Annotated in this window: 100 protein-coding genes and 1 riboswitch (1 of these 101 running past the window's edge); of the genes, 40 read left to right on the plus strand and 60 right to left on the minus strand. The window is 62.9% G+C overall.

The annotated features are described in order from the left end of the window. Positions 1–33 precede the first annotated feature (33 nt). Complete coding sequence (locus J3364_RS07940) at positions 34–951, minus strand: hypothetical protein (RefSeq protein ID WP_349557839.1); 918 nt, start codon at positions 949–951, stop codon at positions 34–36. Between the two features lie 771 nt (positions 952–1,722). Between J3364_RS07940 and J3364_RS07945 the strand changes: the two genes are divergently transcribed. Both J3364_RS07945 and J3364_RS07950 read left to right on the plus strand, forming a co-directional pair. After that, the gene (locus J3364_RS07945; RefSeq protein WP_349557840.1) at positions 1,723–2,697 is read left to right on the plus strand and encodes a ribonuclease Z; all 975 of its coding nucleotides are present in this window, start codon (positions 1,723–1,725) and stop codon (positions 2,695–2,697) included. Positions 2,698–2,788: 91 nt separating this feature from the next. Then, the gene (locus J3364_RS07950) at positions 2,789–3,130 is read left to right on the plus strand and encodes a DUF805 domain-containing protein (protein WP_123635935.1); all 342 of its coding nucleotides are present in this window, start codon (positions 2,789–2,791) and stop codon (positions 3,128–3,130) included. Between the two features lie 3 nt (positions 3,131–3,133). Here J3364_RS07950 and J3364_RS07955 read toward each other — a convergent pair whose 3' ends face one another. Beyond that, positions 3,134–3,529 carry a gamma-glutamylcyclotransferase family protein gene (locus tag J3364_RS07955; protein ID WP_349557841.1) on the minus strand — a complete coding sequence of 132 codons (396 nt, stop codon included), beginning with the start codon at positions 3,527–3,529 and terminating at the stop codon, positions 3,134–3,136. Between the two features lie 67 nt (positions 3,530–3,596). After that, on the minus strand, positions 3,597–5,192 hold the full coding sequence (locus tag J3364_RS07960) for a BCCT family transporter (protein WP_349557842.1): 1,596 nt from the start codon (positions 5,190–5,192) through the stop codon (positions 3,597–3,599). A 153-nt stretch (positions 5,193–5,345) separates the two neighbouring features. On the opposite strand from J3364_RS07960, the gene J3364_RS07965 reads away from it, so the two are divergent. From J3364_RS07965 to J3364_RS07990, 6 genes are all read left to right on the plus strand, one after another. After that, the gene (locus tag J3364_RS07965; protein ID WP_349557843.1) at positions 5,346–7,019 is read left to right on the plus strand and encodes a VRR-NUC domain-containing protein; all 1,674 of its coding nucleotides are present in this window, start codon (positions 5,346–5,348) and stop codon (positions 7,017–7,019) included. Further along, positions 7,019–9,289, plus strand: coding sequence for an ATP-dependent DNA helicase (locus J3364_RS07970; RefSeq protein ID WP_349557844.1), 2,271 nt, complete (start codon positions 7,019–7,021; stop codon positions 9,287–9,289). The genes J3364_RS07965 and J3364_RS07970 overlap by 1 nt, the downstream gene beginning before the upstream one ends. Before the next feature lie 272 nt (positions 9,290–9,561). After that, positions 9,562–10,542: a glycosyltransferase family 2 protein gene (locus tag J3364_RS07975; RefSeq protein ID WP_349557845.1), complete on the plus strand. Its 981-nt coding sequence runs from the start codon at positions 9,562–9,564 to the stop codon at positions 10,540–10,542. Continuing rightward, on the plus strand, positions 10,539–11,450 hold the full coding sequence (locus J3364_RS07980) for a polysaccharide pyruvyl transferase family protein (RefSeq protein WP_349557846.1): 912 nt from the start codon (positions 10,539–10,541) through the stop codon (positions 11,448–11,450). Before J3364_RS07975 ends, J3364_RS07980 begins: the two co-directional genes overlap by 4 nt. After that, a complete protein-coding gene (locus tag J3364_RS07985; protein WP_349557847.1) occupies positions 11,447–12,733 on the plus strand; it encodes a lipopolysaccharide biosynthesis protein in 1,287 nt (428 codons plus the stop codon). The genes J3364_RS07980 and J3364_RS07985 overlap by 4 nt, the downstream gene beginning before the upstream one ends. Further along, positions 12,730–13,932: a glycosyltransferase family 4 protein gene (locus J3364_RS07990; protein WP_349557848.1), complete on the plus strand. Its 1,203-nt coding sequence runs from the start codon at positions 12,730–12,732 to the stop codon at positions 13,930–13,932. The genes J3364_RS07985 and J3364_RS07990 overlap by 4 nt, the downstream gene beginning before the upstream one ends. Before the next feature lie 34 nt (positions 13,933–13,966). On the opposite strand, the gene J3364_RS07995 is transcribed toward J3364_RS07990, so the two are convergent. The 10 genes from J3364_RS07995 to J3364_RS08040 are packed head-to-tail and all read right to left on the minus strand — an operon-like array spanning position 13,967 to position 25,094. Then, on the minus strand, positions 13,967–15,025 hold the full coding sequence (locus J3364_RS07995) for an acyltransferase family protein (protein WP_349557849.1): 1,059 nt from the start codon (positions 15,023–15,025) through the stop codon (positions 13,967–13,969). Between the two features lie 22 nt (positions 15,026–15,047). Beyond that, positions 15,048–16,277 carry a glycosyltransferase family 4 protein gene (locus J3364_RS08000; protein ID WP_349557850.1) on the minus strand — a complete coding sequence of 410 codons (1,230 nt, stop codon included), beginning with the start codon at positions 16,275–16,277 and terminating at the stop codon, positions 15,048–15,050. Next, the gene (locus J3364_RS08005; RefSeq protein ID WP_349557851.1) at positions 16,274–16,768 is read right to left on the minus strand and encodes a glycosyltransferase; all 495 of its coding nucleotides are present in this window, start codon (positions 16,766–16,768) and stop codon (positions 16,274–16,276) included. The genes J3364_RS08000 and J3364_RS08005 overlap by 4 nt, the downstream gene beginning before the upstream one ends. Positions 16,769–16,796: 28 nt before the next feature. Further along, positions 16,797–17,300 carry a glycosyltransferase family protein gene (locus J3364_RS08010; RefSeq protein WP_123635947.1) on the minus strand — a complete coding sequence of 168 codons (504 nt, stop codon included), beginning with the start codon at positions 17,298–17,300 and terminating at the stop codon, positions 16,797–16,799. A gap of 9 nt (positions 17,301–17,309) precedes the next feature. Beyond that, positions 17,310–18,404 (minus strand): glycosyltransferase family 4 protein, encoded by a 1,095-nt coding sequence (locus tag J3364_RS08015; protein ID WP_349557852.1) that lies wholly within the window; start codon positions 18,402–18,404, stop codon positions 17,310–17,312. Next, complete coding sequence (locus tag J3364_RS08020; protein ID WP_349557853.1) at positions 18,382–19,737, minus strand: O-antigen ligase family protein; 1,356 nt, start codon at positions 19,735–19,737, stop codon at positions 18,382–18,384. The genes J3364_RS08015 and J3364_RS08020 overlap by 23 nt, the downstream gene beginning before the upstream one ends. A gap of 8 nt (positions 19,738–19,745) precedes the next feature. Next, entirely contained in the window at positions 19,746–22,007 is a 2,262-nt protein-coding gene (locus J3364_RS08025; protein ID WP_349557854.1) for a polysaccharide biosynthesis tyrosine autokinase, read from the minus strand. 12 nt (positions 22,008–22,019) lie between these two features. Then, positions 22,020–23,156 (minus strand): polysaccharide export protein, encoded by a 1,137-nt coding sequence (locus tag J3364_RS08030; protein WP_349557855.1) that lies wholly within the window; start codon positions 23,154–23,156, stop codon positions 22,020–22,022. 47 nt (positions 23,157–23,203) lie between these two features. Beyond that, entirely contained in the window at positions 23,204–23,680 is a 477-nt protein-coding gene (locus J3364_RS08035) for a low molecular weight protein-tyrosine-phosphatase (RefSeq protein ID WP_349557856.1), read from the minus strand. Positions 23,681–23,699: 19 nt separating this feature from the next. Next, the gene (locus J3364_RS08040) at positions 23,700–25,094 is read right to left on the minus strand and encodes an undecaprenyl-phosphate glucose phosphotransferase (RefSeq protein WP_349557857.1); all 1,395 of its coding nucleotides are present in this window, start codon (positions 25,092–25,094) and stop codon (positions 23,700–23,702) included. Between the two features lie 936 nt (positions 25,095–26,030). Between J3364_RS08040 and J3364_RS08045 the strand changes: the two genes are divergently transcribed. Next, entirely contained in the window at positions 26,031–26,975 is a 945-nt protein-coding gene (locus J3364_RS08045; protein WP_203143367.1) for a ketopantoate reductase family protein, read from the plus strand. Here the strand turns inward: J3364_RS08045 and J3364_RS08050 are convergent. Together J3364_RS08050 and J3364_RS08055 are read right to left on the minus strand one after the other, a co-directional pair. Next, entirely contained in the window at positions 26,967–27,530 is a 564-nt protein-coding gene (locus tag J3364_RS08050) for a nucleoside 2-deoxyribosyltransferase (RefSeq protein WP_349557858.1), read from the minus strand. The genes J3364_RS08045 and J3364_RS08050 overlap by 9 nt on opposite strands. A 14-nt stretch (positions 27,531–27,544) precedes the next feature. Continuing rightward, entirely contained in the window at positions 27,545–28,339 is a 795-nt protein-coding gene (locus J3364_RS08055) for an SDR family oxidoreductase (RefSeq protein WP_349557859.1), read from the minus strand. A 227-nt stretch (positions 28,340–28,566) separates the two neighbouring features. Between J3364_RS08055 and J3364_RS08060 the strand changes: the two genes are divergently transcribed. Further along, positions 28,567–29,112 (plus strand): YaeQ family protein, encoded by a 546-nt coding sequence (locus J3364_RS08060; RefSeq protein ID WP_123635990.1) that lies wholly within the window; start codon positions 28,567–28,569, stop codon positions 29,110–29,112. A 2-nt stretch (positions 29,113–29,114) separates the two neighbouring features. Here the strand turns inward: J3364_RS08060 and J3364_RS08065 are convergent, their stop codons facing one another. From J3364_RS08065 to J3364_RS08090, 6 genes are all read right to left on the minus strand, one after another. Beyond that, on the minus strand, positions 29,115–29,669 hold the full coding sequence (locus J3364_RS08065) for an META domain-containing protein (RefSeq protein ID WP_349557860.1): 555 nt from the start codon (positions 29,667–29,669) through the stop codon (positions 29,115–29,117). A gap of 6 nt (positions 29,670–29,675) precedes the next feature. Further along, the gene (locus J3364_RS08070; RefSeq protein WP_349557861.1) at positions 29,676–29,957 is read right to left on the minus strand and encodes a YebG family protein; all 282 of its coding nucleotides are present in this window, start codon (positions 29,955–29,957) and stop codon (positions 29,676–29,678) included. Between the two features lie 97 nt (positions 29,958–30,054). Then, positions 30,055–31,407 (minus strand): sigma-54-dependent transcriptional regulator, encoded by a 1,353-nt coding sequence (locus J3364_RS08075; protein ID WP_349557863.1) that lies wholly within the window; start codon positions 31,405–31,407, stop codon positions 30,055–30,057. Further along, entirely contained in the window at positions 31,404–33,209 is a 1,806-nt protein-coding gene (locus J3364_RS08080) for a sensor histidine kinase (RefSeq protein ID WP_349557864.1), read from the minus strand. Before J3364_RS08080 ends, J3364_RS08075 begins: the two co-directional genes overlap by 4 nt. Before the next feature lie 112 nt (positions 33,210–33,321). After that, the gene (locus tag J3364_RS08085) at positions 33,322–35,514 is read right to left on the minus strand and encodes a TRAP transporter permease (protein WP_349557865.1); all 2,193 of its coding nucleotides are present in this window, start codon (positions 35,512–35,514) and stop codon (positions 33,322–33,324) included. A 96-nt stretch (positions 35,515–35,610) separates the two neighbouring features. Further along, complete coding sequence (locus tag J3364_RS08090) at positions 35,611–36,588, minus strand: TAXI family TRAP transporter solute-binding subunit (RefSeq protein WP_203143353.1); 978 nt, start codon at positions 36,586–36,588, stop codon at positions 35,611–35,613. A gap of 850 nt (positions 36,589–37,438) precedes the next feature. Here J3364_RS08090 and J3364_RS08095 point away from each other — a divergent pair. Continuing rightward, a complete protein-coding gene (locus J3364_RS08095) occupies positions 37,439–39,688 on the plus strand; it encodes an NADP-dependent isocitrate dehydrogenase (RefSeq protein WP_349557866.1) in 2,250 nt (749 codons plus the stop codon). Positions 39,689–39,765: 77 nt separating this feature from the next. Here J3364_RS08095 and J3364_RS08100 read toward each other — a convergent pair whose 3' ends face one another. Together J3364_RS08100 and J3364_RS08105 are read right to left on the minus strand one after the other, a co-directional pair. Further along, the gene (locus J3364_RS08100; RefSeq protein ID WP_123635962.1) at positions 39,766–40,431 is read right to left on the minus strand and encodes an SDR family oxidoreductase; all 666 of its coding nucleotides are present in this window, start codon (positions 40,429–40,431) and stop codon (positions 39,766–39,768) included. A 96-nt stretch (positions 40,432–40,527) separates the two neighbouring features. Further along, positions 40,528–41,472: a LysR family transcriptional regulator gene (locus tag J3364_RS08105; protein ID WP_349557867.1), complete on the minus strand. Its 945-nt coding sequence runs from the start codon at positions 41,470–41,472 to the stop codon at positions 40,528–40,530. Positions 41,473–41,723: 251 nt separating this feature from the next. On the opposite strand from J3364_RS08105, the gene J3364_RS08110 reads away from it, so the two are divergent. Then, positions 41,724–41,945 (plus strand): DUF1127 domain-containing protein, encoded by a 222-nt coding sequence (locus tag J3364_RS08110; protein ID WP_349557868.1) that lies wholly within the window; start codon positions 41,724–41,726, stop codon positions 41,943–41,945. Positions 41,946–42,111: 166 nt separating this feature from the next. Next, entirely contained in the window at positions 42,112–43,518 is a 1,407-nt protein-coding gene (locus J3364_RS08115; RefSeq protein WP_349557869.1) for a CHAD domain-containing protein, read from the plus strand. Here J3364_RS08115 and glcF read toward each other — a convergent pair whose 3' ends face one another. The 7 genes from glcF to dctP form a co-directional block, all read right to left on the minus strand. Beyond that, positions 43,519–44,727: a glycolate oxidase subunit GlcF gene (gene glcF, locus J3364_RS08120; RefSeq protein WP_349557870.1), complete on the minus strand. Its 1,209-nt coding sequence runs from the start codon at positions 44,725–44,727 to the stop codon at positions 43,519–43,521. Between the two features lie 5 nt (positions 44,728–44,732). Continuing rightward, positions 44,733–45,797 carry a glycolate oxidase subunit GlcE gene (gene glcE, locus J3364_RS08125; RefSeq protein ID WP_349557871.1) on the minus strand — a complete coding sequence of 355 codons (1,065 nt, stop codon included), beginning with the start codon at positions 45,795–45,797 and terminating at the stop codon, positions 44,733–44,735. After that, positions 45,797–47,248: an FAD-linked oxidase C-terminal domain-containing protein gene (locus J3364_RS08130; protein WP_349557872.1), complete on the minus strand. Its 1,452-nt coding sequence runs from the start codon at positions 47,246–47,248 to the stop codon at positions 45,797–45,799. Before J3364_RS08130 ends, glcE begins: the two co-directional genes overlap by 1 nt. Positions 47,249–47,320: 72 nt before the next feature. After that, complete coding sequence (locus J3364_RS08135; RefSeq protein ID WP_349557873.1) at positions 47,321–47,746, minus strand: GlcG/HbpS family heme-binding protein; 426 nt, start codon at positions 47,744–47,746, stop codon at positions 47,321–47,323. 86 nt (positions 47,747–47,832) lie between these two features. Then, a complete protein-coding gene (locus J3364_RS08140; protein ID WP_349557874.1) occupies positions 47,833–49,383 on the minus strand; it encodes a TRAP transporter large permease in 1,551 nt (516 codons plus the stop codon). After that, on the minus strand, positions 49,380–50,093 hold the full coding sequence (locus tag J3364_RS08145; protein WP_349557875.1) for a TRAP transporter small permease subunit: 714 nt from the start codon (positions 50,091–50,093) through the stop codon (positions 49,380–49,382). Before J3364_RS08145 ends, J3364_RS08140 begins: the two co-directional genes overlap by 4 nt. A 95-nt stretch (positions 50,094–50,188) precedes the next feature. Next, complete coding sequence (gene dctP, locus J3364_RS08150; protein ID WP_349557876.1) at positions 50,189–51,307, minus strand: TRAP transporter substrate-binding protein DctP; 1,119 nt, start codon at positions 51,305–51,307, stop codon at positions 50,189–50,191. A gap of 448 nt (positions 51,308–51,755) precedes the next feature. On the opposite strand from dctP, the gene J3364_RS08155 reads away from it, so the two are divergent. Beyond that, on the plus strand, positions 51,756–52,718 hold the full coding sequence (locus tag J3364_RS08155; protein ID WP_349557877.1) for an HAD-IIA family hydrolase: 963 nt from the start codon (positions 51,756–51,758) through the stop codon (positions 52,716–52,718). 4 nt (positions 52,719–52,722) lie between these two features. Here the strand turns inward: J3364_RS08155 and mltF are convergent, their stop codons facing one another. The 3 genes from mltF to J3364_RS08170 all read right to left on the minus strand — a co-directional run bounded on the left by mltF (position 52,723) and on the right by J3364_RS08170 (position 57,516). Beyond that, positions 52,723–54,129, minus strand: coding sequence for a membrane-bound lytic murein transglycosylase MltF (mltF, locus tag J3364_RS08160; protein ID WP_349557878.1), 1,407 nt, complete (start codon positions 54,127–54,129; stop codon positions 52,723–52,725). A gap of 94 nt (positions 54,130–54,223) precedes the next feature. Then, complete coding sequence (locus J3364_RS08165; RefSeq protein ID WP_349557879.1) at positions 54,224–56,464, minus strand: tetratricopeptide repeat protein; 2,241 nt, start codon at positions 56,462–56,464, stop codon at positions 54,224–54,226. Positions 56,465–56,664: 200 nt separating this feature from the next. Then, on the minus strand, positions 56,665–57,516 hold the full coding sequence (locus J3364_RS08170; protein ID WP_349557880.1) for a formate/nitrite transporter family protein: 852 nt from the start codon (positions 57,514–57,516) through the stop codon (positions 56,665–56,667). A gap of 147 nt (positions 57,517–57,663) precedes the next feature. Between J3364_RS08170 and J3364_RS08175 the strand changes: the two genes are divergently transcribed. Together J3364_RS08175 and J3364_RS08180 are read left to right on the plus strand one after the other, a co-directional pair. Next, entirely contained in the window at positions 57,664–58,731 is a 1,068-nt protein-coding gene (locus tag J3364_RS08175; protein WP_349557881.1) for a transporter substrate-binding domain-containing protein, read from the plus strand. A 44-nt stretch (positions 58,732–58,775) separates the two neighbouring features. After that, entirely contained in the window at positions 58,776–59,558 is a 783-nt protein-coding gene (locus J3364_RS08180) for a spermidine synthase (RefSeq protein WP_349557882.1), read from the plus strand. Here the strand turns inward: J3364_RS08180 and J3364_RS08185 are convergent. Both J3364_RS08185 and J3364_RS08190 read right to left on the minus strand, forming a co-directional pair. Then, a complete protein-coding gene (locus J3364_RS08185; RefSeq protein WP_349557883.1) occupies positions 59,555–60,049 on the minus strand; it encodes a GNAT family N-acetyltransferase in 495 nt (164 codons plus the stop codon). The two genes, J3364_RS08180 and J3364_RS08185, sit on opposite strands and share 4 nt — an antisense overlap. A 30-nt stretch (positions 60,050–60,079) precedes the next feature. Continuing rightward, on the minus strand, positions 60,080–60,574 hold the full coding sequence (locus J3364_RS08190) for an arsinothricin resistance N-acetyltransferase ArsN1 family B (RefSeq protein WP_349557884.1): 495 nt from the start codon (positions 60,572–60,574) through the stop codon (positions 60,080–60,082). 128 nt (positions 60,575–60,702) lie between these two features. Here J3364_RS08190 and J3364_RS08195 point away from each other — a divergent pair, with 128 nt between their 5' ends. The 7 genes from J3364_RS08195 (at position 60,703) to J3364_RS08225 (ending at position 67,571) form a co-directional block, all read left to right on the plus strand. Beyond that, positions 60,703–61,062, plus strand: a complete 360-nt coding sequence (locus J3364_RS08195; protein ID WP_349557885.1) for an ArsR/SmtB family transcription factor — start codon at positions 60,703–60,705, stop codon at positions 61,060–61,062. After that, entirely contained in the window at positions 61,056–61,472 is a 417-nt protein-coding gene (gene arsC, locus J3364_RS08200) for an arsenate reductase (glutaredoxin) (protein ID WP_349558095.1), read from the plus strand. Before J3364_RS08195 ends, arsC begins: the two co-directional genes overlap by 7 nt. Beyond that, entirely contained in the window at positions 61,469–62,185 is a 717-nt protein-coding gene (gene arsH, locus J3364_RS08205; RefSeq protein WP_349557886.1) for an arsenical resistance protein ArsH, read from the plus strand. The genes arsC and arsH overlap by 4 nt, the downstream gene beginning before the upstream one ends. Positions 62,186–62,197: 12 nt before the next feature. Next, positions 62,198–63,508 carry an arsenic transporter gene (locus J3364_RS08210; RefSeq protein ID WP_349557888.1) on the plus strand — a complete coding sequence of 437 codons (1,311 nt, stop codon included), beginning with the start codon at positions 62,198–62,200 and terminating at the stop codon, positions 63,506–63,508. A 99-nt stretch (positions 63,509–63,607) separates the two neighbouring features. Further along, on the plus strand, positions 63,608–64,414 hold the full coding sequence (locus J3364_RS08215; RefSeq protein WP_349557889.1) for a DUF3750 domain-containing protein: 807 nt from the start codon (positions 63,608–63,610) through the stop codon (positions 64,412–64,414). A gap of 286 nt (positions 64,415–64,700) precedes the next feature. After that, positions 64,701–66,737, plus strand: a complete 2,037-nt coding sequence (locus tag J3364_RS08220; protein WP_349557890.1) for a putative bifunctional diguanylate cyclase/phosphodiesterase — start codon at positions 64,701–64,703, stop codon at positions 66,735–66,737. Between the two features lie 90 nt (positions 66,738–66,827). After that, positions 66,828–67,571, plus strand: a complete 744-nt coding sequence (locus J3364_RS08225; RefSeq protein ID WP_349557892.1) for a sulfite exporter TauE/SafE family protein — start codon at positions 66,828–66,830, stop codon at positions 67,569–67,571. Positions 67,572–67,576: 5 nt separating this feature from the next. Here the strand turns inward: J3364_RS08225 and J3364_RS08230 are convergent, their stop codons facing one another. After that, complete coding sequence (locus J3364_RS08230; RefSeq protein ID WP_203143310.1) at positions 67,577–67,747, minus strand: hypothetical protein; 171 nt, start codon at positions 67,745–67,747, stop codon at positions 67,577–67,579. Positions 67,748–67,998: 251 nt separating this feature from the next. Here J3364_RS08230 and lhpI point away from each other — a divergent pair, with 251 nt between their 5' ends. Beyond that, positions 67,999–68,970: a bifunctional Delta(1)-pyrroline-2-carboxylate/Delta(1)-piperideine-2-carboxylate reductase gene (gene lhpI / locus J3364_RS08235; RefSeq protein ID WP_349557893.1), complete on the plus strand. Its 972-nt coding sequence runs from the start codon at positions 67,999–68,001 to the stop codon at positions 68,968–68,970. A gap of 71 nt (positions 68,971–69,041) precedes the next feature. On the opposite strand, the gene J3364_RS08240 is transcribed toward lhpI, so the two are convergent. The 7 genes from J3364_RS08240 to rpiB form a co-directional block, all read right to left on the minus strand. Beyond that, entirely contained in the window at positions 69,042–69,998 is a 957-nt protein-coding gene (locus tag J3364_RS08240; protein WP_203143308.1) for a D-ribose ABC transporter substrate-binding protein, read from the minus strand. A 57-nt stretch (positions 69,999–70,055) separates the two neighbouring features. Further along, positions 70,056–71,219: an ABC transporter permease gene (locus J3364_RS08245; protein WP_349557894.1), complete on the minus strand. Its 1,164-nt coding sequence runs from the start codon at positions 71,217–71,219 to the stop codon at positions 70,056–70,058. A gap of 95 nt (positions 71,220–71,314) precedes the next feature. Continuing rightward, positions 71,315–72,862 (minus strand): sugar ABC transporter ATP-binding protein, encoded by a 1,548-nt coding sequence (locus tag J3364_RS08250; protein WP_349557895.1) that lies wholly within the window; start codon positions 72,860–72,862, stop codon positions 71,315–71,317. Further along, the gene (locus J3364_RS08255) at positions 72,859–73,515 is read right to left on the minus strand and encodes a DUF2291 family protein (protein ID WP_349557896.1); all 657 of its coding nucleotides are present in this window, start codon (positions 73,513–73,515) and stop codon (positions 72,859–72,861) included. Before J3364_RS08255 ends, J3364_RS08250 begins: the two co-directional genes overlap by 4 nt. A gap of 64 nt (positions 73,516–73,579) precedes the next feature. Then, a complete protein-coding gene (locus J3364_RS08260) occupies positions 73,580–74,692 on the minus strand; it encodes an MDR/zinc-dependent alcohol dehydrogenase-like family protein (RefSeq protein WP_349557897.1) in 1,113 nt (370 codons plus the stop codon). 280 nt (positions 74,693–74,972) lie between these two features. Further along, positions 74,973–75,953 (minus strand): sugar-binding transcriptional regulator, encoded by a 981-nt coding sequence (locus J3364_RS08265; RefSeq protein ID WP_349557898.1) that lies wholly within the window; start codon positions 75,951–75,953, stop codon positions 74,973–74,975. A 103-nt stretch (positions 75,954–76,056) separates the two neighbouring features. Next, complete coding sequence (rpiB, locus tag J3364_RS08270; protein ID WP_349557899.1) at positions 76,057–76,542, minus strand: ribose 5-phosphate isomerase B; 486 nt, start codon at positions 76,540–76,542, stop codon at positions 76,057–76,059. Between the two features lie 434 nt (positions 76,543–76,976). Between rpiB and J3364_RS08275 the strand changes: the two genes are divergently transcribed. The 5 genes from J3364_RS08275 to J3364_RS08295 all read left to right on the plus strand — a co-directional run bounded on the left by J3364_RS08275 (position 76,977) and on the right by J3364_RS08295 (position 82,777). Beyond that, entirely contained in the window at positions 76,977–77,972 is a 996-nt protein-coding gene (locus J3364_RS08275) for a dihydroxyacetone kinase subunit DhaK (RefSeq protein ID WP_349557900.1), read from the plus strand. A 27-nt stretch (positions 77,973–77,999) separates the two neighbouring features. Next, the gene (gene dhaL, locus J3364_RS08280; RefSeq protein WP_349557901.1) at positions 78,000–78,653 is read left to right on the plus strand and encodes a dihydroxyacetone kinase subunit DhaL; all 654 of its coding nucleotides are present in this window, start codon (positions 78,000–78,002) and stop codon (positions 78,651–78,653) included. A 223-nt stretch (positions 78,654–78,876) separates the two neighbouring features. Continuing rightward, on the plus strand, positions 78,877–79,836 hold the full coding sequence (tal, locus tag J3364_RS08285) for a transaldolase (protein WP_349557902.1): 960 nt from the start codon (positions 78,877–78,879) through the stop codon (positions 79,834–79,836). Positions 79,837–79,857: 21 nt separating this feature from the next. Continuing rightward, entirely contained in the window at positions 79,858–81,846 is a 1,989-nt protein-coding gene (gene tkt / locus J3364_RS08290; protein ID WP_349557903.1) for a transketolase, read from the plus strand. 98 nt (positions 81,847–81,944) lie between these two features. After that, positions 81,945–82,095, plus strand: a riboswitch (FMN riboswitch). A gap of 184 nt (positions 82,096–82,279) precedes the next feature. Then, positions 82,280–82,777 carry a 6,7-dimethyl-8-ribityllumazine synthase gene (locus J3364_RS08295; protein WP_349557904.1) on the plus strand — a complete coding sequence of 166 codons (498 nt, stop codon included), beginning with the start codon at positions 82,280–82,282 and terminating at the stop codon, positions 82,775–82,777. Between the two features lie 445 nt (positions 82,778–83,222). Here J3364_RS08295 and J3364_RS08300 read toward each other — a convergent pair whose 3' ends face one another. The 10 genes from J3364_RS08300 to J3364_RS08345 form a co-directional block, all read right to left on the minus strand. After that, positions 83,223–84,176 (minus strand): isopenicillin N synthase family dioxygenase, encoded by a 954-nt coding sequence (locus tag J3364_RS08300; protein WP_349557905.1) that lies wholly within the window; start codon positions 84,174–84,176, stop codon positions 83,223–83,225. Positions 84,177–84,197: 21 nt separating this feature from the next. Next, positions 84,198–85,544 (minus strand): amidohydrolase family protein, encoded by a 1,347-nt coding sequence (locus J3364_RS08305; RefSeq protein WP_349557906.1) that lies wholly within the window; start codon positions 85,542–85,544, stop codon positions 84,198–84,200. Positions 85,545–85,550: 6 nt separating this feature from the next. Next, entirely contained in the window at positions 85,551–86,042 is a 492-nt protein-coding gene (locus tag J3364_RS08310; protein ID WP_349557908.1) for an ureidoglycolate lyase, read from the minus strand. Continuing rightward, the gene (gene alc / locus J3364_RS08315; protein ID WP_349557909.1) at positions 86,039–87,055 is read right to left on the minus strand and encodes an allantoicase; all 1,017 of its coding nucleotides are present in this window, start codon (positions 87,053–87,055) and stop codon (positions 86,039–86,041) included. Before alc ends, J3364_RS08310 begins: the two co-directional genes overlap by 4 nt. Positions 87,056–87,251: 196 nt before the next feature. Next, a complete protein-coding gene (gene puuE / locus J3364_RS08320; protein ID WP_349557911.1) occupies positions 87,252–88,178 on the minus strand; it encodes an allantoinase PuuE in 927 nt (308 codons plus the stop codon). Then, positions 88,171–88,872: a TetR/AcrR family transcriptional regulator gene (locus J3364_RS08325; protein WP_349557912.1), complete on the minus strand. Its 702-nt coding sequence runs from the start codon at positions 88,870–88,872 to the stop codon at positions 88,171–88,173. Before J3364_RS08325 ends, puuE begins: the two co-directional genes overlap by 8 nt. Before the next feature lie 57 nt (positions 88,873–88,929). Next, the gene (locus J3364_RS08330) at positions 88,930–89,706 is read right to left on the minus strand and encodes an outer membrane protein OmpK (RefSeq protein WP_349557913.1); all 777 of its coding nucleotides are present in this window, start codon (positions 89,704–89,706) and stop codon (positions 88,930–88,932) included. 158 nt (positions 89,707–89,864) lie between these two features. Then, positions 89,865–90,791, minus strand: a complete 927-nt coding sequence (locus J3364_RS08335; protein WP_349557914.1) for an ABC transporter permease — start codon at positions 90,789–90,791, stop codon at positions 89,865–89,867. Between the two features lies 1 nt (position 90,792). Next, the gene (locus J3364_RS08340; protein ID WP_349557915.1) at positions 90,793–91,902 is read right to left on the minus strand and encodes an ABC transporter permease; all 1,110 of its coding nucleotides are present in this window, start codon (positions 91,900–91,902) and stop codon (positions 90,793–90,795) included. Continuing rightward, the gene (locus tag J3364_RS08345; protein ID WP_349557916.1) at positions 91,889–93,430 is read right to left on the minus strand and encodes an ABC transporter ATP-binding protein; all 1,542 of its coding nucleotides are present in this window, start codon (positions 93,428–93,430) and stop codon (positions 91,889–91,891) included. Before J3364_RS08345 ends, J3364_RS08340 begins: the two co-directional genes overlap by 14 nt. Positions 93,431–93,691: 261 nt before the next feature. Here J3364_RS08345 and xdhA point away from each other — a divergent pair, with 261 nt between their 5' ends. The 7 genes from xdhA to J3364_RS08380 are packed head-to-tail and all read left to right on the plus strand — an operon-like array spanning position 93,692 to position 101,820. After that, entirely contained in the window at positions 93,692–95,194 is a 1,503-nt protein-coding gene (xdhA, locus tag J3364_RS08350) for a xanthine dehydrogenase small subunit (RefSeq protein WP_349557917.1), read from the plus strand. Continuing rightward, the gene (gene xdhB, locus J3364_RS08355; RefSeq protein WP_349557918.1) at positions 95,187–97,556 is read left to right on the plus strand and encodes a xanthine dehydrogenase molybdopterin binding subunit; all 2,370 of its coding nucleotides are present in this window, start codon (positions 95,187–95,189) and stop codon (positions 97,554–97,556) included. The genes xdhA and xdhB overlap by 8 nt, the downstream gene beginning before the upstream one ends. Continuing rightward, positions 97,541–98,419, plus strand: a complete 879-nt coding sequence (xdhC, locus tag J3364_RS08360; RefSeq protein ID WP_349557920.1) for a xanthine dehydrogenase accessory protein XdhC — start codon at positions 97,541–97,543, stop codon at positions 98,417–98,419. The genes xdhB and xdhC overlap by 16 nt, the downstream gene beginning before the upstream one ends. Then, positions 98,420–98,920: a 2-oxo-4-hydroxy-4-carboxy-5-ureidoimidazoline decarboxylase gene (gene uraD, locus J3364_RS08365; RefSeq protein ID WP_349557921.1), complete on the plus strand. Its 501-nt coding sequence runs from the start codon at positions 98,420–98,422 to the stop codon at positions 98,918–98,920. Beyond that, positions 98,917–99,261, plus strand: coding sequence for a hydroxyisourate hydrolase (uraH, locus tag J3364_RS08370; protein ID WP_349557922.1), 345 nt, complete (start codon positions 98,917–98,919; stop codon positions 99,259–99,261). Before uraD ends, uraH begins: the two co-directional genes overlap by 4 nt. 5 nt (positions 99,262–99,266) lie before the next feature. Further along, positions 99,267–100,628 carry a guanine deaminase gene (gene guaD / locus J3364_RS08375; RefSeq protein ID WP_349557923.1) on the plus strand — a complete coding sequence of 454 codons (1,362 nt, stop codon included), beginning with the start codon at positions 99,267–99,269 and terminating at the stop codon, positions 100,626–100,628. Continuing rightward, positions 100,609–101,820 (plus strand): urate hydroxylase PuuD, encoded by a 1,212-nt coding sequence (locus J3364_RS08380; RefSeq protein ID WP_349557924.1) that lies wholly within the window; start codon positions 100,609–100,611, stop codon positions 101,818–101,820. Before guaD ends, J3364_RS08380 begins: the two co-directional genes overlap by 20 nt. 566 nt (positions 101,821–102,386) lie before the next feature. Here the strand turns inward: J3364_RS08380 and J3364_RS08385 are convergent. Together J3364_RS08385 and J3364_RS08390 are read right to left on the minus strand one after the other, a co-directional pair. Continuing rightward, positions 102,387–103,391: an isopenicillin N synthase family dioxygenase gene (locus tag J3364_RS08385; RefSeq protein ID WP_349557925.1), complete on the minus strand. Its 1,005-nt coding sequence runs from the start codon at positions 103,389–103,391 to the stop codon at positions 102,387–102,389. A gap of 127 nt (positions 103,392–103,518) precedes the next feature. Then, entirely contained in the window at positions 103,519–104,517 is a 999-nt protein-coding gene (locus J3364_RS08390; protein ID WP_349557926.1) for an ABC transporter substrate-binding protein, read from the minus strand. 524 nt (positions 104,518–105,041) lie between these two features. Between J3364_RS08390 and J3364_RS08395 the strand changes: the two genes are divergently transcribed. Then, on the plus strand, positions 105,042–106,400 hold the full coding sequence (locus J3364_RS08395; protein WP_349557927.1) for an amidohydrolase family protein: 1,359 nt from the start codon (positions 105,042–105,044) through the stop codon (positions 106,398–106,400). 467 nt (positions 106,401–106,867) lie between these two features. On the opposite strand, the gene J3364_RS08400 is transcribed toward J3364_RS08395, so the two are convergent. Continuing rightward, positions 106,868–107,935 (minus strand): BMP family ABC transporter substrate-binding protein, encoded by a 1,068-nt coding sequence (locus J3364_RS08400; RefSeq protein ID WP_349557928.1) that lies wholly within the window; start codon positions 107,933–107,935, stop codon positions 106,868–106,870. Positions 107,936–108,378: 443 nt separating this feature from the next. After that, positions 108,379–109,740, minus strand: a complete 1,362-nt coding sequence (locus J3364_RS08405) for an MBL fold metallo-hydrolase RNA specificity domain-containing protein (protein ID WP_349557929.1) — start codon at positions 109,738–109,740, stop codon at positions 108,379–108,381. A gap of 209 nt (positions 109,741–109,949) precedes the next feature. On the opposite strand from J3364_RS08405, the gene ccoM reads away from it, so the two are divergent. Then, positions 109,950–110,072: a cytochrome c oxidase subunit CcoM gene (ccoM, locus tag J3364_RS08410; RefSeq protein ID WP_349557930.1), complete on the plus strand. Its 123-nt coding sequence runs from the start codon at positions 109,950–109,952 to the stop codon at positions 110,070–110,072. Positions 110,073–110,225: 153 nt separating this feature from the next. Here the strand turns inward: ccoM and J3364_RS08415 are convergent, their stop codons facing one another. Further along, the gene (locus tag J3364_RS08415; RefSeq protein ID WP_349557931.1) at positions 110,226–110,633 is read right to left on the minus strand and encodes a globin; all 408 of its coding nucleotides are present in this window, start codon (positions 110,631–110,633) and stop codon (positions 110,226–110,228) included. Between the two features lie 229 nt (positions 110,634–110,862). On the opposite strand from J3364_RS08415, the gene J3364_RS08420 reads away from it, so the two are divergent. Continuing rightward, positions 110,863–112,542, plus strand: coding sequence for a phytoene desaturase family protein (locus J3364_RS08420; RefSeq protein WP_349557932.1), 1,680 nt, complete (start codon positions 110,863–110,865; stop codon positions 112,540–112,542). Between the two features lie 14 nt (positions 112,543–112,556). On the opposite strand, the gene J3364_RS08425 is transcribed toward J3364_RS08420, so the two are convergent. Both J3364_RS08425 and J3364_RS08430 read right to left on the minus strand, forming a co-directional pair. After that, positions 112,557–113,456: an SMP-30/gluconolactonase/LRE family protein gene (locus J3364_RS08425; RefSeq protein ID WP_349557933.1), complete on the minus strand. Its 900-nt coding sequence runs from the start codon at positions 113,454–113,456 to the stop codon at positions 112,557–112,559. A gap of 11 nt (positions 113,457–113,467) precedes the next feature. Then, positions 113,468–114,442 (minus strand): NAD(P)H-dependent flavin oxidoreductase, encoded by a 975-nt coding sequence (locus J3364_RS08430; protein WP_349557934.1) that lies wholly within the window; start codon positions 114,440–114,442, stop codon positions 113,468–113,470. 496 nt (positions 114,443–114,938) lie between these two features. Here J3364_RS08430 and J3364_RS08435 point away from each other — a divergent pair, with 496 nt between their 5' ends. After that, positions 114,939–115,343, plus strand: partial view of a QsdR family transcriptional regulator gene (locus J3364_RS08435; RefSeq protein ID WP_349557935.1) — the 5' portion only. The gene runs 222 nt beyond the window's last position; only the first 405 of its 627 coding nucleotides appear in the window; it begins with the start codon at positions 114,939–114,941; its stop codon lies off the right edge, out of view.

The raw sequence follows: 115,343 nt of genomic DNA on the forward strand, positions 1-115,343 counted from the left end.
ATGAAAACGGACGGCATTTACGCCTGATATTGGCTATTTTATGGTCAACCCCGGCGTTGCCGGATGAATCGGCAGAGACCGGTAAATTGCTGGCTGTCTGAAAACGGCGTTTTTGCAGGGGCGACTAATAAGTTCTCCCACGAGCCTTGTAAAGGTTATCAATTTTGCCTTGCTTTCTATCGAATACGGCCAATCAAATGTGAACTTTGCGACTTCCTTTTTGGAGGCCTTGTAATCGGGCCCTTTACTGAACAAATCTCGAATGGACCCCGCTTTGCCCTTTTTACCCAATAGGGGGCTAATTTCGTAGATTTCGGGGATTTTCTTGTCCACCTTAAAAGCCTGGAATCGCCATTCGAATTCTAATGTTTGTTTTGTTACATCATATTGATTTGATGGATTATAGCTCTTGGGCAGCCAAGCCACGCCAGCATTGAGCGCAGCAACGTCCACACTGAATTGTTTGTGCAGTGCCATTTTTCGGTTTTTGCTATCAATCATATTCCAGCGTTCGAGTTTCCCGCCCAGATAATCCGTCCTATACCGATCTGAAGATTTTTTTTGTGCTTTGGATTTCACCTTGGATTTATAGGACTTGACCTCCACCCAGCTTTCGGGAGCATTGTCTTGGTCTTCTCCCAACAAAATATCAACATTCCTTTCAATGCTGGTTACGCAGTTCTTCGGACAAACCAACTCGTCTTTTTGAGCGTTACCAAGCTGATCATCATCTTCAAAAACCCCCACCCTGCGCTTCGCTTCAACTCCCTTAATGGGCAAGCCGCCGGCAAAGCGATGTTTGAGCTGATAAAACGCAACTTGCCCCAGATGAAATAGCTCGCCATGACCGCTCCCCAGCAAACCACTTGGCGTTTCAGATAGGCTGCCAAATGAATCTGCGAAAACTTTAGCCAGTTTTATACCTACCTGTCGACGAACCTGTTTATTCAAACCTTTGCCATCGCACTCCATCTTCTCGGATAAAGAGAGCTAAGGGGTCAGGTGATTAATTGCTAATTTCCATCGATTCCGAAGCGCAACATCCCCCCTCTATCGCCTTCTCCACTTGCCGCCGCGCGTGCGAAATCCCTCCCACTGAACCAAGATGGAAAATCTCCGCAATACCCGATTGCGACAAACCACTCCACTGCTGACACAGTACCATCGCCATCCAGCGAGACGGATTGCGCTGCCCGCGCTTACCAACCCTCAATTCTTCTGGATCAACTTCAAATAGCCCGGCCACCGTTTCGATGATCGTTTCGTACGCGACAGATTCATACAGCTGCTGCCGCAACTTTTCAGGCGAGAATTGCTACCAGGGCTCACTTTCTTATTGGATTCAAACAACTTGCTCGAAATCCAGAGACAAGCACCCTTTCTGATACAAAGCCCCGAGGTCTGCATCCGTAACCTACTCAGTGCAAGCCAAGTAGAAAACGTAGCAGGGTCGGTGACCGAGCGCAGTTTAGCTCGCTTTCCGCTTGTCAGTTCGGAGGCGTTCGCTCGGCTCACGTACACCGGATAGCTGGACCACCGATCATCCTCCAAACGTTACACAACGGGCTGGTTGGTTTCTATGGGATTGCGATGTATGTAGCAGGCCGTCCGCTTTACGTGGGCGAGGAACGCTGATGCAATGCGTCTGACGCCGTTGGCCGACCCACGAAGCCCAAGGCCACCAGGCCGCCCTAGCAAATCGAGAGACGAACCGGAGCAGCAATGGAACTGACTTTTCTCGGCACGTCCGCCGGCACGCCCACCCGCCACCGCAACGTGACCGGGCTGGCGCTGCAGCATGGCGGGCCCAAAGGCTGGTACCTGATCGATTGCGGCGAAGGCACGCAGCACCAGTTGCAGAAAACCCACCACACGCTGAGCCAGTTGCGGGCGATCTTCATCACCCACGTGCACGGCGATCACACCTTCGGTCTGCCGGGGCTGCTGGCCAGTGCGTCCATGGCCGGGCGGACCGAGCCGCTGCCGCTGATCGCGCCGCCTTCGATCCGCACCTTCGTGGAAACCACGCTGGGCGCAACCGACTCCAACCTGGGTTATGAGATCGAATTCATCGAGGTACACGCGGACGGGTTCCACTGGCAGGACGAGCACATCGCTGTAACGACCGCCGCCCTGTCCCACCGCGTGCCGACGGTGGCGTATCAGGTAACCGAGTGCCATCTGGAACGCCACCTGCTCACGGACAAATTGCAGGCAGACGGCGTACCCGCCGGCCCCGCCTGGGGCGAGCTGCAACGGGGCGAGGACGTGACGCTGGACGACGGCCGGGTGTTGCGCAGCGCGGACTATGTGACGGTGAATCGCACGCCGCGGCGCGTGGTGGTGGGCGGCGACAACGACACCCCCGAGCTGCTGACGGACGCCTGCCGCGGGGCACAGGTACTGGTGCACGAATCCACCTACACCCAGGACGTCTCCGACCGGGTCGGCCCCTGGCCGCAGCACAGTTCGGCGGAACAGGTGGCCCGCTTTGCCGAGGCCGCGGGCCTGCCCAATCTGGTGCTGACGCATTTCAGTTCCCGCTACCAGTTCAACCACCCGTCCGCACCGCTGATCGACGAGATCGAGCAGGAAGCTCGTCGTTTCTACTCGGGCAACCTCAACCTGGCGCGAGATCTGGCGACCTACGTGCTGGACCGGGACGGCCGGCTTGCCCCGGTCCCGTCCGGTGAATGACCCAGGTTGGCTGGCCTCGCAGACATGCCAGCAGGCCCGTGTTAGGGTCAAAAATCGTTTCGCATGAACACTAGGGCTGCCAGGGTTAACGATGGAAGAATTTATTGACGGCTTCCGCCGCTACGGCGACTTCACCGGTCGCGCCACACGCCGACAGTACTGGATGTTCTTCCTCTACTATTTCCTGTTCTCGATTGCCGCCAACCTGATCGACCTGGCAATGGGTTCCTTCGTGGTGTCTCTGCTGTTCAGCGTGGTGACGATCATCCCCACCATTAGCTTGGGCACCCGCCGGCTGCACGACATCGGCCGTTCCGGCTGGTGGCAGTTGCTGATGTTTTTGATCCTGATCGGCTGGATTATTCTGGCGGTGATGTTTGCGCGGGAAGGTGAAGGGGATAATGCGTTTGGGCCGGAGCCTGCACGTCCGTAGTCTCTAACGCCAGCCTCCCTGCACAATCCGCCGCCGGCCTTTGACACTGGGGTTATAGAGATACACCCAGGCGGGCCCTAGCGGCGTGGCCAGCCAGCACCGATCGTAGGTGCCGCTTTCCGGATTGCGCGGATTGTATTCCTCCAGCCAGTCGACCCGGCGCAAGCCGGCGTCCGTGACCGCAAAGAGTTCCACGTCCACGCCTCGCGAGGGTTCCAGCTTGGCGCCCGGATAGGCGCCCAGATCGTACAGTGCAATGTTGTTTAATCGGGTCCGGCCCAGGAAGCGGGCGCCCCGCAGGAAACGGTGATTGCTGCCGCCCCGCTTGAGGGTGCCGTAGACCGCTACGGAGTGAGGGTGTAGGCGGGTGGTTCTTGCGTGGGTCGGTTCGGCGGGCATCGATGTCTCCGCGTCGGTTCAAGGGTCCGGGGGAGATTCCCCGAACCATTGAAACATCACTCGTGGACTAAGAGCGACTCGCCGCCGGTTCCGGCGTGCCAATGAGGCCCTGCTGCCGTGCCATCGCCGCAGCCGCCTGGGGACCGGTCCACAGGGATGGCAGGATCACCAGCGAGACCGGGATCGCCGTCAGCACAATGAACTGCTGCAACACGCCGATCTGACCGGCGCCCATGTAGAGCAGCAGCGCCGCCATCACCGACATGGCACCGCCCCAGAACACGCGGGAGCCGGGGCTCGGCTCGTCGTGGCCCGCGCCGACCATGGCAATGGCGTAGCTCATGGAGTCGCCGGTGGTGGCCACAAAGATCGTCGTCAGCACCAGGATCGCCGCCGCCATGAATGAGCCGCCGGGCAAGGCCTGCGCCACGCTCAGGGTGGCCACATCGAACTGGAAGTTGTTAAGCGCTTCGGTCAGGTCGAAGGTGCCCGCCAACTGGTGGTAGATGCCAGTGCCGCCCAGCAGGGTAAACCAGATGGTGGTGGCGATGGGCGCCAGTACGGAGACTGCCAGCACCATTTCACGCACCGTGCGGCCGCGGGAGATGCGCGCCACGAAGATCGCCATCAGCGGCGTGTAACCGATGAACCAGGCAAAGAAGAACACGGTCCACCATTTCATCCACCAGGCCGGTGCGGTCTGGGCCGTCTGGGTCGCCATGGTGAAGAAAGACGTCACGTACTCGCCCATGGACTGCAGGTAAGTGTCCACCAGGAACAGCGTCGGGCCGAACACGAAGATCACGGCGGCAATGGCCAGCGCCAGCACCACGTTGAACCGGCTCAGCAGCTGGATGCCCTTGTGCAGCCCGGTCAGCGCGGACGTCATGTAGACCGCCGCCAGGATCGCCAGGATCACCAGTTGGGTACCGAAGCCATCCGGCAGGCCGAACAGTTCGTGCAGGCCGAAGCTCATCTGGGTCGCGAGGAAGCCGATGGGGCCGACGGTACCGGCTACGACGGCAATCACGCAGACCGCATCGATCACGCTGCCCAGCCAGCCGCTGACCGCTTTCTCTCCGAGCACCGGATACAGCAGCGTGCGTGGTTGCAGGGGTTTGCCCAGCGAATAATGGGCATAGGCCAGCACCAGCGCCGTCAGCGAGCCCAGCACCGCCCAGGCCAGGAAGCCCCAGTGCATGAAGGCCTGCGCCAGGGCGGGCGCGACTGCTTCCGGCGTAGCCGCAGCGGCATCGAACGCCGGCGGCGAGACGACAAAGTGATAGACCGGCTCACCGGCGGCAAAGAACACGCCGCCGCCGGCCAGCAGAGTACAGAGAATCATCGACAGCCAGCGGAAGGTGCTGATTTCCGGCTTATCGAGGTTGCCGATACGGGCTTCGCCGCTGCGGGTGAACGCAACACCCAGGGCGATGAAGAACGTCAGCAGGAGCAGCAACTGGAAAAAGCTGCCCATGGTACGGGCGGTCCAGGCGAACCCGTCACCGATCCAGGCGGTCATGGCGTCCGCGTCGAGCAGGGACAGTGCCACGAAGGCGACGATAAACGTCATGGTCAGGGCCGCCACAAGCGGGTCGCCCAATCGGGTGGAACGGGGAGAAGAAGCCTCGCTTACAGCTTCTTGGGACAATTCAGGAGGCATAGACTCTACATCGTTTTGGACTTTAAAAGGGCCGCGCACCCTACAGGACTGCCGCCGTCATGGCCATCCGTTCTACCCGAGGCGCGGGAAAGCTTTGGGCTGGTGTCCCATTCGCTTTAGACTGACCGCCTGAAACCCATCTGCCGGAGCCTCATGAACGGTCGCATCACCACCGCATCACTGGATGATCCGCTGTACTACCTGGCCAATTTCGAGACCGTCGTCCATTGGGTCGCCACCCACCACGGTGACCTGCTGAACTACGACGAGCGGTACCGACTGGATCGGCTGCAGTCACTGTCGCAACCCGCCCGGGCGCTTCTGGTCCGGCTGGTGATGCGCAGTGGCGAGCTGTTTCGCCTGAGCAAGCTCAACTACCCGGAGCTGGGCGCCCCCGAGCGTGACGCGCTGGACGAGCTGGCCGCCGACGGCTGGATTGAAGACGATCCGGAACTGGCGATCGACGACCTGTTCCGCCTGCTGACCGTAGCCGAGTGCCGAACCGCCCTCGCCCCGATTCTCGCCGACAGCGGCCTGCCCCGCGCCGCCAGCAAAAAGGCCATGCTCACCTATTGTCTGGAGCTGGCCCCGGCGCCCCGCCGGTTCACCGACTGGTGGCCCGACACCGACGACCGCCTGGTCGCCCTCCACGACATGGCCCTGTTCGACCGCATCCGCCTGATGTTTTTCGGCAACCTGCGTCAGAGCTGGTCGGACTTCGTGCTGGTGGAACTCGGGCATCACCAGTACGAGACGGTCCCGTTCACCCCGGACTCCCGGGCCTTCCAGCAGCGGGAGGCGGTGGACCGGTATCTGTTGATGCAGGCCTGCCGGGATCGGCTGGAAGACGGCGAACCGCCCGCGGACATCTGGCCGGACATCCCCGAGCGTGACGACAGCAATCCCTGGCTGGAAAGTCGCCGCGGCCGGCTTTTGATGGAGCTGGGGCGTCAGGCGGATCGGCAGGGAGATGCAGAGCTGGCCCTCGCCGCCTGGTCCGACAGCGGCCACCGGGAAGCGCGGCTGCGCCACTTACGCCTGCTGGAACGACAGGGACGACATCAGGAGGCCTGGGACATTGCCCTGTCGGCGCAGGCAGACCCCCGCGGCGACGGCGAGGCCCAGGGCCTGGAGCGGCTGATGCGTCGCCTAGCCCGCAAGGTGGACCAGGCGCCTCCGGAACGTCCGAAACGGCCGTCGATCCCGGAAATGCATCTGACACTGCCCCAGCCCGTAGCCGTGTCGGTGGAGTGGGCAGTGTTGCAGGATCTCGACAGCGAGCAGACACCCGTCTGTTACGTGGAGAACACCCTCATCAACGGCCTGTTCGGCCTGCTCTGCTGGCCGGCCCTGTTTGCACCGTTGCCGGGGGCGTTCTTCCATCCGTTCCACATCGCGCCGGCGGACCTGCACCGGGAGGATTTCGTCAGCCGCCGGCAAGCGCTGTTCGATGACTGTCTGGCGGCCCTCGACAGTGACGAGTACAAAGACCGGATCCGCCGGACCTGGCGCGAGAAGCACGGCATTACCTCGGCCTTCGTCGCCTGGCCGGCATTAAGCGAGCCGGTGTTGGAACTGGCGCTGCACTGTATCCCCGCCGTGGATCTGAAGTTGATCTTCAAACGATTACTGCGGGACCTGCGCGACCACCGCAGCGGCCTGCCGGACCTGATCCGCTTCCATCCCGAACAGGCCCGCTATGACCTGATCGAGGTGAAGGGTCCGGGCGACCGGTTGCAGGACCACCAGATCCGCTGGCTGGAATTCTGTCGGGCCCACGACATCGCGGTGTCCGTTTGCTACGTGCGCTGGCAGGAGGCCGACTGATGCGGGTGGCGGTGCGGACCCTGTGCGAGTTCGCCGCCCGGCGCGGCGATCTGGACCATCGCTACACGCCGGCGCCCACGGCGGAAGACGGCATTGCCGGCCACGCGAAGGTGCAATCCCGCCGGGGCCCGCAGTATCAACCTGAGCGGTCGCTGAACGGCGAGTGCGCCGGCCTGACGCTCAGCGGCCGGGCCGACGGCTACGATCCGCTGGCCAACCGCATCGAGGAGATCAAAACCCACCGGGGCGACCTGTCGCTGCTGTCGTCCGATCAGCGGGCGCTGCACCGGGCGCAACTGCGGGCCTACGGCGCCCTCCACTGCCGCGAGACCGGGCGCGACAGCGTGGAGCTGGCGCTGGTCTACTACGACATCGGCCGGGACCGGGAAACCGTGGAGCGGGAGAGTGCCAGCGCCGACACCCTGTGGGACGAGCTGACCGCCCTGTGCGACGCCTATCGCCAATGGGCCCAGCAGGAAGCCGCCCATCGCAGGCAACGGGACAATGCCCTGCAGACGTTGCAGTTTCCCTTCAGCGACTTCCGCAAAGGCCAGCGGGCTCTGGCCGAGACCGTCTACCGCAACAGCTGTCGCCAGCAGAGCCTGATGCTGCAGGCGCCCACCGGGCTCGGCAAAACCCTCGGCACCCTGTACCCGGCGTTGATGGCCCTGCCCCGCACCGGGCAGGATCGGCTGTTCTACCTCACCACCCGCAACCCGGGTAAACAGCTGGCACTGGATGGTCTACAAGCCCTGAACGATCACCAAAGTGCCGCGTTACCGCTGCGGGTGCTGGAACTGAGCGCCAAGGATCACGCCTGCGAACATCCGGACAAGGCCTGCCACGGCGAAGCCTGTCCATTGGCCGCTGGCTTCTTCGACCGGCTGCCCGCCGCCCGGCAGGCCGCCGTCGACCAGGACGGCCCGCTGACCCGCGAAGCGCTGCGCCAGATCGCCGCCGCCCACGGCATCTGCCCCTATTTCCTGGCCCAGGAAATGGCGCGCTGGAGCGATGTGGTGGTGGCGGACGTCAATCGCCTGTTCGATCAGCACGCCCTGCTCTACGGCCTGACCCAACAGAACGACTGGCGGGTCAGTCTGCTGGTGGATGAGGCCCACAACCTGGTGGACCGGGCCCGGGGCATGTACTCCGCCACCCTGAACCAGGCGCGGCTGCTGAAGGTCAAGAAGCAGGCGCCGACAACCCTGCGCTCGCCGCTGAACCGGGTCGCCAGACAGTGGCAGGCGCTGGCCCGTGAGGTTCATCCGGACGGCGACCGGCCGGTGTTCCTGGCCGCCATTCCCAAGGCGCTGCTACCCAGTCTGAACGGCCTGGTGTCGTCCATCACCGAGTACCTGACCGACAACCCGCCGGATCTGGCGTTGCAGGAACTGATGTTCGACTGCCTGGCGTTCACCCGCCTGGCGGAAGCCTTTGGCGACCACTCGCTGTGCGAATACCAGAATCATGGGCGAGGCAAGGCGCAACTGGCGATCCAGAACCTGATCCCGGCGGACTTCCTGGCGCCGCGCTTCAAGACCGTCGACAGCACGCTGCTGTTCTCGGCCACCCTGTCGCCGGGGGTCTATCACCGCGATCTGCTGGGCCTGCCGGACGACACTTTCTGGCAGAAGGTGGAGAGCCCGTTCCGGGCGGAGCAGGTGCGGGTGCGCTTCGCCGACCGGATCAGCACCCGGCGGGCGGATCGCGAGGCCTCGCGAGCGCCCATCGCCACCCTGATCGCCGAGCAGTTTCGCGAGCAACCCGGCAACTACCTGGCCTACTTCAGCAGCTTCGCCTACCTGCGGGCAGTATTGGAGACCCTGATCGAGCAGGCACCGGACATTCCCGTCTGGCACCAGTACGGCGGCATGTCCACGGACGAACGGCAGGCGTTTATCGATCGCTTTGCCGAGAGCGGCGAGGGGGTAGGCTTTGCGGTTTTAGGCGGGGCGTTCGGCGAGGGCATCGACCTCCCCGGCCGGCGACTGATCGGCGCCTTTGTCGCCACCCTCGGACTGCCGCCGTTCGATCCCTGGCACGAGATCCTGCGCCAGCGACTGGATACCAGGTTTGGTCTGGGCTACGAATACACCTACCTCTACCCCGGCCTGCAAAAGGTCACCCAGGCCGCCGGCCGGGTCATCCGCACCCCGGAAGATCAGGGCACCATCTGGCTGATCGACGACCGGTTTGCCCGCCCGGACACCCGTAAGTTATTGCCCGATTGGTGGTTCCCGGAACATGACCATCTCCTTGCCCCGATGTAACTCAAACGCCACCAACAATGTTTTAGACTGAGCCCCGTCCGGTCGAACTGAACCGGCGTGCACAACGGCTTCTGCGCCCCGATTTGGCGCAACCGTGCGCTTCTTTATGGCCGCTACCTGCCAGGTTGTCCGTCAGGGTGACAGCTTGAGCCCATGTCGTCAGGTAGTCATATCGCGGCCTGACAATTGCATCGAACAATCCAGAACGTCTTCCTGTCCGGCTACCCGGTCGGGTCGTCCGTTCACGAAAGCTTCCGAGCAAGGATGTGATTATGGACCTGAGTATCGTTGTCGCAGCCTACAATATTTCCGACTACGTCGAGGACTGTGTCCTGTCGATCCTGAATCAGGACACGCAGGCCCGCTTCGAACTGATTGCGGTGGACGACGGTTCCACCGATGACACCGGCGCCCAACTCGACGGGCTTGCGGCCAGATATCCAGAGCAGTTGGTGGTCATCCACCAGAACAACGGCGGTCTATCGGCCGCCCGCAATACCGGTTTCGAACACGCCACTGGCAACTTCATCTGGTTCGTGGACGGTGACGACATGCTGGCGCCCGGCGCCATCGAAGCGGTCGTCAGCGCCCTCAAGCATCAGGCACTGGACTGCGTCCACGTCGGCTTCCGTGAAATCGACGAGCAGGGCCAGCCCCTGCCCGGCGAGCACCAGCCGCTGGATACCGGCCTGACCACCGGCACGGCGTTTTTCCACGAAGGTGTGAAAACCTTCCACATCGCCACCACCGCGTGGACGTTCATCTATCGCCGCGCCTTGCTGGAGCAGTCCGGCCTGCGCTTCGAGCCCAACCTGCTGCACGAAGACATGCTGCACACCCCGTTGCTGCTGCAGGAGGCCACCCGGTTTACGACGCTGGAACTGCAGCCGTACCTGTACCGGCAGCGGACCGGCTCAATCACCCAGGGCATCAATCCGAAGAAGGCCAAGGCCCGCATCGACAGCCTGATCCGGATTTACCTGGACCTGCACCTGGTGCGCCGGGACAACCCGGACGCCCGATTCCGCGAAGCGCTCGGCTGGTACGCCTACCACGTCTATCGCAAGGCGGTGAAGGAAGCCCAGGCCGCGGACCTCAAGCAGAGCCAGCAACAGCTCGCCAAACTGAACCGCACCACCCGCGCCTGGCGCCTCTTCCCGGACCACGATCTGGTCGGCGGCCTCAAGAAGGCGGCGTTGAGCGCGGTGTATGGTCCGACCCAATATTTCCAGCGGAGTCAGTCTCAGGGATGAAACTCAGTCAGCACGATTTTGAAGCCATCATGCAGCAGGCGTGCGGTTCCTCTCCGCTCACCCTCGCCAGCTTTCCGGGCAATGCCGGCGACCACCTGATCACCATGAGCTCGCTGACGGCCCTGGAGAAACTGGGGCTCAAGGTGCGACTGGCCCTACCCGGTGCCCGGCTCGATGACACGGCGAAAGACGGCACCCTGCTGGTGGCGGGGGGCGGCAATCTGGTCCCGCTCTACAACGATGTCGCCGAATTGATCCACCGGATGAAAGGCGCCTGCCAGCGCCTGATCGTGCTGCCCCACACCATTGCCGGTCATGAGCCGCTGCTGCGGGATCTGCCGGACAACACGCTGATCTTCTGCCGTGAACAGACGTCCTTCAACTACGTCAGCCAGCAGGCGCAAGCCCGGACTTACCTGTGCGATGACATGGTGTTCTACGGCGATATGTCGGTGTTCCGGGAACCCAACCTGCCACTGACCTGGCTGCGAGAGCTTCTCGGAGCGCCCCGCGCCAAGGGGCTGAATCGTCGCAAGTACCTGCAGGCCAAAGGCCGGCTGCTGGCCAGCTGGTTCACCCGGAAACTGGGTAAAGGCCGCATTCGCGACGGTCATTTCTTTCGCACAGACCGGGAAAGCGCCGGCAAGCCCATCCCCAGCGACAACTGCGATGCGTCGGTGGTCTTCGACTACGGCCAGGCCTCCCTGGAACGGGTGCGCGAATCGGCCCGGGATTTCGTCAACTACATCGACCAGTTCGACATCGTCCGCACGGACCGTCTGCACGTCTGCATCGCCGCCGCCCGCCTCGGCAAGACGGTGTACTTCAGCGGCGGCAGCTACCACAAGTGCCGGTCGGTGTATGAAAACTCCATCGCCAACCAATTCCACAACGTGATCTGGACATGACAGACGAGTCGCGCGCGGCCGCCACACCCCCCTCCGGGGTCAGCAGCCGGTCGCTGATTCCCCTGATGCTGCGCAGCAGCACGATCAACGTCCTGATCGTGCTGGTCTCCACGCTGAATGCCGCCCTGGTGGCGCGCATCCTCGGCGTGGAAGGCCGTGGTCACCTGTTCCTGTTGTTCCTGCCGCTGTACTTCGCGCCGCTGGTCTGCAACCTCGGCGTTCAGCGCCTGGCGGTGTACCTGGCCAAGCGCGAGCACACCCAGGCGCTGCGCCCCCATTTGCTGGTGGTCGCCGGGACTGGCGTGCTCTTCGCGTTCATCTGGTGCGGCATCTATCCGTTCTATATTGCTGACAAGTACACCACGCTGGATCTGGCGATTGTCGGCGTCACCCTGGCTGGCAGCGTGTCGTTTGCCTGCGCCACCTATTTGCAGACCCTTGCGGCCGTCGACAGTCGCTTCCTGATTCCCGACATCGCCAAGGTAATACTGCCGCTGCTCAACGGTCTGCTGCTCGGCGTTGCTTTTTTTACGCATGTAGGCAGCCCTGAGCTACTGCTGGGCTTACAGATCGTCTGTCGTGTGGCGGAAATCGTCTTTATTTCCTGGGCCCTGCGCCGGCTGTTCCATCGCCAGTCCTTCGAGCGCCGGCCCCGGGTGCCCAAACCCGATCGTCAGTACGCCCTGCGCTTCTGGCAGTCCGATCTGATGATGCTGTTGCAGCAGCACCTGGACAAGATCCTGGTGTCTTTGATTGCCACCACCAGTGAGATGGGGATCTACGCGGTGTCGGTAACTCTCGCCATGTCCGCGCGGCAGGTGGTGGGCAACGTCACCAACGTCATCATCGCCCGGGTGAACGCCCGCGACGATAACGAGATGAAACGCACCTTCGGCCGCTGGACGCTGATCTACTTCCTGCTTGCGCTGGTGCTGTGGCCGCTGTGCCTGGTGCTGCTGGAGTACCCGGTGGCCTGGTTCTTCGGCAAGGACTTCACGGGCGTCGCCCACATCACCTCCCTGCTGCTGCTCAACGTGATTCTCGGGTCGCTGGGCTGGCTGGCGATCCAGCCGATGCTGCTCAGCGGCAATAACCGACTGCTGGTGCGGGCCCAACTGGCCGGCACCGTTATCTTCGTGGCCGGCTCGATCTGGGCCGTGAAGATTTCCAGCCTGGAGTTTTTCCTCTATTCGATGATTGTCGGCGGGCTGGTGAAATGTCTGATGTGTCTGGGGTCGATGTATTTCTCCGATCCCGGAAAACGGGAAGGAGACCCGACATGACCCTGCTCCATGCCGTGCCGGCGTATTCGCGGATCAACGAGGAATACATCTACCTGCACCTGAAGGCGCTGATGGCGCGCGGTTACGACTGCCGGCTGATCACCTCGCGCCTGCTCAATACGCCGGGCCGGACCCTGCCGGGCCTGGAGGTGCATATTGTGCCGGGTCGGGAATCCGGCGGTTGGTCCCGCCAGCTGACGCGCATCGAATCCAAACTGCTGCGCCAGTACCGGGAATTCGAAATGGGCACTCTGGCCCTGGCGCGTCCCATGCGGGACGTGGATGCCATCCAGGCCCAGTTCGGCATGTCGGCCACCAACTTCCTGCGGGCACCGGTGCCGGTGATCACCTCCATGCACGGCTATGACGGCAACGTGGCCCTGCACAGCCACCGGGAATTCCGCAGCGCCATGCAGCGCCTGAGCGCCGGTGACGACCGCATCTTCACCTTCCCCAGTCAGCACTTCGCCGACAAGGTCGCCAACACCCTGTCGCTGGCGCAGAGCCAGGTGCGGGTGGTACGCAACTACGTGAACCAGGACTTCTTCCCGTGGCACGCCCGGGAATTCACCGGCGGCCCACTGCGGCTGTGCTGCATTGGCCGGTTCGAAGGCTTCAAGGATCAGATCACACTGCTGGAGGCGGTGCGTCAGCTCCGGGACCAGGGCGTGGATGTGCGGCTCGACCTGGTGGGCTTCGGTCCGACCCAGGACCGGCTGACGTCGTTCGTCGGCATCCACAGCCTGGCCGACCGCGTGACCCTGCATGCCAACCTCAGCCGGGAAGGCATCCGCGACCTGCTCTACCAGAGTCACGTGTACGTGCAGCCCTCCCACGTCGACCCCCAGTCAGGGGCCGAGGAAAGCTTCTGTATTGCGATCATGGAAGCGCTGGCCACGGGCCTGCCGGTGATTTCCTCGGATTACGGGGCGCTGGAGGAGATCTATCGTCCCATGGCGGATGCGCCGGACGGGGCCTTCCGCTTCTTCGAGGCGGGCAATCCCGAGGCGCTGGCCCATGCCATTGATGACAGCCTGGACGATTACCACAGCCCGGCCGAGAGCCGCGTGCAGCAGTTTATTGGCGGGTTTTCCGAGCAATCGGTCGGTGACGCCTGGTACGACATCCTGACCGGACTCGGTGTGATGCCAGAGGGGGCAGGTGCGGCTGCCCCCTCCGTCACCGACGCCGCGGTCTGAGTACCGCGCCGCCCGGCTCAGGGCGGCGACTCCCCTACCGCTTTTTGCCCAGCAGTATCCGGCGACTCCAGTAATAGCGCGAAGCCAGCTTGTCGACGATGATCGGACCGATCACCCCTACCAGAATCCCCACCACCATCAGCAGGAACGTATCCGACACGCCCAGCTTCTGCAGGATGATGCGGGAACCGGACGTCCCGAACACATGGAAAATATAGATGCTGTAGGCGTAGGCGCCGATAAACACCAGCCAGCGCTGCTTGAACTGGGACACCATCAGCATGAGTGACACCCCGCAACCGACGATCAGCGCCGGCAGCGACTGCGGCATGAACCGGTAGTCGATGACATCCACCAGCGTCAGCCCCACCAGCACCGAGCAGACCGCCGTCACCAACCCGACCGGCCACAACACCGCCGGCTGGAAAATGGCCTCACGGTAGCGGTAACAGGCCACGCCGAACAGGAACGACGGCAGCAGGAAGATCACGCCGGCAAAGCTGAAGTAGATCGGCGGATCCTGCCAGGCCAGATGAATGGCACAGGCGACGGCCGCGACGATGGCGAAGTGACGGCCGCTGGCGATCAGTTTCGAACCGTCCAGTACCATCATCAGCAGGAAGATCCAGAACAGCGACTCCACAAACCAGAAGTGCTGGACCGGGATGATGTGCAGGGTCAGGAAATCGCTGGCCGACAGCGGCGTGTTGGTCCCCGGCGCCATGGCCTTGACGATGGCAAAGACGGTACCCACCACCAGCATCGGTACCAGCAGGCGTTGGGCCTTGCTCTTGACGAAGGCGCCCGCGCCGCCGCTGAACGGCCGGATCGCATAGACGTAGCCGGCCAGGAACGAGAACAGGGGCATCTGCAGGTAATCGAAAATATCCGTGACCAGGTGGTAGAGCGACCCCGGCTCCTGGATCTGCAGCCCCTCGTAGGACTTGGGGCCAATGACGTGAAAAATGACCACCATCAGGATGGCCATGCCCCGCAGGGTCTCCACGTTGAGATCGAGTTGGCGCGTGGCCTGGACCCGCTCAAACGCATCGTTGCGTTCGCGGGCCGGCACGCTGCTGACAGCCTCAGACATCGGGCTTCCTCCTTGAAAACGGTTAATCGAGACCGACGACCAGGCCGTCCGATGAATCGGTACCGGCCCGGGCTTCCAGCAGCTCCTCGAACAGCGCCAGATAGCGGTCGATGACCACGTCGGACAGCATTTCATTCGACCGGGTGCGGGCGTTGAGGGTCATGTCCGCCAGGCGTTCCGGCGTGAGGTCGGCCAACGCCGCGTGGATGTTGTCGACGGTGGGGGTGAACACCAGGCCGTCCACATCGTGACGCACCATCTCAGGCTGCCCGCCCAGATTGCAGGCCAGCACCGGCAGGCCGTTGAGATAGCTCTCGCTGACCACGCGGGACAGCGGCTCTTCCCAGGTGGACGGCACGACCGTCACGTCCACACTCGGATAGAACACGTCCGGCGTGGTGCGGCCCAGATAGGTGATGCGCGGATCGCCGCCGATCATGGCTTCGAGGCGGGCCACGTCCTCATCGCTGCCGGTGCCGGCGATGGCCAGGGTCATGTCCTGGCGATCGAGCCTGCGGAAGGCTTCAACCAACCGGAACGTGCCTTTGTTCTCCGCGACCCGGCCGATAAAGCCGACCCGGATCGGATCGTCGTGCGCCCACGGCTGACGGTCGAAGCGAAGATGGTCACCGGGGCGGTTGTGGATCGCGGCGGTGCGCTGGGCGTTGGGGAAAAAGCCGGCCTGCAGGTGGTGCTGGAGCATGTAATCGCTCACCCCCACGGCCGCGTCAACGCACTCGCTGTGACGGCGACGGGTGACTTCCGCCGGACGGCAGGCGGCGCAGGTTTTCTCGCAGGTGTGGCCGTTGCGATAGCGGTTCGAGCGCTGGCAACGCAAGTAGAAATCGCGGATATTGTGGACCAGCACGGCGCCTTCGCGACGCTCCCGCCGGATGGTTTTCCACAGCTGGGTGGAAAAGCCCAGCAGGTTGTTGGTGTGGATGATGTCGAACTCCGACAGGTCCACGTACTTGGCGGCGTCCCCGCCCTGGAAGATGTCGATCAGGTGCCAGCGGGTGCGCTCGCTCAGCGAGCCCTGTTGGACCAGCGGAATGTGGTGATTGTAACTGGGCACGCGGATCACGGTGACGCCGTTGATTTCTTCCCGATCGCCGACGCCGTCCCGGGCCAGGGTCATCACGCCCACCGTGTGGCCGCGCCGGGCAAAGCCCTCGGCCAGCTGTTGCACCGACAGTTCGGCGCCGCCGACCTGGGTGGGCGCGTAGAAGGTGTTCACCATCAGTATCTTCATGACAGCTCCCCCGCCGTTCCGAGGAACCGGTTGACGGTCCGGTTCAGGTTGCGAGCGAGACGGTCCCGCTCCTTGTGATAGGCCTCCGGTTTCTGTTCGCCGGACAGCACCTCCTCCAGCACGGCCCCCAGTTGCGATTCATCGTAAACCACGCGGGCCAGGCCCCGGGACTCCACCTGGCGGGCCGTGGCAATCTGGTGATCGTTGCGATGCTCGCCAAGGTCGAAGCGCCGGGGCACCACCACCACCGGAATGCCCTGGTCGTTGCAGGACAGGATGGTACCGATGCCGCAGTGCCCCACCACCACCTGGGCGGCCTGCAGGTACTTCTGGTAGGCCTCCGGATCCAGATAGCGGTCATAGCTGATGTACTCGGGCAGGTACTCGCCCCGGCCGATCTGTGCAAAGGCCGGGTAACGCTGCTCAGGGCCGACCCACGCGTCCAGGCTGCGCACCAGGCGATCGAAGGCCAGCTGGGTTCCTACAGTCATAAAAATCAAAACAGACTCCTTGCCGGCCTTACAGGACGCTGCCCAGGTAGACCGGGCCGCGTGCGTTGTCGTTGTCCGCCAGGTGCTCCCACTGGGTGCAGCACAGGTCGACGAACTTCGCCGCCATGCGACCGGAGGTGGACAGGCATTCGGCGTTGGCCACGCTGTCCACCCAGATCACCCGGGTGCCGGTGAGTTTGGCGGCCACCGCCAGCAACAGGCCCGGCAGCGCACCGGTGGTGATCAACAGGTCCGGACGCAGGCGAAGCATCAGCCCCAGCCCGCTGCTGAGGCAGCGCAGGGCGTTAAAGCGTTCGCCGGCGTTACAGTCGGGAATGCGGTAGTAATCCGCACCGATGGCTTCCGGCGGGGTTTCCCGGGAAGTCGAGACAAAACTCAGACGCCGGTCGCCCTGATCCAGCAGATCCTCCAGCACCATCAGCTGTTTCCAGTGGCCACCAAACGAGGCGGCCAGCATCAGGTGCTGGGCTTTTTGCCGCGTCGTCGGACGGGCGGTTTCCGCAGTCGTCATGCTGTCCTCCTAAGATGCCAGGCCGGCGCGACTTTGCTGGTACTGGGCCAGCATGGTGTTCACTTTTTCATCCCAGGAATAGCCGCGCACGCTGCGCTGCAGGGATTCACCCAGGGTGTCGAGCTCCGGTGACCGACGGGCGGCTTCCAGGACCGGGGTGAGGCTCCCGGGCGCGTTGAAATCGATCAGGTAACCGCCGTGGCCTTCCACCAGCTCGCGGAACGGCGGGATGTCGTTGAGGATCGGGATCAGGCCGGCGCCCATGGCTTCCACCGCGGACAAGCCAAATCCTTCGAAGGACGACGCACTGACGAAGTAGCGGCAGCGGGCCACCAGGTCGGCGATGGCGTCCGTGTCGATGGCGCCGTGGAAAACGATGCTCTGCGGCAGGTTACGGGCCTGCAACCGCTCCAGGGTGCCGTCGAAGTCCCGCCCCACCAAGTGCAGTCGGGCGCCGGTGTCCGCTTCCAGGAAGCGGTCCACCAGGGCATCCACGTTCTTGTGGCTGGCCATGCGGCCGATGTAGACCATGTCTTCGGTACGTTCGGCGGGCGCGGCCGGCAGGAACTTGTCCAGCGCCACGCCGTTTTCCACCAGCATCAGCCGCTCGGGATCGGGAATGATCTTGCCAATCAACTCGTAGTCGTTGCGGCTGCAGGCGAACACCTTGTCCACCTTCGCCAGCGCCCGGGGCGTGATGAAGCGGTAGAACAGCTGCTTGATGCGAGCGAATTTCTCGGTGTGGAAATACAGACCGTGGGTGGTCAGGAACACCGATCCGCGGATGCGGTGCCGCAGGTAGATCATCTTGTCCAGCATCGAGTCGACGCAGTGGATGTGGAACACGTCGAAGCGGTTGACGGTGTCCAGGTCCAGCTTCAGCAGCGGGTACTGCCGGATGCCCCGAAACGGCACGCGGGTGATCGGGATGCCGTCCACCTCGTCCGTAGCCGGCAGTACCTCATTGTCAGCAAAGATGCGGTCCAGGGTCATGACTTCCACGTGATGCCCAGCCGCCTTCTGGCGCCGTGCGATCTGGAGAACCACGTCCTGGATGCCACCGACGGACGGGTGGAACTGCCTAACGTAATGCAGGATGCGCATGGGCCCCTCCCCGGAAATATTCCAGCAATTGCCGGTGATACAGGAACAGCATCACGAAATGCAGCCACACCAGCGGATAACGAATGAAGTTGTTGGACATGCAGTTGAGGATGAAATAGAGCAGTCCCAGCACCAGGAACAGCGCCACGTCCCGTTGCACGTCCAGCTTGGCGTCACGGGCCGTCCGATAGCTGCGCAACCCGGTTCGGAACAACACGAACACCAGCACGATCACCACCAGAAGCCCCAGGATGCCGGAGTCGAACAGGCTGGTCAGGAACAGGTTGGTGCCGCCCCGCCCGGCGTTCATGATGCCCCCGTGGGCGTATTTCTCCCGCAGGTCCATGCGGTCCACCAGAGCCTGGATGCTGCCGGCGCCGTTGCCCCAGAACGGTTCCTGCTTGACGAAGTACCAGGTCATTTCCAGCGCAAACAGACGGGAGTCCAGGGCACCGGCATCCTCACTGCTGTCTTCCAGCGTCTCCATGATGTTGAAGCGCTCAATCAGTGAGTGCGGCACGAACGGCGCCTTGAGCTGGATCGACAGGCCCATCATGAACACCAACACGACGCCCACGGCGATGATGCCAAACCGCCGGCGGACCAGCAGGAACAGCCCCAGGCAACCGAGATAGGCAAACGTAGCGGTACGCCCGAACGACAGGATCAGGGACATCACGCAACCCACCAGGGCGATCTGGAAATGCAGCGGCTGGCGAATCAGGTGCTTGCCGCAGATCGTGAGCAGCAGGGCCACGTAGCCCATGAACATGGCGTGCCAGTCGGTTTCGGTGAAAATCGACTCTGCGCGCGGGAAACCGACGGTTTCCGCGTGGGAGACCCCCAGGTCGATGCCGACGAAATAGCCGGCAATCTGGGCGAAAGACAGGGCCGCACAGAACACGCCGATGACGATCAGCGCATTGAGGGCCTTGATGACGCCATTCTCCCGGTCATAGAGGTAGGTGTAGGTCAGCGTCAGGTAACCCAGCAGCAGGAGCTGACCCATGATGATCACCAGATAGTGATGCATCGAGATGATGGTGCCGCCAATGGCGGGTATAAACAGACTGAGCCACCAGGCCACGAAGACATTGAACTCCGGCCGCCAGCGGAAACGCCGCACCATGATGCCGTAATGGAAGGCGAGCATCAGGATCACGATGATGAACGGCTTGAGATTCGCCATCCGGCCGATATCGATCTTGACGCTCTCCAGGATCGTCATGAAGACGAAGAACAGCACCATGCCGTCCCGCGCCCGCTGGATCAGCAGGCGCGAGCGGTAGTTCGGAGCCGCATAGCGGTAGGGCGTGGCAATGTTCGCCGGCATGGTCGGGCCTAGTACTTGTACTGGTAAACGTAGTTGCCACGCTGCTGGTTCTGGCGATGCAACTGGACGTCGTTAAAGACAATCCCGCTGACCGACACGCCGGCCTGCTGCAACTGCTTGGCGGACTGTTCCAGCTCCCGCATGGGGTGGTTCCGGTCCTTGACCACCATCAGCGAGGTGCCGGCAAGGCGCCCGATGATCGCGGCGTCCGTGACCGCCAGGATCGGCGGCGCATCCAGCAGCACGTAGTCGAAGTGTTCCGACAGCTCCAGTACCTTGCGACCGAAGGATTCGTGCAGCAGCAGCTCCGCCGGGTTCGGCGGCAGCTGGCCGCCGCTCAACAGGTGCAGCCCCGGGATGGTGGTCTTGCGCACGTAGTCCATGGGCTGACCGTCGCGGGTGATCATTTCGGTCACGCCCTGGTCGCGGCGCATGCCCAGCATCTGGTGCAGGCGGCCCTTGCGGATGTCCGCGTCGATCAGCAGGATCCGCTTGCCGGACTGGGCCAGCACGGCGCCCAGGTTGAGAGTCACGAAACTCTTACCGATCTGCGGGCTGGGACCGGTCATCATGATCAGGTTGTTCTTGGCGCCCAGCAGCGAGAAGTGCAGCGTCGTGCGCAGACTGCGCAGACTTTCCACCGCCTTGTCGTCCGGCGCCACGTCGGCCAGGATGCGCGGCTGACGCGAGGTCTTGCGGTTCATCTTGGTCTGGCGATCGCTGTGGATCACGGTCGCGTAGACCGGCAGGCCAAGGTTGCGCTCGATCTCGTCCGGATCCTCAACGCCGCCCCGCAGCGCCCGCAGGATCAGCACTAGGACCACGCCCAGGAAAGCACCGGTGACACACGCCAGCATGACAATCAGCTTGCGGTTGGGGGCGACGGCGCTGTGCATGGGTACGGCGTTGTCGATGATGCGCACGTTACCCACGGTGCCGGCCTTGGCCACTCGCAGCTCCTGAGCCACGGAGAGCAGTTTGGTGTAGAGCGACTTGTTCACTTCCACATCCTGGCTCAGGCGCAACAGTTTCTGCTGGGCCTTTGGCAGGGTCTCGGATTTCTTATCGAGATCCGACTGCTTGCTCTGGAGGCGGGCGATCTTCTGGTCGATCGCGATCATGGTCGGATGATCCGGCTTGAAGCGCTGACGCAGTTCGCTCCGTTTCTGTTGCAGTTCCAGCAGTTCCTGGTCGACCTTGACCGCCGAGTCCAGCATCACCTTGGTTTCTTCGTCCAGGTTCACCGAGCCATACTCAACCCGGAAGTCGTTGTAGGCTTCTTCGGCGGCGGTCAGCTTCTTCTTGAGTTCCGGCAGCTGGTGCTCGAGGAACTCCAGCGACTGCTGGGCCTCGGCGGAATTACGGGCGATGTTCTGCTTGACGTAGACCTCGGAGATCTCGTTGAGGATCTCGCTGGCCTGCTCCGGGTCGCTGCCGGTCAGTGACAGGCCAAGGATGCCGGAGTTCTTGCTGCGCTCGTAGACCGAGAAGTTGCCCTCAACGTGTTTGATCGCGTCCAGCGGCGTCACCCGTTCCATGGTGAAGTGCGTACCGGGCCGAGCCACCAGCCTGGAGATTTCGACTTTCAGGCTCTGCTGGTTGCCGTAGTCGGTTTCGGATACCTGGCCGACCTGACCGGTCATCAGCAGTTTGCCTTCCGGGTCTTCGACCTTGTACTGGCCGTTCTGCCCCGCCAACACGGTCAGCGGCGTGCCGACCAGGCTATTCGGCACTTCCAGGTTGTCCAGGGTGATGGATTCGCCCCCCCAGGCATACTCGCCCATGCCGAACATGGGGTCGGCCAGCCCCTCGTTATGCTTCTCGAAATAGCGCGCGTAGGTCGACCCGACCATGGGCATATACTGCGGCCAGGCGCTGTATTCCAGCCCCAGGTTCTTGACCGCGGTCCCCAGCACCATCCGTGATTTGAGGATTTCCACATCGGCAACGATGGGCGGCTCCTGTGACATCAGGGACGAGGGGTCGCTGCCCAGCTGGCGCAGACCGATGGGCTTCTGCTGCTCGATCTGCAGCAGGGCGTCGGTCTGGTAGACCGGCGGCGCCGTCACCGCGTAGCCGATCCCCACCAGTGTCGCCAGCAGCGTCACCAGCAGGATCAGCCCCTTGCGCTCCATCAGGATGGCGAAGTAGTCCCCCAGCCTGATGTTCTCATCACCCAGCGTGTCCTGATGCAAGACCGGCACGGGCGCGGCTTGCGCCTGCCCTGCCGCCCCCGGGCGCTCCGAGGTAAAGTTATCCGAGTTCTGCATCGTCATCCCTGCCTATTGCCGGTTATTGAAAATCGGGTATTTGGTGTTACTGGCCGATTCAAGCGTGCTGACGGTGTTCATCAGGTTGCTGATGACACGGTTCCAGCGCACGATGCCAGCGGTTTCCACATAGACCAGGTCGCGCTTCTCCAGCTGGAAGCGGTCCGCCAGCAGCATGGCGTCCACGGAACTGGCGTCCAGGTGGAAGATCTTCGGATCGGGTCCCGGGCGCAGCACGAAGATCTGTCCCGGATCGGAGGTCGCCGGGTTCACACCGCCGGCGTCACCCAGTGCTTCGGCCAGGGTCTTGCGGCTGTTCTCGATCTGGTAGCCGCCGGGATAGACCACTTCGCCCATCACGAAGACCTTGTCGTTCTTAATGTCCGGCACGCTGATCACGTCGCCATTCTTGAGCATGAAGTCCGGCGGCGTTTCGGCGTCTTCATACAACGCCTGCAGATCCACCCGATAGGTCTTGCCATCGCGACTGAGGGTGACCTCGCGCTTGTCGGCCAGCTCGGAAAAACCGCCGGCGCGGTTGACCATTTCCAGCAGGGTCGGCGGCACGTCATCGATGGTCTGGACACCGGGCGCTTCCACCTCGCCCACGACGTACACCCGCTGACTGCGGTAAGACACTACGCGCACATCCAGCTGGATGTTCTCGATGTAGGGATTCAGCGCCACAGTGAGCGCTTCCCGGATTTCCTGGATGGTCTTGCCCTTGACGTAGAGCCGTCCGGCGTAAGGGAAGAAGATGTAACCGTCGCTGTCCACCAGGTTGCCGGCCTGTTCGGCCGAGCGGAAGGAGCCCGCCGGGATGGTCAGCTCGGGGTGTTCCCACACGGTGATCGACAGGACATCACCCGGTCCCACCTCATACTGGTAGTCCGTCTTGGCGACGTTGCCGTCCGGCTGAACCATGGGCACGTCCCGAGGCTGGTTCATCATGGAGGCAATCAGGTTGGCGGTGATCGGATGCACGTCCACCTTGACCGGAGACTGGTCCTCATCGGTCCGCAGCGTCACCGAATCCGGTACGCCGGTGCCCTCCATTTCCATACCGGGAGCCACGGCACAGCCCTGCAGCACAAGCGCTACGGCGACTACCGCCCAAAATCGTCGATCAAACATCACGTCGCGCAACATACGTTCCTTCCCTACTCAAACATTGAAAACGGTCTTGCCGGCGCCCCTCAGGCATCGGCCAGCGCCACCGACAGCCGCTGCACCCAGTCCGCAGAGCACTGGTTCAGCAGTTGAAAGGACGCTTCAAACAGCGAGTAATTGCCCCGGTAGGGATCCGGCACCTGCGCCCGGCGCCAGTGGCCGATCAGGAACACCTTGCCCCGGGCTTCGGGGAACTCGCTCTCGATGTACTGTTTCTGGAAATCTTCCATCACCAGGATCAGCTCGGCCCAGGCGATCATTTTCCAGGCCACGCGCTGACTCCGGTGCTGGCTCCCGTCCAGACCATTGTTCTGCAGGACCCGCTGGGCATTGGGATCGGCGGGCCGACCGTCGATCGTGGAAATACCGGCCGAGCGCACCTGCACCTTGGCCATGCCCTGCTTCTGGAAACCGTCCCGGAGCATGACCTCTGCCATCGGGCTTCGGCAGATGTTGCCGACGCACAGCACCAGGACTCGGGAAATCGTCAACGCCGAACTCACGTCTTGCACCCTGACCTACTCAGTAGGCCTGTTGGCCGGTGAAACCACGGAAGATGGTCCACCAGATGATTTTCAGGTCGAGCCACAGGGACCAGGCGCGGATGTACTCCAGGTCGTAGTCGATCCGGCCGCTCATCAGATCCATGGTGTCGGTCTCACCGCGGAAACCGTTGATCTGGGCCAGTCCGGTAATGCCCGGTTTGACCTTGTGGCGCAGCATGTAGCCCTGGATCTGGCCGCGGTAGTACTCGTTATGCGCCACCGCATGAGGACGCGGGCCGACGATGGACATGGTCCCCGCCAGCACGTTGAAGAACTGCGGCAGCTCATCCAGGGAAGTCCGGCGCAGGAAGGCACCGAACGGAGTGATCCGGGGATCGGACTTGCGCGCCTGGGGCACGTCGGGTCCGTCCTCGCACACGCTCATGGAGCGGAACTTCCAGACCTTGATCTTCTCGCCCCGCATGCCGTAGCGGGTCTGCTTGAAGAACACAGGCCCGGGCGACGACAGCTTCACGCCGATGGCGATCAGCAGCATGGGAATCGCGATCAGGGCCAGGATGCCCAGCGACAGCACCACGTCTTCGAGGCGCTTGCTCCACCCGTGATCCACCAGCGGTGTGTCGTAGATGCTCAGGGCCGGAATGCCCTGGATGCCGGTCATCCGCGAGTGCAGCAGGTTGAAGCTGAAGACATCCGGAATCAGGTAGACCGACACGGTGGTGTCGGCGAGCCGATCGATCAGCGCATGAATACGCTCTTCGGCGCGCATCGGCAGGGTGACGTAGACAATATCGATCTGGCCATCGCGGGCGTCCCGATAGAGCTGCTCCAGTCCGCCCTTGACGTTGACCTCATCGCCCTCGAGGCGGCGCTCCGGATCGCCCGTTGGCTCCCGGTCGTCGTAGTAGCCGGCCACCCGGTAGCCCATCCAGGGAACCCCCTGCATGGACTGCACCAGACGACTGCCCAGTCGGTTGGCACCGACCACGGCCACCCGGCGCGGCTGGGTACGCTGGGCCCGGTACAGGGAGAGGAATTCACGCCGTGCCCAGTGCAGAAACACCATCACCAGCGGGGTCAGTGTAATCCAGGTCAGCACGGCACTTTGGTCCACGACCTGCACCAGGCCGAGCAGCAGGGCCACGGTGAAGGTGACCAGCGCCGTGGCCGCCCAGGCGCCCAACAGGCGGTAGGCCAGCTTGGGCGTAGACAGGCCTCGCCACATGTAATACACCTCGTTGCTTTCGGCGAAAAAGCCGAAGCTGATCACCGCCAGCATGCCGAGGAAGGTGTAGGTATTGCCCCAGGCCGCACCGGTCAGGTTCAGTACGCCCCAGAGCATGAAGAGCACAAGAACACAGTCAAATGCCCGGAAAAAGGCCAGAATCCGGGAATGGTGCAGCCTGATCACAGGTGGCTGCCGATCCATAACCACGGACTGCGGCGTAACGTCTTTTAAGTGGTGCCCACCCATAACGCGCTCCATGTGTTTTAGGAGCCTGTCATTAGCTCCTTTAGGTCTGCACTCCAGGAACTTCCGGAGCGTGCTTCTGTCCACACGCTTTGCAGCGACATGCGTCGAAAATTGATCGTGCGTGTCGCTCTACGCGTCAGACAGGAAACTCACAGACATTCCTGGAATTGCGGCTGCATAATCCAGACCAGTCACGCCAGCACCATTTTGTTTTCAGGCAATATGTCGCTGGACCGCTGATCTCCCGGGCCTTGTCGGCTGAGGCCAATTACGGTGCGTGAGCAGGCACTAACCGGTCAATGTAGGCAGCGTAGGCATATCGCCTTTGTTAAACGGTGCAAAACAGCGCAAAGCCCCGTCTCATGCGCCCCAAAAGCATGCGCTAGAAGCCATGAAGATCAGACTACAATGCGATGAAATTCGCGTAAGGTAGATGTAACGCGTTAAAAGCTGCGGAAAGGGCTGAAAAAGCGTAGTCTATGCCGCACTTTGGGCGCCCCTTGACCGCTTTCCCGTGCCCTCCTGACAGCATTTTCGATCTGCGATATCTCTCCACGCCCCTGCCACGCTCTCCGCCGCCTGATCCGAGACGAACACCCTGTCGAACCGACGCCCGACATTCGGAGGATTGACGCCGTCCGGGGTTCGGGCGAGGATAGCCGGCAGGGAAATAACAGGGCAGGCTGCACCGCAGACCTCCCATAACCACAAAAGCCCCATCGGTTTTATCCCGTCCGGCTGTATTCCCGCCCTCCTCGCACAGGCAAGAAAAGCCCTCCATCGTTGAATGGGGAAGGCTCGCGCCTGCCTGATTACCGGGCCGGTTCAGGAGTTCATCAGAAACTCCCTAACGACTGTAAGGAGTCACGCACCATGTCAGACAAACCCAGCATCCTGATCGTCGGCGCCGGCGCTATCGGCAGTTTCTACGGCGCCATCCTCAAGCGCGCCGGTTGCCCGGTCAGCGTCGTGATGCGCTCGGAATACGACGCCGTGAAGGCCAACGGCATCCAGATTGAAAGCGAACTCGGCGACCTCTCCTACCGGCCGGACCATGTCTACCGCGACGGCGATTCTCCGGAAACCGCACCCGACTACCTGATCCTCTGCGTCAAGGTGCTGCCGGGCGTCGACCGGACCGCATTGATTCGTCCCTGGCTGGGCGACAACACCCGCATCGTGCTGATCGAGAACGGCCTGGATATCGAGCGCGAGATCGCCGACGCCTTCCCGCAAAATCCAGTGATCAGTTGCCTGGCCTTTATCGGCGTCAGCCGTGTGGGCCCGGGGCAGATTCACCATAACTCGTACGGCCGGCTGGTGATGGGGCAATTCCCGAAAGGCATCAGCGAGGACTGCCAGACCCTGTCCGACCTGTTCAATGCCGGAGGCATCAACGTCAAGCTGACGGAGGAAGTGGTGGGTGAACGCTGGCGCAAGTGCCTGTGGAATACGCCGTTCAACCCGCTGTCGGTACTGGCCGAAGGGGCGGACACCGATACCATTCTGGACAGCGACGGCGGCGAAGACCTGATCCGCGCGCTGACCGAGGAGGTGATCCAGGTGGCCGAGGCCGACGGCTATCCGATGGACCGTTCGATCATCGACAAGCAGATCGCCGGCACCCGCAAGATGACCGCCTACAAGAACAGCATGGCGCTGGATTACCTCAACGACCGGCCCATCGAGCTGGATGCGGTGCTGGGCAACGTTGTGGCCATCGCCAAGCAACACGGCGTGGCGGTGCCGCACCTGAACACCATGCTGGTGGCCCTGCGCATGCGCGAGCATCTGAAGGCCAGGGAAGCCTCAGCCTGACAACTGCTTTCTGAGATGCGCCACCGCCTGACGGAACAGCGCCTCGTCGAAATAATCGGCAGGCGCAAAACCGGCAGGTGGATACGCTCGCCTTCCCTGCAGCATCACGCCGCCGGCCCGGGCGAGGCCGCAATCCAGCATCAGGTTGTCCGCCAGCCCGAATGGCTCGATGGCCGCGCCGTTCGGGTCGGTGTCTTCGCCCTCCACACGCGCGTTATAGGGGGTTTGGCACACCGTAAACCCGACCGCCGGCTTCCCCTGCCCCAACATGTACCCCAGCTCGTACACGGTACCGGCGTCCGCACTCGGGCCCCGGAACGGCGTCAGGTTGGCAATCAGGCCGTCCGCCTGTTCCATCAGGGTAAGATTGGCGTCGTAGATGGCCCGGGCAGGATCGGCTTCATGCTCGATGTTGATCGCGTTGTCCGACGGCGACAGGCCGACCAGTCCGGCCTCCGACAACAGCGCCTTCTTGCGCTGGTCGATTCGGTCACGGACGGCCGCCGGAAAAAAGACCTCTGGTCCGGCCAGGTACACGCTCGGTTGTGGCGCCATGGAAACCTCCAATGTCAGTTGCGGCCCTTGGTCAGGCGGAACAGCATTTCCGGTGCGATGCGCTTGACCCACAGCGCCGCCATTTCCTTGCCTTTGCCGACCGGGATTTCCCGCTTCTTCGCGCTGAGCCCGTTCACCACGACCTCTGCGCATTCGTCCACGTCCATGCCGCCGGCGATGTCGTCGTCCACCCGGCCAAACGCAGAACCGTCGGCGGCCAGGGCGTTCTCCGCGATGGACGTCCGAATGAAGCCGGGCACGATGGTCGACACGTAAATGCCAGCGTCTTCCACTTCCGCCCGCAGGGCATCGAAGAAGCCCATAACCGCGTGCTTGGCGGCGCAGTAGCCGGTGCGTTGAGGCACGCCCACCTTGCCGGCCACGCTGGCGGTGACGGCGATGTGTCCCGCTCCGCGTTCCAGCATGTGCGGCAGGACGGCCTTGGTGAGGGCAATCTGGCCCATGACGTCGACGTCCATCAGTTTCTGGTAGACGCTCATGTCCGTGTCCTTGCACAGCGACCGCTGGGACAGGCCGGCGTTATTGATCAGCAGGTCGATGGCGCCGAACCGGTCCCGCACCGTCTGCACGGCCTTGGGCAGGGCGTCCCAATCCGTAACGTCCAAAGGCAGGACCAGCACCTGTTGTTCGCCGAGCCCGGCTTCGATACAGCGAGTTGCCACGCGCTGGAGCTCGGGCTCGCGCCGGGCCGACAGCACCAGGTTGGCGCCGTCCCGCGCAAAGCGTACGGCCAGGGCTTCGCCGATGCCGGACGACGCACCGGTAATCCAAACGGTTCGGGTGGTCATGAAAGCTCCTTGTTATGCTTTTATTGAGGCGTCCAATGTAACCGAAGCGCCCGGATCAACACAGGGCCGCCCGTCACTGGCCCGCCTGCGGGCCGCGCTCTCAACACCTGTCACACCGCTCTGAATGGGCACTCCGGCACGCCAGTACGAATGTGCTTTACCCCATGCACCGCTTGCCCGAGAATACCGGCTGGCTGTCACCACCCATTGATTCAGAGAACATCGCCATGGCCCTGAAATCCACGGTCTTCAAGGCTCATATCAACATTGCGGATATGGACCGGGATCACTACGCCGACCACGCCCTCACGCTGGCCCGGCACCCGTCGGAGACCGATGAGCGGCTGATGCTGCGCCTGCTGGCGTTCGCGCTTTACGCCGACGAGTCGCTGCAGTTCACCAAGGGGCTGAGCACCGACGATGAACCGGATCTGTGGCAAAAGAGCCTGAGTGACGAGATCGAGCTGTGGATCGAGCTGGGGCTGCCGGACGAGAGCCGTATCCGCAAAGCCTGCGGCCGTTCGGAGAAGGTGGTGATCCTGGCTTACGGCGGGCGCGCCGTGCCGATCTGGTGGGACAAGCTGCAGGGCAAGGTCTCGCGCTTCGACAACCTGGTGATCCTGCAGATCGATGCGGAAGACAGTCAGGCGCTTGCGGCCCTGGCGGAGCGCTCGATGCATTTCCAGTGCACCATCCAGGATGGGCAGGCGAGCTTTGGCGACGGTGAGCAGATCGTCACGATTGATCCGGTGCGCCTCTACCCCGAAGCCTGACTCTATTTGAGCCGTTTCACCTGCGCCTTGAGCACCGCCAGCGGCTGGCCAGTCTTGTTGAGCAACAGAAGCTCGTCGTTATCCTGCTTCACGCCGACCGTCTGGCGCATCGCCTTCATATAGGGCCCTTCGACCGGCTCGTCGGGGCAGACATTCCGGGTGGCCGCCATTTCGGTGAAGCGGAATTCCCCGTCCACCACCGCGTAGGTGCCCTTGAAGTGGTTGCAACCGGCAAAACCGCCCACGCGGCCATCGTCGAGGAAGATGATAAACGGCGCCTGACTGCCCGACTCGGGCGCCGCCACCTTGTTGCCGCCCACATGCACCAGGCGCCAGATGGTGTTGGTAAAGCTGATTTTCGGTGCCGTGGATTCATCCTCCACCGGCACCGTGGTGCAGGCACTCAGCAGGCCGGCGGCCAGCACGATGGCAAGCCATCCGGTGCCCCGGCCTCGCCGTCCCGATATCCCCTGCCACAATCCATGAGAGGCCGATGCCCGGCCTTGCAGGCCGCGCATCATCCACAGTCCGAGCTGTGCCAGAGGGTTTCGGGTCATCGCTGTCTACTCACTGTCTTCCCTGGATGCATTCAGTAATGCGGGCTTCTTGAGGGCTTTCTGGAACAGGTCCTTTTCCTGGGCAATGCTCAGGGCACACTGCTCGGCCAGGTCGTCCGACAATCCCTCAACCCGGGACTGAAGAAATACCATAATTTCCTCGGACAACTCCAGCATCCGGTCACGGGCATCGGCATCCGCCTTGTTGGTGAAGAGCATCTTGTCGGGGTTCTTCAATGCCATTTCTTGCCCGTCCCTCTCCGAGAAATACAACGCTTGAACAGCCATACTGCGTTTCTCCTGTTATCGCTGCGTGAGCAGCGTTCAACGAAAAAGTAGAGGCAAGAATAGCACCCAAATACTGTATATAAAAACAGTATTCCAATTATTCCCGGAACTCGGCCTTGTCGAGCCCGTGCTTCTTCATCTTGTCGTAAAGCGTCTTGCGGGCGATCCCGAGCTGCACCATGGTGTCCTTCAGGCTGCCCTGGCAGGCGTTCAGGGCGCTGACGATAGCCGACCGTTCGAAGGCGTCCATCATCTCGCTCAGTGTTCGCCGGCCGGGGACGTTATCGGAAACCGCCACACCGGTTTCATCCAGTGCCGGCGCGCCCAGCAGCACGTAGCGTTCCGCCAGGTTGCGCAACTCCCGCACGTTGCCCGGCCAGGTGTGCTGCATCAGTCGGGCGGCCTGCTCGGCGTCCAGCGGCACGCTCTCCCGGTCGTAACGCGCGGCGGCAATCAGTACGAAGTGGTGGAACAGCACCGGGATGTCTTCCTTGCGCTCGCGCAGGGGCGGGATGTCCACCTTCACCACGTTGAGGCGGTAGTAGAGATCGGCGCGGAATTCGCCTTCGTCGCTGAGTTGCTTCAGATCGGACTTGGTGGCGGCGATCACCCGCACGTCCACATCCAGCGGCGTGTTGCTGCCCAGGCGCTCCACCTTGCGCTCCTCCAGCACCCGCAGCAGTTTCACCTGCAGGGCCAGGGGCATGCTCTCGACTTCATCCAGGAACAGGGTGCCCTTGTCGGCGTGTTCGATCTTGCCGATGCGGCGCTTGTCGGCCCCGGTGAACGCCCCCGCCTCGTGCCCGAACAGCTCGCTCTCGATCAGGTTTTCCGGCACGGCGCCGCAGTTGATGGCAACGAAGTTGTGGGTGCTGCGCGGGCTGTTCTCGTGAATGAAACGGGCCAGCGCGTCCTTGCCCGAGCCAGTCTCCCCGAACACCAGGATGTTGGCGGAGATGTCCAGCAGCGGCTCCACCGTGGCAATCACTTTCTGCATGGCCGGCGAGTCGCCCAGAATCCGCGGCCCCGGACGGGCTAACTGCCGCAGCTGTGCCTTGAGCCGGCGGTTCTCCAGCGCCAGGTGGCGCTTCTCCAGGGCGTGGCGCAGCAGTTCGATCAGCTCGTCGTGGTCGAACGGCTTCTCGATGAAATCGTAGGCACCGCGCTGCATGGCGGACACGGCGGTGCTGATGTCCCCCTGGCCGGTGAGGATGATGACGGGAATGGCTGCATCCATCGCCTGGACTTGGTCCAGCAGTTCCAGCCCGTCCATGCCGGGCATGTTGTAGTCGCACAGGATCACCCCGGTGTAGTCCGGATCGATCTGGCGCAGGGCCGAAGGCGCATCGGCGTAGCAGGCCACCCCCAGGTCTTCCAGCGATAGGGTCTGGGCCATGGCGTGGCGAATGGAATCCTCATCGTCGATAAAGATCACGTCGGTCTGGGTCATTCCACGGTCTCCCGTCGGGTCAGAGTGAGGATGAATTCAGCACCGTCGCCGTCGTTGCGATTGTGCCCAGTCAGGCGACCGCCCTGCGCGTCCACGATCTGGCGCGAGATGGACAGACCGAGGCCCAGCCCCTGCTTCATGGATTTGGTGGTAAAGAACGGCTCGAAGACCTGCTCGGTGTTGGCCGGCAGGCCCGACCCATTATCCCGGATCCGGCACTGCCAGCCTTCGTCGTTCGACCGGATGTCGATGATGATGCGCGGGTCGTCCACGCCCTCCACCGCCTGCACGGCGTTGGCGATCAGGTTCACCATCACCTGCTCTATGCGGATCAGGTCGCCGTGGATCATGACGGGCTCATCCGGGCGCTGCCAGTCGATGGTGACGCCCTCGCTGTTCTCCTGGGCGGTGATGATCTTCAACGCCGCGTCGATGGGCTGGCGCAGGTCAATGGACGACGGCGGGCCTTCGGACTTGCGGGCGAAGACTTTGAACTGCCGGGTCAGCTCCGCCATCTTCAGGCACAGACTGGCGATTTCCTGCAGGTTGGCGTCCACCATCGCCGTCTCGCCCCGCTCCAGGAAGCGGCGACTGTTGCGGGCGTAGGTCTGGATGGCGGTGAGCGGTTGGTTCATCTCGTGATTCAAACCCGCGGACATCTGCCCCAATACCGCCAGCTTGGCCGCCTGGATCAGCTCCTGCTGGGTTTCCTTGAGTTCGTCCTGGGCCTCTTCCCGCTGGCGAATCTCTTCCAGCAGCTGCTGGTTGGTATGCTCCAGGTCAGCGGTGCGCTCGGCCACCCGTTTCTCCAGTTGCACGCCGCGCTGGGCGAGCTCCGCCTCCCGGCGATAGCGCTCCCGCAAATACAGCCAGGTCAGGAAAATCCCGAGGAACAGCATGAAGCCGCCAATCAGGAACTGGATGCGGATCCACAGGATTGGCTGGGTGCTGACCATGACCTGCAGGGTCCAGTCCATCCGCGGCAGCGGGGTACGCAATTGCAAGTAGTCCTGGTCGACGCCCGGTTCGCTGACGTGGATGCGGGCCACCTTGGCCGACACGCCCCAGGGCTGGCCCAGCGGCGTGATCGCCATAGGCGCCAGGTCCCGGTTGGGGTAACGCAGGCTTGGCGCGGGATTGGGCGACTGGCGATCGAAATCCCGGTACAGCCAGTCCTTCCGGCTCGACAGGAAGCTAATGCCGTCATCGTCCAGCACCACCATTTCCGCGTCGTGCAGGGACGCCGGCCGCTGCCATTGGGATTCCAGTTCGTTCACCTGCACCTTCACGGCGATAACGCCGAGAATGTCGCCCCGTCCGTTTTTCACCGGGTGGGAAAAATACAGGCCCCGGATATCGGACGTGGTGCCCAGCGCAAAATACACCGCCGAGTCGCCGGTGCGCATGGCGTCCTGGAAATAGGGGCGAAAATCGAATACCCGGCCGATAAAGCTGTCCCGGCGCTGGTAGTTGTTGGCGGCGATGGTAAAGCCGGTTTGATCCATCAGGTACACGTCGGAACTGCCGACGATATTGGCCATACGCTTCATTTCCTCGTTGGCCTCGAGGATCAAGCGCTGGTTGTCCGGATTCAGCAGGACGTTTTCCATCAGCGGATGTTCGGCCATGAGTTCGGGAATCGGCCGATAGCGTTTTAGCTCGTTAGCCACGAGCTGGGTGTAGCGGAAGGATTCCTCGTGGGCTTCCTGTTCCAGCATCCGATAGCCGGCCCAGCCGCCGAGCAGCCAGGAAAAGCCGATCGTCACGAGGAAAAGGAGTACTGCCCAGAGTCGGTAGGTCATGGATGCCTGCTTATGAATGTCCGAGGCAAGCCTACCCCTGAGGCGGGCAAGGAACAACCGGCCGGGTGCGGCCGACCGGTTGTTGCCCGTGTGGTGACGGGTCACCGGAGGATCACGAGGCTCCCACGGTCTTGCCATGATCCGGGCGCCGCTGCTTCTGCATGAAGTAGGTGACCACCGCCAGGGCGATGCCCGCCAGGTCGGAGATCCAGCCACCGGCGATCATCATCAGGGCCGCCGCCAGCAACAGCAGACGGGTCAGGCGGGGTGCACCGGCCTGGAAGATCCAGCCTTGCACCGCACCGGACAGCAAGTACACCCCGAAGGTGGCGGTGATCAGCGCGCGGGCGATGGCCAGGACGCTGGCGTCCATCAGCAGGGCGCCGTTGTAGAAGAACATGAACGGCACGATGAACGCAGCCAGACCGATCCGGAACGACGCCACCGACGTTTCCATCGCATTGGCACCCGATATCCCGGCGGCGGCATAGGACGCGAGCGCCACCGGCGGCGTAATCGCCGACACCACCGCGAAGTAGAACACGAAGAAGTGCGCGGTCAGCGGTTCGATACCCAGCTGCACCAGACCGGGTGCCACCACCGAGGCGGCAACGGCGTAGGCGGCCGTAGTCGGCATGCCCATCCCCAGCATGATGGAAATCAGCATGGCAAAGACCAGCGCCAGCAACTGGCTGTGTTCTGCCACGCTCAGTAGCAGCGCCGAGAAACGGGCGCCGACGCCGGTCAGCGAGATGACGCCGACGATCACACCGGCGCAGGCACACACCGCGATGATCTGGATCGACATGATGCCGGCCAGTTCCAGCGCGTGCAGGATCGATCGAATCCCCATCTTGTGAGGCGACAGCCAGCTCACCACCACGGCCGAGACCATGGCCAGGGTGCCGGCGCGGATCACCGAGTAGCCCATGAACAGGGCCACCACCAGGATCAGGATGGGCGCGAACAGGTAGATTTGCTTGGCCAGCGTCTTGAACCGTGGCAGTTCGTCGGAGCGCATACCGCGCATGCCCAGCTTGGCCGCTTCGAAGTCCACCATGAAGAACACGGAGGCGAAGTAAAGGATCGCCGGGATGATCGCCGCGATGGCAATGTCGGTGTAGGGGATACCGGTGATTTCCGCCATGATGAAGGCGCCGGCACCCATGATGGGCGGCATGATCTGCCCGCCGGTGGAGGCTGCGGCTTCGACCGCGCCGGCGGTCTGTTTACGGTAACCCACCCGCTTCATCAGCGGGATGGTCAGCGAACCGGTGGAGACCACGTTACCGGCACTGGTACCGTTGATCATGCCCATCAGGCCGGAGGCAAAAATGGCCACCTTGGCGGGGCCGCCGCGGGAGCGACCGGCGCAGGCAAAGGCGAAGTTAACGAAATAATCACCCACCTTGGACGCCTGCAGGAAGGCGGCAAAGATGATGAACAGGATGATGTAGGTCGACGACACCGCGGTGGTCGGCCCGAGCACACCCGCATCGGTGTAGACCTGGCTGAAGAAGCGCTGGATCGACAGACCCGGATAGCTCAGGAAGCCCGGCAGATAGGGGCCCAGGAACACGTAGGCCAGGAAGATCAGGGCAATGACCACCAGCGCCAGACCGGCCACCCGACGGGTCATTTCCATGATCAGCGCGGTGCCGGCAATGGCGGCGAAGGAAATGCCGATGGGGGCAAAGGAGGTACCGGTGCTCATGCGCATGGAGGTGTTGTAGACCTCCAGGAAGTATGCCGCTGTGGCAATGGAGCACAGGATCAGCACCAGGTCCGGCAGGCTGAAGGCGGCCCGGTCACGCTGGTGGAACCAGCTCAGGACGATCGCACCGGCGGTCGCGACGAGCAGCGGCCAGCCGAAATGCCAGGTTTCCAGGTCCGGCGGCAGCCGCATGGTGCCGGCGGCAATCATCTGGTGAAAATTGAAGGTCTGGTACAGGGTATACAGCGCCGGCAACATCAGGACCGCGGCGATCCAGGTGGTCCAGCGATGACGGGCCTCGCCCTCCTGACCGGACACGAACTGGGCGCCGGTGTAGAGGAGGAAGCCAAGAATCAGGGCGCCGCAGACGTGCACGATCCGGAAGGACCAGGTCTCCATCGGCGCGATGTTCAGGGAGTACAGGTGGAACGCCGAGTAGGCAATCGACAGGACGATAACGGCCTGCAACATCCAGCCGGTGTATAGGCGGCGGTTGGACTCAACCGGCTCTTCATCCACACCATGGGCCAGCATGTGATCGTCTTCCGGTGCGGCCGGAGACGGATTCTTGTCGTGGGTATCAATAGTCATGATGCAACCTGATCGGAAAGAAAAATGACCGGGAGGCGGCCAGAGCGGACCGGCCGGGCGGCCGGTCCTGCGACTGTCGCGGGCGCGACAGGGGGCTTACTTGATCTGGCTGTCGTCGATCTTGTAGCCGTGCTCGTTGAACCAGCGAGCGGCACCCGGATGCCACGGCAGAACGGTGTTCTTGCTGTAGTTCTCCGGAATGGACGACTTGGCGGCCTTGTGGATGCCCACCATCTTGTCGTTGTTTTCCATGGTCAGCTTGGTCATCTCGTACACGAAGTCTTCCGGTACGTCACAGTTGGCGATGGCGAAGTTCCACATGGAAACGACGTTGGACGGCTTGTCCAGCGACTGGTAGGTGCTGGCCGGGATTTCGAACTTGGACACCGGGAAGTTGTTCAGGATTTTCTGCTGCTCTTCGTCCGTCATGCCGATGATGTTCACGTCGGTCTGCACTTCCAGCTGGCTGACCGCCGGAATCGGGATACCCGCCGCGAACGCAACCACGTCGATCAGGCCGTCCTGCAGCTGACCACCCAGGTCCGACCAACTGCCGTTACGACGCTCGTACTTCACGCCCAGGGCATCCATCATCTTCGGGAAGTAGGTGTCGGAGGTGGAACCGGCCGGGCCGAAACCAATCTTGGCGCCGTCGGGAATGTCGGAAATGGACTTGATGCCGGAGCTGGCCAGTGCGGTGACCGAGAACGGCGTCTGGTACATCGGGAACATGGCACAGACGTTGTCCATCTTCATGCCCGGAGCCAGCGGGCTGTTGCCATCGATGGATTCCTGGGCGGGGCCCAGCGTGGTCAGGCCGAACTTCAGGTCGCCGGTATGTACCAGCGCCATGTTCTGCATCGGGCCACCGGTAATTTCAGCACCGCCGGAGACGCCCAGGTTTTCGGAAATGAAGTGAGCCCAGCCAGAACCATAGGCGAAGTAAGTACCGCCCTGACTGGCTGTACCGACGGTGAATTTTTCGGGCCAGTCGGAACGGTCCTGCGCGGACGCGGAAGCGGATACGATCAGTGCCGAGGCGAACGAAGCCGCCAGCAGGGACTGTAATTTCATTGTTTTTGCTCCTGAATGTCATTGTCATTATTCGAGAGCATCTGAAGTCGAAGTCGTCGAGTGCTTCAGAGGCTCTCCAGTCATGCGCAGTCCACTCACAGCAAACTACAGGCCAGATCCGTAGAATTCGCGACTTTCCTGGCCCCAGCGGAAACCGTCACAATAGAAGATAGTCAGCAATGGGTCATTTTTCACCCACCCCTGACAGGGCAATGTGTGGGAACCCACCCATCACCCTTCAGAGAGAATGATCCGGGCAAACGGCCGACGACGCGATCGCCCAACAGGCCCCCCAAGACGCGCCGTTTTCGGCTACAATGTGTACCGGTTTCCGCAAGTGTCTTTCGGGGCAAAGCGAACCTTTTCCCCTGCGGTCTGTCCCGAAACACGCCCTTCGTGGGCTTTGCAGCGGACAGACTGAAAAGGGCGCTGTGAAAACGGCGGCACCCGGCGCAAGGCTGTGTTGCTCCATCCCGGCCTGACCGGGCAACGTCGCCCTGTACTGGCATCGCCGCCGGCATTAGTGTAGCTATTGTAGACATATACGTTTGGCTACTGGACGGCGCGGAATGTGAACAAAACGACGGCAGTTATGGTACGAATGGGGATGGCCCAAAGGAGGGACTCTCTGAAAACGCCCTGACGTTTCCCGCGTCGGGCAGGACGTTTTCAGCGGTTTCCTGGTCTGGAGAACGCCTGAATACCCACTGAACCACCTCTGGCTCGCCAAGCGGTTCAGGTGTTGTTCGACGTCTCCCCTGTTCATCCCGAGTAGGACCAGTGGATGCAGCTCACAAGGCCGCATCTGAACCATCCGTCCTGATCCACAACGACGACCTGAAGACGAAACATGACTGACTCCAAATCCAAGATTATCTATACCCTGACCGACGAAGCCCCTGCGCTGGCCACCCGCTCTCTCCTGCCGATCCTGGAGACGTTTGCGGCCCCCGCGGGCATCGAATTCGAAACCAGTGATATTTCCCTGGCCGCCCGTATCCTTGCGGCCTTCCCGGACCGTCTCAGCGAAGACCAGAAGGTTCCGGATCACCTGGCCGAACTGGGCGAATACACCAAGAACCCGCACGCCAACATCATCAAGCTGCCGAACATCAGCGCCTCTATCCCGCAGCTGCGTGCGGCCATCAAAGAGCTGAAAGAACAGGGCTACGACCTTCCTGAATACAAGGAGCATCCGGAGACCGACGAGGAGAAGGAAGCTCAGGCGCGTTACGCCAAGGTCCTCGGCAGTGCCGTGAACCCGGTCCTGCGTGAAGGCAACTCCGACCGTCGCGCTCCGGCCGCGGTCAAGGCCTTCGCCCGCAAATACCCGCACTCCATGGGTGAATGGAGCCCGGCCTCCCGCACGCACGTTGCCCACATGCGCGGCGGCGATTTCTACTCCAGCGAGCAGTCCCTGACCCTGGACAAGGCCACCACCGCGCGCATCGTCTTTGAAAACACCAAGGGTGAGCAGACCGTTCTGAAATCCGAGCTGCCGCTGCAGGAAGGCGAAGTGCTGGACGGCATGTTCATGAGCTGCAAGGCCCTGCGCAAGTTCTTCTCCGATGCGATCGAAGATTGCCAGAACACCGGCGTCATGTTCTCCCTGCACGTCAAGGCAACCATGATGAAGATCTCCCACCCGATCGTGTTCGGTCACGCGGTGAAGATCTTCTACAAGGAGCTGTTCGACAAGTACGGCGATCTGTTCGACGAGATCGGCGTGAACCCGAACAACGGCCTGTCTTCCGTCGTCGAGAAGATCAAGCAGCTGCCGGAATCCAAGCAGGAAGAGATCCAGGAAGACCTGCACGCCTGCTACGAGCACCGTCCGGAAATCGCCATGGTCGATTCCGTCAAAGGCATCACCAACCTGCACGTGCCCAGTGACGTCATCGTCGACGCCTCCATGCCGGCCATGATCCGTAACTCCGGCAAGATGTGGGCCCGTGATGGCAAGCTGAAGGACACCAAGGCGGTCATGCCGGAGTCCACCTACGCCACCATCTACCAGGAAGTGATCAACTTCTGTAAGACCCACGGCGCCTTTGACCCGACCAAGATGGGTACCGTGCCGAACGTGGGCCTGATGGCGCAGAAAGCTGAAGAGTATGGCTCCCACGACAAGACCTACGAAATCCCGGAAGACGGCGTTGTCCGCGTCATCGATGGCGACGGCAACGTACTGACCGAGCACAAGGTCGAGAAAGGCGACATCTGGCGCGCCTGCCAGACCAAGGACCTGCCGATCCGTGACTGGGTCAAGCTGGCCGTCAACCGTGCCCGCGCCACCGGCATGCCGGCGGTCTTCTGGCTGGACGATGAGCGTGCCCACGACGCACAGCTGATCAAGAAAGTCGAAAAATACCTGCAGGAGCACGACACCGACGGCCTGGACATCCGCATCATGTCGCCGGTTCGCGCCATCCGCTGGACCATGGAGCGCCTGCTCCGTGGCCTGGACACCATCTCCGTCACCGGTAACGTCCTGCGGGATTACCTGACTGACCTATTCCCGATCCTGGAACTGGGTACCAGTGCCAAGATGCTGTCCATCGTTCCGCTGCTCAACGGCGGCGGCCTGTACGAAACCGGTGCCGGCGGTTCCGCACCGAAGCACGTGCAGCAGCTGCTGGAAGAGAACCACCTGCGCTGGGATTCCCTCGGCGAGTTCCTCGCCATCGCCGTCTCACTTGAGGAACTGGGCGATAAGGAGCACAACGAGCGTGCGCGCATCCTTGGCCTGAGCCTCGACAAGGCGACCGAGCGTCTGCTGGAAAACAACCAGTCGCCGTCCCGCGTGACCGGCGAGCTGGACAACCGTGGTAGCCACTTCCACCTGGCCCGCTACTGGGCTGAGGAACTGGCCAACCAGGACGACGATCCCAAGCTGAAGGAATTCTTCGCCAAGCTGAGCAAGCAACTCGAAGACAACAAGGACACCATCCTGGAAGAAATGAGCGTGATCCAGGGCCATCCGGCCGACATCGGGGGCTACTACCACCCGCCGGCGGACAAGGTCTGCAAGATCATGCAACCGAGCGAGACGCTGAACGGCATCCTCGCCAAGGCCCGCGAAGACGCCCAGTCGGCGTAATCGCAGCGGTCTGAAAAAGCCCGGTCAGGGGAACCTGACCGGGCTTTTTTGTGGGCGGTGACCGGTCGGCGTGCCGGTTACCAGGGTAACTCTTCACCATTGCTGTGCCAGAAGGAACCGGTGTTCTCCAGGTTCAGTGCCTCGATGCGGGTCGCCAGGCCCAGCGCGGATTCTTCCGGCGTGATCAGGCCACCGAAGTTCACCATGCGGGTCTTCACATAGCCCGGATGCAGTTGGGCCACGGCAATACCGCGCGGCTTCAGGTCCATCGCCAGGGAGCGGCCGAGGGCGTTCAACGCCGCCTTGGAAGCGCGATAACCGTAACGTCCACCGGAGTCGTTGTCGGCCATCGAGCCCATACGGCTGGTGATGTTGGCGATCTTCGCACCCTCGCGCAGATACGGCAGCAAGGCTTCAGTCACCCGCAGGGGCGCATAGGCGTTCACTTCCATCTGGAAACGCAGGGAGTCGTAGTCGATACGGCCCAGCTCTTCGTCCTGTAACACCCCGGCATTGTTGATCAGCAGGTCTATCCCGTCGGTCTGCTTTACGGCCTCGACGATGCGAGCCACGCCAGAGTCGGTCGTCACATCGACGCCTTCAACCACTTGTTCGGCCACGTCCGCCAGCTCGTCGGACGCGCTCCGGCATACGCCGATGACCGACCAGTCATGACGGGCGTAATAGCGCGCCAGTTCCAGCCCCACACCGCGGTTAGCGCCGGTAATCAGCACTCGCAACATATGTGTCCCTCTCCCGATAAAACGTTGTTATTGGCGAGGACCATATAACAGGGTGTCGTCCGAGGCCAAGCAAAGGCGTAATATATGAACTCTTGTTCAGGATGGGTTAAGCATACCGGCGGTGGTTTCCCGCAGGGTACCGGGCGCCACCCGGGCCCCGCTCCACTGATCCTGCACCAGATGCACGAACACCGCCAGCTCCGGAAGCTGATGACGCCGGTCCCGCCGCACCACAAGGTAGAGCGGCACGCGCCCGCCGGTGTCCGGATACACCCGAACCTCATTCCGGCATTCCGCCATGTCCGCCAGGTGAGCCTCCACCAGTGCCAACCCGAGCCCCGCCTTGACCATGGTGATGGTGGAATATTCATCGTCCGAGGTGGCCACGATATTGGCCTCGTCGTAATGCGATCCCAGGATCTGGCGCATCAGGTCGCTGTACGGACACTCCATGCTCGGCGAGATCCAGGCGCGACCGGCCAGCTCTCCGGCGGTGGCCGGCAACGGCCCGCTTTTACCGGCCGGCGGCCCCACGGTAACAATGTTCACGTGACCCAGTTCGGTCCGCTCCAGATCCGGGTGATCCCGGCCACCGAAGACAAACCCCGCGTCCAGATCCCCCGTCAGCACCGCCCGCTGGTTGTCGCCCGAATTCCCGGATCGCACCACCAGCGAAACGTCCGGGAGTTCCCGGGCGGCCGCTTCCAGCACCTGTTCGAAACGCAGCAGTTCGGGCAGGGCATTGAGGCCGAACAGCAGTTGGGTGCGGGCACGGCCGGCAATGGCGTGGGCGGTCGTCTCGAATTCGGCCAGGTTTCCCAGAATGCGATTGGCCATGGGCAACAGGCGCCGGCCAGCCTCAGTCAGCAGCATGCCTTTGCTGGTGCGTTCGAACAGCGTCAGGTTGAGGGCGTCTTCCAGCTGCTTGAGCTGAGCACTGACCGCGGCAGGCGTGGAGAACCGGCGCTCCGCCGCGCGGGTCAGGTTTTTCTCTTCAGCGATCAACACAAACGAACGCAGCTTCTCGATCTGGATATTCATCGGGACTCTCCATGGCAATACCCTGCGATGACGCCATCCATTGCGGACCGGCCACAGCCCGGCGCCGGTCATACATCACCAAAGCATAACAGGGCCACTTTCCCGAAGTCTGCTACAAAGCGGCTTCTCGCGCGTTCAGGTTTTCTTAACGCCGCGTGAAAAATTTATAGATTCCGCACCTTTCGGGACTTTTCTAGCATCAGGGTTCGAGTCGGCGATCACCGACGCCATCACACCGGGAGGACACCGCCATGCAACACACCCTGACGCTCAAGCCCCGCAAAATCCAATGGCCGACCCTGCCGGTACTGTCCCGGCTGCGCCGTTGGCGCAAACGTCTGGCCAACCGCCGCTCGCTGCGGCGTGATTTCGGCGCCGCCAGCCCGGCCTGGCTGGCGCATATGGAGCGGGATATCGGCCTGGAGCCGGGTGACCTGCAGCGGGAAATGAACAAGCCGTTCTGGGCCGAGTAACCCCGGCCTCGACGACGCGAATCCTGCCATTGGGGATGGCCTTCAAGCCATCCCCTTTTTTGTGGCCGTGGCCGGCCGTGCGTTGACCGGCGTCATTGCGCTCGCGCAACACGGATGTCACATTCAGCATGCTATCCTGCCCAGGCCTATGATGGATTCAGCATGCATGAAACACCTTTTCCTGATTCGACACGGCAAATCGAGTTGGTCCGACGCCTCGCTGGAGGATTGGGAGCGCCCGCTGAACAAGCGTGGCCTACGGCAGATCGCCGACATGGCCCCGGTTCTTCAACGGATCGGTGCGTTTGACGGCGCGGTGTATTCGAGCAATGCCCTGCGTGCGCGCAAGACCATCGAGGGGATGCTGGCCGGCCTGGACGACAGGACGCTGGCCGAACGGGTCGCCGTCAAATCCCGCCTCTATACCTTCAGTGGCGATGTCCTCTGGAAATGGCTGCGCAAGCAGCAGGACGATGGCGCGATCACCCTGGTCGGCCACAACCCGGCCCTGCTGGAGCTGGCCAATCGCCTCCTGCGCCACCCTATCGACGCCCTGCCGACATCCGGTTGCGTGCACATCCTGTTGCCGATCCAGCGCTGGAAGGAGATGGAGCCGGACACCGGCGCGCTGGCCCTGTATCTGAAACCAGCCTGGGTCAACTACACGGAATTCCAGCGCAAGCAGTCCGGCGACCCGGGCAAGAAAGAGGAAGGGCACTCCCTGCGCGGTCTGGCGCTGTCCCTGCCCCACTTGATGGACCGGTTGACCGAATTGGAGCCGCCGGCGGCCCTGGGTTTCGATCCCGAATTCCTGCACCAGTACCGGATCACCATCCGCAAGGTTCGCGCCGTGATGGAGACGCTCTACGCGCTCTCCGGCGACAAGGCGCTGAAGGCCCCCATCAAGCGCTTGCGCCGTCACGCTCAGGCCACCAGCGCCTTGCGCGATCTGGACGTGTTCAATGAGACCCTCTTGGCGTGGCTGAACGACCCGGAATTTCAGGATGCTCTAAAGACCACGGGGGTTCCGCAGGCCTTTCGGGCAAGGCAGCGGGAGACCCAACTGGCCTTTGCCCAACACATCGACGCGCGGGACTACCTCGATGACTGGGAAAACCTGCAGTCCTTCGTCCGCTCCAACCGCTTGAAGGCGATTCTCGACAGCTTGGACAAGCACCGCACCCGCGAAGCCCTGGATGCCCGCATTGCCGACCATAACGCCCGGCTGGTCGCCCTGTCGGACCTGTCTCCGGACGAGGATTTCCACCGCCTGCGCAAATGCCTCAAACGCATCCGCTATCTGGCGGATCTGGATCGGGCGCTGCACAAAGCCTTTCGCAAGGACCTGAAACAGCGCCAGACGATTCTGGGAGACTTCCAGGACCGGCATATTCAGCTGGCCTTCATGCAGACCTATCAGGCGGAAGCGGATCCAGAGGGACGGTTGACGCCGTTGATTGAACGGCTGTCGAGCCAGAAGCAGGCGGACCGCCAGCGCATACTGACCCTCGACGTGATCGATGCACCGGAGCCACTCACCCGCACCGGAAAACCGCGGACCCTGGAAGCCTGATCAGCGGTCCAGCAGCTCAATCCAGTGGTGCACCGGCCGGTCCGCCTTACTGCCGATGTGCAGCTGGCAGCCGATGTTGGCGGTGACGATGCGGTCCGGGTTGTCGATGGTCAGTGCCTTGAGCTTGTTGCCCAGCAAGCGCTGGCTCAGTTCCGGCTGGAGAATGGAATAGGTGCCGGCGGAGCCACAGCACAGGTGCTTGTCGCGGGTTTCCGCCAGATCGATGCCCACCTTGCGCAACACCTGCTCCATCACGCCGTTCTGCTTCATCGCGTGTTGCAAGGTGCAGGGGCAGTGCACGGCCACTTTGCCGGATGATTCGGCCGGGCGCAGGGTGGACAGATCCTCCTGCAGCAGGAATTCACCCAGATCCCGGGTCATGGCGCTGATGCGCGCGGCCTTGTGGGCATAGTCCGGATCGTCCCGCAGCAGGTGGCCGTAGTCCTGCACCATGGCGCCGCAGCCGGAGGCGGTCATGACGATGGCTTCCGCCCCGCCCTCGATCATCGGCCACCAGGCGTCGATGTTGCGGCGCATGTCGTCCAGGCCGTCGTCGTGGGCGGACAGGTGGTAATTAATGGCCCCGCAGCAGCCGGCTTCCGACGCTTCAATCAGCGAAATGCCCAGCCGATCCAGCACCCGGGCCGCGGCGGCGTTGGTGTAAGGCGTCGCGGCCGACTGCACGCAGCCGGCGAGGGCGATCACCACCCGTTCGTGCCGGGCGGCGGGCCAGGGCCGGGTGGCCTGCCGGGGCGGCACCTTCGAGCGCAGCGCCTCAGGCAACAGCGGCCGGAACACTTGCCCGAGGGCCAGCAGTGGCGTGAACAGCGCGCGCCTGGGGACAATGGTGCGCAGCGCCCAGCGAATCATCCGTTCACGGCGCGGGCGCTCCAGCTTCTCATCCACCAGACCCCGGGTGATGTCCACCAACCGGCCGTACTGCACGCCGGACGGACAGGTGGTTTCGCAACTGCGGCAAGTCAGGCAACGGTCCAGGTGCGTGCGGGTTTTCTCCGTCACCTCATTGCCTTCCAGGAACTGCTTCATCAGGTAGATCCGGCCGCGCGGGCCGTCCCGCTCGTCGTTCAGTTCCTGATAAGTGGGACAGGTGGCGGTGCAGAAACCGCAGTGCACGCAGGCGCGCAGGATAGCTTCAGCCTCCTGGCCCTCGGTAGTGTTGGCGAATTCCTTGACAAGATTGGTCTGCATACGGGTTACAACCAGCTGTAGAGTCGACCGGGATTAAAGACGCCGTCGGGATCGAAGGCCTGCTTGAGGCGTTGTTGGATCTGCTGCAACGGCTGGGCCTGGCGATGCATCACCTCGCCGCGGCGATCGCCGCCACGGAACAGGCTGACTTGGCCACCGGCGGCCTCCGCCAGCGGTTCCAGGTCGCCCATCGTGGCTTCGCCCCGATACCAGCGCTGGGCGCCGCCCCAATCCACCAGCCAGTCGCCGTCCATCGGCGGGTTGGCGGCGGTGCTGTTCACTGAGAATCGCCACAGCGGGGCGTCACCGGCGAAGAAATCCAGACGCTGATCGCGCAGTGCAGCCCAGAAATCACCGGCGTCTTCCAATACATCACCGTCCCAGTGATGGGCAGTGGCTTCCACCGCGGACTGGGCCCCCGCCAGGCGCAGGTACAGCTTGCCGTCGACCCAGCAGGCGCCGGTCAGCGGCTTGGGTTCGCCAGCGCGCCGGTTCATGTAGGGTATGGCCTCTTCCAGGTCCATGGCCTGCACCAGCGTCAGACTCGACGCCGGCCGCGGCATCACCTTGAGGCTGACCTCAGTGATCACGCCCAGGCAGCCCATGGCGCCGGCCTGCAGACGTGAAACGTCGTAGCCGGCCACATTCTTCATCACCTGACCGCCAAAATGCAGATGCTCGGCCTTACCGTTGATCAAACGCAGGCCCAGCACCTGATCCCGCACGGAATAGGTCCAGGGCCGGCCGGGGCCGGACTGGTTGCAGGCCAGGGTGCCGCCGATGGTGCTGCGCGCAGAGAAATGTGGCGGCTCGAATGACAGGCACTGGTTGTGCTCGGCCAGCGCCGCGTCGATCTCTTTCAGCGGTGTCCCGGCGCGGACGGTCAGAACCAGCTCCACCGGCTGGTAGTCGACGATGCCGGTGTGCTCGGACAGGTTCAGCGGCGTGGTCTCCACATCGCTCTCGCGGCCCATGAAGGCTTTGCTGCCACCGCCGACAATCGACAGCTTGCGCTCTTCCGCCAGCGCCGCGTAGACCTGTTGCTGCAGTGTTTGAGTGTTGTCCGCCATCAGGCCTCCGCCGCATGGGCTTTGTGTTCCAGGGACCGGTACTCCTGGCAATGACGCAGGGCCGGCACACCCTTGCCCGGGTTCAGCAGGCCGTCCGGATCGAAAGCCGCCTTGAGGGCGTGGAACTGGGCCAGTTCCAGGTCGTCGAACTGGATCGCCATCTGGCGGATTTTCTCGACGCCCACGCCGTGTTCCCCAGTGATGCAGCCGCCGACGTTCACGCACATGGCGAGGATAGCGCCACCAAATTCCTCGGTGCGCTCAAATTCGCCCGGCACATTGGCATCGAACAGGATCAGCGGGTGCATGTTGCCGTCACCGGCGTGGAACACGTTGGCGACGCGCAGTCCGTAATGCTCGGACATCTTCTGCATTTCCGTCAGCACGTAGGCCAGGTGGCGCCGGGGAATGGTGCCGTCCATGCAGTAATAGTCCGGCGAGATCCGGCCCACCGCCGGGAACGCCGACTTGCGGCCTTTCCAGAGCAGCGCCCGTTCCTCCTCGCTCTGGGACACGCGGATGGAGGTGGCCCCGAAGGACCGGAACAGGTTGCTCGCCTGCTCGATGTGTTCCTGTACCTCCTCGGCGGTCCCGTCCACTTCGCACAGCAGCAGGGCCGCCGCGTCTCGGGGATAGCCGGCCTGGGCAAAATCCTCGGCGGCAACGATGGCAAAGCCGTCCATCATTTCCAGCCCGCCCGGGATAATACCGTGGGCGATGACGCCGCCCACCGCATCGCCGGCATTCTGCACCGAATCGAACCCGGCCATCACCACCTGGGCCTGTTCCGGTTTGGGCAGCAGTTTGACCTTCACTTCAGTGACGATCCCAAGCAGGCCCTCGGAGCCGGTCATCAACGCCAGCATGTCCATGCCGCAGCCGTCCAGCGCATCGCTGCCCACCACCAGCTTCTCGCCCTCGACGGTCACCATCTCGACACTGAGGATGTTGTGGACGGTCAGGCCGTACTTGAGGCAATGCACACCACCGGAGTTCTCGGCGACGTTGCCGCCAATGGTGCAGGCAATCTGGGAGGAGGGATCGGGACCATAGTAGAGGCCGTATTGCGCCGCTTCCTCGCTGATGGCCAGGTTGCGGACGCCGGGCTGCAGGCGCGCGGTGCGAGCCAGCGGATCGATCTGAAGGATGCGGTTGAACTTGGCCAGCGACAGCACCACGCCTTCGGCATGGGGCATGGCCCCGGCACTCAAGCCGGTTCCGGCGCCGCGGGCGACCACCGGCACCTTGTGCTCGTGGCACAGGCGCATGGCCTGCTGCACCTGTTCGACGGTCTCCGGCAACACCACCAGCCAAGGCATCTCACAGTACATGGACAGGCCGTCGCACTCGTAGGGCCGGATGGTTTCGTCATCCTCGATGACGAACGCCGGATCGATAAACGTGCGGAACTGGCGCGCCAGCTCGGCACGATCGATCGTGGGTGTGGACATGCTCTCTCTCCCGGTCCAAACAGGACCGACTTCTTATCGTTGTTCTAAGTTATGCCCGGCACCGACCGCGGATCAACCCCGTTTTGCGAGGAAATAATCCAGCCCGGCCTGGGCGCACTCCATATCCTGTTGCGGGGTACCGGAACTCAGGCCGATACCGCCGACCACTTCTCCGTCGACCGTCACCGGCAGGCCACCGCCTACGGAACTGATACGACCGCCCACCTCGGTGTGGATGCCAAAGGCCAGCTGGCCGGGTACGTTGGCGGCGTTGTATTCGTGGGTCGCCTTGCGCGCCGCAGCAGCGGTGTAGGCCTTATCCTGGGCAATGATCACGCTGGAGGTCTTGCCGCCGTCCATGCGTTCGAACGCCACCAGGTTGCCGGACTCATCGGTGATCGCGATGCACATCGGCACGCCGATCTCGCGGGCTTTCTCGGCGGCGCCTTCGATCAACAGGCGGGCGTCAGCAATGTCCAGGCGTTTCAGGGTAAGCATGTGGAATCTCCTTTAACCGGTTGGGAACTCCCCCGGTTATAACCGGGGGCGCCCCGCGTCGGCCATGCGACTTTCATCGGGTGGTTTTAACCGTAGACCCTATCCGGCAGCCAGGTGATGATCGCCGGGAACAGGATGCACAGCACCAGCCCCAGGCACTGCAGCCCGAGGAACACCAGCGACGAGCGGAAGATGGTCGCCATGGAAATCTCCGGCGGGCACACACCGCGGATGTAGAACAACGCATAGCCGAATGGCGGGCTGAGGAAGGACATCTGCATGTTTACCAGGTAGAGCACGCCGAACCAGAGCACCACATCCTCCCCCGGTACCGCCGGCAGACCGAACAGGCCATCGAAGGTTAACGACTTCACGATGGGAATGAAGATCGGCACTGCCAGCAGCAGGATGCCGACCCAGTCCAGGAACATACCCAGGATCACCAGCAGGGCCATCAGCAGGAACAGGATGCCGTAGGACGACAGGCCCGTTCCCAGGATGGCGTTGGTAATGAACTCCTGACCGCCCTGGAGGATGTAGAAGCCCACAAACACCGACGCCCCGAACATGATCCAAAGCACCATCGCCGAGGCCTTGGCAGTGGTGATGGAAGCTTCCTTGAGGGTCTTGATGGAAAAGGACTTGTGCATCGCGGCCACCACCATGGCGCCAAACGAGCCAATGCCGGCCGCCTCCACCGGCGTGGCAATGCCGCCGAACAGCAGCCCCAGCACCAAGGCCACCAGGATGAAGGGCGCGATCAGGTCCTTCAGCAACAGCAGCTTGTCCTTGAAAGAGATGCGTTCCTCTTTCGAGATCGGTGGCCCCAGCTTGGGATTGATGGCCGTGCGGATCAGCACGTAGGCGATGTACATTCCGGACAGCATCAGCCCCGGCACCACGGAACCCAGATAGAGTTCGCCCACCGACTGCTGCGCCACCACGGCGTAGAGGATCGCCAGGATCGAGGGCGGGATCAGGATGCCCAGTGTGCCCCCGGCCATGATCGAGCCGAGCGCAATCTGGTGATCGTAACCACGCCGCAGCATGGCCGGCAGCGCGATGATGCCCATGGTGACCACCGCGGCCCCGATCACGCCCACCATTGCCGCCAGGATCGTCGACGCCAGGATGGTGGCCGAGGCCAGGCCGCCGCTGAGTCCGCCCATCCACTTGTAGACGACGTTGAACATTTCCTCGATCAACCCGGCCCGTTCCAGCATCGACGCCATAAAGATAAACAGCGGAATGGCGGCCAGGTCCGAGTTGGTCATCATCGGGAAGATGCGGCTGGGGACGATGTTGAGCATCATCGCATCGCCCACGAGGTAGATGAACGCGACACCCAGACCGCCGGTGACGAACGCCAGCGGCAGGCCCATCATCAGCGCGACCAGCAACGAGCCGAACATCAGGTAAGTGAGCGGTCCGATACCAATGCCGTAAAGACTGCCGGCCAGTCGGAACAGGAAGTATTCGTCGCTGTAGGGGTCGTAGAACAGGATGTTGATGGTCTCGACCACAATGATGAAGCCCAGCGCTACTGTCGCGATGATCATCAGCCAGGTACCGATCTGGCCGATCATGGCCTTCATCGCGCTGTCTGCCGTATCGGGTTTGGCGGTGTTGACGCTCATGCGTTGCCCTCCTTACCCAGTCGGATGAACAGGGCAATGTCCTTGATCAGCTTGGACAGGCCCGCCAGCAGAATCAGGATGGCGCCCAACAGCATCATGAACTTCACCGGGTAATACTGGATACCCCAGGTTTCCACGGTGGTTTCGTGCATGGAGTAGCTGTTCTGGAAGAAGGTCCAGGAGGTGATCGCCAGTACCAGCGCAAACATGAAGAAGAACATGGACGTGAAGATGTCCATGCCGATCTGGCCCCGTTCGGGCAACAGGTTATAGAGCACATCGACCCGCACGTGGGCCCCGTGCAGCATGGCGAAGGCGCCTGCCAGCAGGTACTGCATGCCCAGCAGCAGGAAGCTCGCCTCATGCACCCAGATGGTGGGCATGTTGAAGATGTAGCGCATGACCACTTCGAAGAAATAGAAGCACACGGCGTTGACGGTCCAGAACGCCACGAAGACGCCCGAATGCTCGCTGATCCAGTCGATCGCCCGGGTCAACCCGTTCACCCCCGCATCCGGATGACGGGTATACACCGTCTCCTCGGCATCCTGGCCTTCGCCGGGGGTATAGACTGCTTCTTCCGCTGCCTCGCCCTTACGCTTCCGCTGCCAGCGATCCAGCGCCATCATCAACAACGGCATCACCGCCAGCCAACCCCAGTACAGCCAGTGGGGCAACACAAAACCAAACCCTTCCAGTTCGTCGGACATACTTCACCCCGCAACACGCCAAAAACCCCCGGAGCTCACCCCGGGGGCCAAAGGGGAAGGCGATGCCCTCCCCGATTCAACGCCCCTGACGGGATCTATTCCATCCCCTTGAGGTCGTCCGGGCTCAGATAGCCCATGATCTCGTTCTCCATGTACTTGACCTGAAGATCGAACACCTTGCGGGCGTCGTCATCCTTGTTGGCCCAGCGGAACCAGATGGGAATGGCGGCCTTCCGGAATCGTTGCAGATCCTCCTGGCTCAGGCGGGACACCACGTTGCCATCCGCCTTGAATTTCTCCATGGCCTCGATGTTGCGTTTCTGGATGGTCAGGTAGTGCTTCTGGGAGTAGATCCGCAGCTCGTCCTCAACCAGTTGCTGGAGCTCCGGAGACAGGCTGTTCCAGGCACGCAGGTTGACGGTCAGGTCCATCAGATCCACCGGTTGATAGATGGACATGACGCCCGGCGGTCCGAACAGGATGTACTTGGTCACCTGGGAGAAGCCCAGCTCGTAGTTTACCGCCGGCCCCACGTAGTCCGCCGCGTCGATGGTGCCCTTCTCCAGGGCCGGGAAGATGTCCGAGCCCGGCAGGCTCACCGTGGACACCCCGAACTGCTGGAACACCTCGGCGACCATGCCGCCGGGCACCCGGATCTTCATGCCCTTGAGGTCGTCCAGGCTGCTGACCGGCTTCTTGGAGTGAATGATGTTGGCGTCATGCTGGATCGGGCCCACGTAGAACAGGCCGTATTTCTTGTAGATATCGCGGGTCATTTCCAGCATGCCCAGCGAATAGAACATGGTGTCCCACTGGTGCGGCTGATCCGGACCGCCGGGATAGGACGACAGGAACACCGACGCCGGAATCTTGCCCGACCAGTACAGCGTAAACGGGTTCATCCCCTGCAATACGCCGTTGCGCACCGCCTCAAACAAGGCGTTGTTGTCCGCCGCCACGGCCTTGGCCGGGAAGCACTTGAAGATCAGCTCACCGCCGCTCTTCTTCTCCATGCTGTTGCACCACTCCTCGAACAGGGAGTAGCCCACCGTACCCGCGTCCCAGACGGACTGGATCTTCCAGGTGGTGGCCGCCGCAACGGTGGTTGTCAGGAAAGAAGCCCCCACGAAGGTGGTGGCTATGGCGAGGGTTTTCAGAAAACCACGTCGATTACCCGCGGCCTTTCGGTCGATACCGCTGTCACGTGTGTTCATGATTCAGTCCCCAGCATTCGTTGTTTTTGTCGGGCTCATCGCCCTTTTAAGAGGCACTTCGGGACCGGAACGAGGTGCGTGCCCGTGGCCTACAAACTGTGAATGCCACTTCATCCCGGTCAGATTTGAATATCGTCACAGATTTCGAATTCGTCCAGATTTTGATCAATAAACGAAAGCTATTGCAGTTATTATCTTTTTGCTTCCTCATAATTTATTGATCGATAAAGCAATTCCAGGCTCCGGGACGGCCTTATCCAATAGTCTAAGAAAGCGTTTAAAGGCGACCTCTCCAAACGGTCGGCCCCGAACGTTCAGTACCCGGTCCCTGGCAAGACAGCGCGGTCGATACCGGCTAAAGTAAAGGCCATTGATTGCGGCAACGGACCGGTATGAAGACCGGTAACGGATTGACCGATCGCCCGCTCAGACAGGCTGTTCTGCTTCCATGACGTCATCAGACACCACCAGCGCCATCCACGATCTCTTGCCCCCGACGCCCCGCTGGGCGTTCTCGGAATACGAACGTATTCGCCACCGCCTGCCCCGGGGACCGTCCCGGCCAGACGCTACGGTGCCGGAGGCCCAGCCGTCATTGGGGCCGCTGGCCGATCGTTTCGATGCCTTCGTCTTTGACGCGTTCGGGGTGCTCAACACGGGCGATCGGGCGCTGACCCACGCCGTTACCCGGTTTGCCGAGCTGCAGCAGGCGGGCAAGCCGTGCCTGATCCTGTCCAACGCGGCGACGGCATCTACGGCGCGATTGCTGGAGAAGTACCGGCGGATGGGGTTTGGTGTCGGGGAAAGCCAGCTGATTTCCAGCCGCTGGCTGCTGGAACAGGCCCTGGCCGACAACCCCCGGCAGGGATTATGGGGCGTCATCGCACCACTGGAAGCCAACCCCCAGACGCTCGGCGTGAACTACCTCAGCATCCAGGGCGATCCCAACGCGAACCTGCGTGAGCGGATGGACCGCTGCGACGGGTTCATTTTTCTGAGTACCCGCGACTGGACCCGGGACCATCAGGCGTTGCTGGAAGCCAGCCTGGCGTCCTATCCGCGACCGCTGGAAGTCGCCAACCCGGATCTGGTGGCCCCCCGTGGCGACCGGCTGACCCTGGAGCCGGGTTTCTTCTCCCATCAACTGGCGGATCGCACCGGCATTACGCCGGTATTCTATGGCAAGCCGTATTCACCGGCTTTCCAGGCGGCCCTGGACCGGCTGGGCAACCCGGAGCCGGAACGGGTCCTGATGGTGGGCGACACCCTGCACACGGATATCCTCGGCGGGCAAAGTGCCGGTATGGGGACTCTACTGGTGACCGATTACGGCTCCCTCAACGGGCTGGATATCGGGGCCTGTATCACTCGATCCGGCATCACACCGGATTTCGTGGCGCCGCATATCTGATGGCCTAACGAAAAGCCGTCTCTATCACATCCCGATAATTGCGGATTCGGGAAACATAATGCACCGGCTCATAGCCTCGCGCATACCCATAGCGCAACTGGCTGTAATACTGCTTGTCCGCCAGCAGCGGCAGCACTTCGCGCATGTCGGCCCAGGAGTCGGGATTCCTGCCTAGCTTGCGGGCCAGGGTGCGCGCGTCCAGCAGGTGGCCACGGCCGATGTTGTAACTGGCCAGGGCCAAAAATGTGCGGTCGGGTTCGGGGATGGTGTCCGGCAGTCGACGGTGGCGGTCGGCCAGGTAGCGGGCGCCACCGTCCACACTCTGCTCCGGGTCGAGCCGGTTATCGACACCCCACGCCTTGGCGGTATTCAGAGTGAGCATCATCAGCCCCCGCACACCCGTCGGGCTCTTGGCGAGCGGATCCCAGTGGGACTCCTGGTACGCCTGCGCCGCCAGCAGGTCGGCCGGCAGGCCGGTTTGCGCTTCGGCATCGACAAACAGATCCCGGTATTTGGGCAGGCGGTCGTCGATGCGACGGGTCAGGGCCCGCGAATCCACAAAGTCAAAATCACCAATGTAGGCGTAATAGCGATAGTTCACGCCGGCCTCGGCCAGACGGCCGTCGTCACTGCTGAGCCACTGGCTGGTCTCCTTCGCCAGCGTCTTCTCGCCCTTCGGCAGGTACCAGCCGAGCCCATGCACGTCGGTCAGATCCATGGCGATGTCCAGGTGCGGCATGAAGCGGCGGTTTACCTGGACGATGTTGGAGTCCGCGACCGTGCAGTCCAGCTCACCCTGTTCCACCTGGGCCAGCAGGCGCTCGGTGCTGCGCTCGGGATCTTCCTCGAACTGCAGATTGGGATTCAGCTCGGCCATTTGTTGCAGGGTCTCAACATAGCTGGAGTGGGCCGTGACCCGAATGGTCAGCTCCCCGATATCCGCCGGCTTTTTCGGCAGCGGGCGCTGACTGCGATTGCAGACCAGCTGTTCAGTGATCTGGGTGTGGGTACCACCTCGCACGAAGTCAGCGTCGCGGGACGGCAGATGGGTCAGCCCCGCCGCCGCCAGATGCACATCGCCCACTTCCAGCCGATCCAATACGGCGGCGGTGGATGGCAGCACCACCCAGTCCACGGTCCAGCCCTTTGACTTGGCAAACGCCTCTGCCAGATCGTACTCAGGGCCGGTGGGCGTTTCCTGGCGATCCAGGTAGTAGGTCGTGGAACCATTACGGGTGGCGACCCGCAACACACCGCTCTCATCGGGTGATTTCAGCGCATTCACTCCACTGGGTTGCTCACCGGTACCGGCCGCTTTTGCAGAGGTGTTGCCGTCCGTAGACGGATCGCTGCACGCCGAAAGAAGCCCTGACAGACACAGTGCAATCACGCAGGGAAACGTCGATCTCATGATGGGATCTCCCCTTTTATGCTTTCTTTATTCATAGACCGGTACGCCCGCAGCGGCCAGACAGATTCGCCTCCCCATCTCTTTCACAGCGCCCTTAACGCAGCTGCTTCTCATACCAGTCGGCCTTGTCGTCGCGCCCCAACTCCCGGTTAAAGCTCACCAGCGCAGACAGGAATTGCCGATTGCCCGGAAATCGATGATAGGCCGCTTCCAGCACATCCACCGCCTGCTGGGTGTCGCCACCCGATTGCAGCGCCACCGCATACACGTAGATGTAGCGACTGGTTGCCGTCGACGACATCGCCGCCTTGCGCAAATGCTCCAAAGCCTCGTCATGGCGCTGCTGGCGCACCAGCAATAGTCCCAGCGCGTGTTCGATGGGCGTCGGATCGGCGACGTTGTCCAGCGCCTGCGCCAGCACCCTTCGGCCTTCGTCGTCCCGGCCCTGGCTACGCAGGTAATCCGCAAAGTTGACGTACGCCGGGGTGTAGTCGGGTGCGATGTCGATCGCCGAACGGTAATACCGCATGGCGTCATCGGTATGGCCGCTCTGACCACTGACATCCCCCAGATTCACCAGCGACTCGGGCCGGTCCCCGTTGAAGCGCTGTGACGCGATGTACTCGTCACGCGCCTGCTCGTAACGGGCCTGGACCTCCGCCGGATTGGCAGGAATGGTCGAGGGGGCCATATAGCTGGCCGCCAGACTTCGGATCGCCCGGTGGGCGTCGTACAGCGCCGGCAGGCCAAAAGCCGGCCGGTACTGCGGTGGGATGTCACTCAGGGCATTCACCGCCCCCAAGGCCACCAGCGGTTCCTCGGACCGGCTGGCCTGCTGCAGCACCGCGGCGGATTGATTCGACAGGTAGCCCGGCAGCAGGGACAGGGCCGTGGCCCGCACGATCGCTGGCTGGGTGGAATCCAGGATCAGCTCCGACAGCAACTGCTCGGCCTGGGCGCCGCCATAGCGACCCGCATGAATCGCATTGGCGAAGTGGCCTGTCGGCGGTTTGCCATGGCGTTTCTCCAGTTCGCCCGCCGCCCATGTCGCATCCTTGTCGGCATGGCACTGGGTACAGGCGTTCGGTACCCCCAGACTCACCGTCAGATCCGGCCGGGGAATACGGAAGCTGTGATCCCGCCGGTCATCCACGCCCATGTAAGTCTTCTCGGGCATGTGGCAATTCACACATTGCGCACCCTCACTGTCGGCCGGATGGCCATGATGGGCTTCGGTGTCGTATTTCGTGGGCAGGTGGCACTGGGCACACAAATGGTTGCCCTGGGCCTTCAGTTTGAGGCTGTGGGGATTGTGACAGTCCGAGCAGGTCACCCCGGACTGGTACATCCTGCTCTGCAGGAAGGAACCATAGACGTAGACCTCGCCGTCGATCTGGCCATCGGCGTGATACAACCCGTCCTCCAGCAGCGCCGGCATGAAATGGTTGAAAAGGCCATCCTCGGGCCGCGCGCCGTGGAACTGGGTGGACCGCCGGGAATGGCACTGGGCACAGACCTCCAGCTCCGGCTGTGCCTCAGGACCGCTCTGCCACGGGTAGGGATTGCCGGTTTCCGGATTGGTGGTCCAGACCTTGGTCTCCGCCCGCGCCAGTGAAAGCTTGAAGCCGTTGTGAGGCAGGCTCCAGTTCTCGGCCTGCATCGCCGCTACATGATCCTTCCCGGGTCCGTGGCAGGCCTCGCAGCCCACGTCTATCTCGCTCCAGGTGGTGGCGTAGGTGCGCGAATCCAGATCGTAATTTTTCTGCAGATTGGTGGAATGACAGTCCGCGCACATGAAATTCCAGTTCTGGTCGCGACCGGTCCAGTGTAGCCGGTCACCGGCCCGCACCGGCTCATCGGGGTACAGGTGATACCAGCGCTGTCCGCCGTCGCTCTTTTTCCGGGTGTCCCAGACAATGCCCAGCGCCTGCAGACGACCGCCGGGCAACTCAATCAGGTACTGCTGCAAGGGATCGACACCGAAGGTGTATGCGATAGCAAAATCCGCCAGCTTGCCGTCCGGGCCATCGGTGCGCACGTAGAAGGTGTTGTCTTTGCGGAAGAACGTGGAGGTGGTGCCAAAGTAATCGAAGGTGGCGTCGTCGAAGTTGCCGAGCACGGTCTTCAGGGTTGCCGGCTGCATGGCGAGATCGTGATCGGAGCCGTGCCAATCGGCCTGTTCGGTGGCGTGGCAGCCGGCGCAGGCGGCCGCGCCAACGTAGCCCTGCCCTGCGTCCCGAGTCGGAGCGATGCCGGCTTCGTATGAGGACGTATCAGCCCACGCATGCCCTGCCAGGAAAAGCACACCACACAAAAGAGACCAGAATACGCGCAAGCCACACCGTCCCAGTTGAAGCTACCGATCACGCAGAGTCCTGCGCAGTGGCTGGCCTCCCTGCCTGTTATTCCCGGCCCCGACTGCACCACACGGGACCATGCACCCAGACGCCATCAGGCATCCTGCCAGTCGTTTCTTCGAAGGCACGGAGCTTCTCTAGCATAGCCCAGTCTGTCGGAAGGGCACAGGCAGCCCGGTCAATCGCCCGGAGCTGCGGCGTCACCGTGAGTACTGTAGGCCACCTGGGCGTAATTCACCGCCGCCACCATCATGATGCCGCCCACCATGTTGCCCAGCAGCGTCGGCGCGAAGAAGTTGGCGAAAAAGGCCACGATGCCTTCAGAACCGGTAAACACCGCATACAACGCCGCTACCGACCCGGCAATGATGTGGGGGAAATGCGCCAGGCCGATCACGTAAGTCACCAGAATGATCACCCCGACCCGGGCGGATTCGGCAAACGGCATCAACCACAGCATCAGCGCCACCAGCCAGCCGGCAAAGATCGCCCGGACAAACATGGTGCCAAATGGATGCCCGTATTCCCGCCCGGCCAGGGTTTTCAAGGCCGCATCGATTTTCGGATCGAGCACGTCGAAGCCGGCCAAGGCCACAGCAAAAATGGCCACGCCGAGCATGTTGGCCAAGAGGACCACGCCCCAAAGCTTCAACGTGTCGCGCACCACCGGCCAGCGTCGCACCCGCAACACCTCGAGCACCGGCGTCAGCGTGTTCTCGGTAAACAGTTGCTGGCGCCCGAGGATCACGAACAGGAAGCCAATCGAGTAGCCAAAACTGCTGATGATCGGCGTCCAGCTCGCCTCCGGCGTGTAACTGTAGAGCAGCGCCTGGGCCAGCAGTGAGAACCCCATGGACAGACCCGCCGCCAGTCCGGACCAGCCCAGCCCCGCGAGCGGCCGTTCCAGTTCGCTTTCCGCCTCGGCACGGATGGCTTCGTACACGACCGCCGCACTGGGTGCTTCACGGCGCCGGGCGTCCCGTTTCTCGTTGGAGTCGAGCTGGTTTTTGCCTTGATCAGACTGAGCCATGCCGTTGCGTCCTCTGCATCATATGACGAGGGTTCCCTACGAATCCGAACCTGCGGGGCTCTGCAGGCAATCCGGAGTGGGTCAGGACCGTATAAACTGTTGAGCGATACCCTAACGGACTATAAGCCAACAACAAGCGAGTCGCGCATGAGCATTTGGAAATCCCTGGCCGTACTGGCCGCCCTGCTGCTTTTCAGCATCCACACGCACGCTCAGGACACCCCACTTAAAATCGGCATCACGGAAGTCCCGCCCTTTGTCATCAAGACCGACAACGGCGAATGGCAGGGTATCAGCATCGATCTCTGGCGGCAGATTGCCGAAGACCTGGGCCGGGACTACGAATTTGAGCCGATGCCCTTCAAGCAGTTGCTGCCGGCGGTGGAAAGCGGCGACATCGATGTAGCTGTCGGCGCCCTGACCATGACCGCAGACCGGGAAACCCGCTTCGACTTCAGTCATCCCTTCTTTCAAACCGGCCTGTCCATCGCGATTCCACCCGTGCCCCAACCCAGTCTGTTCAGCACCTTCAAGGCGCTGGTCAGCTGGAATTTCCTGAGTGTAATCATCGGGCTGGCCGGCCTGCTGCTGGCGGTGGGCTTTGCGCTCTGGCTGGTGGAACGCAAGCGCAACCCGGAACAGTTCGGCGGCAGCGCCAGTCAGGGCATCGGTTCCAGCTTCTGGTGGGCGGCGGTGACCATGACCACCGTGGGCTACGGCGACAAGGCGCCGGTGTCGCTGGCGGGCCGGCTGATTGCCCTGGTCTGGATGTTTGCGGGGTTAATCATGGTGGCCAGTTTCACGGCGGCAATCACCTCGTCGCTGACGGTCAGCAACCTGCAGAACCAGATCCAGGGACCCAAGGATCTTCCGGGCAACAACATCGCCACCATCGCCAATACCGCCAGCGAGGAATACCTGCAGGACCACCGTATCCGCCATGAGCTGTATCCCAATCTGACCGCCGCCCTGCAATCCACGGTGAAGGGTGAAACCGACGCCATCGTGTACGACCGGGCCCTGCTGCAGTATCGCAACCAGCAGGAGGGCCGGCCGCTGACGGTCCTGCCCGGCGTGTTCCAGCAGCAGCTCTATGCGTTGGCATTACCGGAGGGCAGCCCTCTGCGCGGCCCGGTGTCGGAGAAGATCCTGGAAGTGACGGAATCCCCCGGCTGGCAGACGATCGTCGACAACTATCTGGGCGCGCCCGACTGAGACCGGTAGGATGAGGGCTGGCCATCGTTATAAAGAGTCCGGACATGAAGTTCAGCCTGAACGGCAGCGTGACCCATGAGACCTTCGACGCCCTCGGCGCGGTCCGCGTGCTGGATTACCGCAAGCACCGGGTGCTGACGTTCGACTCGGTCTTTGAACAGAGCAAGATCGCCCGCAAGAAGCCCTGGCTGCCGGTGCACGAATACAACCGCGCCATGTTGCTGCCACTGGCCTTCCATGAGCCTGCCCACGCGACCGTACTGGGCGTGGGCGGCGGCGTGATGATCAGTGCCCTGCACCACATGCTGCCGGACTGTCATATTCATGGTGTGGAACTGCGCCGTGCCGTGGCCGAAGTGGCCCACGAGTTCTTCTCTATGCCGGACGACGAGCGAGTGCAGATCACCATCTCCGACGCCCGCCCGGCCCTGCAGAAGATACCGCCGGGCAGTACCGATCTGATCCTGGCCGACCTCTACAACGCCGATCGCATGAGCCCGGCCCAGGCCCACCGCCGCTTCGTGGACCAGTGCCATCAAGCGCTCAGCGACCAGGGCTGGCTGGCCCTGAACTTCCACCTTGCGCCAGCCCGGGACGGTACGCTGATCCGGCATCTGGGCAGGCTTTTTGCCGAGGTATTCCTGTATCGCACCAAGAGCAACAACTATGTGATCTATGCGGGGAAACAGCCGGTCACGATTCCGCCGTCGAACGACCCCACGCTCGACGCGCTGGAAAAGCGGCTTCCTATCGATTGGTCGTGCTTGATGGAAAAACTCATGCCCCAATTGCGACGATCGGCAGACAGGCAACAAGCGACGGCTTAAGCGTCACTTGAGTTTTCGGCCAGATCCAGCAGAGCCTGTCCGGTCAGCCGATAGCCGATCCATTCGCTTTGCGGCTTGGCGCCGAGGGATTCGTAGAAGCGGATGGCCGGCTCGTTCCAGTCCAGCACGTTCCATTCAAAACGGCCGCAGTCCTTCGCCACGGCCACCTGCGCCAGGTGTTTGAGCAGGGCCTTGCCGGCGCCGCTGCCCCGGGCCACCGGGGTGACGTAGAGGTCTTCCAGGAACAGGCCGTTCTTCGCCAGCCAGGTGGAGTAGTTGTAGAAGTACACGGCGAAACCAATCGCCTCGCCGCCCCGTTCGCAGATCAGGGCGTGGACGGTGGAGTCCGGACCGAAGATGGAGGACTCGACGGTCGTTTCTGTCGCCACCACCTCATGCTCGGCTTTCTCGTAGATCGCCAGTTCACGAACGAAGCGGAGGATCTGTGGGACGTCGGCCGGCGTGGCGGTGCGAATGTTGAGTGCGGACATGCTTTTTCCTGGTTCCTCGTCGTTGATTCGTTACGGCGCTTGCAGTGTGCCCTGCCAGTAGCCCACGTCCAGCCAGCGGCCAAACTTGAAGCCGACTTCGCGCAGGTGGGCGACCTTGTCCATGCCCATCTTTTCGTGCAGGGCAATGCTGGCGTCGTTGGGCAGTGCGATCAGGCCAATGACGGTGTGGATGCCCCGTTCGCGCAGCTCGGCAAACAGGGCCTCGTAGAGCCGCGACCCCTGACCCCGGCGGACCTGAGCGTGATCCAGGTAAACGGTCACTTCCACGGCATAGCGATACGCCGGCCGAGCGATCCATTCACCGGCGTAGGCGAAACCGGCGACCTGCTCTGCCTCTTCCAGAACCAGCCAGGGCAGACCGCGGTCCTGGCAGGCCCGGATACGGGCGGCCATGGTGTCAGCCGTTACCGGCTCTTCCTCGAACGTGATGACCGTCTGTTCGATGTAATGGTTGTAGATGTCGGCGATGCGTCCTGCATCCCCAACCGTGGCGTTCCTGATCATTAGCCTCTCCATTCCCTGGACAACCCGGCACCGGGCTGCTGCACCAAACAGCCAATCTATCAGCATCCAACGCGCAAATCACCGACAGTGGATTGTGCCGTCGATAATATGTCGATAAACTTCGACATATGGACACAAACAACGCCATTGACGTCTTCGCCGCCCTGGCCCAGGCCACCCGACAGGAGGCCTTCCGCCTGCTGGTCGCCCATGAACCGGAAGGCTTGCCGGCCGGCGAGATTGCCCGGTTACTCGCGGTGCCCCACAACACCATGTCGTCCCATCTGGCCGTACTGGCGCGGGCGGGGCTGGTGCGTTCGGAGCGCCAGAGCCGGTCGATCATCTACCGGGCCGACCTGGAGGCTATCCGCGAAACGGTGCAGTTCCTGGTGCAGGACTGTTGCGGCGGGCGCCCTGACATCTGTCAGCCCCTGCTCGACAGCCTGCAACCGTGCTGCGCACCGTCTGCCACTGGAGAATCATCATGACCGTCACGCTCTACCACAACCCGGACTGCGGCACGTCCCGCAATACCCTGGCCATGATCCGCGCTTCCGGCGAGGAGCCGCAGGTGATCGAGTACCTGAAAACCCCGCCGACCCGCGAAAAGCTGCTTGAGCTGCTGCAGGCGATGGCGATGCCGCCTCGGGAATTACTGCGGCGAAAAGGCACCCCCTACGACGAGCTGGAGCTCGACGACCCGGCGCTGAGCGACGAACAGTTGGTCGACGCCATGATGGCTCACCCCATCCTGATCAACCGCCCGATTGTCGTGACCGACAAGGGCACGAAGCTGTGCCGGCCCTCCGAAGCCGTGCTCCCCCTGCTCGACAACCCGGTGTCGATGTTCACCAAGGAAGACGGCGACGTGGTTCAGTTTGACGGGAGCGCGTCATGAGTCTGGCGGACCTGCCCAATATCGATCCGGAGCAGCTGCATCCCATCGACGACGCCAGTCTGGCCGGCCCGGACGCGCCACGCCATGCACCGCGCATCCTCATCCTCTACGGCTCCCTGCGGGAACGCTCCTACTCGCGCCTGTTGGCGGAGGAAGCGGCGCGTCTGCTGCGCTGGTTCGGCTGCGAAGTGCGCACCTTCAACCCGCAGGGCCTGCCACTTCCGGATGGCGCCGACGCCGAGCACCCCAAAGTCGCTGAACTGCGGGAGCTGGCCAGCTGGTCCGAAGGTATGGTCTGGGTGAGCCCGGAACGTCACGGCGCCATGACGGCGGTGATGAAAGCCCAGATCGACTGGATTCCGCTGGCTCTCGGCGGTGTCCGCCCCACCCAGGGCAAAACCCTCGCGGTGATGCAGGTCTGTGGCGGCAGCCAGAGTTTCAACGCGGTCAACCAGTTGCGGGTGCTGGGTCGGTGGATGCGGATGTTGACCATCCCCAACCAGTCATCCGTGCCCAAGGCCTTCGCCGAGTTCGATGACGACGGGCGCATGAAACCGTCGCCCTATTACGGTCGGGTGGTCGACGTATGCGAGGAGCTGGTGAAGTTCACCTGGCTGACCCGAGGCCACGGCGCCTATCTGACCGACCGATACTCGGAGCGGGTGGAAAGCGCCGAACAGGTGTCCCAACGCGTCAACCAGCGCTCGCTCTAAGGATTCAATACGATGTTGGCTTTGTTGATCTTTATCGCGACGCTGGTTCTGGTGATCTGGCAGCCCCGCGGCCTGGGGATCGGCTGGAGTGCCCTGGGCGGTGCAGCCGTGGCCCTGGCGACCGGTGTGGTCCACTGGCCCGATGTGGCGGTGGTCTGGGACATTGTGTGGGACGCCACTTTCACCTTTGTGGCGCTGATCATCATCTCGCTGATCCTGGACGAAGCCGGCTTTTTCTCCTGGGCCGCGCTGCATGTGGCCCGCTGGGGCGGTGGTCGCGGGCACGTGCTGTTCCCGCTGATTATCCTGCTAGGCGCATTTATCGCCGCGTTCTTTGCCAACGACGGCGCGGCCCTCCTGCTGACGCCGATCGTGATGGGCATCCTGCTGCGACTGGAATTCAGTGCGTCTGCCGCCCTGGCGTTTATCATCGCCACCGGTTTCGTGGCCGATACGACGAGCCTGCCCCTGATCATTTCCAATCTGGTCAATATCGTGACCGCCAACTACTTTGACGTGTCGTTCGAGCGCTATGCGCTGGTGATGGTGCCGGTGAACCTGGCGTCGCTGGCAGCCACGCTGGCCGTGCTCTGGCTCTATTTTGGACGGCGCATCCCGGCTCGCTACGACACCTTCACCCTTGCCGAGCCGGCTTCGGCCATCCGCGACCGGCAGGTGTTCCACGCGGCATTTCCTTTGCTCGTCCTGCTGATGCTCGCCTACTTCGTGACCGCTCCGTTGGGCGTGCCTATTGCACTGGTCACGGGCCTGGCGGCACTGGCCCTGATGGCCATCGCCGGGCGCTGGTATGTGGCCAAGCGGGGGCGGGTGATTTCACTGAAGCGGGTGCTGCGTCACGCACCCTGGCAGATCGTACTGTTCTCGGTGGGAATGTATCTGGTGGTCTACGGCCTGGGCAATGCCGGGCTGACACACCAAGCCGCGCAGGCCATCACCTGGCTGGGAGAACAGGGCCCTGTGATCGCCACCGTGGGCACCGGATTCCTGACGGCGGCGTTGGCGTCGGTCATGAACAACCTGCCGTCGACACTGGTCGGCGCTCTGGCCATCGAGCAGGCCCACGTAACACCGTTGATCCGGGAACTGATGGTCTACGCCAACGTGATCGGCAACGATCTGGGCCCGAAATTCACGCCGATCGGTAGTCTCGCCACCCTGCTGTGGCTGCACGTTCTGGCCCGCACCGGCCACCGCATCAGCTGGGGGCAATACATGAAGGTGGGGCTGATCATCACGCCGCCGGTGCTATTGGTGACCTTGCTCGCCCTGGCATTCTGGCTGCCGGTGGTCAGCGGGCACTGAGCGACAGGCGATGCTGGACTGGTCGAACTGTGCCATGGGCGCGTAAATTGGAACTGTTCTCGCTTGATCTGAGTCTTCCATGTGCCAACGGATCACCCCATGCATCAGACCGTAAAACACAGTGCCCGCTGGAGCCTCCGCCTCATCGTCATGCTGACGGCCCTGCTCGCTGGCCCGTTATTCATGGCCGCCTGCAGTGGCCTGAATGCCTCGCAGGACTGGCACACGGCGGACCGCTCCAGCAGTGGGCAAGCACCCGCCCCGGAACAGGCGCCCGAAGCCATCGTGCAGGTTTATGCAGCGCGGGCGTTCAGCTGGCGCGGCTACTTTGCGGTGCATACCTGGATTGCCACCAAGGCCGCCCACGCCGACACCTACGAGGTGCACGAGGTCACCGGCTGGCGCCAGGACAAGGTGCGCTCCGGCCCGGGCCTGCCCGACCGGGCCTGGTACGGTAACGAGCCGACCCTGTTGGCCGACATCCGTGGCCCACAGGCCGGCGAGCTGATTCCAGCCATCAAGAAAGCCGTCGCCAGCTACCCCTACCGCTACGAATACGACGCCTGGCCCGGGCCCAACAGCAACACGTTCACGGCCTGGGTGATTCGAAACGTGCCAGGTCTGGACGTCGCCCTGCCCAACATCGCCATCGGCAAGGACTACCTGGAAGCACCGTTTGTCGCCCAAACGCCGTCGGATTCCGGTTTCCAGGTCTCGGCGTTTGGCTACGCCGGGTTGCTGGCCAGCGTGCATGAGGGCCTGGAAATCAACTTGCTGGGGCTGTCTTTCGGGATCGACCCGCTGGCCCTGGGCATCAAGCTACCCGGTATCGGTCAGATTGGCTTGCTGGATCCCTGGCAGCCGAGCCCGGAGTCCGCCGATAAGGCCGACCGCGTTGCGCAGTGAGTCATACAACCGGTCAATTGGGCCGATTATCGTGCCTGTCCCTGCGTAATGTTGCGGGAGGGTCTAAAATAGGAAGGTGAACCTCCGAGTCCGTTCATAGAGCCATTCAACGCTCTGGTTCGGCTCGTAAAATTGATGAAGGCATTTAACTGATCGAGAGCTGATCGGCCATTGCTGGATGCGATGTGGTGCGCGGCGCCAGATCATCCAACTCATGGGTGACCTGTGCGGCGCCAGGGAATGACATGATCCCGATTGTGGATCCTGTGAGAGGCATGATGGCGCCATGAGACTGTCTGAACTCGGAGACCTCTATTCCACCCTGCTTGAAGCCGCCGTCGACGGTATCATTACCATTGACGAAGCGGGCATTATTACCAGCTTCAACAGCGCGGCGGAGCGCCTGTTCGGCTACCGTCGGGACGAAGTGATCGGCCAGAACGTGAAGTGTCTGATGCCCGAGTATGTGGCCCGGCACCACGACGGCTACCTCCAGAATTACCTGCACGGTTGCCCGGCCCGAATCATCGGCATCGGCCGCGAAGTCGAGGGACGGCACAAGGACGGCTCGACGTTCCCGCTGCATCTGTCCGTGGGCGAAGCCGTCCACGAAGGTCACCGCAATTTCATCGGCATCTGCCACGACCTGACCAGCTACAACGCGGTCTTGCGCCAGCTGGGCGAGGCGGAAGAACGCTATCGGGACATCGTCGAGAGCCAGAAGCAGTTGATCTGCCGGCTGGACAGCAAGCTGCGCATCACCTTCGCCAACGCCTCCTTTTCCCAGGTGGTGGGTGTCCAGCACGACGCGTTGATGGGTATTCCGCTGACGTCGATTGCCGACGACGCGGAGCACCAGTTGCCGTATCTGCTCGCGCAAATGTTCCGCTCCAGTGACGACCTGGGTGAGGTCAACATCAAGGTCACCATGAAGGCACGGGACAGCGGCGCCCTGGTCGATTGGTCGTTCAAACGTGTGGAATCCGGCGACAGCGAGCCCCCGGAACTCCAGGGCTTTGGCATCGATATTTCCCAGCAGGAGGCCGCCGTCGAGCAGGCCCTGTACCTGCAGAGTCACGATCCGGTCACCGGCTTCCTGAACAAGCAGGCCTACAGCGACGCCCTCGCCGCCTGGATTCAGCCGGGGCGGCGCTACGCGTTGCTGCACATTGACTGCAGCCAGTTTGAACGCATCACCCAGCAGTACGGGTTCGAGTCCGGCGACCTGATCATGGCCGAGGCGGCCCGTCGTCTCCGGTTGGGACTGGACCGGGCCAACCTGTGTGGCCGCGTGACCAGCGACGATTTCGTGGTGATGGCGCCGGTGATCGACCAGGATGAGGCCCAATCACTCGCCAACCAGCTGGTCCTGACCCTGGAAGCGGCCTACACCATCCATGGTGAGCAGATTCGGCTGGACACCACCTGCGGCATCGCCCTCTATCCACACGATACCCGGGCCCTGGATACTCTGTTGCTGATGGCCTCGTCGGCGGCGAAGGATGCCCGGGAACACGGCGTGGCCTACAGCTACTTCAACCCCGAGTACCACGAAGACCTGCGCCGCCAGTTGGACATCGAACAGGGCCTCAAGGAAGCCATCGACACCCGCGCCATCGATGTGCATCTACAGCCCAAGTTCGATCTGGGCACTGGCCAGATCCACAGTTACGAAGCGCTGGTACGCTGGACGCACCCGCGGCAGGGAGCGATCTCACCGGCCCTGTTCATCCCGATTGCCGAGCGCTCGGCGCTGGGACAGAAACTGGACCGCTACGTGCTGACCCGGGTGGCGGAGCTGATTGCCGAATCCATTCGTCAGGGCAAGCCGGAGCCGGTGATTGCCGTCAACATCACGGCCAAGCACTTTTCCGACACGGCGCTGCCCGAGTTTATCCGGGACTTGCTCCAGGCGTACCAGATTCCGGCCCGCTCGCTGCAGCTGGAAATCACCGAGGGCATCGTCATGGAAATGCGCCGGACCACCACCGCCATCATGGACGATCTGCGTCAGATGGGCATTGAGGTCAGTATTGACGACTTCGGAACCGGCTACTCCTCCCTGAGCTACCTGCAGAATCTGATGGTGGACGAACTCAAGATCGACAAGATCTTCATCGATGACCTGGAAAGCGAGCGGGGCGCCACGCTGGTGCGGGCGGTGATTGCCATTGCCAAGGCCCACGATCTGCGGGTCACCGCCGAGGGTATCGAGACGGGTGAGCAGGCCCGGATCCTCGCCGCCATGAAATGCGATCTGGGTCAGGGCTATTTCTTCGCCCGCCCGGCGCCCAGCGACGAGGTGCTGGGTCTCGGGAGTTGATCAGAAGCGCCCTAAATCACTGAAATTGGACAAGCATTGGCCGCTGTCGCAGGATAACGGGCTCGCATTCGTGGCCCAATGGACTCCGGCATGGCTCCTCCTTTCGACACCCCGCTTTTCTGGCTGCTCGCCATCGTCGGCGTCATTCTGACCGGGATTTCCAAATCCGGCTTTGCCGGCGGTGCCGGCGTGTTGGCCGTGCCACTGATGGCCCTCGCCATTCCTTTGCCCGCGGCCACCGTGATTATGTTGCCGGTGCTGCTGTTCATGGATGTGCGCGCCATACACCTGTACTGGCGGCATGCGTCAAAGGCCGACCTGATCCGGCTGGCGCCGGCGGTGATCGTGGGCATCGCAATCGGCGGCGTGGTGATGGGCGAGTTATCCACCGACCGGCTGGAATTGATCACCGGGGCGGTTTCCATCCTCTTCGCCAGTTGGCAGAACCTGGCCGGCTGGTTGCGGCGGTTCCAGAGCGCTGGCTGGTTCTGGGGTGCGATCTCGGGCCTGACCAGCACGCTAATCCACGCCGGCGGCCCGCCGATCAGCGTCTACTTCCTGGGACGCCAGCTCGACAAGATGCCGTGGCTGGGGACGGCCGCGGTCCTGTTCGGCATGATGAACCTGACCAAGGTCGTCCCCTACCAGCTCAACGGTTTCTGGGAAGAACGGCTGCTCTGGGTATCTTTGTGCCTGCTGCCCGCCGCGCTGATCGGCATCCAGCTCGGCTACGTGATCCAGAAGCGCTTCGACGGCGCCACCTTCATCCGCATCTGCCGGGGGTTACTGCTCGTGTCCGGCTGCCTGCTGGTGGGCAAGGGCCTGATGGGCTGAGCGCCTCATTCCATCCAGAACGGCTTGTGCGCTTCCCGGTTGAGGCTGCCCGGCGCCATGCCCAGATCCCGCTCGATCACCGAGATGTCGCTCCAGAGCATGTGTTGACGCATGGCACGCCGAGACGCCGCCCGGCGCTGCCAGAGTTTGAGCGTGTGTGCAATTTGAGTTGCCATGATCATTGCCCCCTCGGGTTGAACGTGATTCCAGGCCACACCCACGGTCCTCAAGGGCGTGTGTGTGCCGACGGGTTCATGATCGGAAATTGAGCAATTTTTCGGCAGATACAGGCGAAGGAATAGAAAGCGGAACAGTTGCCCCTGAAAAGGAAACTGTGACCGGTACAGTTGACATTAACCTGACGTCGGCCGGACGGGCGACTATCTTTGCTGTTGGTTTCACTCACTTTTCCGGCGGAGCCCGCCTCATGGACATACTCACCAAAGACGACGTCGCCCGGGCCCTGCCCTGGACAGAACTGGTCGATCGGCTCGACCGGGCCTTCACCGGCGGCATCGAGACACCGCCGCGCCATCACCACGGGGTCCATCGTGCGGACGGCGAGGCCACCATGCTGCTTATGCCCGCCTGGGAGGATGCCGACCAGTCACCGGGCTATCTCGGGGTGAAGATGGTGAACGTCTTTCCCCAGAACGCCGACAAGGGCCTGCCCGCTATCAGCGGCGTCTACCTGCTGAGCGACGGCGCTACCGGCCAGCCTTTGGCCTGCATCGACGGCAGCGAGCTGACCCGCCGCCGCACCGCAGCGGCCTCGGCACTGGCCGCGCGCTATCTGGCCAGGCAGGATGCGGGTACCCTGGTGATCATCGGCACCGGCAGACTGGCACCCATGCTGATTGAAGCCCACGCCGCCATCCGGCCAATCCACAAGGTAGTGGTCTATGGGCGCAACCCGGAGAAGGCCCGCGCGCTCGCCGCAGAGTACGCCGGTTACAGCGGCGGGCAGATGCCGTTTGAGTCGGTGACGGCCACCGAGAATCTGGCCTCGGCCGTGGCGGAAGCGGATATCGTTAGCGCCGCCACCCTGTCCACCCAGCCGATCATTCACGGCGAGTGGCTACGCCCCGGTACTCATGTGGATCTGGTGGGCGCGTTCCGCCCCGACATGCGGGAGACCGACAGCGCCTGCGTCGAGAAAGCCGAGGTGTTCGTGGATTCCTACGCCGGCGCCAAAGGCGAGGCGGGCGACCTGCACCATGCGGTCAACGAAGGGCGCTTCGATATGGGTGCCATTCAGGCGGAGCTGTCTGAACTCGCCAAGGGCGCGCATCCCGGTCGCACCCGGGATGATGCCATGACGCTGTTCAAGTCAGTGGGGGTGTCACTGGAGGATCTGGCGGCGGCTGTCCTGGTCTGGGAGAACCATTCCGGCCGCTGAGTTTTCCGGCGGGATTAAACAAACCCGGGCGTCATAGACGTCCGGGCTTTTTGTCGTCAATGCGCAGCGTTTTACTGCTTCAGCACGAAGGCGGAGGTGTAGTCATCCACATTGTCCGGCGTGACCAGGGCACAGTCGAACAGCTGCTTCTCATGGTCCACGCCGGTCTTGCCGGTCTTGATGAAATGGTCCGCCTGATGCACCGCTTCGGCGGAGAAGATGGCGACCGGCTGCAGGACGGTGTAGGCCAGCTCGCCTGCCTTGACCGCATCCACCGCATCCGGTGAGCCGTCGAAGCCACCCACGACCACGTCGTCCAGCTTGCCGGCTTCCTTCAGGGCCGCGATGGCGCCGAGGGCCATTTCGTCGTTGCCGCTGATCACACCGTCGATGTTCGGATGGGCCTGCAGCATACTCTGCATCTTGTTGTAGCCCTGGGTACGGTCCCAGTTGGCGACGTCGCCGCCCACTTTTTCCAGGCTCGGATACTGACTCAGGACCGTCTTGTAGCCGTTGGAACGGGTGGCCGCGTTGTTGTCGGACGGCGCCCCTTTCAGCTCCACGTATTTGGCCTCGTCACCCACGCTCTGCACCCACTGCTGGGCACCGAGGGCAGCACCCTGGGCGTTGTTGGACACGAGCTGGGCCTTGGCCAGACCCTGCTTGTTGATCTCGGCGTTGACGATAAACACCGGGATGCCCGCATCCACCGCCTTGCGCACGGCGCCAACCGAGCCATTGGCATTGGCCGGATCCAGGATGATGGCCTTGGCCTGGTTGGTGATGGCGGTGTCGATCTGGTTGCTTTCGGTGTTGGTGTCGCCCTTGTGGGAGCTGACGTTGGCCGTGTAACCCAGATCTTCGGCGGTGGCCTTGGCGACCTTGCCCTCGGTGAACCAGTAGGGGTTGGACGTGTCGTTGACGATGATGGAAATGAGTCCCTGATCCTGGGCCGATGCGACGGACGCGAACAGTGCGGACGTCGCAAACGCGGCGGCGATCAGCAGGCGCTTTGCTGTAATCAACATAATGGGATCACCTTTCTCTTATGATTGTTCTGCCGGCGGACCGGCGACGGATTCCGCTCAGTGCCCGACTGCCTGTTCCCGGGCACTCTCTTGCGAAGACGATGTAGTTTGCGAAGACGGTGCAGAACTCTCGGAAGCGGGGGACGATGAAGCCCCTTCCTTCGCCGCGGGCGGCTGTTTCTTACGCCCTTTGTACTGGATGCTGTTGAGCAGCACAGCGAGGACGATGACGGCGCCGGTAAACACGGTCTGCCAGTAGGACGAGACGCCGATGATGACCAGACCGTCGGACAGAAAGCCGATCACGAAGGCGCCCAACAGCGTGCCACGCACGTTGCCCCGGCCGCCCGCCAGGGCCGCACCGCCGATGACGACGCCAGCGATGGCGGTGAGCTCATAAGTCGTCCCGGCGGTCGGCCCGGCAGACGTCAGTTGTGAAGACAACACCAGCCCGGCGATCGCCGCGCAAATACCGGACAGCACGTAGACCGACACCTGTACGCGCTTGACCGGCACCCCGGACAGTTCGGCGGCGCGCGCGTTGCCACCGGTGGAATAGACCCAGCGTCCGAACGGCGTGCGGTTGAGCATCAGGATCACCAGGATGGCGACCGCCGCCAGCACCAGCACGCCGATGGGCACGCCCAGCAGTCGGTTGAAGCCGAGCCAGTCGAAGCCGGTGTTGCCCAGCTCCGGCGAGCCGCCCAGATTGTTGAAGGTCAGGCCGTTGGTCATCAGCAGGGCTGCACCGCGGGCCACGTAGAGCAGACCGAGGGTGGCAACGAAGGCCGGCACCTTGAAATAGGCAATCAGTACCCCGTTGATGGCGCCGACAAACGCACCCAGCGCGCAGGTCAGGATCACCACGACCCACACCGGCGGGTAGAGCACCACGCCGAAAGCATCCAGATGCACACCCTGCATCAGGTAGCCGGCGACGACACCGGCCAGGCCCAGGGTGGAGCCCACCGACAGGTCGATGCCGCCAGTCAGGATCACCAGCAACATGCCGATCGACAGCAACCCGAAGATCGCCACGTGGGACGACATGGTCAGGAAGTTGTTGGTCGAGAAATACACCGGCGACAGGGCCGAGAAAATCAGGATGATGGCGATCAGGGCGAAGAACGCCCGACCTTCCAGGAGCATGCGCCCCAGGTCGAATTGCCCCCCGGAGAACAGACCTCCCGGGCGGCTGGCGGCTTGGCTGGTTTCGGACATGGTTCTGGACTCCGCTTTTGTTATCTAAGAACCGCTCAAGGCTGTGTTTTTCAGAACGCTCACGGCTGTGTCGTTGCACCGCGCACCGGGCGGGCTCACGCCACCACGGCCTCACCGGAGGCGGCCATGATCTCGGCCTTGGTGGCGTCGGCCCCGAATTCCGCGGCAATGCGGCCGCGGCTCATGACGATGATGCGGTGGGCGATGCTGAGGCATTCCCCGACCTCCGACGTTGAATAGACAACGGCCAGGCCCTGCTCGGCGCCTTCGCTGAGCAGACGGAACACCTCGGCCTTGGCGCCGATATCGATACCGCGGCTGGGCTCGTCCAGCAGCACCACGCGGGGGTGGGTCGCCAGCATCTTGCCGATCACCACCTTCTGCTGGTTGCCCCCGGACAGGGAGCCGATGCCGGCCTGAGCGCCGTCGGTCTTGATGTGCACGTTGCGGATGGACTCGTCGACCACCGACTGCTCCAGCTGCGACGACGTCAGCCCGCCCCGGGTGAAGGCGCCGATGCTGGCCAGCGACAGGTTCTCGCCCACTGACATGGTCTGGACCAGACCGTCCCGCTGGCGATCTTCGGGCACCAGCACCAGGCCGCGCTCGATGCGCTCGGCGATGCTCAGCCCCGACACGTCCTGCCCTTCCAGCAGCACCTGACCGCCCACCATGGGCACGCGGCCGGCGACGCTCTCGAACAGCTCGGTGCGCCCGGCGCCCATCAGGCCGTAGATGCAGACGATCTCGCCGGCGCGCACGTCGAGGGACAGCTGGTCCACCACATGGCGCTCGGGCACGGCGGTGTCCGCCACGGAAATCCGGTCCAGGGACAGGGCCACCTCGCCAAAGGCATGGCCGGTGGGCGGCTCGCCCAGGTTGAAGTTGTCGCCCACCATGTTGCGGACGATCCACTCCAGGTCGATGTCCTCGCGCCGGGCGTAGGCGGTCATGGTGCCGTCCCGCAGGACCACCGCGTGATCGGTAATCTGCAGCGCTTCTTCCAGGTGGTGGGAGATGTAGACGATGGACACGCCCCGGCTCTTGAGATCGCGGATCACCCGGAACAGCACCTCCACTTCCGAGGCACTGAGCGCCGAGGTGGGCTCGTCCATGATCAGGATGCGCGAGTTCACGGACAGGGCGCGGGCGATCTCGACGATCTGCTGCTGCCCCAGGCGCAGGTCTTCCACCGGGGTGCGCGGATCGATGGGTTCATCCAGCTCTTCCATTAACAGCCGGGTCTGGCGCTCTTCCTCGGCGTAGTCGATGCTGCCGCGGCGGACCAGTTCGCGACCCATGAAGATGTTGTCGCGCACGCTCAGGTTGGGCGCGAGGCTCAGCTCCTGGTGAATGATGGAAATACCGTGACGCTGGGCTTCGGTGGTCGAGGCAAAGCGGACCGGCTCGCCTTCCAGCAGGATCTCGCCGGAGGTGGGCTGGATCACTCCGGACAGGATCTTCATCAGCGTGGATTTTCCGGCGCCATTCTCTCCGAACAGGGTGGTCACCTGGCCGCGATGCACATCGAAGTTGACGGTTTTCAGCGCCCGGACGCTGCCAAAGGACTTGGCCACATGCCGGGCGGACAGGACCACACCGTCGGCGGTATCGGGCAACGGCATTACGGGTTCGGCACTCATTGCACACTCAGCCTTACCGGCGTCACCAGCCAGTTCTTCGGGTTGATCAGCTTGAACACGCCGGTGACCCGGATCGTCTTGCCGGTGAGGTTGTCGGTATCGATGTCCGCCAGCACCGCCGCCTTCATGGCGTTGTTGATGCCGGCACCGGCGTTCTGGTACTCGATCTGGTTGGTGAACTGGCCGAACGCGATCTCGCCGGTGGCGTCACGCAGATCCGTGCCATTGATGGCCGGGCCGGTCTGGACACGCACGGCAACGCCATCGGGCAGACCGAGGACGTTCACCGAATAGATGCCGGCTTTTTCCTCGCCGGCCACGCCGGTGAAGGTGACCGGCATGATCGGGCCGATACCGGCCGGGGTGCCGTATTCCTTGCCGGCAGCGCCCTTGTCCCGGGTAATGGCGGCCGCCAGAACGTCCGCGGCGACGGCCCTATCCTCGACGTAGGTGCGGATGTCCGGGAAGTGCGCCTCGCCATACTGCTGCGGCGAGAACACGTCGTCCTGGACGTCCTCGGCGGAGCCCATGACCACCACCTTGGTGTCCAGGCCCATCAGGATCAGGAGGATCACCGCAGCGATGATCGCCGCGGCAACGCGGGGCCGCTTCAGGGGACGGCTAACGGCGGCAATGCTGGCCGGTGCATTCATGGCAGATCGACCTCTGGCTGTTATTGTTGGTCACAGTTGTCGTTTGCGTTGTCGGTGTCCGGCCTTACAGGTCCGGAACCAGCATGATCTTGAGCGCGCTGGTGTCGTTCTTCATCAGGTCGATGCCTTTATGGAAGTCTTCCAGCGGCAGCTTGTGGGTCACCACGCCGTCGGTCGGGAAGTCACCGCTCTCGATGCCTTCAATGACGTGCGGGTAGCAGTAGGGGCCCAGGTGCGCACCGAGCACATCCAGCTCCTTGCGATCGCTGATGATGCTCCAGTCCACGGTGACCGGGTCCTTGAACACGCTGAATTCCACGAAGCGGCCCAGCTTGCGCAGCATCGCCAGCCCCTGCTCCACGGATTTCGGGGCGCCGGTGGCTTCGATGTAGATGTCGCAGCCGTAGCCGTCTGTCATGTCCTTGACGATCTGGACCACGTCTTCCTCGCGCGGGTTGAGCACTACGTCCGCGCCGAACTTCTTGGCCAGCTCCAGGCGTTCGCCGTGCAGGTCGAGCACCACCAGCTTGGCGGGGCCGGATTTCTTGGCCGGGCCGATCATGCCCAGGCCCAGCGTGCCCGCGCCGGACAGGACCACGATGTCCCCCAGCTGGATCTGCGCCCGCTCGACCGCGTGCATGGAGCAGGAGAACGGCTCGGTCAGCACGATGTTCTCTATCGGCACGTTTTCCGGCAGCTTGTGGTTGATGGCTTCCTTGGGAAACTTCATGTACTCGGCCATGCCGCCGTTGACGTTGTTCTGGAAGCCGTACACATCGTGCTTCTCGCACATCCAGTACTGGCCCCGGTTGCAGAAACGGCAGTCCCAGCAGGGCACGATCTGTTCGGAGATGACGCGGTCGCCGATCTCGAAGCCTTTGGCGCTCGGCCCCATCTTGACCACGCGACCGACGAATTCGTGGCCCGGAATCATCGGCGCCTTGATGTAGGCGGGCTGTTCCTCATCGCCCCAGAAACTGGGGGCGCCCTCATAGGCTTTCAGGTCACCGGCGCAAATGCCGCAGGCTTCCACCTTGACCAGGATTTCCTTCTCACCGATCTCGGGCACATCGACTTCCTCAAGCCGATAGTCGCCAGGGGCATAGGCCACAATCGCGCGCATGGTTTTGGGGATGGTGACTTCCGAAGATTCGGCTTGGGCGAGCGTTTCGTTCATGAGGGCCTCCTCTGGCTGACAAAGCCTTTTCATTTGATCTTATTGTGTACATTTGCATTAAGAACGCTCTGAGCGTTCACGTCAACAACGCGCCTGCAAATTATTAGTACGACTTTAGTCTAATTTAATATATTACTGATTTTAAAAGATTTAATTTTAAAAGCCGCGAAAGGGTCAGAAAACAGGTTAAAAATCAGCCAATAATTAAGGCGAACGCATAAACGACGTGCGTTCATATGTTCAGCACAGCGGGAGGGAAATGGGAAAGCAGCGTCCCGGACTAACTCTTGCTGTCCGGGGTCGCCTCGTCCAGACGCAGGATGGTGTGGGCGTTGGTCACGCTGGTCGCCAGCGTATCGATGACACCTGTACGCAGGGCTCCCAGGATGCCGACGGCCTTGGTGTTCTCACTGGCAACGGCAATCACGTCGGGAATGCGCGCCAGGTCACTGATACTCAAACCGATCACCCGCCCCTGCATGGGCGTCACCGACGGGTTGCCGTACAGGTCGATGAAGTCGTACCCCATCATGTCGCCCACCGTTCCGGACAACCGGGCTTCGGCAATTTCTTCCGGCGAGAACCAGCCCATTCGTACCATGTTGCTGTTCTCGCTGACATCCCCAACCCCGATCAGGGCAATGTCCGCACGTCGGGCCCGATCCATGGTCTGGCGCACGGTCGGGTTCTCGTACATGGCGTCCCGCAGCTCGGGATTCTGAACCAGGGCCGGCGCGTAGAGGGTTTCGCTGTCACCTCCGAACTTTATCGCCAGCCGGCGACAGATGTGATCCGGGTTCATGTATTCGCCGGCCCGCAGGGAACCGCCGATGGCACAGACGAACGAACACTTGCGCTCACCCTGGTCAAAGGTGTTCTCAGCCACGGCACCCACGTTACGCCCCATGCCCACAGCGACAATCGAGCCGTCATGCAGGGTGCGGGACAGATGATCCGCCACCAGGCTGGCGACGCCGGCCCGCTGGGTATCTTCATCGGCATGGTCGAGAGCAATCAGCGCGCGCTTGATATTGAAGCGGCGCAGCAGCTCCTTCTCCAGCTCGGCGCTGGCCGAGGGATGCTGGCGCACCCGCACATCCACCACACCTTCGGCATGGGCCCGCTTGAGCAGACGCCCTACCTTGACCCGGGACACATTGAGACGCTTGGAAATCACCTCCTGAGTTTCGCCCTCCACGTAATACAGGGTGGCGATCTCGGTCATCAGGCTGATGTCGGCGCTCTCAATCTTTTCTTCCATGGCAAGGTCTCACAACGACTGTAATATTGGACCGCCACACCATAGCACAATGAACAGGCGAACGATTACCGATCAGTTGTATCGGGAATCATCACTCAGTCCCTCAATCTCGAAAAAACTCCCGCTCGTAATCCTGGATACGCGACACCTTGTCGACCGAGGCGCCACCGCCGAATTCCGTTTCCAGAAAGGCCGTCACGATATTCTTGGCCAGCTCCGGGCCGACGACGCGAGCCCCGAGCGTGACGACCTGGGCATCGTTACTCGAACGCGCCTTGGCCGCCGAATAGGTATCGTGCGCCTGGGCCGCCCGGATGCCGCGCACCTTGTTGGCCGAGATCGCGACGCCGATACCAGTACCGCACACCAGCACCGCCCGGTCCGCCTCGCCGGCGCGAATTGCCTGCGCCACGCGAACGGCAACGTCCGGATAAAGCACCGGTTCCGCATTGTAGGTGCCGAAATCCACGACCTCGAAACCCTGCGCGCGAACATGCTCCATCAGAACCTCCTTGAGCTCGAATGCAGCTTCGTCACCGCCGAACGCAACGCGTAGCCCCCCTTTTCCCGCCAGATTTGCATCAGACATGGACAGACCTCCAACTCAACCGGCCGCCGACCCAACGCCGACCGACCACTTATACAAATTATCAACGCAAGAACATTTGTAAAGCCAAAGAGCACAAAAATGCAATGCCTGAACAACATAAATCACTCCGAGCAAACAGGCCGACACCCCCAACCCATCAGTCAGAAGGCTGTTTTATCAACACTTTTAGGTAAAATCTGGTTGCTTATCAGACAAAAGGCGGACACAGAGCAGGCAGATCCAGCTTGACAGCCTAAGGGCAAATACCTAAACATTTGATCGCATACAGAACATAAATCACTCGGGTGGACGATTGCGGCTTCTGGAGTACGCACCTCAACCCGCGTGCTGGGCGTCGGACCGGGAGGCTTCTAAGATGGACTCTCGGTCGATCATTGGATTCACAACAACAACCCGTCCATGAGGTAGGTCCCATGCAACGCATCATCAACGATCCCGATAACGTGGTGGATGACGCCGTACGCGGTTATCTGCGCGCCTCCCCCACCCTGTACGCGGCCACGGATCATCCGCGGGTCCTGAAATACGCAGGCAACGTCAGCGCGGATAAAGTGGGCGTGGTCACCGGCGGTGGCTCCGGGCACGAACCCGCCTTTCTCGGCTATGTCGGGGAAGGGCTGTGCGACGCCGTCGCCATCGGCGAAATCTTTTCCTCCCCCACCGCCGACGCCTTCCACAAAGCGTTCGCCGCCGCCGATCGCGGTCGGGGCGTGGCCTGCCTCTACGGCAACTACGCCGGCGACAACATGAACGTGAAGCTGGCCCGGCAGATGGCGGAGCTGGACGACATTGAAGTGCAGACGGTAGTCGCGCGGGATGACGTGGCCTCGGCCCCCGCCGATCAGCGCGACAAGCGGCGCGGCGTAGCCGGCGAAATCATGATGTGGAAGATCGGGGGCGCCGCGGCCGCCCGGGGCGACAACCTGAATGAAGTGATCCGGCTGGCCCAGAAGGCGGTCGACGCCTGCTCCAGCATCGGCGTAGGCCTCTCAAGCTGCACCATTCCCGCCAACGGCAAACCGAATTTCTCCATCGAGCCGGGCAAGATGGAACTGGGCATCGGCCACCACGGTGAGCCGGGAATAGAGGTCACCGATCTCACCTCGGCAAAAGAGATCGCCGCGACGATGTGTAAGCCCATCCTCGAAGACCGCCCGTTCAACCGGGGAGACGACGTCGCCGTGCTGGTCTCCGGCCTGGGCGCCACACCGGTGATGGAACTGAACCTGCTCTACGCCGAGGTGGCGGACATCCTGGAAGAGGCGGGCATCACCGTTCACCGCACCTACATCGGCAACTACTTCACGTCGCTGGAGATGATGGGCGCCACCCTGACCCTGATGAAACTCGACGACGAACTGAAAACATTGCTCGATGCCCCGGCAACGTCCCTGGCCCTCAGCCAGTGATGCCCGCGGCCACCTGGGAGACCGATCATGTACTACCTGGATACCTCAAAAGGCCATGACATCCTGCAGGATCTCGTGGCCGTGATTCTGGAAAACAAGAACTATCTGAGCGAAGTGGACGGCGCCATCGGCGACGGCGACCACGGCATCAACATGGCCAAGGGCTTTCGCCAGTGCGGCGAGGCCATCGACGGCCAGTCACTGTCACTGTCCAAGGGCCTGGGAAAACTGGCCAGCGTGCTGATGGGCTCCATCGGCGGGTCCATGGGACCGCTCTATGGCAGCCTGTTCCTGGGCATGGCCACCGCCGTCAAGGACAAGGAGACCGTAGACGAGGCCGTTTTCGGCGAAATGCTGGCGAGCGGGTTGCGCTCGCTGCAGGACATCAGCGATGCCCAGGTGGGCGACAAGTGTCTGCTGGATACGCTGGTGCCGGCGGTCGAGGCCTACCAGCAGGCTGTGACCAACGGCGACGACTTCACCGTGGCGCTGGAGCGTCTGCGTCAGAGTGCCGAACAGGGCAAGGAATCGACCCGGGACCTGGTCTCGAACATCGGACGCTCGGCCCGACTGGGTGAACGCTCCCGCGGGCATCTGGATGCCGGCGCGGTGTCCTGCTGCCTGCTCCTGAAACAACTGGCGGACAGCACCGAGTCTCGCCTGCAGCAACAGGCGGCCTAAGGAGGCCGTCGATTTCGGGGCGCCGCCCATTATTGAGGCCGCCCCGCCAAGCCTTCCCTGCTTCAAACCGCCGGGCCGTCACGTTCACGACACCGCCCCCAGCGGACACTGTGATGGTTGAACGCCACCGGCACCGAGCCTGATGCTCACCGGCCCGGTTTCCATGGATTCAACGATCGCAGCATCCACATTCTGCCGTTCCCGGATCAAGAGGAGCCCAGTCATGCCATCGCAACTCGACGCTCTCAAAGCCCATTCACTGGTTGTGGCCGACACCGGCGACCCGGCCGTCATGCGGCGCTACACCCCGCAGGACGCCACCACCAACCCGTCCCTGATTCTCAAAGCCTTCGAACTGCCCGACTACCAACCGCTGATCGACCGGGAACTGCAGGCCATCGCCGGCTCCGGTACCGACCGTTCGCAGCAGGTGTCCCAGGCCGTCGACGTGTTGTCCGTGGCCATGGGCTGCGAAATCGCCCAGCTGGTGCCGGGCAGGGTGTCCACCGAAGTGGCCGCGCGCCTGTCTTTCGACACCGACGCCAGCATCCGCAAGGCGTTTGAACTGATCGAGCAATACGAGCAGCGCGGCGTCGACCGCGAGCGCGTGCTGATCAAGCTGGCTTCCACCTGGGAAGGCATTCGCGCCGCCGAGGTGCTGGAAAAGGAAGGTATCCAGTGCAACCTGACCCTGCTGTTCAGTGACGCCCAGGCCCAGGCCTGTTTCGACGCCGGCGTGTTTCTGGTTTCCCCCTTCGTGGGCCGGGTGACCGACTGGTACAAACAGCAAACCGGCGAGGACTACACGCCGGACAACGATCCCGGCGTGCGCTTCGTGCGCGGTGTCTGCGAGCGGGTCAACGCCGGTGGCTACGACACGGTGGTGATGGGCGCCAGCTTCCGCAATACCGGCCAGGTGCTGGCGTTGGCCGGCTGCCCGCGGTTGACCATCTCGCCGGCACTGCTGGAGGCACTGGCGGCTACCGAGGGCCCGGTCGAGCCACAGGTCCGCCCGTCCGGCGGGAACGGCCAGCCCGCGACACCCCTGTCCGAAGCGGACTTCCGCTGGGGCCACAACCAGGACGCCATGGCCAACGACAAGCTGGCCGAAGGCATTCGCCGCTTCGCCGCCGATCAGGAGCGCCTGGAGCAGCTGATCGCCGATCGACTTTCCGCACGCTGATCCATTCCTAGGAGGATTCTCATGCCATCCCGTTTCGAATTGGCCAACGCCGTCCGCGCCCTGTCCATGGACGCGGTCCAGAAAGCTGCCAGCGGCCACCCCGGCGCGCCCATGGGGCAGGCGGACATCGCCGAAGTCCTGTGGAACGACTTCCTGAGCCACAATCCCGGCAACCCGGACTGGCCCAACCGCGACCGCTTCGTGATGTCCAACGGCCACGGGTCGATGCTGCAATACGCGCTGCTGCACCTGTCCGGTTATGACGTGAGCCTCGACGACCTCCAGCAGTTCCGCCAACTGCATTCGAAAACGCCGGGGCACCCGGAATACGGCTACACGCCCGGCATTGAGACCACCACCGGCCCGCTGGGCCAGGGCCTGGCCAACGCGGTGGGCATGGCGCTGGCCGAGCGCACCCTGGCGGCCCAGTTCAACCGGGACGGGCACCGGATCGTCGATCACCACACCTATTGCCTGGTCGGCGACGGCTGCCTGATGGAAGGCATCTCCCACGAAGCTGCCGCGCTCGCCGGCACCCAGGGGCTGGGCAAGCTGATCGTGTTCTATGACGACAACGGCATTTCCATCGACGGCGAGGTGGAAGGCTGGTTTACCGACGACACCGCGAAGCGCTTCGAGTCCTACCATTGGCACGTCCAGTCCGTGGATGGGCACGATCCGGAATCCGTCCGCGCTGCCATCGAACAGGCCCGCTCGGAAGCGGATCGCCCCAGCCTGCTGATCTGCAAAACGGTCATCGGCTTCGGCGCGCCCAACAAGCAGGGCAAGGAAGAAGCCCACGGCGCGGCACTGGGCGAGGAGGAAGTCGCCGCCGCCCGGGTCCAACTGGACTGGCCGCACGCTGCCTTTCACATCCCGCAATCCATCTACGACGGCTGGGATGCCCGGGCCACCGGCGCCCGGCTGGAAACCGAGTGGAATCGACGCTTTGCCCGCTACGCCGAAGCCTTCCCGGATGCCGCCAAAGACTTCGAGCGGCGCATGGCGGGCGAACTGCCGGCCGCGCTGGATAAGCTGGATCTCGTGGGTGAGGCCGAAGCGCGTTCAGAATCCATCGCCTCCCGCAAGGCCTCCCTGGGTTGCCTCAACGCCCTGGGCCCAAACCTGCCGGAACTGCTGGGCGGCAGCGCCGACCTGGCTCCGTCCAACCTCACCTTCTGGGACGGCGCCGAGGCGATCAGCACGGACGCGCCCGGGGGCAACTACCTGCACTACGGTGTGCGGGAATTCGGCATGGCGGCCATCATGAACGGCATCGCCCTGCACGGCGGTTTCGTGCCCTATGGCGCCACCTTCCTGATCTTCTCCGAGTACATGCGCAACGCGGTGCGCATGGCGGCGCTGATGAAGCAGCGGGTGATCCATGTGTTCACCCACGACTCCATCGGCCTGGGCGAGGACGGCCCGACCCACCAGCCCATCGAACAGCTGGCCACGCTGAGGGCCACGCCCAACCTGTCCACCTGGCGTCCGGCGGATGCCGTGGAAACCGCGGTGGCCTGGAAGGCTGCCCTGAACCGTGAAGACGGGCCCACCGCCCTGGTCTTCTCCCGCCAGGGCCTGCCCCATCAGACCCGAACCGATGAGCAGATCGCCAACATCCAGCGGGGCGGCTACGTGCTGAAAGACTGTGCCGGCGAGCCCGAGCTGATCCTGATCGCCACAGGCTCGGAAGTCAGCCTGGCCATGGGGGCTGCCGACAGCCTCACCGCGAAGGGGCGCGCCGTGCGTGTGGTCTCCATGCCCAGTTGCGACTCTTTCGATGCCCAGCCGGCCGACTACCGGGAACAGGTGCTGCCGTCCGCCGTGAAGGCGCGGCTGGCGATCGAGGCCGGACATCCCGATGGCTGGTACAAGTATGTCGGGCTCGACGGCCGCGTGATCGGCATGAACACCTTCGGCGAGTCCGCGCCGGCGCCAGAATTGTTCAAGGCGTTCGGCTTTACCGTGGATAACGTGCTGGCCGAGGCGGAGTCACTGCTCGGCTGAGCCGATTGGCCATGCCTCACGTCACCTGACGGTCAATCCGGCACTGGTGGCGAAGCGCCACACCGCATACAATGGCGTCGCCCGTGGAATGCCACGGGCTTCGTTCTCAGGGCGGGGTGAAAGTCCCCACCGGCGGTGATGGCGCATGGCGCCTCAGCCCGCGAGCGCCTCAGGGCTTTGCCCGGAGGGTCAGCAGATTCGGTTAAAATCCGAAGCCGACGGTGATAGTCCGGATGGAAGAGAAGGAACGATTGAAAAGTCCAGACCGCGGATGAACCACGGGGCGCACAGCCTCCTGCGTTTTCCGCCGTATGCCATTTTCTGCGTTTCCAGATGGCATGGCCGCAGAGCGTTGCGAACGCTGTCGGTTGTGCCTGCATGCCCTGATTCTAGTGACTGGAGCTCATCAAAGGCTCCCCATGAGAGATCAACTATGAATCAGCAAACCTCCTTGAACCTTTCCGACGCCAGCCGCAACCAGCGTATCGCCTTTATCCAGGGCAACTGGCACCTCGACATCATCGATCAGGCGCGCGAAGCCTTCCTGGCGGAAGTCAGCCAGCATGGTCTGGACGCCGATCAGGTGGACGTCATCACCGTGGCCGGGGCTTTTGAAATCCCGTTGCAGGCCAAGCTGCTGGCCGAAAGCGGCCAGTATGGTGCGATCGTTGGCGCCGGCTTCGTGGTGGACGGCGGCATCTACCGCCATGAGTTCGTCGCCCAGGCGGTGATCGACGGGCTGATGAGGGTACAGCTGGATACGAGCGTGCCGGTCCTGTCTGCCGTGCTGACGCCGCACCATTTCCACGAACATGCGACGCACCACGACTACTTCTACAAGCACTTCTCCGAGAAAGGCGTGGAAGTGGCGCGGGCGTGCCTGATGACGCTGGAGAATATGGAACAGGCGCGGAAGCTGACGGCCCAATAGGTGAGAAGGGCTGCCTCTGGGATGAGGCAGCCCGATAGCGTAGGTTGGGCTGACGCAGGAAGCCCAACAATCCCTGGCCTTCCGTTCATCTCCTTGCCCATCCTCAAAGATCGATATCCTCTAGCCGAACCAGCCTGATTGCTGCCATGGGAGCGGAGCTCTTGTGTTGGGCTTCCTACGTCAGCCCAACCTACGGTGATCGCTCCAGGGCGAACGAATCATAGCCAATAGGGGTCTTGCAGAGGGCCCGATCGAAACCAATGGATGCCATCGCTGGAGCAGAGGACAGGATGTCCTCGTCGCATAAGCGGCCATGGACGGACCTCTTGGGCGACGGAAGCGGTGGCATTCATTGGTTTCAGGCACCCAAGGTCGGCTTACGACGCCTCCATCCATCGTTCCAATGCGAAAACGATGGGGTTTACAACGCCCTTCAAAGCAAGCACTACGTCCTATCCGCCACCCGATGCTCATAAGTGGCATCCAACCGCGACTTCAGATAATCCGCAAACGTCACCGGCGCGTACTTGGGTGTCTCGTCCGGGTAGATGTCCCGCGGGTCCACCACCGAATCCGGATTGGCTTCCAGGAAGTAAGCAATGGAATAGCGCTCCTGCTCCGGCGGGCGTACGCGATGCGGGGTGGACACGTAGGTGTCGTTGCTCCAGCGCATCAGGCAGTCGCCGATGTTGCAGACGAACGCGCCTTCCACGTGAGGGGCGTCGATCCATTCGCCCTGACGGGTCAGCACTTCCAGCCCCGCCACCTTGTCGGTGGCCAGCAGGGTCAGATTGCCGTAGTCCGTGTGAGCGCCAGCGCCACCGTCCCTGCGATCGGACTGCCCGGCACTGGCCGGGTAATGCAGGATGCGCATGGTCACGACCGGCTCGGCAAGATGCTTGGCAAAGAAATCCTCGGGGACGTCCAGATCCAGGCTGAAACCGCGATGGATCACCCGCCCCAGATCCAGGCAGGCGTCGAAATACGCCAGCATGCTGTCCCGCCAGCCGTCCAACTCCGGCCAGAAATTCACGCCGCGAAACGGCTTGCCCGCTACCACTTCCGGATGGTCTTCCGGCAGTTCCACGCCCAGGTTGAACGCTTCCTTCATGTCGGCGCCGGATTCCGGATTCAGCTTCTCGTCCGCCATGGCCACGTAGCCGCGGTTGTGAGGCGAGCGCTTGATGGACAGCGCCTGCTTGTCGTCCACCGGCAGGGCAAAGAAACGCTGGGACGCGGCAAAGGCCGTATCGATCACCGACTGGGAAATGCCGTGATCCACGGCGTAGAAGAAGCCCACCTCACGGCAGGCGCGACCCAGCTCGGCAGCCGTCTTGCGGCGCTCTTCAATATCGTCGCTGCGCAGGCCGGCGATGGAAATCAGGGGAATTTCTTTCATGTTGTGCTCCTAAGAGCCCCTCTAAACCATGTCCACACGGAGATGATCCAGAGCACGGCATCGTTCATACAGGGACAGGCCACAGGCTTGTGCCGTGGCGACCACGTGGCCCTCGTCGACCTGTGTCGACCGACCGTTCTCAATCAGGCAGCGCCCGTCCACCCAGACGTGGGTGACGTTGCTGCCATGCGCGGCAAACACCAGATTCCATAACCCGTTGCCGCCATCCTCCCTGATGTCGTGGGGCGTCAGGTTGGGCGCCCCCAGGTCCAGCATCACGAGGTCGGCTTTCTTGCCCACCTCGATCGATCCGATCTCCCCGTCCAGCCCCAGCGCTTTGGCGCCGTCGATGGTGGCCATGCGCAGGATCCGGTCCGCCGGCAGCGCGGTAGCATCCAGCCGCGTGGCTTTCTGGATCAGGGAGGCGAATTTCATTTCCTCGAACAGGTCGAGGCTGTTATTGCACACCGGACCATCGGTGCCCAGCCCGAGCGTCAGCCCCGCCGCCAGCATGTCCGGCGTGCGGGCCACACCGCTGGCGAGCTTGGCGTTGCTGACCGGGCAATGGGCAATCGAGGTGCCGGTGTCGGCCAGGCGCTTGATCTCGTCGTCGTTGAGCCAGACGCAGTGGGCGATCAGGGTCTTTTCCCCCAAAACGCCGTAATGGTCCAGCATACCGATGGAGCGACGGCCGAAAGCCTCCAGCACCGCCGCTTCCTCTTCCTTCTGTTCGCAGGCGTGGGTGTGGATGCCCACACCGTACTCCTGCTGGCACCGCACCGCGTCGCGGTAGGCGTCCTCGCTGCAGTAGAACAGGTGCTCCAGTCCCATCCACACCTGGATGCGACCGGACTGGCTGCCGTGGTGGGTCCGGATCAGGCGTTTATTCTCGTCACGGGTGGCAAAGAAATCCTTGCCCGGCTGGTCCGCCACATAGGGCGCGAGATTCACCCGCAGGCCGATTTCACCCGCCGCATCGGCGCAGCGATCCATGAAGCGGAACATGTCCATGACGCAGGTGGTGCCGCCTTTGAGCGCTTCGAGGTAACACAAGCGGGCCGAGTGGTAGGCGTCCTCTTCGGTGAGCGCCCGGTGTTCGAGCTGGTAGTGCGGCAGCCATTCCATCAGCGGCATGTTCTCCGTCACACCGCGCATCAGGCTGGAATGGGAGTGGGCATCCACGAGACCGGGAATCAGCACCTTGCCGCGACCGTCCACCACCGGGCAATCCGCCGGCAGCTCAATGGCCTCGGACGGTCCGACGGCGCGAATGCGGTCGTCTTCCACGAGGACGGTGGCATCCGGGATGACGGTGTTATGGGGATCGACCGTGAACACAGCCGCGTGGGCGATGGCGAAACGGGACATATCACATCACTCCGGCCGGACCGGCGGGTCCAGATCGACGGTATCGCAGTTGTCCCCCGGGCCGCGACGGTCCACCACCAGGAAGTCCGCGTCACGGTTCACCGGCAGCAGCGGCGCGTGCCAAGTGCCGGCGTGATAGTTCACACCCTGCCCCGGCTCGGCCCGGAAGACGCGAACCTGCGCCGGATCGAAGTCGCCCGGCGGCGCCACCACCACCCAGTAAGGCTGCTCGCCCAGCGGCATGAACGCCTGACTGCCCTGCGGGTGACGCTCCATCAGGTCGATCAGCAACGGTTCCAAAGGCTGGCCGCGGAAGATGGAAATAATCGCATCGGCGCCCTCGCCCAGTGTTTCCACCGCCGCCAGCGCGTGAAAACGTTCGGTGCGACCGGCGTTGATGGGGAACGAGGCCGAACCCTCGGCCTGAATCACGTCACCAAAGGGCGCAAATGCTTCACGGGTCAGCGGTTGGACCGAAACGGTTCGCGGGCTGCTCATTTTACCGCTTTCCCCCAGAGACGGACCCGGCTGATCCCGCCGTCGGGAATGCTGTTCACCCGGATGTGGGTGATCGCTCCCAGGTCGTTCAGTTCGCTGAATTCATGGATCGCGTCGGCCGTCAGCGGCTGCTCGTCGAGCAGGGTCTCCCAGAACATGCTCTGGGTGATGATGGACTGGGGCGTGCCCTGCTCCACACAGGCGGCCTGAATCGAGACGCGGTCCGGAAAGTTGCCCTTGAAATGGGCGGTGTCGATCTCGAGGCCTTCGGCGATGCCCTTGTGGCCCAGCTTGAGGATGCACCACTCGTTGCCCGGTTCACGGCGGCGGCGGGTTTCCCAGCCATCGCCCATGTTGATGCCCCGGCCCGGGCGCAGCAGCTTGCGCGGCTCGCCGTAGTGCGCGTCACTCCAGGCCACCTGATCGCCGCCGTTGGCCAGTGCCAGCAGGTCCAGGCGTTCGTCGGCGCTGCGGTTGTCCCAGTCGCAGAACGGCTGGCCGTAGACCCGGAAACGGGCCATGCCGCCGTCGGGCCAGATGTGCAGCCGCAGGTGGGTCCAGGGGCCGGAAGCGGCCAGTGTTTCAAAGCGATGGTCGTTACCGGACAGGGACACCGCCGGGAGGATTTCCTGCCACTCTGCATCGTTGTCCGGATCGCTGTCCGGTGACCAGCAGGCCTCGACGGACGCCGCCGGGGCGAAGTTGCCGGTGAAGAAGCTGGTGTCGAAATCCACCCCGTGCAGCACGCCGGGCATCGCCAGGCGAACGATGCACCAGTCGTGGCCCGTGTTGCGACGGCGGCGGGTTTCCCAGCCGTCCATCCACTTGCCGTGGTCGTCGTACTTGTCCGGGTAGAAGCGCGCGGGTTCCGGGTCCAGCATGCGATCGCGCGGGGCGAAGAATTCGTCGGTGACCCAGGTGACCTCGGCGCCGAGGCTGCCGTCGGCGAGGTTCAGGTAGTCCCGGGAAAAATCAGGCCCTTCGATGATCGGGGCGATTTGTACATCACTCATGTTGTGTTGGCTCTTTAGTTTTGGAGTGGTCTTCGTTCCCTCTCTCCAAACCTCTCTCCCTCCAGGGGAGAGAGGCTTAATGGCCGGCGAACTCGAAGCAGGCCTATAAGCTCCCCTCTCCCCTGGAGGGAGAGGGGCCGGGGGAGAGGGGGAGCAGGCCAAAGGCCTGCCCAACTCCCAATTGGTTCCTGGTTCCTCAAGCCGGCCGGTACGGATGCTCCGCCTTCCAATGCCGCGCAATATCCAACCGCCGGCAAATCCAAACCTGATCGTGCTTCTGGATGTAGTCGAGGAACCGCTGCAGGGCCCGGAAGCGACCCGGCCGACCGACCAGCCGGCAGTGCAGCCCGACGGACAGCATCTTCGGCGTTTCGGCGCCTTCCTCGTAAAGCACGTCGAACGCGTCCTTCAGGTACTGGAAGAACTGCTCGCCGGAGTTGAAGCCCTGGTTGGTGGCGAAGCGCATGTCGTTGGTGTCCAGCGTGTAGGGCACCACCAGGTGCGATCTCTGCTCGCCGTCGCGGGTCTCGACGGTGGTCCAGAACGGCAGGTCGTCGCCGTAGTAATCGCTGTCGTATTCAAAACCGCCGGTTTCCACCACCAGACGGCGGGTGTTCGGGCTGTCGCGGCCGGTGTACCAGCCCAGCGGGCGGTTGCCGGTCAGTTCGGTCTGGATGGCGATGGCCTGCTCCATGTGCTCCCGCTCGCGGGATTCCTCAACGTCCTGGTAATGGATCCAGCGCAGGCCGTGACAGGCAATCTCGTGGCCATCGTCGATAAACGCCTGGGTGACCTCCGGGTTGCGCTGCAGCGCCATGGCCACGCCAAACACCGTCAACGGCAGGTCACGCTTTCTGAACTCGCGCAGGACACGCCAGACACCGGCGCGGGAGCCGTACTCGTAGATCGACTCCATGCTCATGTGCCGGTCCGGATAGGGCTGCGCGCCGATGATCTCGGACAGGAACATCTCGGAATGGCTGTCCCCGTGCAGGACGCAGTTTTCACCGCCTTCCTCGTAATTCAGGACAAACTGCACCGCAATGCGCGCTTTTCCCGGCCAGTTGGCCTTGGGAGGTTCCGCGCCATAGCCGCGCAGATCGCGGGGGTAATGCTCACTCATGGTCATGGGTCTTGGGCTCCAATCCGCAACCACGCAGGATCACGCCGGTGAGGAAGTTGGCGGCGTGCTCGAAATCCTGCGCTTCGTATTCGGCCTTGTTCTCCACCATCAGGATCTGGACCTGGAAGTCCGCGTAATGCTGGGTCGAGGACCAGATCAGGAAGATGAGCTGCACCGGATCGACCGGCGCCATGCGGCCGTCATCGATCCACTGCTGAATCACTTTGGCCCGTCCCCGCACCCATTCGCGCATGTTGGTGCGCAGGTGGTCCTTGAGGAAGGGCGCACCCTGGATGATCTCCTGGGCAAACAGGCGGGACGCCATGGGGTGTTGGCGGGACATCTCCACCTTGGTCCGGATGAAGGTTTCCAGTGCCTCCGCCGGATCGTCGTCCGGGCTGATTTCGGAGAACACGGCATTCCAGCGGCTCATGATGTCGTCGAACAGCGCCGAATAGATGCGCTGCTTGTTGCTGAAGTAATACAGCACGTTGGACTTGGGCAACTCCGCCCGCTCGGCGATGTTCTGGATCGTGGCCCCGCGGAAGCCGTGGTGGGCAAACTCCTCCTCGGCGGCGGCGATGATCCGTTCCCGATTCTTCTCCCGAATGCGTCCCGGACGGTATCGACGTGTCCGGCCTTTCTCCGGTGTGTCCTCGATCTCGTTGATGTTCGCTTCAGGTTGCAGAGTCATGGGCATCCATCGCTGTCTGGGCGGGGGAGCCCGCCATCGGACTCCCCCGGGTTGGCGTTAGAAGTGGAACTTCACAAGGGCACTGACCGCGCTCTCGGTCCCGTAAATGTCATCATCACCGACTCCGTACTTGTTGTTCCAGTAGGAGTACTCGATACCGGCATACAGCACGCCCGGATTGCCGGTGAAGTTACCCAGGTCCAGCTTGAACTGGGGATTGAAGTGCATCTCGGACGCGTGATCTCCTTCGGCCGTTGACCAGTCCATATAGCCGTCGAACAGGAATCGCGCGGGGCCCACTTCGAACGGCGAGCCCCAGGTGACGGTCAGCTGCCAGTCGTTGTCCGGATCGCTGAATCCGGCGGCACTGCTGTTGTTACTGGCATAGTACCCAACGGTGTTGAAGTACTGGAAGCCGGGCAGATCCCAGGACAGACCGAAGCCCGTCAGGATGTTGTTCTGTTCCGGGGCACCGCCGTACTCATAGGTGCCGGCCAGGTAGACGTCCTTCACCGGACCGAAGCTGAGATCATTCCCGGTGAGCCAGCCGAGGCTCAGTGAGGGCGAGAACTCGCCATAGACGTTGTCGTTGCCCTTATCCGGTCCGCGACCGTGATTGCGGTCAAAGAACAGGAAGGTCCCGCCCCAGTCGTGCGCCGTAACGTTCTCGAAGGTGAAGACGGTGTCTTCCTCCTGACGGTCGCCGTACGCTTCATAGTCGGCGCTGTGCAGCAGTGAGATGCTGGAGTCCGAAAAGAACTTTTCCGCGTGGGCCGCCGGCATACAGGCCGCCGTTACACAGGTCACTAGCAGTGTTTTACGAAGTGCATTCATGGTCGAAGTATCCTCTGTCATTTATTTTGCGGCGGTTCGGAGAGCCCCCTGAGTCGCCTTTTTCATCGTTGGCAGTGGCATTTTTCGTTATTGAAACTTGTCTACTCGCAAGCTTGTCGGGGCGGCCGTTACATTGACGGCCTCCCATTTCTTCTTTCCTAACGACTGGGCCGCCAGGGTTGACCGATGGACAGCGGCGTATGCAGCCGCGTCCGGGTCGGGTTCGCCGAAAGCAGGACCAGTACGATCACTGTCACCACGTACGGCAGCATGGCCAGCAGTTCCGGTGAGATGTCCCAGCCGAAGCCCTGCAACACCAGGTGCAGGATGCTGGCGAGGCCGAACAGGTAGGCGCCCAGCAGCACCCGCACCGGCCGCCAGGTGGCGAACACCACCAGCGCCAGGGCGATCCAGCCGCGGCCGGCGGTCATGCCCTCTGTCCACAGCGGCGTGTAGGCCAGGGACAGGTAAGCCCCCGCCAATCCCGCCATGGCACCGCCGAAGCTGACCGCCAGGTAGCGGATCAGCAGCACCGGCAGGCCGTTGGCGTTGGCCGATTCCGGCGATTCACCCACCGCCCGCAACAAAAGGCCTCCCCGGCTGTGGCGCAGGAAGACATAGACCGCCACGAAAAGCCCCAGGGAGACGTAAACCAGCAGGTCGTGATTGAACAGGACCGGGCCCAGCACTGGGATGTCGCTAAGGAACGGGATCGGCAGTTTGGTGAAACCGTCGATGGTCTTGCCCACGAAATCGGTGCCGACGAAGGCGCTCAGACCCGTGCCAAAGATGGTCAGGGCCAGACCGGCGGCGTACTGGTTCGCCGCCAGGGTAATGGCCATGAAGCCGAACAGCAGCGACATCCCCACCCCGGCGGCCATGCCGGCGACCACGCCGACCAGCAGGCTGCCGCTGGCGTAAACGCCAGCGAATCCGGCCACCGCGCCGATCAGCATCATGCCTTCCTGACCGAGGTTGAGGACGCCGGAGCGCTCGCAGATCAGTTCCCCCAGCGCGACGATCAGCAGCGGGGTGCCGGCCACCACAGTTGCAGCGAGAATATTGACGATCATGTCGGGACTCATCTCAGCTCTCCTGTGTGGCCAGTGGGGTGTTGGAACCGGCCGACGCCGACACGTGTTTGCGGGTCAGGCGTATCCGGTAGTGGATAAAGGCGTCGCAGGTGAGCAGGTAGAACAGAAGCAGCCCCTGGAACAGGCCGGTCATGGCCTTGGGCAGGTTCATGCCGATCTGCATCATCTCGCCCCCCAGAAACGTCAGCGCCAGCAGCGCACTGGCCAGGATCAGGCCGATCGCCCGCATGCGGCCGAGGAAGACAACGATGATGGCGGTGTAGCCGTAGCCCGGTGACACCTGCGGAATCAGCTGCCCGATCGGGCCGGTCACCTCGGAGGCCCCGGCCAGACCGGCCATGCCACCGGCCACCAGAAAGGCGAACCAGATCAGCCGCTTGCGCGGGAAGCCGGCGAATTCGGCGGCCTTGTGATCTTCCCCCAGCACCTTGAGCTGGAAGCCGATAAACGTGCGGGCGAACAGCACGCCCACCGTAACCGCCGCCAGCAGGGCGAACAGCAGGCCGATGTGCAGACGCGTGCCGGGAATCAGCATCGGCAGCAGGGCCGCGTTCCCAAACATCGCCGACTGCGGGAAGCTGAAGCCGTACGGATCCTTCAACGGCCCGTGCACCGCATACAGCAGCAGGTTCAGGGCGATGTAGTTGAGCATGATGGTGGTGAGGATTTCATTGCAGTGGAAATGCGTCTTCAGGAACGCCGCAATCGCCGACCACAGGGCGCCGCAGGCAATACCGGCCAGCAGCACCACCGGCAGGATCCAGAACCCGGAGCCTTCACCAAACTGCAGGGCCGCGATCGTGGCGCCCACTGCCCCCATCAGGAAATGGCCTTCCGCCCCGATGTTCCAGATCTTGGCACGGTAACAGATGGTCAAGCCGGCGGCGCACAGCAGCAATGGCGCAGCCTTCAAACCCAGTTCGGCCACGCCCACGGCGTCGCTGATCGGGACGATAAAGAACAGGCGCAGGCCTTCCAACGGGTCACGATCGAGGCCCAGGAAGATCAGAAAACCGGTGATGATGGTCAGCACCAGCGCCAGCAACGGCGACAGGTATTCCATCAGGCGGGAATCCACCGGGCGGCGTTCAAGCGACAGCATGGTTCACCTCCCCGGCCGCATCGGCAAAATCGCCGGCCATCCACTGCCCCAGCTGTTCAATGCTGAGGGATTCGGTAGGCACGAGCGGCGACAGCCGCCCGCCACAAATCGCACCCATGCGGGTACAGAGCTGGAACAGTTCATCGAGATCCTCGGAAATCAGCAGGACGGCCGCCCCCTTGTCGCGCAGCTCCACCAGCACCTGATGGATGGCCACCGCGGAGCCCACGTCCACACCCCAGGTGGGGTGGGAGGCCACCAGTAGTTTGGGCGCCTGCAGCGCTTCCCGACCGATAATGAATTTCTGGAGATTGCCGCCGGACAGGCTGCGTGCCGTGGCCTCGATGCCGTCCGACTTCACCTGAAAACGCTCGCGCACGCGGGTGGCATACTCGCGGACCTTGCGATAGGCCACCCAGCCTTTGCTCACCATCCCCTGGGCGGAGGCCGTCAGCAGCGTATTGTCCACCAGAGACAGGTCCGGGACGGCTCCACGGCCCAGCCGTTCTTCCGGCACCACCGCAATCCCGGCCCGGCGCCGCGCGTCCGGTCCCATTTGACCGACCGCCTGCCCGTCGAAGCGAATCTGCTCCGCCGGAGTCTGGTATTCACCCGACAGGGCGCGCAACAACTCGTCCTGGCCATTACCGGCCACCCCGGCGATGCCCACGATCTCACCGGCCCGCAGTTCCATGGTGATGTCACGCAGGGCGGTGCCGAAGGGGTCGTCGTTGACGTAACTGAGCCCACTCACTTCCAGCAGCGGCGCACCCGGTGAGGCGGGCGGCACATCGGTGCTGAGCGGGGTTTCGTCGCCGACCATCAGGCGGGCGATGGCGTCGGTCGAGGTTTCGGTGGGATCGCATTCACCGGTGACCTTGCCGTTGCGCAGGACGGTGGCGTGATGACACAGGTCGCGCACCTCCTGCAGCTTGTGGCTGATAAACAGGATGCTGCAGCCCTCGCTGGCCAGCTGGCGCAGGGTGCGGAACAGGTCGGCGACTTCCTGCGGGGTCAGCACCGAGGTGGGCTCGTCGAGAATCAGCAGGCGGCTGTCCTGGATCAGGCAGCGCACGATCTCCACCCGCTGGCGTTCGCCGGTGGACAGGCTGTGCACGTGGCGGCGCGGGTCCAGCGCCATGCCATAGTGGGTCGACACGTCGCGGATGCGCGCTTCGAGCTTCTTGCGATCCCTGGCCTCGCTGGCCGGCAGACCCAAGGCGATGTTCTCGGCAACGGTCAGCGTCTCGAACAGGGAGAAATGCTGGAAGACCATGCCAATTCCTAGCTGTCGGGCATGGGCCGGACCTTGCAAGGTCAGCTTTTCACCGTCCCAGTAAAGGGTGCCCTCGTCCGGCTGGATGACCCCGTAGATCACCTTCATCAGGGTGCTCTTGCCAGCCCCGTTCTCACCCAGCAGGGCGTGGATCTCACCGGGCGCCACCGTCAGGTCGATACCGTCGTTGGCCCGGCAACCAGGGTACTCCTTGACGATGTTCTCCAGACGTAGCCGTGCCGCTGCCGTCATTATTGAACCTCTTTCGTGTAATAAACTGACCAGACAATCAACATTTCGTGATTCAGCAATTTGCTTGCCAACTGGCGAGAAAAAATCATTTTTCTATAAACTCGACTAGTTGGTCAGAAAATTGCAAAACTCCGGTCAGGGAGTGAATTGAGTAACGGCCATCCGCCCGTTACGCCAAGCAGACCGCCCCGCCCGACCGCCCTGCACGATGCGGCTCAACGGGCCTGGAAGGTGGCCATAATACGCAAGATGGTGAGACCCGTGATCGAATTTTCTCTCAATGGCGAGCCCCGAAAGTTAACGGATACTGACCCAAATCTGAGCATTCTGGAATGGTTGCGCACCAAAATGCGCCTGACCGGCACCAAGGAAGGCTGCGCCTCCGGCGACTGTGGCGCCTGCACCGTGAGCATCGGTGTCCTTGATCCCGGCGCCCGCGCACTGCGCTATGAGTCGGTGAACAGCTGCATCGCAATAGTGGGCAGCCTGCACGGGAAACATCTGGTGACCGTGGATGTCTTAAAGGAAGAACCTGCCCATCCGGTCCAGAAAGCCATGATCGAGTGTCACGGGGCACAATGCGGGTTCTGCACGCCGGGTATCGTCATGTCCCTGTTCACCCTGCACACGGCACGTCAGGCGGATGCCAACCGGCTGGCCACGCCGCCCAGTCATCACGAGCTGCTGGAGGCGCTCGCGGGCAACCTGTGCCGCTGTACCGGCTACCGCCCCATCATCGAAGCCGGCCGGCGCGCCTGCGTCGAGACCTGGACACCGGGTGAGACCGGCAAACGCTTCAGCGGGCCGGACTGGCTGCAGGACGGCGCCATGATCGCGGCTCTGCAACGCATCAACGGCGAGAAGGGCAGCCTCCGGGACGACCACGGCCGGCGCTGCGACCTGCCGCAAACCCTGGACGAGCTGCGCACCCTGCGCGCGCAGTATCCGGAAGCCCGCCTGATCGCCGGCGGCACCGACCTGGCGTTGGAGATCACCCAGCAACTCAAGGATCTCGATCATCTGATCAGCGTGGAGCGTGTGGCTGAGCTGCAGCAACTCACAGAGGAAGACGATCACCTCTATCTCGGTGCCGGACTAACGTATCGCCAACTCAACGAGGTCCTGCCGACCCACTGGCCGCATTTTGCACCGTTACTGGAACGTCTGGGATCGTTACAGATCCGGAATCGCGGCACCCTCGGCGGGAATATTGGTAACGCCTCCCCCATCGGCGACATGCCCCCGGCCCTGATCGCCCTGGACGCCGAGCTGGAACTGGACAGCCTGGACGGCGTGCGTCGCATTCCACTGGCCGATTTCTTCAAAGACTACAAGCAGACTGACCTGCAGCCCCATGAATTCATCCGCGGCGTGCGGGTACCGCTACCCAAGGCCAACGAGCACCTGCTGCTGTACAAGATTTCCAAGCGTCTGGACGACGACATCTCCGCCGTACTGGGCGCGTTCTGGCTGCACATCGAAGAGGACACCGTGAGTGACTGCCGACTCGCTTTTGGCGGGATGGCCGCCATCCCCAAACGGGCGAGCGCCGCCGAGCAAGCCCTCCAGGGCCAGCTGTGGAACGAGGCCACCGTATCGGCCGCCATCGCAGCGTTGGCCAGCGACTTCAAGCCCATGTCGGACGTGCGAGCGTCCGCCGAATACCGCCAGCAGGTCGCCGGCAACCTCCTGCAACGCGCCCTGCTGGAAACCGGCAGCCATTTCGATTCCGCCTTTCCCCTGACGGTGACCGACTATGCGTAAACTCCCCGAGAACGTGATCCAACCGCCGGCGAGCGCACGCGGCACCGCCGGCTCGAAGATTGCCCACGACAGCGCCTGGAAGCACGTCAGCGGCCAGGCCCGCTACATCGACGATCTGCCGGAGCCGCCCGGCCTGCTGCACGCCACCGTCGGCCAGAGCACCCAGGCCCACGCCCGCATCAAGTCCATGGACCTGAGCGCCGTGCGCGCCTATCCCGGCGTGGAAGCCGTGCTAACCGTTGACGATGTGCCCGGCCACACCGACATTGGCCCGGTCTTTCCCGGTGATCCGATCCTGGCTGGCGATCTGGTGGAATTCATCGGCCAGCCCCTGTTTGCGGTGGCGGCCACCTCCCTGCGCGCCGCGCGCCAGGCCGCCAGACTGGCGAAGGTGGAATACGAGCCGCTGGAACCGGTGCTGACCACGAAAGACGCGCTGGCCAAACAGTTCTTCGTTCGCCCCTCGCACACCCAGGAACGCGGCGTTCCGGACAAGGCGCTGGCCGCAGCCCCGCATCGCCTGCAGGCGGAGATGCACGTAGGCGGGCAGGAACACTTCTACCTGGAAGGCCAGGCCTGCCTGGTGGAACCCACCGAGGACGCCGGCGTGTTCGTGCACACCTCCAGCCAGCACCCGTCCGAGGTGCAGAAGCTGGTGGCCGAAGTGCTGGCGCTGCCGCTCCATGAGGTACAGGTGGAAGTGCGTCGCATGGGCGGCGGCTTCGGCGGCAAGGAAACCCAGGCGGCGCCGCTGGCCTGCATTTCCAGCCTGCTGGCCCGGCACACCGGCCGCCCGGTGAAATACCGCATGGCCCGGCCGGACGACATGGTGCAGACCGGCAAGCGCCACGACTTCTACAACACCTACGACATCGGCTTCGACGACGAGGGCATGCTCCACGGCGCCGACATCATGGTGGCCGGGCGCTGCGGCTACTCGCCGGACCTGTCCGACGCCATCGTCGACCGCGCCATGTTCCACGCCGACAACGCCTACTACCTGGACCAGGCCCGGGTGGTCGGTCACCGCTGCAAGACCCATACGGTATCCAACACCGCGTTCCGGGGCTTCGGCGGGCCGCAGGGCATGATGATCATCGAGCGGGCCATGGACGACATCGCCCGCCACCGCGGCCTCGACCCGCTGGACGTGCGCAAGCGCAACCTCTACGGCCCGGGCCGGGACGAGACCCATTACGGCCAGACCGTGGAACAGCACGTGCTGCCGGAGCTGATCGAGCAGCTGGAAGCCAGCTCGGACTACCGCGAGCGGCGCCTGGCCATCACCGAGTTCAACCACCGCAGCCCCGTGGTCAAACGCGGCCTCGCTCTGACGCCGGTCAAATTCGGCATATCCTTCACCGCCAAACACCTGAACCAGGCCGGCGCGCTGGTGCACGTCTACACCGACGGCAGCATCCACCTGAACCACGGCGGCACGGAAATGGGCCAGGGCCTGTTCATCAAGGTCGCCCAGGTGGTGGCCTCCGCGTTCCAGGTGGACATCGACCGCATCAAGGTCTCCGCCACCCGCACGGACAAGGTACCAAATACATCACCTACCGCCGCCTCCTCCGGCTCCGACCTGAACGGCATGGCGGCGCTGGACGCCTGCGAGAAGATCAAGGCGCGGCTGGTGGACTTCGCGGTCGAGACGTATGGCGTGAGCGCCGACGAGGTCGAGTTCGCCAACAATCAGGTGCGCGTGGGCAAGGAGATCTTCCACTGGGCCGACTTCGTGCAGCAGGCCTATATGGCCCGCGTGTCGCTGTCCTCCTCCGGCTTCTACGCCACGCCCAAGATCCACTACGATCCGGAGACCGGCAAGGGCCGCCCGTTCCTGTACTACGCCAACGGCGCAGCCTGCTCGGAAGTGGTGGTGGACACCCTGACCGGCGAATACCGGGTGGTTCGCACGGACATCCTCCACGATGTGGGCCAGTCCCTGAACCCGGAAATCGACATCGGCCAGATCGAGGGCGCCTTTATCCAGGGCATGGGCTGGCTGACCACTGAGGAGCTGATGTACAGCGACCAGGGCCAGCTGATGACCACCGGACCGGCAACCTACAAGATCCCGGCGGTGTCCGACGCGCCGGAGGATTTCCGGGTGTCCCTGCTGCCTCACAGCCCCAACCGCGAAGCCACGGTGTTCCGTTCCAAGGCCGTGGGTGAGCCGCCGCTGATGCTCGGCATCTCGGTCTGGTGCGCCCTGCGGGATGCCGTCGCCAGTCTGGCGGACTACCGTTACAGCCCGCCCTTCGACAGCCCGGCCACGCCGGAGCAGGTTCTCACGGCCGTCACCGCCACCCGGCGGTGGCTGGCCGACAACGGAGGCGATTCCTCATGCAAAAGCGCCTGACCTGGTACGAAGCCGTGGCCGACTGCGAGCGGCGCGGTGAACCCTACGTGCTGGTTACCGTGCTGGGCGTCACCGGCTCGGTGCCACGCGAGCCCGCCAGCAAGATGGTGGTTACCGGCGAGCAGAGCCACGACACCATCGGCGGCGGCCACCTGGAGTACCGCATCATCGCCAGCGCCCGGGAGCGTCTGGCCGCCCGGGACTACACCTGCGAGATGGCCCATTTCCCGCTGGGCGCCAGTCTCGGTCAGTGCTGTGGCGGCAGTGTCGCGGTTCTGATGGAAGGTCATGCCGGCGGTGACGGCCGGCTGGTGGTGTTCGGCGCCGGGCACGTGGCGAAGTCTCTGATCACCATCATGGGCGAGCTGCCCTGGCAGATCACCTGGGTGGACAGTCGCGCCGACAGTTTCCCGGACGAGCTGCCGGTGAACGTGCGCCGCCATCACACGGACGATCCGGCGGGCGACGCCGCCGCGCTGGCCGACGGCGCCCACGTGGTGATCCTGACCCACAATCACCAGTTGGATTTCGACCTGTGCCGCACGCTGCTGGACGCGGACAACGCCGCCTCCATCGGCCTGATCGGCTCCGACACCAAGGCGGATCGCTTCCGCCAGCGGCTGGCCCACCGCGGCTACAGCGACGCGCAGATCAACAGCATCCGCTGCCCGGTCGGCCGGCGCGACGTGCCGGGCAAGCGACCCATGGAAGTCGCGGTGTCGATTTCCGCCGAGTTGCTGGGCCTGGCGGCCGAGGTCACGGACAAACCGGCCCGCCGCGGCCTGTCCTGGTCCAACCTGAAAACCCTGATGCGGGAAGACGCCGATCCGGCAACCGCATCAAACCCGAAGCTGGAGAACTGAATGTCCCTGGAATCTCTCAACGCGATGAGCGCGACCGAGGCCGCCGACACCCTGCGCACCTGCTGCGCCGCTGACCGCTGGGTCGAGGGCATGGTTGCCGCCCGTCCGTTTGCCGACCGCGACGACCTGCATCGCAAGGCGGAAGCGCTTTGGCCGACGATGACCGAGAGCGACTGGCTCGCAGCGTTCGACGCCCATCCCAAGATCGGCGACGTGAAGAGCCTCAAGGCCAAGTACGCCAACACCCACGCCCTGGCCAGCGGCGAGCAGTCCTCTACCGCCGTGGCGAGCGATGACGTGCTGCACCGGCTGAAGGACGGCAACGACGCCTATCACGAGAAATTCGGCTTTATCTTCATCGTCTGCGCCACTGGCAAATCCGCCGATGAGATGCTGGCCCTGCTGGAAGCGCGCCTGCCCAACACCCGCGCGCAGGAGATCGAGAACGCCGGCCGCGAGCAGGCCAAAATCACCCACCTGAGACTGGATAAACTGGTATGAGCGAACGCAGCCCGATTACGACCCACATCCTTGACCTCGGCAGCGGCTACCCCGCCGAGGGCGTCGTCGTGACCCTCGAGCAGCAGGACGGCGACGGCTGGACCCAGGTGGCCAAAGGCACGACCGACAGCGACGGCCGCATCGGAAAGTGGTTCAACGGCCCGCTGGTGACCGGCCTGTACCGCCTGACCTTCGCCACCGGCGACTACTTCCAGGCCTACGGCAAGGACTGTTTCTACCCCCAGGTGACCATCGACTTCTCCGTCAGCGGTGACCAGGACCACTACCACGTGCCCCTGCTGCTGAACCAGTGGGGCTACTCGACGTATCGCGGGAGCTGATCACCATGGCGTCAACGCAACCGGTGCAGGCCTACCGGGGCCGGCTGCTGCATTTCCTGGCCGATCCCGGCCTGGAGACACCGGCGGATAACAGCTACGAGTGGTTCGAGGACGGGCTGCTGGTAATCGAGAACGGCCGGGTTAAAGCCGTGGGGGCCGCCGAGGCGCTGCTCGGCACGCTGTCGGAAGGCACGCCGGTCGAGCACTGGCCGGAGCACGTGATCCTGCCCGGTTTTATCGACACCCACGTGCACCTGCCCCAGCTCGGGGTGATCGGCAGCTACGGTGCCCAGTTGCTGGATTGGCTGGAGACCTACACCTTCCCGGCGGAAATGCGCTTTGCCGAAACCGACTGGGCGAAGAGTCAGGCAAACCTGTTTCTGGACCAGCTGCTGCGCCACGGCACCACGGCCGGGCTGGTGTTCTGCACCTCTCACCCGCAATCGGTGGACGCCCTGTTCGAGGCCGCCGAAGCCCGTGGCCAGGCCATCACCGCCGGCAAGGTGATGATGGACCGCCACGCGCCGGAAGGGCTGTGCGACGAGGCCGAGAGCAGCTACCGGGACTGCCAGGCGCTGATCGACCGCTGGCACCACAACGGCCGGCTGCAATACGCCGTGACCCCACGCTTTGCGCCCACGTCCACCCCGCGTCAACTGGAGCTGGCCGGCAAACTGGTGGCGGACAACCCGGGCGTACTGATGCAGACCCACTGGGCCGAGAACAAGGCGGAAATCGCCTGGGTGAGCGAGCTGTTCCCGGACCGGGCCGATTACCTGGACGTCTACGCCCACTACGGCCTGCTCACTGACCGTGCGGTGCTGGCCCACGGCATCCACATCAACGACGGTGATCGCCAGCGGCTGGTGGAAACCGGCGCGCGCATCGCCTTCTGTCCGACCTCAAACACCTTCCTCGGCAGCGGCCTGTTCGACCTGCGCAGCGCCCATCAGGCGGGCGTCACCCTGAGCCTGGCCACGGACGTGGGCGGCGGCACCAGCCTGTCGTTGCTCAAGACCATGGCCGAGGCCTACAAGGTCTGTCAGCTGCGCGAGCAGGCACTGACGCCCTTCCAGGCGTTCTACCTGGCCACCCTGGGCAACGCGAAAGCGCTGCACCGGGACGACGAGATCGGCAACTTCGCCCCCGGCAAGGTCGCCGACTTCGTACTGCTGGATACGGACGCCACCCCCATGCTGAGCCTCAAGCAGCACAGCACCAGCCTGCGCGACAGGCTGTTCGACCTGATGATCCTGGGCGACGACCGGGTCATCCAACGCACCTACATTGCCGGCCAGTGTCGGTTCGATCGGGATGCAGACCCTATTTCAGAGAAAGGAGTAACCGATGGCCGCGTACCTCAGTGAATGGCTCAGCCTGCTCATCCGCTGGTTCCATGTGATTGCAGGCGTCGCCTGGATCGGGGCGTCGTTCTATTTCATCTGGCTGGATAACCACCTGGAAGATCCGCCCGAGTGGAAGAAAAAAAAGGGCATCAAGGGCGACCTGTGGGCCGTCCACGGCGGCGGCTTCTACGAAGTGGCCAAGTACAAGCTGGGGCCCGAGAAAATGCCCGGCATCCTGCACTGGTTCAAGTGGGAGGCCTACAGCACCTGGCTCTCCGGCACCGCGCTGCTGTTCTCGGTGTACTACTTCGGCTCCAGCAGCTACCTGATCGACAACTCCAAGGTAGAACTGACCACCCTGTCTGCCGCGCTGATCGGCCTGGGCTTTATCGGCGGCATGCTGCTGATCTACGAGCTGCTGATCCGCAGCCCGCTGGCGAAGAACGGGATGGCCTTTGGCGCCGTACTGTTCGTCCTGCTGGTCGCGGTGGACTGGGCGCTGTTCCACATCTTTGCCGGGCGCGGCGCGTTCATCCACGTCGGCGCGGTGATCGGCACCATCATGGTGGGCAACGTGTTCCTGGGCATCATGCCGTCCCAGCGGGCGCTGGTGGAAACGGTGGAACAGGGCCGGGAACCGGACGCGCGGGTGGAGCGCCTCGCGGCGCTGGCCAAGCTGCGCTCGACCCACAACAACTACCTCACCCTGCCGATCATCTTCATCATGATCAGCAACCACTACCCGATGCTGTACGGGCATCCGGAAGGCTGGATGATCCTGGCGGCGATCGGCTTCATCACGGCCTTCGCGCGGCACTTCTTCAACCTGAAGCACCGGGGCGTCTACCAGCCGTCGATTCTCCTGGCCTGCGGCATCATGACCGTGATCCTGATCGGCGTGATCGCCCCGCCCACCGGCAAGCAGGCGGAAGCCGCCGCCACGAACGCGGACGCGCCCAAGGTGGCCGATACCGACATCCGCCAACTGGTGGATACCCACTGCTCGGCGTGTCACGCCAAGGACCCCAGCAACCCGGCCTTCCAGGCACCGCCCGCGGGCATAGCGTTCGACTCGCTCAAAGCGGTGAAGGACCACAGCGCCCAGATCATGCAGGCGGCGGTGAACAGCCAGTACATGCCGCTGGGCAACACCACCGGCATGACGGAAAAGGAACGGAAGGAGCTGGGTAGCTGGCTGCAGACCCAGAAGTAACGGCCCGGGGCGTCCATGTAGCAGACGCTTCAGCTTCTGAGGCGCCGTCAGGTGCCTTTTTTGAGGAAGGCTGGGCTCGGTAAGACTGCGCCCTCGAGCCGGAAGCCAATGGACACCCTTGCCTACGCTGCATTAGACGGCCGTCCCTGGCCGGCTAATGCGACCGGGACGTCCTTGCCCCTCCTTCGGCAAGGGCATCCATTCGCTTCTTTCTGACTTAGGCGTTATCGCCACAGATGATTTGGCAAACCTCACAGCCCGCTCCTAAATTCCGTCAGGCAATACAAAGCGCCATACCTCCCCAAGTATCCGCGAAAACTCCCTCTCCCCTCGCGGGAGAGGGTCGGGGAGAGGGGGAAGCGTCAACAGACGCTCCTTTTGCTGGTTGAAAGGGGCTGGTGACTCCCAGCGAGGCTCTCGCCTCGTCCCCTCTCTCCAAACCTCTCTCCCACAAGGGGAGAGAGGCTTTCCCTCCGAGTCGTCCCGACAATGCGTGCCGCAGACGGACGTCCTGACACAAAAAAGCCCGCACCTCCCGGCACGGGCTTCCTCACTTTCACAACGATCTACATCTTCCCGGCAAAGTTCGCGTTGATCCGCTGCAACAGGTAATCCCGTGCTGATATTTCGGGATACTTCTGCTCCGGCCCCTGGATCATGACGTCCTTATTGGCCTGGCAGAAGAACGCCATGCTGTAGCGCGGGCCCTGGTATTCGCCGGCCCGGGGCATGCGCACGCGGTGCAGGGTGGACTTGAGTTTGTCGTCGCTCCAGCGCATCAGCATGTCGCCGATGTTGCAGGTGATGACGTCGTCGCGCGGGACCACGCTGGTCCATGCCTGATCCGCACGACCCTGGGCGTCCTTTCCGGAACACACCTGCAGCCCGAACTGCCCTTCCTTCTGGAACACCATGGTCAAGCAGTCGAAATCGGTATGGGCGCCGGCGCGCCAGGTACCGGGCGGGTACTCGGCGCCCTCCGGCAGCGGCAGGTAATGCAGCAGCCGCAGGGTACTCTGGTACTCGGGCGAGCTGCGGTCGTGGGCGCGCGTGAAGAAGTCCCGCTCGAAGCCCAGGCGGTCGGCGAAGCAGGACAGGATATCCATGCCCACCTGCCAGGCCCGGTGTTCGAAATCCAGCATGATGCGTTGGAATTCCGGCAGGGTGGTCTGGCCCGGCCACAGGTCGTCCATGTAGGGCAACGTGATCTGGAAGGACTCTTTTTCATCGGCGGTGCCAGTCGAGGGACGCACCTGCGACTTGAACTCCCAGCCGGTATTCAGCCCTTCCTTGAGCGGGAATTTTACTTTGGTGTCGGCGTCCAGCGCAAAGAAGGCTTCGGCGGCCGAAAACGCCTCGCGCACCTTGCTCACCTCCAGACCGTGATTCACCAGTTGGAAAAAGCCCACCTCACAGGCGGCCTCCCATAGCTGTTCGGTGATCTCGGTGCGGCGCGCTTCAAAGTCGCTCAGGTCAATCATCGGGATCTGGCGATCGGTTTCCACACCCTCGCCGCCGATCGTGCTTTCAAATGCCAGTTCTTTCAGGCTGTATGCCTTGCTATTCGTCATGATGTTTCTCCAATGGCTTGGCGGGCTGCCCCGCCAGTGATTGGAGCAATGCCTGGCGAGGGATCGCCCCCTCGCCTGCCGCTTCTACTCCGTAACAGGACCGGCCGCCGCAGCAGCCAGTCCGCATTCAGGATTCCGGCATGAACGAGCGGTCCACCGCCGTTTCCGGATCAAACGAATCGACGGCGATGTGCTGCGCTTTGGCCGTCCATTCCCAGGTGGTGCCCAAACGCTTCGGATTGAACGCGCCCATGCCCTGCGCCTTGCTGACGTCGTTATAGACCAGCGGGCGAATCGAGCGGATGGTGGCCGCTGCCGTCTCCGCATCCACTTCAGGGACGACGTTATGAACGTCCTGTCCGCTTTCATCCGGGTGCGCCCAGGTGTAGTGGATCGCCTTGGCGTAGGCCTTCACGAACCGGCGCGCCACGTCGGGACGCTCCTTGAGGAAGCTCTCGCTGGCGATCACCGAGGTGGAGTAGAAGGCCAGCCCGGCGTCGTACCACGGCATCACGTTCAGTTCCTTGCCGGCCTGTTTCGCCATGGCCCGGTATTTTTCCGTGTCGGTGACCCAACTGATCACCACGTCCGTGCGACCGGTCAGCAGCATCGGATTGAGCGCACCCGGGTCGGTCTTGACCAGCTTGATGCTGTTCGCGTCGACATGGTTCACGTCCAGCAACAGCGGCAGGAACAGGTTGGACGAGGTGAAGGGCGAGGTGGCGATGGTTTTGTCGGCTACGTCCTTCACGCTGTCGATACCAGAGCCTTTTACCGTGAAGAACGCATGGGGCGCCTCGCTGAATACGGAATAGATGCCTTTGACCGGCACGTTATCCTGGGCCCGGGCGACCAGAAGCGACACCAGATCCGATAGACCGACGTCGGCCTGGCCGGTGACCAGTTTGGTGATGGCATCGGTGGAGCCGCGTCCTGACGCGATGGTGACGTCCAGGTCTTCGTCCGCGAAGTAGCCCTGCTCGAGGCCGACGTAGATGGGGGCTTTGTCACCGCCGGGCAGCCAGTCCAGTTGGAAGGTCACCTTGTCAGCGGCATGGCTCAATGAGGCACCGAGTGCCAGCGCAGCGAACGTCAGTGCACGAAGCCGTTTTGCTTTGATGGTCATGTCCTGTCTCCTTTGGACCTGCACCTGCAGGCCATCGTTCGAGGGAGGTGCGGACAGAACGGCGGGACGATCGGTATCGGGACATCGCACCAATCACGCCCGGCCGCGATGTGTCCAACACCCGCCGATGCGCGATGAGCAATGACCCGATCCTCCGGAGGAGAACCTGACTGCTTCTACTCAGTCACGTGCCCGGTCAGTTGCAGATGCCATGCCAGACATGGCGAGGCCGCGCCGGATCAGGCGAAACGCCGCAAGGGGCGGCAGGAACCCCGCGCCCCCTCGCACCATCCCGTCGCGAAAAACACCGTAGCGCTCCATATCGGGGCATTTTTTGCAGCACCGTTCCGTGGAAACGCCGAGGAATTGCAGGGCAGGATCTGGAGTGAAAGTTGCTACTGTCTCTCCCATCAACAAAACTGACCAGACAGACAGTTTTAAAACCACCCCACTCTGAGAGTAGAAGCGGTCAGGAGCTTTGCCGGCTCCGGGACATTGCTCTTTGCCCGATTAAGGAGCCCCTGATGCCCTACCTGATTCGCAACGCCACCGCGATCTTCTCACCCGACCAGCCGGATGCTACCGCCCTCCGCATCGACGGCAACCGCATCGCCGCCCTCGGTCGCGACCTCGATCCCCAGGTCGGCGATACCGTGATCGACGCCCGCGGCGGCATCGTCTACCCCGGCCTGGTCAACACCCACCACCATCTTGCACAGTCCATCCTCAAGGGCGTGCCCGAGGGGCTGAATCAGGGGCTCGGCGACTGGCTGGGTTCGGTGCCCTACCGCTTCTGGCCACAGATCACGCCGGAGCTGATGTACCACGCCGCCCGGCTGGGTCTGTATGAACTGCTGCGCTCGGGTACGACCACCTGCGCCGACCACCACTACCTGTATCACCGGGACACGCCGGACGAGTTGGAAGACGCCGTCTGGCAGGCGGCCGACGAACTGGGCATCCGCCTGGTGCTGTGCCGTGGCAGCGCGGTGGAGAAAGGCAGTCACAAGGGACTGGGCCGGCACAATATCGAACCGGAATCCACCGACCAGGTGATTGATCGCATGGAGCGCACCCGCACGCGCTATCACCAGACCGCCCCGGACGCGATGCGCCGGCTGGTGGTCGCTCCCACCAGCCTGATTCATTCCAGCCCGCCGGATTTCCTGAAAGAGATGGCCGCCTACGCCCGAGGGAACGGTCTGCGTATGCACTCCCACCTTCTGGAAGTCGGTTTCGATGAGGTGCAGGCCCGGGAGAAGTTCGACATGGCCGCCATCGATTATGCAGAGAGCTGCGATTTCCTGGGCCCCGATGTGTGGTTCGCCCACCTTGTGCAGAGCGATCCCCACGCCATTGAGCGGCTGGCCGCCACCGGCACCGGCATCGCCCACTGCCCCACCTCCAACTGCCGTCTTGGCAGCGGCGTGGCCCCGGTGATCGAGATGGCCGGAAAAAGCGTGCCCGTCAGCATCGGCGTGGACGGCTCTGCTTCGGCGGAGTCCGGCTCGATGCTGCAGGAATTGAACCTGACCTGGCTAATCCACCGCGCCCTGCACGGCCCGGACGCCACGACGCTGGAGCAGGTGCTGCAGTGGGGCAGTCGCGACGGCGCCCGCTTGCTGGGCCTGGAGGCCACCGGCGAGCTCGCGGTCGGTCAGGCTGCCGATCTGGCGATCTACGACATTGATTCACCGCGCTTTGCCGGCGTGCATACGCCCCTGTTTGCGCCGTTGATGTGTGGGGAGCCGGTGAGCGTGAGTCACAGCTTTGTGGACGGGAAGCCGGTGGTCGAGGACGGTTCGGTGCTGGGTCTGGATGAGCAGAAACTGGTTGAGAATGTTCGTGCCGGGCTTGCGGATCTGATGACCCGAGTAACCTGAAAACGGGCGCCTGTCGGCGCCTCCGAAGCTGTAGAGGGTGCTGCAAATGCGCATTGGCGTAGGTTGGGCTGACGCAGGAAGCCCAACAAACCGGGTTTGCGGCCCATCTCATCCAATCCAATGGCCGCCAAGCCTGTTTTCCAAAACACATGCTCCAAGCATGCCCACGATAACGGGGATGTCCGGTGTCCGCCTATTGTTGGGCTTCCCGCGTCAGCCCAACCTACCAGACTGATGCCCCGAGCGGCTTGACAACAGCCGCCTCTCGGCGCCTCCGAAGCCAAGGAGGTTTTTGCAAAAAGCCTGACCGAAATCGGTGGCATCCATTGGCTTCAGCCCCACGACCGATCCATCGTGCCGTTCGTCTCAAAAACCATGATTTCAGACACAAAAAAGGCCCGTCACATGCAGCTTCGGGCCTCAGACAGCGGTCGTTGGCGGAGCCAGGCTCCGCCTTGTCGTGTGTCTTACTGCGGGTAAGTCGCGGTCATCCCCTGAACGTACCAGTCCATGCTGGACAGCTGCTCGTGGGTGGCCACCTCGCCTTCCTTGATGCGCAGCTTGCCGTCCTGGTCGTAGATCGGACCGGTGAACGGGTGCAACTTCTCGGTGCGGATGGCTTCGATGGTGTCGTTGACCTTCTTGGTCTGCTCGTCGGTCAGACGGTCGCTCAGGCCCACGATCTTGATGTCGCCTTCCTTGATACCGCCCCAGTAGTCGGTGGACTTCCAGGTGCCGTCCATAACCTGCTGGACCGCCTGGATGTAGTAAGGCGCCCAGTCGTCTACGACAGACAACAGATGCGCATGCGGACCGAAATGGGACATGTCAGACGCCTGACCCACGGCCCACTTGCCGCGCTTCTCCGCCGCCAGCATGGCCGCCGGGCTGTCGGTGTGCTGGATGATCACGTCCACACCCTGATCCATCAGGGTGTTGGCAGCATCGGCTTCTTTCGCCGGATCGAACCAGGTGCTGACCCAGACCACTTTCAGTTCCACGTCCGGGTTCACTTTGCGCGCCGCCAGGAAGGTGGCGTTGATGTCGCGGATGACTTCCGGGATCGGGAAAGAGGCGATGTAGCCGATCTTGTTGGACTCGGTCACCAGGCCGGCAGCCGTGCCGCTGACGTAACGGCCTTCATAGGTCACGGACAGGTAGGTGCCCAGGTTCTTGGCGCGCTTGTAGCCCGTCGCGTGCAGGAACACCTTGTCCGGGTAGTCCTTGGCCACGCGCGCAATCGCGTTCATGAAACCGAAGGAGGTGGCAATGATCACGTCGTTGCCGGCCTGGGCCAGACGGCGCAGGGTCCGCTCGGCGTCCGCGCCCTCGTTGACGTTCTCAACGTAGGTGGTCTGTACCTTGTCGCCAAAATGCTCTTCCAGGGCCTTACGTCCCTGATCGTGCTGGTAACTCCAGCCGTGGTCACCGATCGGGCCCACATAGATAAAGCCGACTTTCAATGGATCTTCCGCAAAGGCGTGCATGGGGATAATCAGGGCCGCCAGCACAGCCAGTTTCTTTAAAAAGCGCATTCGCACCGTCTCCTGTTATGTCACTTTCTTTTATGAGCGACTCATTCGTGGCCCGTGAGTTTAACCTGACATCCGGAAAAGATAGCAGGCCCGGGCGAGAATCAGCACTGCGGAAATGCGGAGCAAAAAACTGGCCAACTGTTCAGGAAATTTATTACCAAGTACTCCGGGGAAGGACGAACTAATACGGCACAACCGACTTTAAACAACGCACCAGAAGTGCGCCCCCAGCTATGAACCATCCAGTTGTGCCCCGAAATATTTCACATCCTTTCGTCAGCCAACTCACGATGATGCGAATAGACCGCTTAATTGTGACAATCCGGACACCTTGGTCAATCAGGTGGATATGGACCCGGAAACAGCAATAGAAATTTAGCGGTAAAGATCATCGAACAGCGCATTCCATGGCTCACCCTCGTGCCAGTCGCCGCACCAACCGGTCAGATCGACACCACCTCATACAGGTCGGGTACGTCGGCTTTCCAGCCAAACCGCTCCTCAATCCTTCGGCGCATCAGATCACTGGCCAGGGGTTCGCCGTGCGTCAGGTAAACCTGCTCGGGTTTGAGCCGACCCTGGCCCAGCCAGTCCAGGATTTCCTGGTAGTCGGCGTGGGCCGACAGTGTGTCGATGTTGAGGATCTCCGCTTTCACCGGCCAGTACTCGCCGTGGATTTTCACCCGCTCAACGCCACTGACCAACGCGTCTCCCCGCGTGCCCGGAGCCTGGAAACCGGCAAAGATCACGCTGTTGCGGGGATCCGGCAACAGCGTCTTGAGGTGATGCAGGACGCGCCCACCGCTGGCCATCCCACTGGCCGACACGATAACGCAGGGCGACCGCCGCCGATTGAGGGCAATGGATTCGTCCACCGTTCGCACGTAGGTGGTGTGGTCGTCGATCAGGGCGCACTGTTCGGGTGTGAGGCGATGTTCCTTGTGGAAATGGCAGAAGATCTCCGTCGCCCGGATCGCCATCGGGCTGTTGAGGAAGACCGGTACCGATGGAATCCGCTTCTCGCCGATCAGTTTGTGGATCAGGTACAGGATGGCCTGGGCCCGGCCCACCGCGAACGCCGGAATCAACACCAACCCGCCGCGCTCCACCGTGCGGCCGATCACCGCGGCCAGCGTGTCCTCCGGATCTTCGGCCGGGTGCAACCGGTCGCCGTAGGTGGATTCGCACACCAGCACACTGGCCTCGTCAATGGGCTCCGGCGCGTCCATCAGCAACGCCCGCTGTCGCCCTATATCTCCGCTGAAAACGAGGGTTCGCCCGGTGCCCGTCTCGGTGACATGGACACAGGCCGATCCCAGGATATGCCCGGCATGGGTGAAGCGGACCCGCAGGCCGGGCACCGGCTCGAACGGAATCTGGAAGGGCATGGCTTCAAACTGTTCCAGGGCTTTCCGCGCGTCCAGTTCGGTGAACAGCGGCGCCGCCGGACGATGGCGGGAGTACTTCTTTCGGTTGGCGTAACGGGCGTCTTCCTCCTGCAGGAAGCCGGCGTCCGGCAGCAGCACACGGCATAGGGCACAGGTGGCCGCCGTCGCGTAGATGCGCCCCCGGAACCCCTGCTTGACCAGGGCCGGCGCGTAGCCTGAGTGATCGATATGGGCATGGCTCAGAACCACGGCATCCAGGGTAGCGGGATCCACAGGAAAGCGGTTCCAGTTGCGTTTACGCAAGGTCTTGACGCCTTGGTAGAGGCCGCAGTCCACCAACAGCCGGGACTGGCCACTGGAGATCAGGTAACGAGAGCCGGTGACGGTGCCCACACCGCCAAGAAACTGTAGTTCCATACCCCCTCCCGAATCACCGTCAGTGTGCATTAATAACAGAATGACGGAGGCGTCATATTGACCCAGCGCAACCCGAACGCCATTCCCGGGCAATCGGTCGACAATTGACGCCAATCAATAAACGCCCTGCTCACCCTTGATGCAAGTCAAGGCTCGGCACCCATTCCGGACCTAAAGTAAGCCTGACGAATGAAAACGGGGGAGCCACCATGTATATGGATGCGTTCGTAATTGCAGGCATCGCCACAGTGGCCCTGATGTTCGCCTTCTTTGGCGGGGTGGGTTACTTCATCTATCGGGATTCGCACAAGGGCACGAAACACAAGCACTGAGAGGCAACTGGGCAGCAAAACGCACCCGGATTGCATCGCAGGAACATTGGGGTAGCAAGCTTCGCCTCCCGGCTCCGTCCGCCGCGGGGGCTTTTTTGTGTCTGGTCAATCCAGGGACGGCCGGTGTCCCGACAGAATCACCGGCACCGTCGGTCAATAGGCGCTGCGAATCAACTCAACGCCGGGTGCGATCGCCCGGCGCCAGGCGGCTTCCACGGCCAGATCGAACTGGGGATCGTGATCCCGCAACGTGGCCATCAGGGCATCCACCCACTGGGTGTACCATTCCGGTCGGATGTTGTAGCCGTGCCGGTTGTGGCTTTCGCCCAGCGCCTTCAGCTTGGCATCCGACATGCCGCGGGCATAGAGCACAAGCTGCATGATGCCGTTACGTAACAGGTGGCGCTGCTGCTTCATGTCGGTGTCGCGAAACTGCTCGCGGATCGCGTCGGAACAGCCCATGAAGCGGTCGTAGAAGTCCACGAAGAAAATCGGGTTGTTACAGCAGCGACCGTAACTCTGGAAAACGATATCACTGTCTTTTGACGCGACCAGCGGCATGGTGGGTTCCTTGTGTCAGCCAGGGGAGCGCAGAGGGGCGCGGCGCACAATAACAGACGCCATCGCCGATTCTCAGCGCCGGGACAGTATCCGGAGCAACGATCGTCCGCTTCATTGACGTCCATCAATAAACGGGGCATCCCGGTGTAACCGTTTGAAACGTCACGGCTGGGCCCAATCCGACTTTCGTCGTAAACTGCGTCGTATAATAAAAACCCAGAGGCACCACATGACCACCACCGCTTCCGCACTCAAACCGAGTACCATCCGCATCGGCAAGCGCTATCGCGCTTCCCGGGTCGACGATCATTACGACGCCATTGTGATCGGTTCCGGCATTGGTGGGCTGACCACCGCTGCGCTACTGGCCAAAGCCGGCCAGAAAGTCCTGGTGCTGGAACAGCATTACACCGCCGGCGGCTTCACCCACAGTTACGGCCGCAACGGTTATGAGTGGGATGTGGGGGTTCACTACGTCGGCGATATGGGCAGCCCGAATACGCTGGGTCGAAAGCTTTTCGATACGATTACCGACGGCCAACTGAAATGGGCGCCGATGGACGACCACTACGACCGCTTCTATCTCGGCAGTCAGGTGGTCAACCTGCGCGCCGGTAAGGACGGTTTCCGCCAGTCGCTGCTCGACGCCTTCCCCGGCGAGAACAAGGCCATTGATCGCTACATCAAGCTGCTGGATAAAGTGGCCTCCGGCATGCAGTGGTACACCCTGTCCAAGTTGTCGCCGGGCATCGCCTCGCCGGTGATCGGCCGAGCCCTGCGCTTCGTGCTGCCCAAGTGCTTTAACCAGACCACCTACGAGGTGCTCTCCGGCCTGACCCGCAACGAGGCCCTGATTGGCGCGTTGACCGGCCAGTGGGGCGACTGCGGGGTGACGCCGAAGCACTCCAGCTTCCTGATCCATGCGCTGATTGCCAAGCACTACATTCACGGCGGCTACTACCCCGTGGGCGGCGCGTCGGAAATGGCACGAACCATCATCCCGGTGATCCAGTCGGGCGGCGGTGAGGTGATGACCTACGCCGACGTGACGGAGATTCTGGTGGAGAAAGGCCGCGCCTGCGGGGTGCGTCTGGCGGATGACCATACGATTCGCGCGGACCGCATCATCAGCAATGCCGGGGTGATCAACACGTTTGAAACGCTCCTGCCCGCCGAGGTGGTCAGGGGCACCCGCTACCGACGCCAGCGCCCGCATGTTGAGCCGTCCATGTCCCACCTGGGTCTCTATATCGGCCTGAAGGGAACGGCGCAGGAACTGGGCCTGCCCAAGACCAACTTCTGGATCTACCCGGACGAGCACCACGACGCCAATGTGGAACGGTTCCTGAGCGATCCGGAATCGCCACTCCCGGTGGTCTACATTTCCTTTCCGTCGGCCAAGGATCCGGATTACCTGAACCGCTGTCCCGGCACGGCGACCATTGAAATTGTCGCCCCCACCACCTGGGCCCAGTTCGCGCCCTGGAAGGACACCACCTGGGGCAAGCGCGGTGAGGAATACGAAGCCCTGAAGCAGCAACTGACCGAGCGGATTCTGGAACACCTCTACGACAAGCTGCCGCAGCTGCGGGGCAAGATCGACTACGTGGAGACCTCAACCCCGCTATCGACCGACTGGTTCTGTCGCTACGGCCAGGGCGAAATCTACGGGCTGGAGCACACGCCGGAGCGCTTCGATCAGGCCTGGCTACGGCCGAAAACCGAGATTCCCGGCCTCTACCTGACCGGCCAGGACGTCCTGACCTGCGGTGTGGTGGGCGCCATGATTGGCGGGCTGGTGACGACCCTGGCGATCCAGGGCGTCAAGGGCGCGGGGCTGGCCAAACAGATCTTTGTGGACCGTGGGCCAGCCGGCCCCGACCTGCAACTGGTGACCGAGACCGGCTGAGCATCGCAGACGATTCAGGGTCGCCCGGCGTGGGGCACATCCACCCGGGCGGTCCACAACGTCGCCTCCCGGACAGTCCTGCGCCGGTGTGCGCTGGAATCCGGCGCGACGCAGACCAGCAGCGTGCGGCCATCGTCGCCGCCCAGCATGCAGGCAAACACGCCCTGCCCGTTGGCCGGCTTCAGCTCGTCGACAATCTCGCCGCCCGGTGCCACCCGGATACAGCGCTGGTTGAAGGCGTCGGCAATCCACAAATGGTTTTCCGCATCCAGACAGCAACCATCCGGGCCGACCGACAGCTGTTTCAGCAGGTCGGCGCGGTCCGTTCCCGGCGATGGTCTGGGACCAAACCGGGCCCAGTCGCGCCTGTCCGTCAGTGCACCATCGGCCGCGATGGTAAACGCGGTCATGCCATTGCCGAACGTCTCGCCGACAATCAACGTGCCGCCGTCCGGTGTGATGACCGCGCCGTTGGGAAAGTAGAGGTCATCGGCGGCCCGACTGACGGCGCCATCCGGTGCGATGCGCGCCAGACAGGCCGGCTGCATGGCGTCCCCCTCCATCAGATCAAAGCCGAAGTTGCCGACCCAGGCGCTGCCATCGGCCGACACCACCAGGTCATTGGCGTGACCGGTGGTCAGGGCGCTGAGGTCCGCATGGGTGGTGACCTGCCCGTCGGACCAGCGGCGCAGCACCCTGCGGTCCAGCATGGAGACCACCAGCATCGAACCGTCGGGCAACCAGCCCAATCCCGACGGCTGCCCCGGAACGTCCATGATCGTTTCCAGGGTGCCATCAGGCTCGATGCGACTGACCGTGTGCCCGTAGAAATCCGACACCCACCAGGCCCCGTCGTGCCAGCGCGGGCCTTCGAAGAACGTGCCGCCTTCAATAAACGATTCCAGTGTAGCCATAACACACCTCCTTAAAGGCTGCCGGCGAGCCGCTGGCGGATCAGCGTTTCGGCCTCGTCCATGATGCGGGCCAGCAGGTCGGCACAGCTGGGGATGTCATGGATCAGACCCGCCACCATGCCGCAGCTCCAGGCCGCTTCATCCATCTGGCCTTCCTGCAGCACTTTGCGGCCTTTGACACCGGTCACCAGGTGACGGATGTCGTCGATGCTGACGTCGTCGCCCTTCTCGGCTTCGATCCGTACGATTTCGTCCACAGCGGCGTTCTTCATGACCCGCTCGGTATTGCGCAGGCCGCGCATGATCAGACGGGTCTGGCGCTCGTCCGCCTCGACCAGCGCCCGCTTCACGTTCTCGTGGACCGGCGCGTCGGTGGTGGCGATGAAGCGCGTCCCCATGTTCATGCCTTCGGCGCCCAGCGCCATGGCGGCGACCAGACTCCTGCCATCAGCCATACCGCCGGAAGCCACAAACGGAATGGTCAGTTCTTCCGCTGCCCGGGGCAGCAGGATGAAGTTGGGGATGTCGTCTTCTCCGGGATGGCCACCACACTCGAAGCCGTCGACGCTGACCGCGTCACAGCCGATCTTCTCGGCTTTCAGCGCGTGGCGAACCGACGTGCATTTGTGAATTACCTTGATCCCTGCATCCTTCAGCGCCGGCATGTATTGCTCCGGACTGCGGCCGGCGGTTTCCACCGCTTTGACGCCGCCTTCAATAATCGCCTGGATGTATTCCGGATAGGGCGGCGCCTTGAAGCTGGGCAGGAACGTCAGGTTCACACCGAACGGCTTGTCGGTCATCTCGTGGCAGCGAGCGATTTCCCGGGCCAGATCGTCCGGCGTGGGCTGGGTCAGACCGGTAATGATGCCGAGCCCGCCGGCGTTGGAGACCGCCGACGCCAGTTCAGCGTACCCCACGTGGTGCATGCCGCCCTGGATGATGGGATGTTGGATCCGGAACAGTTCGGTAATTCGTGTCTTCATAGGCACCCCGGTTAAAAATGGTTCGACTATTTTGATTATTGGAACTAGATTTCATTATTAATGCTGTGACGAGCAGAATCAACGGACGGAATGACAAGAAAGGCAGGAAAAAAGGCGGGCAGGGCACGTGCCCGCCAAAAGAGGGCTGGAGACTTCCCCGGTAGCCGAGACGCATGAAACGGCTCCGGAGCGTGCCATCCGGGAGCAATGAGAACACTCCAATGGTCAAGCGGTCAGGGGGAGTACCCAACCGTCCGACGTGTTCAAGACGGTGGGATCCACTTCAAGTTCCCGGCGGCCATGAACAGAGATGCCCTGAGTCAATTGACCGCCCGATCAGCGGACGCTTTACAGATCACATTCCGGTGACCGAACCGCCGAGAGAGCATTGGGCGGCCACCAAACCATGATATGGTTAGTTTCGCAGTGCGGACGGAACTGGCAGTGCATGACTCGACACTCAATAACAACAACCGACCGGACAGGAAAGGTAACTGTGGCACGACACGCAAACTCACTCCGATCGCCCCCCGGACACGCCACTGAGCGCCCCACCCGGGCCACGCCCGATGATGCCTTCAATCGCGCCCGGGAGCTGTGGCTCGCCGGCGAGCGCATCCATTTGGCCTCACTGGCGGAAGAACTGAATATCGGCCGCGCGACCCTGTTCCGCTGGGTCGGCAACAAGAACCTGCTGCTGGGGGAGATCCTTTGGTCCCTTTACGCGCCCATCCGTGAGTGGGCCCGGGAACAGACGCCTGGGGAGGGCATCGACTACATCGCCGGTGTCTATCACCGGATCAATTCCGTGCTGCTCAACGACGCCGCCTTGCGCCGCTTTATCAGCCAGGATCCGGAATACGCCCTGCGCATTCTCACGTCCGCCAGTTCAACACTGCAC

This window comes from Marinobacter sp. NFXS9 (genome assembly GCF_040148665.1).
Classification (GTDB): Bacteria; Pseudomonadota; Gammaproteobacteria; order Pseudomonadales; family Oleiphilaceae; genus Marinobacter_A; species Marinobacter_A mangrovi.

Excerpts from the sequence above, each read along its gene's own strand:
- J3364_RS08000 (WP_349557850.1), bottom strand. The coding sequence starts at position 16,277 with ATGAAGATACTGATGGTGAACACCTTCTACGCGCCCACCCAGGTCGGC.
- J3364_RS08100 (WP_123635962.1), bottom strand. The coding sequence starts at position 40,431 with ATGTTGCGAGTGCTGATTACCGGCGCTAACCGCGGTGTGGGGCTGGAA.
- J3364_RS08090 (WP_203143353.1), bottom strand. The coding sequence starts at position 36,588 with ATGAAATTACAGTCCCTGCTGGCGGCTTCGTTCGCCTCGGCACTGATC.
- J3364_RS08075 (WP_349557863.1), bottom strand. The coding sequence starts at position 31,407 with ATGACCCAGACCGACGTGATCTTTATCGACGATGAGGATTCCATTCGC.
- J3364_RS08170 (WP_349557880.1), bottom strand. The coding sequence starts at position 57,516 with ATGGCTCAGTCTGATCAAGGCAAAAACCAGCTCGACTCCAACGAGAAA.
- J3364_RS08025 (WP_349557854.1), bottom strand. The coding sequence starts at position 22,007 with ATGCAGAACTCGGATAACTTTACCTCGGAGCGCCCGGGGGCGGCAGGG.
- J3364_RS07975 (WP_349557845.1), top strand. The coding sequence starts at position 9,562 with ATGGACCTGAGTATCGTTGTCGCAGCCTACAATATTTCCGACTACGTC.
- J3364_RS08130 (WP_349557872.1), bottom strand. The coding sequence starts at position 47,248 with ATGTCCACACCCACGATCGATCGTGCCGAGCTGGCGCGCCAGTTCCGC.
- xdhB (WP_349557918.1), top strand. The coding sequence starts at position 95,187 with ATGCGTAAACTCCCCGAGAACGTGATCCAACCGCCGGCGAGCGCACGC.
- J3364_RS08325 (WP_349557912.1), bottom strand. The coding sequence starts at position 88,872 with ATGACTCTGCAACCTGAAGCGAACATCAACGAGATCGAGGACACACCG.
- J3364_RS08240 (WP_203143308.1), bottom strand. The coding sequence starts at position 69,998 with ATGTTGATTACAGCAAAGCGCCTGCTGATCGCCGCCGCGTTTGCGACG.
- glcF (WP_349557870.1), bottom strand. The coding sequence starts at position 44,727 with ATGCAGACCAATCTTGTCAAGGAATTCGCCAACACTACCGAGGGCCAG.
- J3364_RS08095 (WP_349557866.1), top strand. The coding sequence starts at position 37,439 with ATGACTGACTCCAAATCCAAGATTATCTATACCCTGACCGACGAAGCC.
- J3364_RS08335 (WP_349557914.1), bottom strand. The coding sequence starts at position 90,791 with ATGAGTCCCGACATGATCGTCAATATTCTCGCTGCAACTGTGGTGGCC.
- J3364_RS08110 (WP_349557868.1), top strand. The coding sequence starts at position 41,724 with ATGCAACACACCCTGACGCTCAAGCCCCGCAAAATCCAATGGCCGACC.
- J3364_RS08175 (WP_349557881.1), top strand. The coding sequence starts at position 57,664 with ATGAGCATTTGGAAATCCCTGGCCGTACTGGCCGCCCTGCTGCTTTTC.
- J3364_RS08345 (WP_349557916.1), bottom strand. The coding sequence starts at position 93,430 with ATGACGGCAGCGGCACGGCTACGTCTGGAGAACATCGTCAAGGAGTAC.
- J3364_RS08080 (WP_349557864.1), bottom strand. The coding sequence starts at position 33,209 with ATGACCTACCGACTCTGGGCAGTACTCCTTTTCCTCGTGACGATCGGC.
- J3364_RS08115 (WP_349557869.1), top strand. The coding sequence starts at position 42,112 with ATGAAACACCTTTTCCTGATTCGACACGGCAAATCGAGTTGGTCCGAC.
- J3364_RS07960 (WP_349557842.1), bottom strand. The coding sequence starts at position 5,192 with ATGCCTCCTGAATTGTCCCAAGAAGCTGTAAGCGAGGCTTCTTCTCCC.
- tkt (WP_349557903.1), top strand. The coding sequence starts at position 79,858 with ATGCCATCCCGTTTCGAATTGGCCAACGCCGTCCGCGCCCTGTCCATG.
- J3364_RS08030 (WP_349557855.1), bottom strand. The coding sequence starts at position 23,156 with ATGTTGCGCGACGTGATGTTTGATCGACGATTTTGGGCGGTAGTCGCC.
- J3364_RS08070 (WP_349557861.1), bottom strand. The coding sequence starts at position 29,957 with ATGGCTGTTCAAGCGTTGTATTTCTCGGAGAGGGACGGGCAAGAAATG.
- J3364_RS08220 (WP_349557890.1), top strand. The coding sequence starts at position 64,701 with ATGAGACTGTCTGAACTCGGAGACCTCTATTCCACCCTGCTTGAAGCC.
- J3364_RS08010 (WP_123635947.1), bottom strand. The coding sequence starts at position 17,300 with ATGACGACTGCGGAAACCGCCCGTCCGACGACGCGGCAAAAAGCCCAG.
- arsH (WP_349557886.1), top strand. The coding sequence starts at position 61,469 with ATGAGTCTGGCGGACCTGCCCAATATCGATCCGGAGCAGCTGCATCCC.
- J3364_RS08180 (WP_349557882.1), top strand. The coding sequence starts at position 58,776 with ATGAAGTTCAGCCTGAACGGCAGCGTGACCCATGAGACCTTCGACGCC.
- puuE (WP_349557911.1), bottom strand. The coding sequence starts at position 88,178 with ATGAGTGAGCATTACCCCCGCGATCTGCGCGGCTATGGCGCGGAACCT.
- dhaL (WP_349557901.1), top strand. The coding sequence starts at position 78,000 with ATGTACTACCTGGATACCTCAAAAGGCCATGACATCCTGCAGGATCTC.
- J3364_RS07955 (WP_349557841.1), bottom strand. The coding sequence starts at position 3,529 with ATGCCCGCCGAACCGACCCACGCAAGAACCACCCGCCTACACCCTCAC.
- rpiB (WP_349557899.1), bottom strand. The coding sequence starts at position 76,542 with ATGTCTGATGCAAATCTGGCGGGAAAAGGGGGGCTACGCGTTGCGTTC.
- J3364_RS07995 (WP_349557849.1), bottom strand. The coding sequence starts at position 15,025 with ATGTCTGAGGCTGTCAGCAGCGTGCCGGCCCGCGAACGCAACGATGCG.
- tal (WP_349557902.1), top strand. The coding sequence starts at position 78,877 with ATGCCATCGCAACTCGACGCTCTCAAAGCCCATTCACTGGTTGTGGCC.
- J3364_RS08155 (WP_349557877.1), top strand. The coding sequence starts at position 51,756 with ATGACGTCATCAGACACCACCAGCGCCATCCACGATCTCTTGCCCCCG.
- J3364_RS08380 (WP_349557924.1), top strand. The coding sequence starts at position 100,609 with ATGGCCGCGTACCTCAGTGAATGGCTCAGCCTGCTCATCCGCTGGTTC.
- J3364_RS08260 (WP_349557897.1), bottom strand. The coding sequence starts at position 74,692 with ATGAACGAAACGCTCGCCCAAGCCGAATCTTCGGAAGTCACCATCCCC.
- J3364_RS08395 (WP_349557927.1), top strand. The coding sequence starts at position 105,042 with ATGCCCTACCTGATTCGCAACGCCACCGCGATCTTCTCACCCGACCAG.
- J3364_RS08015 (WP_349557852.1), bottom strand. The coding sequence starts at position 18,404 with ATGCGCATCCTGCATTACGTTAGGCAGTTCCACCCGTCCGTCGGTGGC.
- J3364_RS08405 (WP_349557929.1), bottom strand. The coding sequence starts at position 109,740 with ATGGAACTACAGTTTCTTGGCGGTGTGGGCACCGTCACCGGCTCTCGT.
- J3364_RS08055 (WP_349557859.1), bottom strand. The coding sequence starts at position 28,339 with ATGACCACCCGAACCGTTTGGATTACCGGTGCGTCGTCCGGCATCGGC.
- J3364_RS08430 (WP_349557934.1), bottom strand. The coding sequence starts at position 114,442 with ATGAAGACACGAATTACCGAACTGTTCCGGATCCAACATCCCATCATC.
- J3364_RS08265 (WP_349557898.1), bottom strand. The coding sequence starts at position 75,953 with ATGGAAGAAAAGATTGAGAGCGCCGACATCAGCCTGATGACCGAGATC.
- J3364_RS08425 (WP_349557933.1), bottom strand. The coding sequence starts at position 113,456 with ATGGCTACACTGGAATCGTTTATTGAAGGCGGCACGTTCTTCGAAGGC.
- J3364_RS08005 (WP_349557851.1), bottom strand. The coding sequence starts at position 16,768 with ATGACTGTAGGAACCCAGCTGGCCTTCGATCGCCTGGTGCGCAGCCTG.
- J3364_RS07965 (WP_349557843.1), top strand. The coding sequence starts at position 5,346 with ATGAACGGTCGCATCACCACCGCATCACTGGATGATCCGCTGTACTAC.
- mltF (WP_349557878.1), bottom strand. The coding sequence starts at position 54,129 with ATGAGATCGACGTTTCCCTGCGTGATTGCACTGTGTCTGTCAGGGCTT.
- J3364_RS08065 (WP_349557860.1), bottom strand. The coding sequence starts at position 29,669 with ATGACCCGAAACCCTCTGGCACAGCTCGGACTGTGGATGATGCGCGGC.
- J3364_RS08300 (WP_349557905.1), bottom strand. The coding sequence starts at position 84,176 with ATGAAAGAAATTCCCCTGATTTCCATCGCCGGCCTGCGCAGCGACGAT.
- uraD (WP_349557921.1), top strand. The coding sequence starts at position 98,420 with ATGTCCCTGGAATCTCTCAACGCGATGAGCGCGACCGAGGCCGCCGAC.
- J3364_RS08195 (WP_349557885.1), top strand. The coding sequence starts at position 60,703 with ATGGACACAAACAACGCCATTGACGTCTTCGCCGCCCTGGCCCAGGCC.
- J3364_RS08215 (WP_349557889.1), top strand. The coding sequence starts at position 63,608 with ATGCATCAGACCGTAAAACACAGTGCCCGCTGGAGCCTCCGCCTCATC.
- J3364_RS08230 (WP_203143310.1), bottom strand. The coding sequence starts at position 67,747 with ATGGCAACTCAAATTGCACACACGCTCAAACTCTGGCAGCGCCGGGCG.
- J3364_RS07985 (WP_349557847.1), top strand. The coding sequence starts at position 11,447 with ATGACAGACGAGTCGCGCGCGGCCGCCACACCCCCCTCCGGGGTCAGC.
- dctP (WP_349557876.1), bottom strand. The coding sequence starts at position 51,307 with ATGAACACACGTGACAGCGGTATCGACCGAAAGGCCGCGGGTAATCGA.
- J3364_RS07950 (WP_123635935.1), top strand. The coding sequence starts at position 2,789 with ATGGAAGAATTTATTGACGGCTTCCGCCGCTACGGCGACTTCACCGGT.
- J3364_RS08305 (WP_349557906.1), bottom strand. The coding sequence starts at position 85,544 with ATGTCCCGTTTCGCCATCGCCCACGCGGCTGTGTTCACGGTCGATCCC.
- uraH (WP_349557922.1), top strand. The coding sequence starts at position 98,917 with ATGAGCGAACGCAGCCCGATTACGACCCACATCCTTGACCTCGGCAGC.
- J3364_RS08140 (WP_349557874.1), bottom strand. The coding sequence starts at position 49,383 with ATGAGCGTCAACACCGCCAAACCCGATACGGCAGACAGCGCGATGAAG.
- J3364_RS08250 (WP_349557895.1), bottom strand. The coding sequence starts at position 72,862 with ATGAGTGCCGAACCCGTAATGCCGTTGCCCGATACCGCCGACGGTGTG.
- J3364_RS08045 (WP_203143367.1), top strand. The coding sequence starts at position 26,031 with ATGTCAGACAAACCCAGCATCCTGATCGTCGGCGCCGGCGCTATCGGC.
- J3364_RS08420 (WP_349557932.1), top strand. The coding sequence starts at position 110,863 with ATGACCACCACCGCTTCCGCACTCAAACCGAGTACCATCCGCATCGGC.
- J3364_RS08190 (WP_349557884.1), bottom strand. The coding sequence starts at position 60,574 with ATGATCAGGAACGCCACGGTTGGGGATGCAGGACGCATCGCCGACATC.
- alc (WP_349557909.1), bottom strand. The coding sequence starts at position 87,055 with ATGAGTGATGTACAAATCGCCCCGATCATCGAAGGGCCTGATTTTTCC.
- J3364_RS08390 (WP_349557926.1), bottom strand. The coding sequence starts at position 104,517 with ATGACCATCAAAGCAAAACGGCTTCGTGCACTGACGTTCGCTGCGCTG.
- J3364_RS08245 (WP_349557894.1), bottom strand. The coding sequence starts at position 71,219 with ATGTCCGAAACCAGCCAAGCCGCCAGCCGCCCGGGAGGTCTGTTCTCC.
- J3364_RS08275 (WP_349557900.1), top strand. The coding sequence starts at position 76,977 with ATGCAACGCATCATCAACGATCCCGATAACGTGGTGGATGACGCCGTA.
- J3364_RS08145 (WP_349557875.1), bottom strand. The coding sequence starts at position 50,093 with ATGTCCGACGAACTGGAAGGGTTTGGTTTTGTGTTGCCCCACTGGCTG.
- J3364_RS08020 (WP_349557853.1), bottom strand. The coding sequence starts at position 19,737 with ATGCCGGCGAACATTGCCACGCCCTACCGCTATGCGGCTCCGAACTAC.
- xdhC (WP_349557920.1), top strand. The coding sequence starts at position 97,541 with ATGCAAAAGCGCCTGACCTGGTACGAAGCCGTGGCCGACTGCGAGCGG.
- J3364_RS07945 (WP_349557840.1), top strand. The coding sequence starts at position 1,723 with ATGGAACTGACTTTTCTCGGCACGTCCGCCGGCACGCCCACCCGCCAC.
- J3364_RS08225 (WP_349557892.1), top strand. The coding sequence starts at position 66,828 with ATGGCTCCTCCTTTCGACACCCCGCTTTTCTGGCTGCTCGCCATCGTC.
- guaD (WP_349557923.1), top strand. The coding sequence starts at position 99,267 with ATGGCGTCAACGCAACCGGTGCAGGCCTACCGGGGCCGGCTGCTGCAT.
- J3364_RS08340 (WP_349557915.1), bottom strand. The coding sequence starts at position 91,902 with ATGCTGTCGCTTGAACGCCGCCCGGTGGATTCCCGCCTGATGGAATAC.
- J3364_RS08400 (WP_349557928.1), bottom strand. The coding sequence starts at position 107,935 with ATGCGCTTTTTAAAGAAACTGGCTGTGCTGGCGGCCCTGATTATCCCC.
- J3364_RS07980 (WP_349557846.1), top strand. The coding sequence starts at position 10,539 with ATGAAACTCAGTCAGCACGATTTTGAAGCCATCATGCAGCAGGCGTGC.
- J3364_RS07970 (WP_349557844.1), top strand. The coding sequence starts at position 7,019 with ATGCGGGTGGCGGTGCGGACCCTGTGCGAGTTCGCCGCCCGGCGCGGC.
- J3364_RS08085 (WP_349557865.1), bottom strand. The coding sequence starts at position 35,514 with ATGACTATTGATACCCACGACAAGAATCCGTCTCCGGCCGCACCGGAA.
- J3364_RS08185 (WP_349557883.1), bottom strand. The coding sequence starts at position 60,049 with ATGTCCGCACTCAACATTCGCACCGCCACGCCGGCCGACGTCCCACAG.
- J3364_RS08415 (WP_349557931.1), bottom strand. The coding sequence starts at position 110,633 with ATGCCGCTGGTCGCGTCAAAAGACAGTGATATCGTTTTCCAGAGTTAC.
- J3364_RS08135 (WP_349557873.1), bottom strand. The coding sequence starts at position 47,746 with ATGCTTACCCTGAAACGCCTGGACATTGCTGACGCCCGCCTGTTGATC.
- lhpI (WP_349557893.1), top strand. The coding sequence starts at position 67,999 with ATGGACATACTCACCAAAGACGACGTCGCCCGGGCCCTGCCCTGGACA.
- J3364_RS08310 (WP_349557908.1), bottom strand. The coding sequence starts at position 86,042 with ATGAGCAGCCCGCGAACCGTTTCGGTCCAACCGCTGACCCGTGAAGCA.
- J3364_RS08330 (WP_349557913.1), bottom strand. The coding sequence starts at position 89,706 with ATGAATGCACTTCGTAAAACACTGCTAGTGACCTGTGTAACGGCGGCC.
- glcE (WP_349557871.1), bottom strand. The coding sequence starts at position 45,797 with ATGGCGGACAACACTCAAACACTGCAGCAACAGGTCTACGCGGCGCTG.
- J3364_RS08050 (WP_349557858.1), bottom strand. The coding sequence starts at position 27,530 with ATGGCGCCACAACCGAGCGTGTACCTGGCCGGACCAGAGGTCTTTTTT.
- ccoM (WP_349557930.1), top strand. The coding sequence starts at position 109,950 with ATGTATATGGATGCGTTCGTAATTGCAGGCATCGCCACAGTGGCCCTG.
- J3364_RS08105 (WP_349557867.1), bottom strand. The coding sequence starts at position 41,472 with ATGAATATCCAGATCGAGAAGCTGCGTTCGTTTGTGTTGATCGCTGAA.
- J3364_RS08210 (WP_349557888.1), top strand. The coding sequence starts at position 62,198 with ATGTTGGCTTTGTTGATCTTTATCGCGACGCTGGTTCTGGTGATCTGG.
- J3364_RS08255 (WP_349557896.1), bottom strand. The coding sequence starts at position 73,515 with ATGAATGCACCGGCCAGCATTGCCGCCGTTAGCCGTCCCCTGAAGCGG.
- J3364_RS08295 (WP_349557904.1), top strand. The coding sequence starts at position 82,280 with ATGAATCAGCAAACCTCCTTGAACCTTTCCGACGCCAGCCGCAACCAG.
- J3364_RS07990 (WP_349557848.1), top strand. The coding sequence starts at position 12,730 with ATGACCCTGCTCCATGCCGTGCCGGCGTATTCGCGGATCAACGAGGAA.
- J3364_RS08060 (WP_123635990.1), top strand. The coding sequence starts at position 28,567 with ATGGCCCTGAAATCCACGGTCTTCAAGGCTCATATCAACATTGCGGAT.
- J3364_RS08385 (WP_349557925.1), bottom strand. The coding sequence starts at position 103,391 with ATGACGAATAGCAAGGCATACAGCCTGAAAGAACTGGCATTTGAAAGC.